Genomic DNA, 115,343 nt, shown 5'->3' with positions numbered 1-115,343 from the left:
TTTAAACATTAATAGTCTTGAAAATTTTTCATAATTCATTTCATATGAAACTCGTCTGCTCGTTTTTGTTTTAATAATGAAAATTATGTTCACAATCGATTCATTGATGTTTTCCGTGTCATCCGGGAGGTGACTGTCGGTGGTGTAGGCGGTCTGCGCTGCTTTTACCCTCGCGCAGTCCGCCCCGTTCCTTCTGGTCTGCGCCCGGTCTGGTTTGGCTGCGCCACATGCGTGCACTGCGATGCGGGTGCTTCTCTGGAATGGTGTGGCTGCGTCTGGGACGGGCGTGTAGCCCCTTGTGCCGGTTGCTGATCCGCCACGGTGATCGCACTGTTCCGCTGGCGGCGCAGATGGAATTGAGCGCTTCTACGAGCGTGTTGATTCTTCCGCGAGAGTCCGTTGCAGGCGCTCCGTACCGTCGGATCGGCGGTGTCTGGCCGGTCTGCATGGCGGAGAAACACTGGAGCGACAGGGCCGGTGGGCGGGCAAAAAAAAGCGGGCCTGGAAAACCCAGGCCCGCTGGAGGAGAAAGACAGCGGTAAAACAATCAACAGTCAGTGGCGGCTATCAGAAGGCGAAGCGCAGTGTGGCCATGTAGCGACGGCCCGTACGGTAGAGGCCGCGGATCACCTTTTCCGTGTTGGCGATACCCGGCACTTCCGCATAGGAGCGGTACTCGCTATCCAGCAGGTTCATGCCGTCCAGGCCGAGGGTCAGGTTTTCCGTCAGCTTGAGGTTGATGGAGGCGTCCAGCGAGTCGTAGTCATCGGTGACCAGGAAGTTTCCGCGGTCAGCCTGCGTGTAGTACTTCGAGCGCCACGAGTAGGTGACACGTGCGCTCCAGCGGTCGCTTTCGAAGAACGGACTGACGTTGATCTGGTTCTTGGAGTTGAACGGCAGGCGCCCACCCGCGTCAGCTTTGGCGTCGGCGTAGGTGTAGTTGGCCAGCAGGCCCAGACCATTGTCGAAGCTGCTCTGGAATGCAGCCGAATAGCCCTGGATCTTCGCGCCACCGGCATTGTTCGGACGGGTGATGTCGTACTCCATGTCGGCGCTCTCGGCCTGGTTGTAGTGCGTCTCCTTCTGGGTGGTGTACAGGATGTAGTTGTCCACCTTCTTGTAGAACGCCGTACCCGCCAGAATGGCGTTCTCGGAGAAATACCACTCGGCAGAGAAGTCCAGGTTGGTGGACTCGTACGGATCCAGCTCCGGGTTGCCGCCGCCGCCGGTGAGGGTCTGGTCGCCAATCCACAGGTAGCTGGACATGTCGCCGTAGTTCGGACGGGAGATGACCTTCGCCGCCGAACCACGCAGCACCACGCTGTCATTGAGGTCGTATGCGACGTTCACGTTCGGCAGGACATTGCTGTACTTCTTGCTGATGGTGTTCAGCACATAGCCGTCAGCCGGGCACGGGCTCTTGAGCGAAGAGCATTTGTAGCCGGTGCTTTCCGACTCGGTCTGCACCAGGCGCACACCGAAGTTGCCGCGCAGACGGTCATAGCTGAAATCAGCCTGGAGGTAGGCGGCATTGATGTCTTCCTTCACCGACCAGGTGTTGGAGGCAAAGGACGGATCGTTGAACGTGCTCGGCGTCGGCATGGTTTGCCACGGTGCCAGCCATTTGCCGCTGTTGATGTAGTCGGCCAATGCCCAGCCGTCGATCATGAAGCGGTTGGACAGGTCGCCGACGTTGCCAAAGCCGCTGAGATAGCTGTCCGGCACCGGCTTCGGATCGAACTGGTCGGCAGTCAAATCGCCATAGCCCTTGATCGAGGCCAGTGACACACCGGCCATCGACTGTGCGGTTTCGTGTTCGCGACGCTTCACGCCGAAGCGCAGCTGGTAGATAGGCGAATCCAGTGTGATGCCGAAGTCGGCCTGGACGTACTTCTCTTCGTCCCGGGTCGGCTTGGTGACGATATTGCCGCCCCAGCCGGCGCCCCAGTTGGTGGCGGAGGGGGGGTTGGTGTGCCAACCACCGGCAGGGCCGCCGCCGTCGAAGCGATATGCGGATGGATCGGTGAACGGGCTGCCGGACTGTCCCGGCTTCATGTGGTTGGCGACGTCGGAAATCGGGTCGGTCTGGTAGCCGGAGAAATTCAGGGTCGGAGTTTTTCCGCTCAGGTCATAGCTGTAATTGGCCTTGTTGAGGAACTCACCGAACACCTGCTTGCCGGTGCCGCCGGTGGCCTTGGAGACGCCGGCGTGGGCGGAAGCGAACCAGCGTTCGTCCTTCCAAGTGAACTTCAGGTCATAGGAGTCGGTGTCCACTGTCGCCTGGCGGTTCAGCAGGTCGTACACGGTCAGGGCATTGCGGAACGAGGCCTTGGTGATGACGCCGCCATCGACGGTCAGGTCGGTCAGATTGCCCAGCGCATTCCATGGGTTGCCATTGAAGGCAAACATGGAGTGGGTCATGTTGTCGTACTTGGCCTTGACGTTGAGCGCGTTGAACTCGATGTCCAGCTTGTCGTTGGGCTTAAACTGCAGTGCCACGGACAGGGTGTCGCGCTCGCGCTCCTGTTCGAAATAGTGGGCACTGATCGAGTTCGGCGCCACCGCGTTCGGATTGGCGAGCAGGGTGTCTTTGCAGGCGCCCACGCAGCTTGGCGGCATGGTGGTAGCGGGATCGGTCGACCAGTCGGTCGTGGTGGTGGTGACCGAGTTGGGCGAGCCGCCCTTGCCGTTGATGTAGTCCTTGCCAGTGACCGTGCCATAGGATTCGATGCCGTCACGGCGGATGTTTTCGATCGAGCGTTGCGCCGAGATGATGGCGCCAAAATTGTCGGCTTGGTTTTTCCAGCCAAACATCGCCGATACCGAGGGGTCGCCTGCTTCAACGCGGTCGTTGTAAAGGTAGCCGACGGAGCCGGAGATGGTGGTGCCGCTCAGGTCCAGTGGCTTGCGTGTGGAGATGTTGACGGTACCGCCGATCGAGCCTTCCTCAAGCCACGCTTCCGGCGACTTGTAGACTTCGACTTTGCTCACCAGTTGCGGAGCCAGCAGCGAGTAGTTGAAGGTGCGCCCTGGCTGGTCAGAGATGAACCAGTCGGCCGAGGCAATGGTCTGGCCATTGAGCAGGGTGCGGTTCAAGGCCGGATCGGTGCCGAGGATCGAGACCTTCTCACCCTGGCCGAAGGCCTTGTCGATGGTCACGCCGGGGATGATGGTGATGGCCTCGGCAACGTTGGTGGCCGGGAACTTGCCCACGTCTTCGGCGGTGACCACGTCGACGATGGCATCGGAATCACGCTTGGAATCAATGGCCTGCTTCAGGCTGGCGCGGATGCCGGTGACCACGACGGTATCAAGGTCGGTCGCGCTCTGGCTGGCGTCCTGTGCGTGGGCCGAGAAGCTCAGGCAGGTGACGATCGCGGCGGATAGTACGGACTTGCGGTACCTCATGATGTCTCTCCTCATCATTGTTGGATTTCCGGTGTGCACCGGACACTGCGTAGTGGGGGTCCATGCGCGGTTGATTCGACACATGCACCGGGGTACTGCGGTTGGAAGTGCTCCGGGTTAGGCGTCCCTCCGGCCCAGATACCAGCTTGCGGCGCCGATGACGCCCAGTTGCCCGTGCTCTACCAGCTTCACGGGAATGCCTTGCAGCGCCGTGGTCATCGGCCCCTTGTTGAGGAAGCGCTCGACAAAGGTGCTGTTCAAAAGGAACTGGCTGATCTTCGGCAGGATGCCGCCCGCCAGGTAGATGCCGCCCTTGATGCCGTACAGCAGCGCCATGTCGCCGATGGTCGAGCCGAGGATTCCGCAGAACAGCTGCAGGGTTTCACGCGCCACCGGATCGTCATTGCCTTGGGCGGCCGTGCTGATGGCATCGGGGGTGGCGTGGACAGGACGGGCGTCGTGGATGGCGCACAGCGCGATGTAGAGATTGAGCAGGCCGGGGCCAGAAAGGGCCTGTTCGATACAGACATGCGAGCGACCCCGCAGCATCTGCTGCAGTACCGCCGTTTCCAGTGCGGTGGTGGCCGGCAGTGACGCCTGGCCGGCTTCTGTGGCCAACACCACCGAGCGATGCGGGCCGGGAATCCATACCGCGGCACCCAGGCCGGTGCCGGGGCCAACGATCAGGGTCGGACCCGACGCTGCGTCGGCCGGGCCGGTCAGCTGCAACACCTGGCGTGCATCGATATGGGCCGCCGCATGTGCCACGGCTTCAAAATCGTTGACCAGGTGCACCGCCTCGAAGCCAAGGTCGTCGCGGATGCGTGTGGTGCTCAGCGCCCATGGCAGGTTGGCCGAAATCACCGTGCCGTCTTCCAGTGCATAGCCGGCGCTGGCGATGGCGCATTCGCGCACGCCCGGTGCCTGGCTGTGGAAGTCGGCAAGGATGGCGCTGAGGCTGGGGTAATCGGCACAGCGGTACTGGCGATAGGACAGCACATCCAGATTCGATGGCGCTCCAACAGCCGCTTGGATCAGTCCCACGCGCACGTGTGTTCCCCCCACGTCCGCGGCCACCAGGGGGGCAGGGCGGGGGGGGAAGACATCGTGTGCTGGATGGATGCTGACGGCCACTGGACTTTCCCCGGAGATTCGCGCGGCGTGTCTGGGCGCTGCGGTAGCCGGAGTTTCGTGTTGGGTGACAACGATGTCAAGCTGCGTTGCAAAAAATTTTCATATTGATCAGGTTGTACCTGCTCCATTCATATCAATGATTTATCGGTATATTTCACTTTCACCTGCAACCTGGCTTACGTTTCAGCCGTTTTGTGGAGGGTGACGCCTTTGGCTGTGAAATTTATTCGCATGCCTTTTGTCCTCCCAAAAGAAAAGGCCACCGTCTCCGGTGGCCTTTGTTTACAGCGGCCTGTCTACAGGGGTCTGGGTTGATCAGTCCGCCGTTTGCAGCTCCACGCGATCCAGTGTCCACATGTTCGGGCGGGTGTCGCCGGTGAAGCGGATGCACAGGTCGGTAGGAGTATCGGTGCCGGTAATCGGGGCTTCCAGCTCCAGGAAACCGTCGGCGGCGGGGTTGGCCGGCAGGGGCACGCTCGCCAGCGGCTTGCCTTCGCAATTGGCCAGGATGTCCATCTCGCCATGCGTGCTGCGTGCCGGTACGAACTTGCGGGCAGGCTCATCTCCGGCCAGCTGGAAGTTGTAGGGGATCCGGCCGGCCCGCACCTTCACCCTGTGCACGCCGCGCAGATCGGCTTCGGGCCACAGCCAGCAGGGGTTGAAGATGTTGACGTTGAAGATCTCGCGCTCCCCTTCGGCCGGGCCGTCGTCTTCCAGTCGCAGCAACAGCTTGCCACCGTTCGGGCACAGGCCCAGCTGGGTGTCTTCGCGGATGCGCAGGGAATCGCGGGTTACCTGGAAGCGGTTTTCCGCAGCCAGTGGCTTGCCGTCGAAGAACGCGGCCATGCGCACCTCGGTCGGCAGCTTCAGTTGCAGTGGCTGGTTGTAGAGGGGCGAGCTGGCGGTGACCTCGCTGCCATCTAGCGTGTAGCGCACCGCATAACCCAGGGGATTGTCCAGAGTCACTTCGGCGGTGCCGGCGATGCGGTCGCCCTTCTCGCTCATGTCCACCTGGAACGGCGTCTTGGCATAGGCGATACCCATGGCCTGATAGCGTTGCAGCTGACGGGGCAGGCGGGCGCGGAAGCTTTCGAAGTCGCGCTTGTCCTGCGGACTCCAGCCGGTTTCGGCCACTGCCGCCAGGCGCGGGAACAGGTTGTGTTCCAGATTCCGGTTGTTGCGGGTGTGCTCGCTGAACATGTTGGCCTGCAGGCCGAGGATATGGGAGCGCTTGTCGGCTGCCAGTTCCGCCGGCACCGGCTCGAATTCGTAGGCCCTCTGCAGAGTGATTGTGGTCGGACGGCCCGGTGGCTCGTTCGGCGATTCGGTCTGCAGGTAGTCCATGTACATGTGGGTGACCGGTGACATCACCACGTCATGGCCGTCGCTGGCCGCCTTCAGGCCGCCTTCGGTGCCACGCCAGGACATCACCGTCGCTTCCGGCGGAAGGCCGCCTTCGAGGATCTCGTCCCAGCCGATCAGGCGCCGGTCATGCTGCTCCAGGAATTTCTCCAGGCGCTTGATCATGTGGCTCTGCATCTCCATCTCGTCCTTCAGGCCGAGTTCGCGCATATGCTCCTGCACGCGCTTGGAGGCGATCCACTGGTCCTTCACCGCCTCATCGCCACCTACGTGGACGTACTTGGCCGGGAACATCCCGATCACTTCCAGCAGCACGTTCTCGAGGAACTGCAGGGTGCTTTCTTCGGTGTTGAAAAGGTTGGGGAACACGCCCCACTGGTTGTCGATGACCAGCTTCTGGTCGGTGACGCCCAGCTCCGGATAAGCGGCGATGGCCGCCGTGGCGTGGCCCGGCACGTCGACCTCCGGGATCACCCGGATGTGGCGCTCGGCGGCATAGGCGACGATCTCGCGGATCTGCTCCTGGGTGTAGAAACCGCAGTAGGTGCGCGGCTCACCGGTTTCCTCGTTGCGGCCGGCATCGCCCAGCGGTACGCGACAGCTGCCTGTCTCGGTGAGCTTCGGGTAGCGCTTGATCTCCATGCGCCAGCCTTGGTCATCGGTGAGGTGCCAGTGGAAAGTGTTGAGCTTGTGCTGGGCCATCGCATCGAGCAGCTTCTTGATCTCGTCGATGCTCTGGAAGTGGCGGGCCGAATCGAGCATGAAGCCGCGCCAGCTGAAGCGGGGCGCGTCCTCGATGGTGGCCGCGGCAACCTGGCCGGTCTTGTCGCCGGTCAGCAGTTGTGCGGCGGTCACCGCACCGTAGAACAGCCCGGCCTCATCCCGCGCACTGACGTCGATGCCCTTGCTGGACACCTTCAATGCATAGCCTTCGGTCCCGGTCGCCACGGATGCGTCCAGTTGGAAGCGGATCTGTGCCTTGCTGGCCTTGTCGCTCACGGCCAGCGCGGGGCCGCCATTCTGTTTCAGCAGGTTGATGAACTGGCTGGCGACCCGGCGCGAGGTGGCATCGCCGCCGGCAACGCGGGTGGCAGGACCGATGGCGAAGTCTTTTCCTTCCACCGCCTGGTAGCTGGCGGGCAGCGGAATCAGCTGGAGCGGGGCGCCGAGGTCGCCTGCATGCGCGTGCAACGCGGTGAAGCCCAGCAATACGCAGCTGCCAAGCCAGAGGGCGCGGTTGCGCGCGGGAGGGGACTTCGTCATGGGCGGAGCTCCGTTCTTGTGGTTCGAGAGGGTACTAAACAAAAAACGCCGGGCCCGGAATCATCCAGGCCCGGCGCATCAAACTCACCGCCGATGGTGCACGCCGGGATAGATCAGAACTTGAAACGCAGGCTGGCCATGTAGCGACGGCCGGTGAAGTAGGCCGCTGCCAGCTGCTCTTCCTGGCTCACATACTGCTCGTACTTCTCATTGAGCAGGTTCATCGCGTCCAGCGACAAGCTGAGGTTTTCGGTGATGTTGAAGCCCAGGCTTGCGCTCAGGTCGGCATAGGCGGCGGTGGTTGCAGCCGGTGCACCGGCAACGTAGCCAACACCTTCGTACTTGCTGCGCCAGTTGTAGTTGACGCGTGCACTGAACAGCTCGTTTTCGAAGTACGGGCTGACGCTGACCGTGCTGCGCGACAGATACGGCATGTTGTTGCCGGCATCCGTCTCGCCGGTTGCGTAGGTGTAGTTGGCGATCAGGCCCAGACCGGTGTCGCCGAATGCCTGCTGGTAGTTCACGTTGAAGCCGCGAACACTGGCACCACCGGCATTGCGCGGGCGGGTCACGCTGTAATCGCAGAAACCGTCGGCAGTGCAGCCTTGGGAGCCGACGACATTCAGCCAGGTCGCCGGGTTGTTGTCACGCATGGAGTTATAGCGGCGCTCCACGCCCGGGGTCTGCAGCACGTAGTTCTGGGTCTGCTTGAGGAATACCGAGCCGGCCAGCACGGACTGCGGCGCGAAATACCACTCGGCCGACAGGTTGAAGTTGTACGCCTTGTACGGGTCCAGGTCCGGATTGCCGCCCGAGCCGGTCATCATGGTGTCGTTCAAGAACAGATTGTTCGACATCAGGTTGTACGGCGCCCAGGCAATGACTTTGGCGGCCGAGGCGCGCAGCACCACATCGCCGCCGTTGTCATAGACCAGGTTGAGCGAGGGCAGCATGTTGCTCTTCTTGCTCTTGGTGGTCTGCCACCATTCGGCCGGAGCCGGCAGCACCGGTACGTTATCGCCATACACGTAGGCGCTGCTGTCGGTGTTGGTCTGTACCCAGCGCACGCCGACGTTGCCGCGCAGCGCGCCAGTGGAGAAATTCAACTGGGTATAGACGGCGGTGGTCTTCTGCTCCAGCTCCCAGGTGTTGTTCAGGAGGCTGGCGGCGTCGGAGCGGGTGTAGTCCACCGGGCTGCCCTTGACCCAGTCGATTACATTGCCTGCGCCCACTTGCGGATGACGGCTGGTGTTGCCGTAAACGCCCGGGAGGCTGCTCAGCAGGCTGGTGTTGCCGATGGTGCCAACGTCGGCCAAGGTGCCGCCGCGTACGCCGCCATAGACGCCAAGACCGTAGTTTTCAGTATGTTCAGTGCGGCGCACGCCAGCTTGCAGCTGGTTGAACACGCTGTCGAAATTCATACTGAAGTCCAGTTGGGCGTACTTGTCCTGCGCTTCGGAGCTGAACACGCCGTTGTTGCCGAACATGTTGCCCCAGTTGGCTGGATCGTAATAATCGCCCTGGTCGTCAGCCTGAAAGCCCTTGCGGTAGTCCCAGGAATACGCGCCGCTGTAGATCGGCTCAAGCAGGAACTGGCTGATGTTCGGGTTCTCGGATTTGCTGGTGCCGATCTTGCCGCCAATCTTCCAGCCTTCGCCGCGGTACTGCAGGTCGAGGTCCACGCCCTTGGTGGTGACTTCGGAGAAGCGCACCTGGTTGTCATAGACAATGCCGGTGCCACTGCCCGGATTGGCATTGGTATGGCCACCGGTGACGAAGCCGTTGGAGCCGGTGGGGTTGAAGTAGTCGATGGCGGCCATCGCAGAGTTGTTCTGCGTCATGAAGTTGTACATCGACTGGTTGTAGCTGTCGAAGTTCTCTTTGATGTACAGCCCGCTCAGCGTGCCTTCAAACTGGTCGTTCGGCTTGAATTGCAGATTAACCAGTGCGCTGTCGCGGGTGCGCTTCTGCTGGAACCACGCCACGTTGATTTCCTGGGCCACTTTGTCGGTCGGTCGCAGTTCACCACGGGCGACCTGGTCGGCCACGTTCTGATTGACGGCAGCAAAGTCGGCGACGGTGCTGTAGCCGAAGATTTCGATACCCTGGCGGTCGACCCGCTCCTCATGGCGCTGGGCGGCGACGTTGACGCCGAAGGTGGAGTCGTTGTTCTTCCAGCTGTAGAGCACCGATACATTGGGGGCGCCCTTCTCGGCCTGGTCATTGTAGTTGTAGCCGACCGAGCCGCTGATGGCGTTGGCGTCCATGTCCAGGGGCTTGCGCGAGTGCATCAGCACGGTGCCGCCCAAGCTGCCTTCGGGTAGCCGGGCTTCGGAGGATTTGATGATTTCCAGCCGACCCAGCACTTCCGGGGCGAGCATGGTGTAGTCGAAGCCACGATTGGGCGACTCGCCGTACAGCCAGATGGCCTGTGCGACCGGGTGCCCATCGATGAAGCTCAGGTTGAGGCTGGGATCGGTGCCATCGATGGAGACGCGCTCGCCCTGGCCGAAGCGGCGGTCGATGGTGACACCCGGGATCAGCGCCATTGCCTCGGCGGCATTGGTATTGGGGAACTTGCCGATATCTTCTGCAGTAATGGACTCTGAAACGGTGTCGTTGTTGCGCTTGGTGTCCAGCGACTTCTCGAGGCTGGCACGGATACCGGTAACGGTCACGGTGTCCAGGTCGGTCGCGGTCTGGTTGGCGTCCTGTGCGTGGGCGCTGAACGCAAGGCAGCTGACGATCGCCGCTGAAAGCAGGGTTTTACGATGCATGTTGTCTCTCCTCAACATCAGATTGAATGGCACGGATGTGCCGCGTTACTGCAGGTCGTGCTGGTGGATCTGTTGCTTATGCTGCGTGGGCTTGCTTGGCCGACTTTTCCAGATACCAACTGGCGGCGCCGATAACGCCCAGTTGCCCGTGCTCTACCAGCTTCACGGGAATGCTTTGCAGTGCCTTGCGCATCGGTCCCTTGTTGAGGAAGCGTTCGACGAAGGTGCTGTTCAAAAGGAACTGGCTGATCTTTGGCAGGATGCCGCCCGCCAGATAGATGCCGCCCTGCACGCCGTAGAGCAGGGCCATATCGCCGATGGTCGAGCCGAGGATTCCGCAGAAAAGGTGCAGGGCTTCCACCGCATGCGGGTCGCTGCCATCGCAGGCGGCGGCGCTGACGGCATCGGGCGTGATGTGGATGGGCGTGATGTCGCGTACCGCGCACAGCGCGTTGTAAAGGTTGAGCAGTCCCGGCCCGGACAGGGCGTGTTCGATGGACACGTGCGGACGGGTGCGCAGCATCTGCTGCAGCACGGCCATTTCCAGCTCGGTGGTCGCCGCAAGCGACGCCTGGCCGGCTTCCGTGGGCAGGACCATCGAGTGCGTGCCAACCGGAATCCAGAGGGCGGCGCCGAGTCCGGTGCCAGGACCGATCACCAGCGTCGGGCCTGCCGGGGCTTGGCTTGGACCGGCCAACTGCAGGACCTGGTTGTCATCGATATGCGCGGCCGCATGCGCGACGGCTTCAAAGTCGTTGACCAGGTAGACGCTCTGGAAGCCCAGATCCTCGCGTATCTTCCGCGACGATAGCGGCCATGGCAGGTTGGCCGATATCACACTGCCATCGGCCAGCGCATAGCCGGCGGTGGCAATCACGCAATCGGCAACCGTCGGATTGTGGCTGGCGAAATCGGAGAGGATCGCGTCCAGCCCCGGGTAGTCGGCGCAGCGGTACTTCCGGTAGGACAGCACGTCGATTGCGGGCCTGTCGCCGTCTCCGGTCTGGATCAGGCCGACACGTACATGCGTACCGCCGACATCCGCCGCGAAGAAGGGCCGGGAGGCGTGTTCGTGACAGTTGCTCTGTTGTGGGGGGACGACAGCGGTCACTCGAATTCCCTGTGAGGTGGGAGCGCCCGCAGGGGCGCCAATCGGGGCCGAGTCTGTAATCGTTCTGACAACGATGTCAACGAATAGTTGCAACTTTCGATGCTGCACTGCGGCGTGCTTCGCGCAATTCCTGCATCCGCCGGTTTTGTTGCATCCGATAGCTTGAAACAGCTGAAACACGCGGTTTTATTGGGAAGGCGCTGGTGCGCAAAGGATTGCCGGTATCTGCTGGACGCCGCGCAAGCCACCGTTGCTGGCAGGTGTTGTTGACAAACCTGTCAGCAGCAAACCATAAATGTGACAACGTTGTTCCCACGTAATCGCCAGGCGGCTCGATCCGTCTCCCGCATCCGCAGGAGCTTTCCCATGTCTGCTGTTCCCGCTTCCACGCCGCGCACCAGCATGGTGTCGTCCATCGCCATCGTCGGCGTGCTGTTTTTCATCATCGGTTTCTGTACCTGGATCAATGGTCCGCTGATCACCTTTGTCCGCCTGGCCTTCGACGTGAGCGAGGTGTCGGCGTTCCTGGTGCTGATGGTGTTCTACCTGTCCTATTTCTTCCTGGCGTTGCCGGCGTCGTGGATCCTCAATCGCACCGGGATGAAGAAAGGTCTGGCGTTGAGCCTGGCGGTGATGGCGGTCGGTGCGATGGCCTTCGGCGAGTTCGCCACGCAGCGCTGGTTCGGTGGCGCATTGGGGGGCCTGTTTGTCATTGGCGGCGGCATGGCGCTGCTGCAGACCGCGGTCAATCCCTACATCAGCATCCTTGGCCCGATCGAAGGCGCCGCGCAGCGCATCGCGCTGATGGGTATCTGCAACAAGATCGCCGGCATGCTGGCGCCGGTGGTGATCGGCACCTTCGTGCTGCAAGGCATCGGTGACCTGGAAACCCAGGTGCAGGCGGCCGATGCCGCCACCAAGACCGAACTGCTGAACGCCTTCGCCGCCAAGATCCATACTCCGTATCTGGCAATTGCCGGCGTGCTGCTGCTGGTGGCGGTGGGGGTGCTGTTCTCGCCGTTGCCGGAAGTGCGTGCCGACGAGGCCAATGCGGTCGCCAATGACGGCAAGGTCGAAAAGCGCAGCATCTTCCAGTTCCCGCATCTGTGGCTGGGCGTGCTGTGCCTGTTTGTCTACGTGGGCGTGGAAGTGATGGCTGGCGATGCTATCGGTACCTATGGCAATGCCTTCGGCCTGCCACTGGACAGCACCAAGCTGTTCACCTCCTACACGCTGTTCGCGATGCTGGTCGGCTACATCGTGGGGCTGGCGCTGATCCCGCGCTTCATCTCGCAGGAAAAGTATCTGGCCGTGTCCGCGGTGCTGGGCGTGCTGTTCACCCTGGGCGCATTCTTCACCCATGGCTATGTGTCGGTCGGTTTTGTGGCCGCACTGGGTTTTGCCAATGCGATGATGTGGCCGGCGATCTTCCCGCTGGCGATCCGTGGTCTGGGCCGCTTCACCCAGACCGGTTCGGCGTTGCTGGTGATGGGTATTGCCGGCGGCGCGATCATCCCGCAGGCCTTCGCGCTGCTCAAGCACGCCTATCCGGAACACTTCCAGCTTGTGTTCGCGGCACTGATGATTCCCTGCTACCTGTACATCCTGTATTTCGGCACGGTGGGGCATAACGCGGGCAAGGCACGTGGCCGCTGAATCGAGCATCATGGCGGGAATCGAGCCAACGCGGGAAACAGTTATGCGTAGACCCACCATCAAGGATGTCGCCGAGCGGGCCAAGGTCTCGTTGAAGACCGTCTCGCGCGTCATCAACAATGAGCCATCGGTGATGCAGGCCACCCGTGCGCGCGTGCTGCGTGCGGTGGCCGAGCTGGACTACGAGCCGGACCCGTCGGCGCGCAATCTGCGCAGCAACACCACGTTCGTGATCGGGCTGGTCTACGACAACCCCAACCCGTACCACATCATCGGCGTGCAGAACGGGGTGCTCTCGGCCTGCCGGGAAACCGGCTTCGGCCTGCAGATCCATCCCTGTGATTCCACCTCGCCGATGCTGGCCGAAGAGCTGGCCGATTCGGTGCAGCGTTCGCGTCTGGCCGGACTGGTGCTGACCGCGCCGATGTCCGAGCGCCCGGAGCTGGTCGCCGCGCTCAATGCGCGCGGCATCAAGACGGTCCGCATCATCGCCGCCACCGAGGACCCGGGCGATGGCCCGTGCGTGTTCGTCGATGACCGTGATGCGGCCTATGAAATTACCGAGCACCTGATCCAGCTGGGTCACCAGCGCATCGGCTTCCTGTGGGGCGGCATTTCACACCGCTCCAGTGGCGAGCGCTATGCCGGCTACGAGGCGGCGCTGAAGGACTACGGCATTCCGCTGGACAAACACCTGGTCGTGCCGGGCGATTACACCTTCGATGACGGCTTCCGTGGCGCGCGCCGCCTGCTGGCGTTGCGCGAGCCGCCCACCGCGATCTTCGGTTCCAACGACGAGATCGCCGCCGGCGTGCTGGCGGCGGCTAACTCGGCCGGTTTGAACGTGCCGTATGACCTGTCCATCGCCGGTTTCGAGGACAGTCCTTTCTCCCGCCAGTCGTGGCCGGCACTGACCACCGCCAAGCAGGCCACCGGTGATATCGCCCGGCATGCCGCGCGGCTGCTGATCAGCCAGTTACGCAGCGACGCCTATGACGACACCCCCATGCAGCTGCATAACCAGGGCTTCGTCCCGCAGCTGGTGGTGCGTGGCTCCACCGCGCCGCTGCGTCAACAGCCGTCGCGGCCTCCTTCCTCTCCCCCTGACCTGTCCGAGTAACGATCCATGGCACTGCCGAGTGAGACCGAAACCCTGATGTTCCGTGAGGCGGCCGAAAGCGCCGCCGTCATCGCCGCCCAGTTCGCCCGCAACCGCGATGTGGTGCAGGCGCTGGCCGCCGACCTGCGGCAGAACCCGCCGCCGTTCGTGGTGACCTGTGCACGTGGCAGCTCCGATCACGCGGCTACCTATGCCAAGTATCTGTTCGAAACCCGGCTGGGCCTGGTCACCGCCTCGGCCTCGCCGTCGGTCGGTTCGGTCTACGAGGCGCCGTTGCAGGTGCGTGGCGCGCTGTATGTGGTGATCTCCCAGTCGGGCAAGAGCCCGGACTTGCTGCGCAATGCCGAGGCCGCCAAGGCCGCCGGCGCGCGCGTGGTGGCGCTGGTCAATGTCGAGGATTCACCGCTGGCGCAGCTGGCCGACACGGTGATCCCGCTCGGGGCGGGCGTCGAGCGCAGTGTCGCGGCGACCAAGAGCTATCTGGCCTCGCTGGCGGCGATCCTGCAGCTGGGCGCGTACTGGAAGAACGATCCGGCGCTGATCGCCGCGCTGGACGAGTTGCCGGCAGCGTTGTCCAAGGCATGGGAATGCGACTGGTCGGCGGTGACCGATGGCCTGGTCGATGCCCACAACCTGTTCGTGCTGGGCCGCGGACCGGGTCTGGCGGCGGCGCAGGAGGCGGCGCTGAAGTTCAAGGAAACCTGCGGCCTGCATGCCGAGGGCTACAGCTCGGCCGAAGTGAAGCACGGTCCGATGGCGCTGGTCGGCAGGGATTTCCCGGTACTGGCGTTCGCGCTGCCCGATGAAACCGGCGCCGGCACCCGCGCCGTGGCCGAGGAATTCGCCGCGCGTGGCGCCCAGGTGTGGCTGGCCGGTGAAGGTGGCGCGCTGCCGGTGGTGGCGGCCCCGCATTCGCTGTGTGCGCCGCTGCTGATCGTGCAGAGCTTCTACCGTGCGATCAACGCGCTGGCGCTGCGTCGGGGCAACAACCCGGATCTGCCGCCGCATCTGAACAAGGTCACGGAAACGGTCTGATGAAAACGGTACTGCGCAACGGCCGCATTCTTACCGGCGAGGACTTCCGTGACGATGTCGCGGTACTGATCGACGACGGCCGTATCGTTGCGCTCGTCGCTGCCGATGATCCGCAACTGGCCGCTGCCGACGAGGTGGTGGATCTGGGCGGCGGCTGGCTGATGCCCGGCTTCATCGACGTGCAGGTCAATGGCGGTGGCGGTGTGCTGTTCAACAACCGGACCGATGTGGAAGCGCTGCGCACGATGATGGCCGGTCATCGCAGGTATGGCACTACCGGCATGCTGCCGACACTGATCAGTGACGATGCCGGGGTGATGGCGCGTGCGTTGCAGGCCATCCGCGACGCCATCGCGGCGCAGGTGCCGGGTGTGCTCGGCATCCACCTTGAAGGGCCCTACATCGCCCCGGCGCGCAAGGGCACGCATGATGCCGGCAAGTTCCGCGTGCCCGATGCCGACGAAGTCCAGATGGTGACGTCGCTGGACAACGGCATCACTCTGATCACGCTGGCACCGGAGCGGGTGCCGGCCGCGACGATCCAGCAGATGGTCGCCAACGGTGCGATCGTTGCCGCCGGCCATACCGCAGCGACCTACGAGGAAATCCGCGCTGGACTGGACGCCGGCATCACCGGTTTCACCCATCTGTACAACGCGATGTCGCCGCTGCAGGGGCGTGATCCGGGTACCGTCGGCGCCGCGCTGGAAGATGCCGGCAGCTGGTGCGGGGTGATCGTCGATGGGGTGCACGTGCATCCGGCCAGCCTGCGCGTGGCGCTGGCGGCCAAACCGCGCGGCAAGGTGTTCCTGGTGACTGACGCGATGCCAATGGTGGGCTCGGACAATCCGGCGTTCGAGCTGTATGGCGAAGTCATCACTGCCGTGGATGGCGTGGTGCGCAACGCCGCCGGTGCCTTGGCCGGCTCCGCGCTGGACATGGTCACCGCTGTGCGCAACACGGTGAAGCTGCTGGGCCTGCCGCTGGCGGAGGCCGCACGCATGGCTTCGACCTATCCTGCGCAGTTTCTCGGGCTGGGTGACCGCTACGGGCAGATTGCGGCCGGTTACCAGGCCGATTTCGTCCTGCTGGACCGGGACCTGCAGGTCCAGGCCACCTGGATCGCCGGTCAGCGCGACTGACAACGTCGCTCTGGAAAATGGACAAGCCCGTTCGATTCGCCTCGGTTGATGCCCTGCGTGGCATCACCGTCGCGGCGATGCTGCTGGTCAACAATCCCGGCAGCTGGAGTCATGTCTATGCGCCGCTGCTGCATTCGGACTGGCATGGCTGCACGCTGACCGATCTGGTGTTTCCGTTCTTTCTGGTGATCGTTGGTGTGTCGATCGCGCTGGGTGTGGTGCCGAGGGTCGAACAGGGTTCGGACCGCGCGCGGCTCGCTCGCACCGTGCTGCTGCGCGCGCTGCGCATTCTCGGCTTGGGGCTGCTGCTGCACTATCTGGCGTGGTGGTGGCTGGACCTGCCGCACTACCGGCCATGGGGGGTGTTGCAGCGCATCGGTATCTGTTTCGCGCTGGCCGGCATGGCTGCGATCTGGCTGCGACCGCTGGCGCAGTGGCTGCTGCTCGGGGGCGTGTTGATCGGCTATGCGGTACTGCTGACCGCCGGTGGTTCGCTGGAGCCTCTGGTCAACCTGTCCAGCCGCATCGATACGGCGTTGCTGGGACCGCTGCTGTACCAGTACGAGGTGGCCACCGGTCACGGCCACGATCCGGAAGGGCTGCTGTCCACGCTGGGCGCGCTCACCTCGACGCTGATCGGCCTGCAGGCCGGGATGCTGTTGCGCAAACGCCCCAGACATCTGCTGGTGGGCGCGCTGATCCTGCTGACGGGAGGCCTGGCGTGGTCGCCGTGGCTGCCGTTCAACAAGAATCTGTGGACCCCGTCCTACGTGCTGTGGACCGCCGGCTGGGCGTTCGCCTGCCTGTGGGTGGCCCATGTGCTGATCGACCTCCGCCAATGGCCGGCGCTGGGGCGCCGTTTCGGCGTCAATGCGATCACCGCTTACGCCGGCTCGTCGGCGATGGTGCTGGCGTTGATAGCTGCGGGTGTCTGGAGCGGGCTGTGGACGCAGGTGTTCGACCGCTGGATCACACCGCTGGCGGGGGCGCAGGCCGCGTCGCTGCTGATGGCGCTGACGTTCGTCGCGCTGTGGTGGCTGCCGATGGCGTGGATGGACCGGCGCAAGATCTATCTGAAGATCTGACAGCGCCGGGCTGCGGCGGGCAGGATGAGGCTGGTACAGTCGCCGGCGTAATCCATTTCTCCAGGAACACCGATGTCCACTGAAGTCCCTTTCACCCCGCTCAACGATCTGGAAGTCCGTCTGCTGCGAACCCAGGAAGCGGCCGTCAGCCCGGCGGACTTCCTCGATTCGCTGCTGAATGAAAAGGTCTTTGTGCTGCTGGACAAAGAGATTCCCGAAGGCGGCGACTGGGATGAAACCATCAACCCGCTGGTGCTGACCAATGACGCCAACGAGCCGATGTTCGCGGTGTTCTCCGCGCCCGAGAGAGCGGTGGTCTGGAGCGAGCAGGTGCCCGCGTTCGAAAACGCGCTGCATCTGGATTTCCGCTGGCTGCTGGGCGGTATCGCCGATGGCGTGGGCATCGTGCTCAACCCGGGCTTCGACGTCGGCATGGAAATGGTCCCCGACGCGGTGGCACAGCTGAAACAGCGCGCCGCGGCATTGGCACGCGCCGCAGGGGTTTAACGCGCCGCGCCAATGGCGCGGACGCGCGCCTTGGCCAAGGCCTCGCCGATGGCGGGGCCTTTCAGCCCCTCAGTAGCGATATCCCGGGCATTGATTGCCAGGGCGGCGGCATGCAGGCGCTGCAGTGTGCTGCGCTGTGGATAGTCGCTGTCTTCAAAGCCGAGCCGCCCGCGCTTGTCGCATTCGCACACCAGCGCCATCTGCGCGATGCGCTCGGGCCGGCGGAAGCCGTCGCAGCGGGAGATCAGTTCCAGCACGGTGGCGTCACGCAGTTCATCGATGCGATGCACGTTGAGATGCTCGCGGCAGACCGCTTCGGCCAGTTGGCGGTGATCGACCGGAATCTTCAGGCGTTCGCAGAGCTTGGCCAGCGGCTTCAGGCCGCGCTGTTCGTGCATGATGTGGCGGGGCAGTTCATCGGCCGGGGTCAGCGCCTTGCCCAGGTCGTGGGTGAGCGCGGCAAAGCCGATCAGGTCATCGCCCGGCGCCAGCTGTGCGGCCATGTCGCTGACCATTTCCTGATGGATGCCGGTGTCGATTTCCGGGTGGAACTCGGCGCGCTGTGGCACCCCGTACAGCGCATCCAGCTCGGGCAGGATCACCGCCAGCGCGCCGGTGTCGTGCAGGCTGCGCAGGAAGGCCGAGGGCTGCCTGCAGGTCAGCGCCTTGCGGGTCTCCTGCCAGATGCGCTCGGGTACCAGCGCCTCCAGCTCACCGCTTTCGGCGATCTGGCGCATCAGTGCGGCCGTTTCCGGCGCCAAGGTGAAACCCAGTGGCGCGAAGCGGGCCAGGAACCGCGCCGCGCGGAGCACGCGCAGCGGGTCTTCAACAAACGCCGGACCGACATGGCGCAGCACCCGCTGCTGGATATCACGCACGCCGCCCCAGGGATCGACCAGCTCGCCGCTGTCCTGGTCGCGGGCGATGGCGTTGATGGTGAAGTCGCGGCGCTGCAGATCCTGCTCCAGCGTCACCGATGGGTCGGCATCGACCACGAAGCCGCGGTAGCCGCGTCCGGACTTGCGCTCGGTACGGGCCAGCGCGTGTTCCTCGCCGGTGTCCGGATGCAGGAACACCGGGAAGTCCTTGCCCACCGCCTTGAATCCGCGCGATTCCATTTCCGCCTGGGTGGAACCGACCACCACCCAGTCACGGTCACCCGGCGGCAGGCCGAGCAATGCATCGCGGACCGCGCCGCCAACGAGATAAATCTTCATGGGCACATGATGCCGCACTCGCAGTGGCATCAGGGGCGCGTTTCAGCGACTGCCGCTGGTCACCACAGGTGCGCTGGGGCAGGTGAACGGCTTGCGGCGGGTGTCGATCTTGCCAACCATGCGCTCGCTCAGGGTGGCGGCGTCGCCATTGAGGCGCCAGTCGTAGATCACGCTGAAGGCGAGCACGCGGGCCACGTACTCGCGGGTTTCCTTGTAGCTGATGGTCTCGATCCAGAAATCCGGATCAAAGTCCGGGCGCTGCGACTGCCAGCGTGCGGTCGGGGTCGGGCCGGCGTTGTAGGCGGCGATGGTGACGTAGGGCTGGCCGTTGTATTTGTCCATCAGCTGGCGCAGGTAGGCGCTGCCGATGGCGATATTGGTGTCCGGGTCGTACAGGCTGGCCGCGCCGCCATAGCCGCTCAGGCCGATACTCTTGGCCACACTGGCACCGGTGGCGGGCAGCACCTGCATCAGGCCCATCGCGTTGGCCGGTGAGCGCGCGTTGGGATTGAAGATGCTCTCGGCGCGGATTTCCGCGGCGATCCAGGCCGGGTCCAGCGCGTTGCGCGCGGCTTCGCGGCGGATGCTGTCGTCGTGGTGCAGCGGGAACCGCAGCTTGTACAGGCGTTGCTCCTGCGGCCCCTTGAGCGCGAACACGGCGCGGTCGAACCAGCCGTTGTCGCTGGCCACTTCCACCGCGAGCCGGCGCTGGGTGTCGTCAAAGCGCGACAGCGCGTCGGCCCATTCGCGGGCGGCCCACAGCGGGCGCTCGATCTTGAACAGTTCCAGGGCGCGCACCAGTGCGGGGTCACGGGCGACGCTGCTCTTTGCCTGGGCGCTGTCGCCCGGATTCCACGGGCACAGCGCATAGGGCTGTTTCAGCTTGTCGGCGGCGAGGAAGCCATGGAAGGTCGGCTCGTTGGCGGCGGCGCGGTAGAGCGCGCTTGCGTCGGCCGGCTTGCCGGTCTTCTCCAGCAGGCGGCCTTCGAACCAGCGCCAGCGCGAGTCGTTGCGCTGGGCGGGCGGCATCTTGCGGATGGCGGCCAGCGCGGCCGGCCAGTCGCCGCGCGCCATCGCTTCGCGGGTACGCCATTCGTGCAGGCGTTCGTCATAGGCCGATTCGGGTACCGCGGCCAACCGCCGCGCCGACTCCGGCAGGTAGGAGGCCACCGTCCACAGTGCGATCTGGTAGCGCACCTGTCCCTGCTGTGCGGCGCTCAGCTCCAAAGTCCGGGTGTACTGCGGCAGCTGCTGCTCGGCGGCGCCCGGGTCGGTCTTGGCCAGCTTTTCCAGGCCATCGGTGGCGATACGGCGGCTGCGCTCGTTCTTCGGCCAGTTCAGGGCGCGGGCGTCGGGCTTGTCGACGAAGGCGGCGTAGTCGTTGGCCTGGGCCAGTTCGGCCGCAGGCAGGCCGCGCGCGGCGGCGCGCATCACCGCCGGTTGCTGGGCATCGGCGGCGGCATCGATGCGTTCCCAGCGCAACGCGGCGGGCAGGCCACCGCGGCTGGCGAGCACCGCGAATACCGGATCGCAGGCATCGGGCAGGGACTTGCCGCTGCTGCGCCACAGCGCCTGCGCCTCGCTGGTCCACTGCGCATCGGCCTTGCCGGTAGCCTGGCGGGCATTGAGCACGGCGCAGCGCAGGCCCTGATCGGTACTGGAGGTGTAGTTGGCCAGCAACGTCGGCCAGTCCTGGCGGCGGGCCAGCGCCGGCAGCCACGCCGCGCGGAACGTCTCGGCCACCGCCTGGCCCTGGTAGCGCTTGAGGAAGTCCTGCGCCTGCGAGGTCGTCAGCGTGTCGATGTTGCGGCGTAGACGGGCGTACTCGAGCCACCCATACAGGGGATGGTTGCGCAGGCCGCTTATCGAGGCATCTTCGGCTTTGCCGGCCTCGGCATTGGCGATGGCGGTACGCAGGGCGGTGCGCTGCGCCTCCACGTTCTGGGCGTGGAGGCCGGCCGTGGCCAGCGAAAGGAAAATGCCCAAGGGCAGCAGGGAGAATCGACTCATGCGCGAAGCATAGCGGCGCGGGTGTCAACGGCGGTGCGCCAGTCCTGCTCGATGATGAATGCCGGTGGCCGGGACCTGCGCAACGATGCCGGGATGACAGGCGAAACGTCGGCTGAATCCGTCGGCTGCGGACCTCCGCCGCTTGCATCACCGGCGCTAGTGTCGGCCATGAGGCGAGCGGCCTCGACGGGAGGGGAAGACCATGGCATTCAGTGCGAAGGGCAATTCTGGACCGTTGGCCGAGATCAATGTCACGCCGCTGGTGGATGTGATGCTGGTGTTGCTGATCATTTTCATCGTGACCGCACCGCTGGTGTCCTATCCGATTCCCGTGGCCCTGCCGCAACCCACCACCACACCACCGCCACGGCTTGAACCACCGCCGCCGATCGAATTGCGGGTGGATGCCGGCAACCAGCTCCGCTGGAATGGCCAACCACTGGCATTGGCCGATGTGCAGACCCGCCTGCAGGAACAGGCGCAGGCCCATGCGGGCAATCTGCCGGAGCTGCGTATCGCCACCGATCCGGGCGCGGAGTACGCCGTGATGGCGCGGATTCTGGCGGCGGCCAGCAACGCCGGAATGGAGCGGATCGCCTTCGTGCAATAGCGGCGCCGCGACATGGCACCGATGGAAAGGCCGGCAATCTGCCGGCCTTTTTCCGCATCTGCGCGGTGGATCAGCGCAGGCTTTCTTCCGGCACCTGGACTTCCATCTTCACCGCCAGATGATCCGAATAGGCGGCGGGTACCGCCTGCGTATCCACCACATTGAGCGTGTCGCTGGTGAGGATATGGTCGATGGCCCGTTCCGGGCGCCAGCTGGGGAAGGTCGGGACCAGGCAACCGGGTGGCTGCAGCCGGGTCTTGCGATAGAGCAGCTGCATCTCCGGACGATCGGCCATGCAGTTGAAGTCCCCCATCAGCACCGCGTTGGGGTGATCGCTCAGCAGGTCGGAGATGAAATCCAGCTGCGACATGCGCGAATTGGTACCCAGCGACAGATGCGCCACGGCCACGGTGAGCCCTTCCTTGCCATCCCCGTAACGGGCCAGCAGCACGCCACGGCCGCCGATACGGCCGGGCAGGGGGTGATCCTGCACCTCCACCGGCTCCAGGCGGCTGAGCAGGCCGTTGGCGCTGGAGGCCACACCGCCCATGCGCCGGTTCGGTTGGTGGCTCCAGTAATTGAAGCCGGCGCGTTGGGCCAGATAGTGGGTCTGGTTGGTGAAGCCCGAGCGCAGGCTGCCCGGATCGGCTTCCTGCAGGCCGACGATGTCATGCCCGCTGGCCAGCTGGGCGATGGCGTCCAGGCTGGAGCGTTTCTGACCGGCGGGCAGCGCATGCGACCAGCTGCGGGTCACATAGTCGCTGTAGCGACGGGTGCTCGAGCCGGCCTGGATGTTCGCGGTCAACAGCCGCAGCGTTTTGGTGGGGGATTTCACGATAGTGCGACTGGAGGGCGCCGGGATTCCGAGGCCCTTGATACCTTACCGGGCGTTGGCGGCGCGTTCGCGCGCGACCAGGTGGTCGGCGATGCGCAGCATGTCTTCCCAGCCCTGGCCCTTGACCAGGTACTTGCCGTTGACGATCAGCGACGGGGTGCCGGAGATCTTGCTGCGCTGGGCGAACTGCTTGGCGCGGTTGACCTTGGCCGAAACCGAGAAGCTGCCCATGGTGTCGGCGAAGGTCTTCGGCGCCACGCCGTGCTTGCCGTAGAAGTTGGCGATGTCTTCGACCGAGTCACGGCCGCGCTCGCCCTTCAGGGTCTGCTCGATGTGGATGGCCGAATACAGCGCATCGTGGGTCTTGTCCTGCACGCCCAGCGCTTCGGCGGCGTAGAAGGCGCGCGCATAGTCATCCCAGGTGCCGCCGAACACGGCCGGCACGTAGACGAAGTTCACGTCCGCCGGCAGGCCGGCCTTCCACGAGCTCACCAGCGGCTGGAAGCGGGCGCAGGCCGGGCAGACATAGCCGAAGATCTCGGCCACTTCGATCTTGCCGGTGGCCGGCTGGAACGGCTGGCCGCCTTCGATGGCCACATAGTCGGTGCCGGCAACCGGCTCCGGGCCAACCAGGCGGGCGGCGGCCGGAACCGGCGCGGCCGGAGCGGCGGCCTCAGTGCTGGCGTCCGCGGCCGGTGCCTGTTCGGTGGCGGCCGGAGCCGGCGCCGCTTCCGGCGCGGCCGGGGTGGCCGGAGCGGTGGTGTCGGCCGAGCCATCCTGGGCCTTGCAGGCGACCATCAACGGGAGCAGGGCCATCAGGGCCAGGGCGAAACGGATCTTCATCGGGTGGGATCTCCAGCGGAAATTCGGGGGTCCTCAGGCCGCGCGGAGCGACCGGGGACCACATGATGACATTATGTGCAGGCGCGGCTGAACCGGCTGTCGGCCGCGAGGGAGCCGCTCAGCGGCGTTTGGCGGCAGCCCGTTCGCGGGCGATCAGTGCATCGGTGATGCGCACGGCATCCTCGAAGGTGCGGCCCTTGACCAGGTATTTGCCGTTGACGATCAGCGCCGGTGTGCCCGGTGCACGCACGCGCATCGCAAAGCTGCGCGCATTTTCCAGCTTGCTGTCGACCTCGGGGCTGCGCAGCACATCGATATAGCGCTGCGGCTGCACGCCGTAGTTGGCGTAGAAGCTCGCCAGTTCCTGCGGCGATACGTTCTGTACCGGCAGGCTGCGCTGCTGGTGCAGGGAACGGAACATGTCGCCGTGGCTGCGCTTGAGCACGCCCAGCTGCTCGGCGGCGTAGAACGCGCGGGCATAGGAGTCCCAGTGGCCGCCGAAGACTGCCGGCACCAGCGTCAGGCGCACATCGGGCGGCTGCCTGGCCGCCCAGGCTTCCAGTACCGGCTCGAAGTTGGCGCAATGCCGGCAGGTGTAGCCGAACAGCTCGACGACCTCGATCTTGCCGGCCAGCGGTGCGAACGGGCCGGGAGCGGCGATCAGGTCATAGTCCTGGCCTTCCACCAGCGCGGCCGAGGGGGCGGCACAGGCGGCCAAAGGCGCCAGGGCGAGCATGAGGGCCATCAGGCGGGAAAGAAACGACATAGGGCTTAAAGTCTCCAGTCAAAAATAAAGACGCCGACCTGGTGGGGCCGGCGCGTCTGCGAACAGCACCTGCCGGTCGCCGCAGCGACCTGCGCGGGCTAGGGTTGAGCGGGGGCAGCGGCCACCGTGGCGTCATCGGCCCGATCATGCAGGCCCTGCACATAGCTGGCCAGCGCCTGGATTTCCTGCTCGGTCAGTGCCTGGCTGACCTGCGCCATGATCTTGAACTGGGCCGCATCGGTCTCACCGGTTTGCCCGGCCTGGTAACGCTGCAGACGCTGCGTCACGTAGCCGGCGTACTGGCCGCCGATGTGCGGATAGGCCGGGCCGGGATTGCCGGTGCCGGTGGGCCCGTGACAGGCGATACACGCGGGAATGCCGCGGCTGGCGCCACCGCCGCGGTAGAGCTTCTGTCCGATCTCGAAGAACTTCATTCCGGCATAAGGGCCCTCGCTGACCTGTGCATCATCGGCAACGCCGGCACCACTTTTCTGCGTGGCGAAGTAGGCGCCGATATCACGCATGTCCTGGGCGGTGAGGTTCTGCACGAACGGCACCATCGCCGCCACCGCGCCTTCGTTGCGCTGGCCGTTGGCGATCAGCGCCACCTGCCTGGCGACATAACGTTCGCTCTGTCCGGCCAGGCGCGGGTAGATATCGATCGGCGAATTGCCGTCGGCGCCATGGCAGGCCGCACAGGTGGAAGCTTTGGCCTGTCCTGCGGCGGCATCGCCGGGGCGGGTCTTGCTGAAATCGATTTCCAGCGGCGCCACGGCCACCGGCGCATTGTCGGGGACGGCGCTCACCGAACTCTGCGCAAACGCGACGACGGCGATCAGCGGTACAGCGAGTGCAGCAACGGCAAGAACACGAGCATGGCGCATGCGGAAGCTCCGTGTGGACCGGCCGGGCGGGGCTTCCGCCGGCATCGCCCGGATTATCAACGCCGTTTCGCGGCAGGGTCAACGCAGCACTGCAGCAAAAACCGCACGGGCACGGTGCCGAAGGGGGCGTAGTGGCCCGGAGGAGGGATTTTTCGCCGTTGCCAGGGGAAATGCCGCAGCGGCCATCAATCGGACACGGCGCGCGGCGCCGCAACATGCGATCCTATGCCCATGTCACAGCTCCTCGAACGCGCCCAATACCTGCTTTCCGCCCACAATGCCAAGCAATTGCCGGAGGATATCGGCAGTGAAGTGGCGTTTGCCGGTCGCTCCAATGCCGGCAAGTCCAGCGCCCTGAACGCCCTGACGCGCCGCAATGCACTTGCCCGCGTCTCCAAAACACCTGGCCGCACCCAGCAGCTGGTGTTCTTCCAGGTCACCCCCCAGGCGCATCTGGTCGATCTGCCCGGATACGGTTACGCCAAGGTGCCGCTGGACCTGAAGGCGCACTGGCAGGCCTTCATCGAGAAATATTTCCGCACCCGCGAGGCCCTGAAGGGACTGGTGGTGGTGATGGACATCCGGCACCCGTTGAAGGAATACGACCTGCAGATGCTCGGTTACGCGGTGCAGCGCGGTCTGCCTGCGCATGCGTTGTTGACCAAGGCCGACAAGCTCGGCCGGGGCCAGCAGATGCAGACCCTGCAACAGGTGAAGAAAGAGCTGTCCTCGCGCTTTGGCGACAGCGTCAGCGTGCAGTGCTTCTCCAGCGAATCCAAGCAGGGTGTGGATGAAGCTCGCCTGGTTGTCGGTGGCTGGCTGGGATTGAACCCGACCGTCGCCGATACCGATACCGCTGCCGGATAAGGTCCCTCTCCACAGCACCATGGTGCGTGGCGCGGTGGGGGATCAGACCGGAATCTGGAACAGCCGTCCGATCAGGGCGGCAGCGGCCATCGCCATCGCTCCCCAGAACGTGACCCGCAATGCACCGCGTCCTGGCGAGGCGCCGCCCAGGCTGGCTGCCAAGGCGCCCGTCAGGCACAGCCCGATCAGCGTGGCGAGGGTGGTTGCCAGCGTCACGTGGGCAGCGGGAACCAGCAGCGCGGTCAGCATTGGCAGTGCGGCACCGGCGATGAAAGCCGCGGCCGAGGACGCGGCGGCCTGCAGCGGGCGGGCACGCAGGGTTTCGGTGATGCCCAGTTCGTCGCGGGCATGGGCGGCCAAGGCATCGTGTGCGGTCAGTTGCTCGGCCACGGCACGGGCCAGTTCCTCATCCAGTCCGCGCTGGCGGTAGATGCGGGTCAGCTCGTCCAGCTCACTGTGCGGGTCTTCACGCAACTCGCGGCGTTCGACGGCCAGATCGGCGTGCTCGGCATCGGCCTGTGATTTGACCGATACGTATTCCCCCGCCGCCATCGACATCGCCCCGGCCACCGTGCCGGCAACGCCACTGGCGATGATCGTGGTGGCGCTGGCGCCGCCAGCGGCCACCCCCACCACCAGTCCGGCGATGGAGACAATGCCGTCATTGGCGCCCAGCACGGCCGCCCGCAGCCAGCCAACCCGGTCGGAACGGTGTCGTTCGTAGTGCATATGACGGCTACGGTCCATGCCCCAGTGTAGCGGGCGCGCCCGTCAAGCCGCCATAGCTGGGATGCTGAAATCCGCGACTGTCCACATGGCCGGTGCAGGCGGCGCGATATAGTGCCGCCTTGCGATGGACCGCTCCGGACCCCACATCGCGCCTTCATTCCCCCAGTGCGAGCCAGCCCTTGTCGAGCCCCAGCCACGTCGCCGATACCCCCATCACCGACCGCGACCAACTGGTCCAGGAGATCGCGTCGGGTGAAAAACCCAAGGCGCAATGGCGCATCGGTACCGAGCACGAGAAGTTCGGTTTCCGCCTCGATGACCTGCGTCCGCCGGCCTTCGACGGTGACCGTGGCATCGAGGCGCTGCTGACCGGGCTGACCCGCTTCGGCTGGGCGCCGGTGCAGGAAAACGGCCGCACCATCGCCCTGCTGCGTGACAATGCTTCGGTGTCGCTGGAGCCGGCCGGGCAGCTGGAACTGTCCGGCGCGGCGCTGGAAACCATTCACCAGACCTGCGTGGAAACCGGCACCCATCTCAACGAGGTGGCGCAGGTGGCCGGCGAGCTGCAGCTGGGCTTCCTGGGAATGGGTTTCCAGCCCAAGTGGACGCGTGCGGACATGCCGTGGATGCCCAAGGGCCGCTACCAGATCATGAAGAACTACATGCCCAAGGTCGGCGCGCTCGGCCTGGACATGATGACCCGCACCTGCACGGTGCAGGTCAACCTGGATTTCGCCTCCGAGGCGGACATGGTGAAGAAGTTCCGCGTGTCGCTGGCGTTGCAGCCGATCGCCACCGCGCTGTTCGCCGACTCGCCCTTCACCGAAGGCAAGCCCAACGGCTACCTGAGCTGGCGCTCGCACATCTGGACCGATACCGATGCCGACCGCACCGGCATGCTCGACTTCGTGTTCGAGGATGGCTTCGGTTACGAGCGCTATGTCGACTATCTGCTCGATGTGCCGATGTACTTCTCCTACCGTGACGGTATCTACCACGATGCCAGCGGCCAGAGCTTCCGCGACTTCATGCAGGGCAAACTGCCGGTGCTGCCGGGCGCGCTGCCCACGTTGCGTGACTGGTCGGACCACATGACCACCGCGTTCCCGGAAGTGCGGATGAAGAAGTATCTGGAAATGCGCGGTGCCGACAGTGGTCCGTGGAGCCGCATCTGCGCGCTGCCGGCGTTCTGGGTGGGGCTGCTGTATGACCAGACCGCGCTGGATGCGGCCTGGGACCTGGTCAAGGATTTCAGTCTGGCCGAGCGCCATGCCCTGCGTGACGGTGTGCCGGAGCAGGCCCTGCATCTGCCGTTCCGCAACGGCACCGTGCGCGATCTTGCCGCTCGCGCGCTGGAGATCGCGCGCAACGGCCTGCGCCGGCGCGCCGCGCTCAATGCCGATGGCCAGGATGAAACCCATTTCCTGGACGTATTGCAGGAGATCGTCGATTCCGGCAAGACCGCTGCCGAGCGCAAGCTCGACCTGTTCCATGGCCGCTGGAACGGCCGCGTGGACCCGCTGTTCGCCGAGTTCGCGTACTGAACACAGTCGCCGCGCGGTAACCCGCGTAACGCGCAATGCCTGCCGGCAGCGCCGCGTATCGCGCCCATTGCCGGGCAGCGGCGACATCGTGCGCTGCCATCGATCCCTTGCCACGGGTGCTGCGCCGGTGGCGGGGACTTCCTGTTTCAACGGTGTAAGGCGTCCGCACCTGGACGCCAGCGGATAGAGCCCGCGACCACATGTAAATGTTCTGTAACTGAAGGTGAATACGATGCGCTGCATCTGCCTGGAAGCAGTTTCCAGGCACGACCTACGCATATCTCTTCAGGAACAAATCATGATCGTAGTCAGGAAGTCGGCGCTGGCTGGTGCCATCGTGCTTGCGCTTTGCCTTGCGCCCGAGGCCTTCGCGCAGGAGCAGCGGCAGGTTTCGGAGCAGGCAATGGCCGGTGGCGCGGTTCGCGGCCGTGTCTTCAATACCGATAGTGGCCAGTACGTGCGCAATGCAGAGCTGCGAGTTGCCGGAACCACCAATGTCGTCTACAGCGATCAAAGCGGTGGTTTCCGCCTCAATGGTGTTCCCGCAGGTGAGGTTGTGCTCGTCGTCCGCTACGCCGGGCTTGAGGAAAGCCGGGTGGCGGTCACGGTCACCAAGGATGAAGTGGCCAGCGTGGATATTCCGCTCAAGGCCCCCGCCTATGCATCGGGAGCCAGCGAGGCGGTGAGCCTGGAGGGTCTGACCGTCACCGCCAGTCGCGAAGGCCAGGCCAGCGCGATCATGGAGCGGCGTGCGGCGATGAATGCCAAGAACGTGGTGGCCGCCGACAACTATGGCGCGCTGACCATGGGCGACGTCGGCGAGTTCATGAAGTCGATGCCGGGTCTGTCGCTGGATTACACCGAAGTCGACGCCACCGCGGTGCGTATCGGTGGTCTGGATCCGAAGTATTCGACGTTCACCACCGATGGCGCACGCATGGCCACGGCCACCTCGAACAACAACTCCGGCCGGCAGAACTCGTTCGAGCAGATGTCGATCACCGGCATCGAGTCGATCGAGCTCAACCACACGCTGACCGCGGCGATGGATGCCGATTCGCCGGGTGGCAGCATCAACCTGCGCAGCAAGCATGCTTTCCAGCGCAGCAAGCGTGATCTGGTGTTCCAGCTTGGTGCGGTGGGTACGTCCGATTCCAACTGGTCCGGCAGATACTTCCCCGACGACAAGAAGCACGACACGATCTATCCCTCCGGCCAGTTCGGCTTCGGCGATGTGTTCATGGACGGCCGCTTCGGCGTGGAGTTCAACGCCAGCTACAACGCCAACTATGTGCAGCAGGACCGCATCCAGACCGACTGGGCCTACAAGCCCGACGGCAGCGCCATGCCCTACCGGGTGATGTGGCGTCCGGGTCCGAAGAAGACCAGCCGTACCGCCGCCAACCTGAGCCTGGACTACCAGATCACCGACAACCTGGTCGCCTCGCTGCGCAGCACCTACTCGATGTACGACGTGGAGTACTTCAACCAGTACACCTACCTGATTTTTGGCACCACGTCCAAATCCGAAGCCGCGCCGGGCTCCACCCCCGAGCACATCGTGGTGGATCCCAATGGCACCAACACCCGGCTGCATACGCAGTACTCGCATCGCTATGCCGGTACCCCCGCCTATCTGGTCGCGCCCAAGCTCGAGTACAAGGGCGAGAGCTGGGAGGCGGTGCTGCGCGGCAGCTACTCGTCAGCCGAGTTCAACTTCCGCGACAACAGCAAGGGCTTCTTCCAGCGCACCGACAGCTGGCTGACCGGTATCGGTTTCACCCTGGATCGCACGTCGGAAGGTTCGCACGCGTGGAATCTGGCGCAGACCGCAGGGCGGCCCTGGAACGATCCAGCCAACTTCAATCGCGATCACCCCATTGGCTACAACGTGCGCACTGCCGAATCCGATGCGGTCAACGACCAGTCCGGTATCAATCTCGACCTGAAGAAGCATCTGAGCTGGAACGACAACCCGCTCACGCTGATGGGCGGTCTGGGCACGCGCAGCAACGACTGGCGCACCAATGAAGGTTCCTGGCAGCAGTACAAGTATGTCGGTCCGAACGGCAGCCAGACCGATCCCTTGGCCTCGGTGCCGTGGACCGGGAATTACGACTTCGCGATCATCGGGACCGGCGCGGGAAACCTGAACGATCAGGGCTGGCGCGCTGACAACAACTACGCGATGTACGACATCTACCGGGAGCATCCGGAGTACTTCGTGCCGGACGATATCGGCAACCTCAAGCGCCGGCTCGACAACAACAAGCGCATCCAGGAGGACGTGGATGCCGCATATGTCGAGGCGGAAACCCGCATTGGCGATGCACGCTTCGACCTGGGCCTGCGCTACGAGAAGACCCGTACCGCAGCGCGCATGGCCGACGTGCGTCCGCGCAGCGAGGTGCAGGCCGCCGGGCTGGACCCGAACACGGTCGAAGGCCTGCTGTACCAGTACAACAACGGCCGCTACACCACGCGCAAGGGCGAGTACGACGACTTCTTCCTCAGCGGCGGCATGAAGTACGACTTCACCGACAAGCTGGTCGGCCAGTTGTCCTTCAGCCAGTCCATCCTGCGCCCGGACTACGGCAACCTCGGTGGTGTGGTGTCGGTGAACGAGGACACGATGATCGTCACCGTGCCCAACGCGCAGCTCAAGCCCGAACATTCCACCAAGTACTACGCCAGCCTGCAGTACTACCTGGAGCCGTCGGGCATGCTGGGGCTGTCGTATTACAAACTGGACATGCAGGACATGCAGGTCACCGGTATCACGGTCGATCCGGAAAGTGTGGGTTTCAACCCCGGTGATTACGAAGGCTATACCTTCCGCAGTGCGCAGAACCTGCCGGGCACCAGCACCAATGAAGGCATGGTGCTGGAGTACAACCAGCAGCTCACCTTCCTGCCCGGTGCGCTCAAGGGTCTGAGCCTGTACGGCTCGCTGACCCACGTGAATCCGGATGGTCCGCGCCAGAACATTCCCAAGGAAGCAGCCAACTGGGGTGTCCGCTACAACTACGGGCGCTTCGATTTCCAGATCAACGGCAACTACCAGTCCGAGCATCGCGTCAGCGCCTTGAGCAACACGCCGACCACTGCCAACAACGGCATCCTCTACCGCGATTCGCGTCAGCTGTGGAATATCAGCGCCAGCTACAAGCTGACGGACAACATCGACGTGATGCTGGCCGGCCGCAACATCTTCAACGAGCCGGAAGTCATCTACTCCAACATCCCCAGCCGCGTGCAGATGTACACGGTCTACGGCTCGATGTGGAACTTCGGTATCCGCGGCCGCTTCTGATCGCCACTGCACCCCTTCCGCGCCGGGCGCGGAAGGGTTTTTTCTGTCTGGATTCCCGTTGGAGACTGCTTCGTGACCGTCAATATCGATCGTCGCCGCCTGATCATCGGCGCCGGCCTGGGGGTTGGTGCGCTGCTGCTGCCGGTCGGCCGCACGTTGGCTGGCGAGCTGCTCGGCGCCAAAGGCTTCACCCACAATGTCGCCAGCGGCGAACCCGGCCCGCATTCCATGCTGCTGTGGACGCGCTATTTGCCCCCGGCAGGCAGCAATGACGTGACCCTGCAGGTGGAAATGGCGCTGGACCGCGCGTTCACCCGGGTGGTGGCCGGCGCCAGTGTCCGCACCGGGAGCTACCGCGACTGGACAGCCAAGCTCACTGTCGATGGTCTGCAACCGGCGACCACCTACTGGTACCGTTTCATTGCACCCGATGGCAGCTTCTCGCCGGTGGGCCGCACCCGTACGCTGCCGGTAGGCGAGGTCGCCAGCTTCAGGCTCGGCCTGTTCTCCTGCGCCAATCTGCCGGTCGGCTGGTTCAATGCCTACGCGCATGCGGCCGAGCGCGAGGACATGGACCTGTGGCTGCACGTGGGCGACTACCTCTACGAATATGGTCTGGCTTCCTACAAAACGCAGGACCGGGTTGCAGGACGTGAGGGGCTGCCGGCGCACGATCACGAAATGGTGTCGCTGCTGGATTACCGCCTGCGTCTGGCCTGTTATCGCGCCGATCCGGATCTGCAGCAGCTGCATCAGATGGCACCGATGGTGGCGCTGTGGGACGACCACGAGATCACCAACGACAGCTGGGAGGGCGGCGCGCAGAACCACCAGCCCGCCAGCGAAGGTGACTGGAACACCCGCAAGGCGGCCGCGGTGCAGGCCTATCGGGAATGGCTGCCGGTGTCCGACGAGCCGTGGAAGCAGTATCCGATCGGCACGCTGGCCACGCTGTACCGCACCGAGTCGCGCCTGATCGGGCGCACGCAGCCGGCCGATATCCGCAGCGCCTATCTGGCCGGTACCCGGGAGGCGCTGGAGGCGTTCCGCGATGGCCCGTGGCAGGATCCCTCGGCAACGATGCTCGGCCTGGAGCAGGAGAGCTGGCTGTACCACGGTCTGCAGCACAACGCCGGCAACACCACGTGGCAACTGGTGGGGATGGGCACCATCCTCGGTCGCACATTGATGCCGGAGCAGACCCTGGGCTGGCTGCGCCCGGAGGCCAGCGAACGTACGGTGCAGGCCTTCAAGGACAACATCCGCGGCGCACGCGTTGGCCTGCCGATGTGGATGGACCGCTGGGATGGCTACCCTGCCGCGCGTTCGCGTCTGCTGCGTGCGGCGCAACAGGCCGATGCCAACCTCGTGATGCTCTCCGGTGACAGCCACAACGCCTGGGCCTATGCGCTGGAGGAGGGCGGGCAACCGGCGGGGGTGGAGTTCGCGGTGCAGTCGGTCACTTCTGGCGGTATCGAAGGCAGCATGGCCACCGATCCGAAAACGGTGGCTGCGGCCTTCATGGCCCGCAACCCGGAAATCCGCTGGTGCGATACCGCACAGCGCGGCTACGCGCTGCTGGACATCAACCCGCAGCGGATCCGCTGCGAGTGGGTGTTCATGCAGGACATCAAGACCCGCACGACCGCGCTGGCCGGCTCCCATCAGATGACCGTGCAGCGCGGACAGAACCGTTTCAGCGGCGCATGAACTGCCGCCCGCCTGCCAACCGGCCACCTGCATCCGTTTCCAGGAATCTCCCATGAAAAACAGTTTCTACCTGCTGCTGGCGCTGCTGGCGGCTCCGGCGCTGGCCGGGGAACCGGCTGTCACCTCCGGCAAACCCCCTGTGCTGCCATTGAAGCAGGACGGGGGCACCTGGGATGCAGGACATGTGCAGGGCATCGCCGTGGACCGGCAGCGCGGCTTCATCTACTACTCGTTCACCGATCTGCTGGCCAAGTTCGACTTCGAGGGAAAGCTGGTGGGTACCTTGGCCGGCTGGACCGGCCATCTGGGTGATCTGGATCTCAACCCCGCTGACGGGCGGATCTACGGCTCGCTCGAATACAAGGCCGATCAGGCGTTCTACATCGCCATCATCGATGGCCAAGGCATCAACCGGCTGGGGATGGATGCCGCCGAGGGTGAGGTTTTCCGCACGGTCCATCTGCCCGAGGTGGTGGACGACTACACCGCCGACGTGGATGGCGACGGTCGCTTCGATGGTGATGACGGTCGCTACTCCGGCAACGAGGCGCAGTCACCGGATCACCGTTATGGCTGTTCGGGCATCGACGGAGTGGCGTTCGGGCCACGCTTCGGTGCGAGCGAGGGCCCGCTGTACCTGACCGTGGCCTACGGCATCTACGGAAACACCGCACGCACCGACAACGACCACCAGGTGCTGCTGCAATACGACATCCGCGACTGGGCGCGTCACGCGCAGCCACTGCTCGAGGCACGCCCGCACCGGCAGGGACCGGCGGAGGTTCACGGGAAGTACTTCGTGTACACCGGCAACACCACCTATGGGGTGCAGAACCTCACCTATGACGCTGCATCGCAGCGCTGGTTCATGGGCGTGTACCGCGGCCGCAAGGCGGCATTTCCCAACTACCAGCTGTTCGCCGTGGATGGCCGGGCGGCGCCGGTCCTTGGGGATCTGGTCGGGGTGCCGGCGGCCGATGGCAGGGGCTGGGAACAGGGTCTGCGACTGGCCCTGGCCGCCGATGGCCAGCGCGATCCGGCGACCGGCATCCGTGGCTGGAACCAGAAGGCCGATGTCGGCTTGCAGTCGCTGGGCGGGGGGCTGTTCTATTCCGTGCGCAATTCCGGTGCAAAGGGCGCGCAGCAGGCCGAACTGACGCTGATGCGCTGGACCGGCGACACATCGCAGCCGCTGATGCCGGTGTTGACGGAGCCGCCGGGGCAATGACCGCCGCCGGCCGGATTCGTCTTGCAGCGCAGCGGGCACTTCCGGGAGATGCCGCAGCGTGTTGCTAGACTGCCGTTCCACCATCCGGAGCCACGTGCATGGGCAGTTCGAACGATGAGATTGTCTTCTACACCCACCCGCAATCGCGCGGCCGCGTCGTGCGCTGGATGCTGGAGGAGATCGGGCAGCCCTACCGCGTCGAGGTGATGGGCTACGGGCAGAGCATGAAGTCGTCGGAGTATCTGGCGATCAATCCGATGGGCAAGGTGCCGGCCATCGTCCACCGGGGTGTGGTGGTGACTGAAACCGCGGCGATCTGCGCCTATCTGGCCGACGCGTTTCCGGCCGCCGGGTTGGCCCCGGCGCTGGCCGATCCGCTGCGTGGCAGCTACCTGCGCTGGCTGTTTTTCGTCGCAGGCCCGGTCGAGGCCGCGGTTACCGCCCGCGCGCTGGGCCAGGAGCCGCCCCCGGAGAAGGCCGGATTCGTCGGTTATGGCAGCTATGAGGCGACCATCGGCCTGCTGGAGCAGATCGCGGCCAAGGCGTCGCCGTGGTTGCTTGGCGAGCGTTTCAGCGCGGCCGATGTCTATGTCGGCAGCCAGATCCTGTTCGGCTTGACCTTCAAGACGCTCCCGCCGCAGCCGGGCTTTCTCGCCTATGCGCAACGTCTGGGCGAGCGGGAGGCGTTCAAGCGCGCCGCGGCGGCCGATGACGCGCTGGTCGCACAGCCGGCGGGCTGATGCCGTGACCCCGCGTAGCGGGCAAGCCTGCTCCCGGCTGGGGAGCGGCGCCCGGCGGTGGGGATGCCCGGCGCCGGATCGGCGTGGCTGCGCTCAATAGCGCGCGGCAGTCAGCGGCGCATCGGCCCACTGCCAGGCGGCGGCCTGCTGGCGAGAGGTTTCGCGCGCGGCATCGGTTTGGCCCAGGGCCTGCTGCGCCTGCGCTAGGCCGAACAGCGACCAGCCGTTGAGCGGATAGGTCTTCACATCCTGGTTGAAGGCTTCCGCCGCGCCGTTGGCATCGCCGTTTTCCAGCAGCGCGGCGCCCAGATACGGGCGTACCGGCAGGGGCCAGTCGGCCGGCTCGTTGTAGGCCAGTGCGTCCTCGGCCGCGGTGGCTTCGCGCAGGCGGGTGATCGCGTCGCGATGGTTTCCCTGCGTCCGCAGCAACTCGCCCTGCAGCAGCCCATCGGCGACACGCAGGACATTGTCGGCGTGATTGATGTCGAAGAAGCTCACCTGCGCCATCGCCGGATCGATGGCGATCGCATGCAGCGCGTCGGCTTCTTTTTCCGCTTTATCCACTGCACCTTTGCGCAGCTGGGCCATGCCGCGGGCGAAGTGGCGTATTGCGGCCGGATAGGGCAATTCCGACGGGGCGCTGGTATCGGACAGGATCGCGTCCCAGTCGCCGAAGCGGACCTGGGTGAGCAGCGGCGCGACCACGAACTGCTGCATGAACTGCATCGGCGCCTCGCCCATGGCGCTGCGGTCGGCACGCTCGGCCGTCTGCTTTGCCGCCTGCAGCGCCAGCGTGCGTGAGCCGGTCAGGCCGGTGGTCATCGTCGCGAAGTGCCAGTTATGTGGCACATAACCCAGCGGGTAGACGCCGTTGCTGCCGCGGCATACGGCCAGGAAGTCCTTGTCGGCGGTGGTGGCGGCCAGATTGGTCAGGGTCGCATCGTGGTAGCGGCCGACGCGGATGTAGATATGGGCGGGCATATGCACCAGATGCCCGGAGCCGGGCGCCAGCGCCGCCAGGGTATCGGCATAGGGTTCGCCGCGCTTGGGGTCGGGGGAGGCCTCGATGGCGTGTAGGTAGTAGTGCATCGCACCGATATGACGCGGATTGCGCGCCAGCACGCGCTCCAGTTCGCCGACCAGCTTCGGGGTGAACTGCGCCGGTGAGCCGTCCGCGTTCCAGTAGGCCCACGGCGACAGATCCATCAGCGCCTCGGCATACAGGGTGGCCGCGTCGTCATCGTCCGGGAACTGCGCGACCACCTGGGCCATCGCCTCGGCATAGGCGTGGTCCAGTGGTGCGCGGTCGTCCGGTACTGGGGCGAGATAGCGCTTCTGCAGTGCCTGGATCAGGGCCTGATCGACCGGTCGCGCGCTGCCGGCCAGATGCGCCGCCTTTGCCGCCAGCGCGCTGGCTTCTTTGGCCGCAGCCGGGTCCATCGGCAGGTTGATGTTCGGGCCCAGCACCAGCGCCTGTCCCCATGTGCACATCGCGCACTGTGGATCCAGTCGCGCCGCTTCGGCGAAGGCCCGTCCGGCGGCTTCGTGGTTGAAGCCGTAGGCCAGCCGCAGGCCCTGGTCGAAGTAGCGTTGTGCCATCGGTACGGGCGTGCCGATATCCCGATGCAGATCGCCAAAGGTTTCAAACAGGGGCACCGGCACCGAGTCGGGGACGGCGGCTGTCTCGATGCCGGCGTTCCCGGCCCGATCACAGCCGGTCAGCAGCAGCGCAGCCAGCGTCGATGGCAGCAGCAGGAGCGCGGATCGGCGGATCATTGTGGCGTCTCCGGAGCAGTTGACCGGGACGATACTGCGGCCCCGCGCGCGCGGTGATACGGCGCTGTGAAGGATGTGCCGGCATCTCTGGCGGGTGCAATCGCGCAGCCTGCAAAATATACTACCCCCCAGTACAAGGTATCGGGGTCGGTCATGCCGCACTCGCCGGAGGAAAAAAGGAAGGTTCTGGCCCGGGTTAAGCGTATCCGTGGTCAGTGCGATGCGCTGGAGCGCGCGCTGCAGGCCGGTGCCGACTGCGGCCCGGTGCTGCAGCAGATCGCCGCCATTCGCGGCGCGGTCAACGGACTGATGAGCCAGGTCATGGAAGCCCACCTGCGTGAGGAATTCGGCCAGCTGGCGCGGTCCGAAGCCCAGCGCGCCGCGCGCGTGACCGAGATGTCCAGCCTGATCCGTTCCTATCTCAAGTAATCCCGGGCGGCGCACAGCGTCGCCTTCCGTCATTCCCGCAGGAGAACAACCATGAAATCCCGTGCCGCCGTCGCCTTTGCCGCCGGTGAACCGCTGCAGATTGTCGAGATCGATGTTGCCCCGCCCCAGGCCGGCGAGGTGCTGGTCAGGATCACCCACACCGGCGTGTGCCATACCGATGCCTTCACCCTGAGCGGTGAGGACCCGGAAGGCCTGTTTCCGGTGGTGCTGGGCCATGAGGGTGCCGGCATCGTGGTCGAGGTGGGCGAGGGCGTCACCAGCGTGAAGCCGGGTGACCACGTGATTCCGCTGTACACCGCCGAATGCGGCAAGTGCGAGTTCTGCACCAGCGGCAAGACCAACCTGTGCGTGGCCGTGCGCGCCACCCAGGGCAAGGGCGTGATGCCCGATGGCACCACCCGCTTCAGCTACAACGGTGAGCCGATCTACCACTACATGGGCTGCTCGACCTTCTCCGAGTACACCGTGGTGGCCGAGGTCTCGCTGGCCAAGGTCAACCCGGAAGCCAACCCGGAGCACGTCTGCCTGCTCGGCTGTGGCGTGACCACCGGCATCGGCGCGGTGCACAACACCGCCAAGGTGGCCGAGGGTGATTCGGTGGCCGTGTTCGGCCTGGGCGGCATCGGCCTGGCGGTGATCCAGGGCGCGCGCCAGGCCAAGGCCGGGCGCATCATCGCCATCGACACCAACCCGTCCAAGTTCGAGCTGGCCCGCCAGTTCGGCGCCACCGACTGCGTCAACCCGAAGGACTTCGACAAGCCGATCCAGCAGGTCATCGTCGAGATGACCGGCTGGGGCGTGGACCACAGCTTCGAGTGCATCGGCAACGTCGATGTCATGCGCGCGGCGCTGGAATGCGCGCACCGCGGCTGGGGCCAGAGCGTGATCATCGGCGTGGCCGGCGCGGGCAAGGAAATCTCCACCCGGCCGTTCCAGCTGGTCACCGGCCGCAAGTGGATGGGCACCGCCTTCGGTGGGGTGAAAGGCCGCAGCCAGCTGCCGGGCATGGTCGAGGACGCGATGGCCGGCAAGATCGAGCTGGAGCCGTTCGTCACCCACACCATGGGCCTGGAGCAGATCAACGAGGCCTTCGAGCTGATGCACGAGGGCAAGTCGATCCGTTCGGTGATCCACTACTGAGATGAGTGCGATGTTCAACAAAGATGGATTGGCCGCCGCACTGGCTGGCATGGACGACAGCGCGGAAGCGCGTGAGGCGATCGAGCGACTGCAGGCATCCGATCTGGCGGAGATTGACGCGTTGATCCTGTCGTCGCTGGACCGGAGCTGGAAGAAGGCCGGCTTCGTTACCACCGGCGTGTTGATTGCCGCACCCGACGAATACGAGGATATTCCGGAGGCGTTCTACGCGTTGCGTATCCGCGCGCTGGCCAACGATTCGCGCATCGAGGTCAAGGGCGACCTGGACGTGTTGAAGACCTGCCAGATCCGCCTGTCGTCCGCCTCGGGAGGTGGCTGAGATGCTGGCCGAACGCCTCGAACACCGTGCCAGTTTCGGCGGCTGGCAGGAGGTCTACCGCCATCCTTCCCGGGTGCTGGGCTGCGACATGACGCTTGGGGTCTATCTGCCGCCGCAGGCGCAGGCCGGCGCCCGCTTGCCGGTGCTGTACTGGCTCTCGGGCCTGACCTGCACCGAGCAGAACTTCATCACCAAGGCCGGCGGGCAGCGCTATGCGGCCGAGCACGGGATCATTCTGGTGGCGCCGGATACCAGCCCGCGGGGCCCGGCGGTGGCCGATGCCGACGGCTACGACCTGGGCCAGGGCGCCGGCTTCTATGTCAATGCCACCACCGAGCCGTGGGCCCGCCATTACCGGATGTACGACTACATCGTCGATGAACTGCCGGCGCTGGTGGAGGCGAATTTCCCGGCCAGCGATGTCCGCGCGATCAGTGGCCACTCGATGGGCGGCCATGGCGCGTTGACCATCGCGCTGGGGAACCCCGGCCGTTACCGCAGCGTGTCGGCGTTCTCGCCGATCGTGGCGCCCTCGCAGGTGCCGTGGGGACAGAAGGCGTTTGCGGCCTATCTCGGCGACGACAGGGCGGCGTGGGCGCGTCACGACGCCACCGCGCTGGTTGCCGGGGCGAGCGAGCGTTTGCCGCTGCTGGTCGACCAGGGTGATGCCGACGAGTTCCTCGCCAGCCAGCTCAGGCCCGAGCTGCTGCAGGCCGCCTGCGAGGCGGCTGGCCATCCGCTGCAGTTGCGCCTGCAGCCCGGTTACGACCACAGCTACTACTTCATCAGCAGCTTCATCGGCGAGCACATCGCCCATCACGCCAGGGCGATGCGCGGTTGAACTGGCTGTCCCACTGGCGCAGGCCGTTCCTGCACCAGTGGGACAGTGGCCGGTGCGGTCAAGCCGGCAGGAAATCCGTATAGGCGTAGCGTGCGTCACGGAGCACGGTATCGCCCTGGCGCAATCGCAGTGGCGCACGGAACATCGGGCCGGCGCTTACGCAGGTGTGGAACTCGCCGTTCTCGCCGCAGGCATCAACGCCGGCGGGCAATGCGTCAAGGAAAGCCACGTCAAAGGCATGTCCGGCGAACGTTGCATCCAACACCAGGCTATCCACGCAGCACAGCTGCGCGCGCAATCCTTCCTGCACCATCTGCCGGGCCAGCGCAGCGGTGTCGCGGCCAAACAGGGGAAACAGTGTGCGCCAGCCGAGTTCGGCGTACTGCTGCACGCGCCAGTCGCGGATGTCTGCCAGCAACAGATCGCCGAAGGCGATGGTTTCCAGCGCAGGCCAGCGCTGGCGAGCGCCGGTCAATGCCTCGGACATGCGTGCCAGGTACACCGTGTTGTCGCAAACCGGTGGAATCCAGGCCTGTACCAGTGGCAGTCCCGCGGCATCGGCTTGGGCCTGGAGCACGTCGGCACGTACGTCTTGCATCGAAGAGCGGTTGTAGCCTTCGGTGAGCGTTGTAAGCAGCGCAACGACGGTGAAGTCCTCGCGCTGGCGCAGTTCATGCAGTGCCCAGGCGGCATCCTTGCCACCGCTCCAGGACAGCAGGATCGGCGTGGCCACCGCTCAGCGCACGTCGCGCAGTTCCCAGTGGCTGCCGGCCAGCAGCCGCAGACGCTGCTTGAACAGCTCGCCGGGCAGGCGGGTGGTGGCCTGGAGGTTGATGCGCAGATCGGCCTGCTGGCCGGTCACCGTGGCATCCGGGTCGGTGGCGCCCAACGCCGGGTCGACATCCTCCGGATCCTCCTGGGTGGCCTTCCAGCGCTGGAACAGCTCGGGCGTGCGCAGCGCGGCCTGCAGCTGCGCGGCGAACTCCTCGGCGCCATTGGCGCTGAAGGACAGGCGCGGATCGTTGCCACGGGCTTTGGCCGGATCGGGCAGGGAGATGGAGTACTGCACGGACATACGGATTCTCCTGAGGGTTGACCCAACGTAACGTGCAACGCGTTGCGACCGCGTCACGCCAGTGATGGCCGGGGGTGATCGGTGGTCAGGCGGTGAAGCTGTGGGGCTCGTCGGCAAAACCGACGGTCACCGCGCCCTTGCCGACATTGACCATGCCGGTCAGGCTCATCACGCTTTCCAGCAGTTCCACCTTGTTCGCGCTGCAGGTATCACGCAGCGCGGCGTAGCCGGGCAAGGTGCGCAGTTCGGAAAGCTCGCCGCCGTAGCTCACGCATACGGTGGGCGTCAGCAGTCCGTTGCGCACCCGTTGCCCGGTGAAATCGAACAGCTTCTGCACCGCGTTGTCGAAACCCTTGATCTTGGCCACCGGCGCGGTATCGCCACGATAGCCGTGCAGTACCGGCTTGATATCCAGCGCGCTGCCCAGTGCGGCGCTGAGCAGGCCGACGCTGCGGTCGCCCTTGTGGCGGGCGCGGGCGCGCAGGTAGTACAGATCCCGGGTGACCATGTAGCCATGCACGTTGCCCGCCAGCTGTTCCAGGCGCTCGCGCATCTGCTGCACGCTGGCACCGCTTTCACGCAGGCGCACCGCCTCCACCGCGGTAACCGCCTGCGCGGCGAACAGGTTCTGGGTGTCGAGCACGCGCAGGGCGAACGGCGAGTTGTGGCCGGCAGCCTGGCGCACGGGCTTGTAGTCGTTGAGGATCGCGAAGCTGGCCTGCATCGCGTTGTCGTGGATCGGGCTGCGGGTCTTGGTGATGGTCATGCAGAACACATGGTCGTAGTCGATCACCAGCGTGCCCAGGAACAGATCACGGATCTGGTTGACGCTGAAGGCAATGGTTTCCGCTTCGGCACCGCCCTCGGCCACATGCGCATGCAGGAAACCCAGCGTGGCCTCCTCGTCGCGGTGGTCGGCCAGCACCGCTTCGCCGATCCGTACCGTGATGGGCAGCAGCACGATGCCGTGCTGGCGGATGAACTCCGGCGGCAGGTCGCAGGCCGAATCGACAACAATCCCTATGCGCATTAAAGCCCCCCGTCCCGATGTGATCTGAATGTGCGAACCGTATCGCAAAACCAACGCCGGCGTACGGTTTCTGGCCAGGTAATCCGTCCTTGAGCGGCGGCTGCCCGATGGTCCAGCGTGGAGTCGGCTGGACCGTATCCGGTTCCTCCCGCGCAGGCCTGCCGAGGGGGGTGACCACCGGGCACAGGCCCCGGCGATGGCGGCGCTCCCTGCACCTCGATGAAGGCGCCCGCCCGCCACATTGCCTCACACCTGGCAAGTCCACTCGCTGGTGCGTGCCGGCTCCGGATCTGCGCAGACTGCCGGTCACGGCCGGGACCGGCCGGCAGGCTTCCAACCTCTCCGGCGTGCAGGTATTGAAGCGACTCTGCCGCCACCAGATTTTTCCCCCACGCAACAGCGGTATCAGCCATACCGCTACGCAGGGTGGTATTTATGAATGCGCGATAGAATGCGGCACATAGGGAAATTTGGCGAAGTGCAGTATGTGTTCCAGCAACGCGCTTTCTACAGGTCAGGCCGCCGGACAGGCCGCAGATACTCCAGGCGAAAAAGCAGTGACCGCCCACGGAGCCGGAGCGGTGGATTCACGCATGATTGTGATTGCGGTGAACCGTCCGCTGATCCAGCACGGGCTTGTGCATCTGCTGGAGAAGCTGGAGGCGCCGGGACACATAAGCATCAGCCGCAGTGTCGCCCAGACAAGCCAGCTGCTGCAGCGAAGTAACGTCGAGGTGCTGTTGACGGATCCCGAGCATGCTTCGCAACTGCATCGTGCCGATCGTCATGCACTTGCGTCGGTGCGCACGCTTGTCATCACCTCGCGCGACCATGCCGGTGAGGACGCTTTTCCCAGGCAGGGCCGTCTGTGCGGCATGCTCAAGGAAAAGGGCTGCGAGTGCAGTGCCCGTCTCCTGCTGTTGACGCTGCTTGAATGCCGGTTCAGTGGCGCGGAAGATTCCCGGTGCGGTGGGTGTGTGCTGCAGGAAACCCTTAAAAAAGCCGATCTGCCGCTGTCGCCGCGTGAGTTCGAGATATTCCTGCGCATTGGCGAAGGCATGGGGCCGACACAGATCGCCAGCGAGTCCGGCCTGTCGGTGAAAACCGTCGAAAGCTATCGCGAGAAAATAAAGCAGAAACTGCAGCTGCAAGGCCGTGACGCCCTACTGGCGGCATCGATGCGGTGGCGCTCCGGTTACTTCATCCAGATCGCACCCGGCGACGATGCCGATTCACCCGCAACGCATCATGTGTTCAGCCATTGCTCGGCGAACTGCTCCGCCGGCAGCGGTACTCCGTAGAAATATCCCTGCGCATGGCTGCACCCGAGCCGCTTCAGCGCATCCACCTGCAGCGCGCTTTCCACGCCTTCGGCGACCATGCGCAACCCCAGGCTCTGCGCCATCGCGATGGTGGCCACCACGATGGCGTAGTCGTGCGGTTGCTCCAGCATCCCCAGCACGAAGGAGCGATCGAGCTTGATCTTGTCCAGCGGGAAACCCCGCAGATGCGCCAGCGACGAGTAGCCCATGCCGAAGTCGTCCAAGGACAGTGAGAAACCGGCATCTTTGAGCTTCTGGAGGATGGACAGCGAAGACTCGGGGTCGATCATGATCCCGCTCTCGGTCAGTTCCAGGTCTATTTTTCCGGGCAGTACCCCCGCTTGGCGGACCAGGTCCAGCAGCTGTTCGGCGAACTGTGGATCATCGAGCTGGCGCGGGGAGATATTGATTGCCAGCTGGCCGGGGAGGGCACGCCCGGCCGACTCCCAGTGGTGCAGTTGCCGGCAGGCCTGGGCGGCAACCCACTGGCCGACGGCGCCGATCAGGCCGCGATGTTCGGCCAATGGGATGAACTCGTCGGGACTGACTTGGCCCAGCACCGGATCGTGCCAGCGCAGCAGCGCCTCGGCACCGACCAGGGTGCCATCTGCGACGGTTACCTGGGGCTGGTAGTACAGCTCCAGGGCACCTTCATCCAGGGCATGTTGCAGACGACTGGCCAGTTGCGCGCGCCGCAACAGGCGTTCACTCATCTCCGGCCGGTAGATCTCGATGCCGCTGCGCGAAGATTTTGCCGCATACATGGCGATATCGGCATTGCGCAGCAGCAGGCCGCTTTTGAGGCCGTCCTCCGGGCAGCTGGCGATACCGATGCTGGCGCGGATACCCATCATCGACTGGCCGATCCACAGGGGTCTGCCGATCGCCGTGGAGAACCGCAAGGCAGCGGTTGTCGCGCCGTCCTTGGCGCCGGTCGGGGTGAGCACGACAAACTCGTCCCCACCGAGCCGGGCCACCATTTCCTGTGGTTTCAGGTTCTCCTTCAGACGGCGTGCGACCTCGATCAGCACTTCATCGCCGACGCTGTGTCCCTGGGTGTCGTTGATCTCCTTGAAGTCATCCAGATCGATGAACAGCAGCGAGAACGGTTTGCGGGTCTTCCCGGCATCTATCAGGTGACGTTCGAGGTTGCCCAGGAAGTTGGCCCGGTTGGGCAACTGGGTCAGGTCGTCGAACAGGGCCAGCTGTTCGATCCGCGAAAGCTGCGAGACCTGCAGCGAGATGTCCTGCACGGTACCGACCACGCGTACCGGCTTGCCGTTCTCCAGCAGGGCCCGGCCGCGCTCGCGCAGCATGCGCAAGGGATGCCCGGGGTGTTCTACCCGATAGCGGACGTCATAGGTGACGCCGCTGGCCAGGGTCGAGGCGAAGGCGGCATCGACTTCGGCACGGTCGGCCGGATTGACCCAGTAGCGCAGGCGTTCGTACCCGTTCTTCTCCTGGGTCTGTTCCAGATGCAGCATCTCCTGCGCGCGCGGGCATCCGTTCAACGGGCCTTCCGGCAGGAACAGCTCCCAGCGTGCAAGCTGCGCCAGATCATGTGCCTCGGACAACAGGGCTTCGCTCTCGCGCAACGACGATGTGGATTTGGATAGCGCATGGCGATCGGTGAAGACATAGGCGTTCATCGCGATGCCCATGTCCAGAAACAGCCGCTTGATCACCGACTGCATGGCCGCTGCGTAAAAGCGCGGATCCTCGGTCAGGATCGGCTCCAGAGAGTGGGTGATCTCGCTGAGCAGCTGGCTGCAGGAGCCCAGATACCAGTGCGGTTCCAGCCCGATATGGTGGTGGACCATGCCGATACGCAAGCGGTTGTCGACGTAGGCTGCATCCACCGGTGCGCAGAACAGCTCGCGCAGGTAGTGCTGCTGCATCCCGCGCAGGCGGTCGAGCTGGCGCCCGTCCTGTATGTAGGAGCCGGTTTCAGCGAACGCGCCCACATGGGCGTAGAAGCGGTCGATGTTGTGCTGGGAACAGCTCTGGATGTAATCCCAGGCCTGGTTGAGGTTGCGTTGATCTTCGGCGTTGTATTTCAGATAGGCCAGACGCAGGTCGATTTCAGCTTGCGGGATCTCTGGCGTTCCACCGGAAAACGGTGAGCTGGGTTTTGGAAAATCCATCTTCAAACCTGTTGGAAACTAGAGCGTAGCAAGTGGGGTGTCGCGGATGGCTGCCGACGGCGGCAGGGCCTGCAGATGGAAGCGACCGGTCTGGGCATGCAGCTCCCGTGCGGCCTCGTGCAGGGCCTCCGCGGCGGCGGCGTTCTGCTCGGCCATGGCGCTGTTCTGCTGGGTAAAACGATCGATCGTATCGATGGCAACATCGACTTCGCGCAGGCTCTGGCGCTGCTGCCCGGCATCCGCGGAGAGGATGCCCAGGTCATGGTCTATCAGCCCCGCGGCCTCGGTGATGTCCCGCAGTTTCGCTGCCGCGTCGGCGACCAGCGACTGGCCGTGCAGGACGCCCTGCGTCGATGCCGTCACGATCCGGTTGATCTGTTGTGCGCTCTCGGCGCTGTGCTGGGCCAATGCCCGTACCTCACTGGCGACCACGGCAAAGCCCTTGCCATGGACGCCTGCGCGGGCCGCTTCCACGGCGGCGTTGAGTGCCAACAGATTGGTCTGGAAGGCGATCGCGTCGATCTGTTTGACGAAGTTGGCGATCTGGGTGTTATCCCGGGCCATCGTGTCGATGGCATGGGCCACCGCGGTGACCATGTCCTGGCCGGACTGCGATTCCGCGTTGATCCTGGCGGCCTGCGCGGTGATCGCATCCAGTGCGCGGTTGGTCTGTTGCAGATGCACGCCCAGCTGTTTGACCGCACTTGCCGACTCCTCCAGCGAAGCCGCCTGGGCTTCGGTGCGACTGCTGAGCTCGCTGCTGCTGGCGGCGATCTCGCTTGCGGTCTGCAGCACCGCCGCCGATGACACCTGGATGGACCGGATCATCTGCGCCAGATTGCCCGCTGCGGTGTTCAAGGCCACGTGCAGTTGCTGGAAGACCCCCTCGGCATGCTCATCCAGCCGGCTGCCCAGCTCGCCGCGGGCCAGAGCACTGGCCACGCCAACGGCACTCGTCATCGGGGCATGCACCGCCTGCATCATCGTATTGAGCAGCTCGGCCAGTGCCTGCATGCTGCCTTCATAGTGCGCGGGCTGGAGCCGGCCATCCAGGTCGCCATGGCCGACGCGGCGCACCAGCTCGTGTACCGCGTGGATGTCGTCCCAGATGGCGAAAGCCCCCAGATAGCGGCCGTTGCCATCACGGATCGGCATGGCATCCAGTTCCATGCGCATGGGCCCGATCTGCAGTGACGCCGATATCTTTGTCCGCGCGTTGCGCAGCGCCTCGCGCTGGTGCTGCGGATGCCGGTGGAAGATATCGATACTGCGACCCACCAGCTGCTCCGGATCGAAGTCGGGGAAGCGACTGCGCATGGCTTCCAGGTTGCGCTGGAACATGCGCTTGAGCGCATCGTTGACGTACACGATGGTGCTGTCGGCATCGGCCAGCATCAACTTGGCGGTCATGTTGTCCAGTGCGGTGCGCAGACGCAGCTCGCTATCGGCGGCCTGTGCCCAACGGGTCTTGTCGGTCCATTCCACCGCGTAGATGCTGGTAGTCCCGTCGGCGCCGGCGATCGGGGTGATGGCCAGGCCGAACCGTGCGCTGCCGACACGGATGTCGGTCAGGTGGCGCCCGGTGAGCTGTCGCAGCTGGAGGTGGCGCGCCGCCGGATCATGATGGAAGCGGTCGATCGAACTGCCCACCAGCGTCGCCGCGTCAAAATCGGGAAATTGCTGGCGCAGTTCTGTTTCCAGGCTGGCCAGCATGTTCCGCAATGCCGGGTTGACGGCCAGGATGACGCCCTCGGCATTGGCGACCATCAGGCAGGTGCTGGCGCCATCGAAAATGCTTGCCCACAGCGCGGGCGACAACGATTGGATACCGGCGGCGCGCCTGCGCGGCCAGAATGCTCGGATCAGCGCTTTCAAAGGACCCCCTCCCTTTATCCGGCGAGGCTATGAAAGGCCGACGCGCTCCGCCAGCGGGGTTTCCCCCTCCCCCTGCCCGGGGCTGCCGCAGGCGGATGACGCAGGTGGCCGTGCTGGCGACGGGCAGCGCACAAAGCCGTATGCACGGCGCTGCGCGCGGCTTAAGCTAGCGGCGCAATGCGATAGGTCTGCACGTCACCTTCAGGGGCCGCGTATGTGGGTGGGTATCGCCATATGGATAGCAGCTGATCGGGGAGACAGTGGTGGAAACGGCACGTTCGGTGGTGGAATTCTGGCGGGCGGCAGGGCCGCAGCGCTGGTTCGTGCGTGACGATGCGTTCGATGCGGCGTTCCGCGAGCGCTTCCTGGACGCGCACTACACCGCTGCCCGGCGTGGCTGTGAGGACTGGCTGCACGACGCCGAAGGTGCCCTGGCGCTGCAGATCCTGCTGGACCAGCTTCCGCGCAACTGCTTCCGCGGTACCGCCCATTGCTATGCCACGGATGGGCTGGCACGGCACTACGCCATGCGCAGCATCGAGGAAGGGCTGGATCGTGAGCTGACACCGCAGCTGCGGGCCTTCATCTACCTGCCGTTCGAACACTCCGAAGACCCGGTCGACCAGGATCGCTCGGTGGCGATGTTCGAAGTGCTGGGCGATCTGGAATACCTGCGCTTTGCCGAACTGCACCGCGACATCATCCGCCGCTTCGGCCGCTTCCCGCACCGCAACGCGGTGCTGGGGCGGATTCCGACCCCGGAGGAGCTGCACTTCCTGGCCGAAGGCGGGTTCGCCGGCTGAGTCCGCAGCCGGCACGGTTTACCCAAAAAAAACGCCGGCAATGCCGGCGTTTTCTGGTTCTGCTGTGGCCAGTAGCCGATCAGTACTTCGGTACGCTGTTGTCCACGTGCTCCGACCAGGCGTCGATGCCGCCGGTGATGTTGAACACGTTGCTGAAACCCTTGGCGCGGAACTGTTCGGCGGCCTGCGCGCTGCGTCCACCACGGTGGCACAGGAACGCCAGCGCGGTGTCCTTGGGCAGGGCTTCGAGCCTGGCGCGGTTGTCGCCGTCAAAGGTTTCGAATGGCGCGTTGATCGCGGCGACGGCGCGCTCGTCGGCCGGGCGCACATCAACCAAAGTGATGCTGCCGGCGCGCAGCTGGTCATCGGCGCTGCGTACGTCCAGCTCCTGCACCGCCTTGGGGGCGTTGGGGTTGTTGATCGCCAGACCCTGGCCGCGGATGTCGTCCACCCAGTCGATGGTGATGCCTTCGGCGCGGCGGGCGCTGGAGACATCGAACTGCACGCGCAGGCCATTGGATTCGGCGGCAATCGCATTGGGATCGTGCGGGGCCAGCTGGAAGTTCGGCTGGAAGTTGGCATCGATGCTCAGCTGCAGCGCGGCACCGGGGGAGTCGGCCAGCGCGCCCTTGAGCATTTCCACCGCCGCCGGGGTGACGGTGATGGTCGGCGGGGTGCGGTCCGGGGCGGCCACACCCAGCAGGCTGCTCAGCTCGCCGCTGTTGGCCATCTGCAGGATGATGTCGCTGCCGCCGATCAGCTCGCCGTCCACGTACAGCTGCGGAATGGTCGGCCAGTCGCCATAGAGCTTGATGCCTTCGCGGATGTCCTGGTCGGCCAGCACGTTGACATGACCGAATTCCACGCCCAGATCCTGCAGCGCGCCGACGGCCTTGGCCGAAAAGCCGCATTGCGGCATGGACGGCTGGCCCTTCATGAACAGGACGACGCGGTCGGCGGCGAGGATGGATTCAATGCGCGAACGCAGGGCAGGGTCCAGGGACATCGGGAACTCGCAGAAGTGGTGAGGACTGCGGCTGATTCTACGCTGCATGGCATCATGGGGCATGACTGCCCCGGAAACCCTGTATCGCATTCCTGTGCGCCCCTGGCGCTGGGTGAAGTGGCTGCTGGCCTCGCAGCTGGGTGTGGCGCTGGTGTGGTGGCAGCTGGGCTGGGCATGGGGACTGCCGCTGCTGCTGGCCAGCCACGGGCTGTTTATCGTGCCGGTGTTCCTCCCCAACAGCCGCTTCTACGCGCCGGTGCTCAGCCGCGTGCCCGGCGCGGAGGTGTGGCTGACCATCGATGACGGCCCCTCCGATGAGACCCCGGCGCTGCTGGATCTGCTTGATCGCCATGCGGCCAAGGCCACGTTCTTCATGGTGGGCGAACGGGCAGCGGCGCGGCCGGAGCTGGTGCGCGAGGTGCTGCGGCGTGGCCATGAACTGGGCAACCACAGCCACTCGCACCCGCAGGCGCGCTTCTGGGCGCTGGGTCCGGCGCAGATGGCGCGCGAGATCGGCCAGTGCCAGCGTGCCCTGACCGCCATCGCCGGCACCCCGCCGCGCTGGTACCGCTCGGTGGTGGGCATGACCAATCCGTTTGTCGCCGCCGCGCTCAAGCGGCATGGCCTGACCCGGGTGGGCTGGAGTGCGCGCGGCTTTGACGGGGTGGGTTGCACTCCGGAAGGGGTGATGGCGCGGATCGCACCGGATCTGCAACCCGGCGCGATCGTGCTGCTGCATGAAGGCGCCGGTCATGGCCAGAACCTGGCCATCATCGAAGCGGTGCTGGAGCAGCTGCAGGCGCGCGGCCTGCGTGCACGCCTGCCACAGCGAACGGCGTAGACTCGCCTCCCCGCCATGCCGGCGGTGTACCGGACCTGCACCATGCCTTTTTCCCCGCTCGGCCTGTCTCCTTATTTATTGCCCGCCCTGCAGCAGGCGTTGCAGCAGGCCGGCTATGCGGCGCCGACCCCGATCCAGCAACAGGCGGTACCGCTGGTGTTGAAGGGTCGGGATGTGGTGGCGCTGGCGCCGACCGGGTCCGGCAAGACGGCCGCCTACGTGCTGCCGGCGTTGCAGCGCTTCTTTGTGTCACCGCCGCGCAAGCCCCGCGTGCTGGCCCAGCTGGTACTGGTGCCCACCCGTGAACTCGCGCTGCAGGTGGCCGATGTATTCGCCACGCTGGGGCGTGAACTGCCGCGCAAACCGCATCTGGTGTGTGCGGTGGGTGGGGTGTCGATCAATCCGCAGATGATGGCCTTGCGTGGCGGTGCCGATATCGTCGTGGCCACGCCCGGGCGGCTGCTCGACCTGCTGGCGCACAACGCGTTGTCGCTCAGGCAGGTACAGCTGCTGGTACTCGATGAGGCCGACCGTCTGCTGGAACTGGGCTTCGGCGCCGAGCTGCGGCAGTTGCTGGCCGAGCTGCCGGTGCAGCGGCAGACCTTGCTGCTCTCGGCCACCTTCCCGGCCGATATCCAGGCGCTGGCCGCGGCCGGGCTGCGCGATCCGCAGCGGCTGGAAGTGGGCGCGCAGGCGCCGGTGGAGATCGAGCAGCGGGCGATCCAGGTCGATAGCGGCCGCCGTGCCGAGCTGCTGTTGTCGCTGCTGGAAGAACAGCAGTGGCCGCAGGTGCTGGTGTTCGTTGCGAGTATCCGCGAGGGCGACCGGCTGGCCGCGCAGCTGCGCAAAGCCGATATCAGCGCCCAGGCGCTGCACGGCGAGCTGTCGCAGGGCCGTCGCTTCGGCATGCTGCAGGCGTTCAAGGATGGCCGGTTGCGGGTGCTGGTGGCGACCGATCTGGCGGCGCGGGGCATCGATATCGCGCGCCTGCCGGTGGTGGTCAATTACGAATTGCCGCGTGCGCCGGCCGACTACCTGCACCGCATCGGCCGTACCGGGCGGGCCGGGGAGAAAGGTCTGGCGGTGAGCTTCATCGATGCTGCGGCGATGCCGCACTGGCGTCTGATCGGCAAGCGCCACGGGCTGGCGGTGACGGTCGAGGTGCTGCCCGGTTTTGTACCGCAGCAGGCGGCACCGGCGCCGGGCGTGGTGGCCGATAGCAATGGCGGCATCAAGGGCCGCCGGCCCAGCAAGAAGGACCGCCTGCGCGCGGCGGCGGCCGCCAAGACGGCCGGCTGACGCGCCGGCCTTGCCCGGTCAATCTTCGAAGTCGTTTTCCGGTGCCACCGCCGGCTCCGCGGCCGGGCGCGGGCTGCGCTTGGCCGGCTTGCTCAGCACTTCCACATAGAACTGGGTGTTGCCGGCGGCGACCAGCGCGTCGATGGCGCGGAACAACCCGTCATACGCCACCGGCTTGGCGGAGGCTTCGTCCACGCCGAGCTTGCTGTCGAAACCCCAGGTATCGGCGCCGGCCGGCAGCGCTTTGCCGCGCTCACGCTTGGTGTACTTGCGGATGTCGTGCTTGCTGGCTTCCAGCAGGCGGTCCGGATGTTTGCCTTCGATATCGAGGCGGTAGGTCTTCTTCACGGGAATCTCGTTGCGGTGCCGGCCCGGGACGGGCGGCGGAGGGAATGGGCCAATTATCGGCGCAAATGGGCCGGCCGTGGCTGATCGCGCTGCGCGACCAGCAGCCAGTTGTTGAATGGGGTGTTGCCGTACAGCGGGGTGAGGCGCACCGACAGCCCGGCCTGCTGCAGCAATGCCTTCAGCGATTCGGCATCGGGATAGTGGCGTGGACGGAACTGCATCCAGCCGATCAGGTTGGCGGCACGGTCGCCCAGGCGCGAGATCCGGCCGCGGCGGCTGTCATCAGCCAAGGCCATGCGCAGCACCAGCCGGCCGTCGCCCTCCAGCATGCCGGCGGCGTGGCGCAGCAGCGACTGCTGCGCCGGGGCCGGAAGGTATTGCAGGACATCCAGAATCGCGACACTGCCGCGGTGTTCGGGCAGGGTGGTGGCCAGGTCCATCACCTCGAAGCTGGCGTCGGCCAGCGCGGCGCGACTGGCCACCGTACTGCCACGGCGGATCTTGGCCGCATCGTTGTCGACCCCACGGTAACGCATGCTCTGTCCGTCCCGGCGCAGGGCGTGGGCCAGCAGGCCCAGGCCGCAGCCCATGTCCAGCACGGGGGCGCGGGTGCCGCGCAGGGCCTGCAGCACCCCGGGGTAAAGCGGGTCGCTGCGCAGCTTGCCCAGGGTGTAGTAATAGTCCCAGCGGTTGCCCCAGGGCCGGGTCGGCGCGAAGGCGCGGGCGATGACGCGCGCGTCATCGGACGTCATCGCCGGGGAGTCGTCGCGCGTACTCACGGGGGCTGCGAGGCCGCGAGCAGGCCACTGGCGACCGGCAGCGCCACTTCCATCCAGCGCCGGTACATCTGCGCCGACGGATGCAGGCCGTCGTCGACCAGCATGGCCGGCTGGTCGCCGCCATCACGGCTGACCGGGGTGATATCGACGAAGGCCACGCCGTAGTCGCCGCAGCAGGCACGGGCGGCGGCGTTGAAGTCATCGATGTCCTGCGCGACCTGGGCGGCATCGCGGCCGTTGTCGCGCGCGTAGGGCGTGAGGCCCCAGTCGGGAATCGACAGCACCAGCACCCGGGCCGGCAGCTCGTCGGCCAGGGCGATCGCGCGCTGCAGCAGCTGCTCGAACTGCTGGCGGTACTCGGCCAGCGGGCGTCCCCGGTACTGGTTGTTGACCCCGATCAGCAGGCTGACCAGCGCGAACGGCCCCTGGGGCGCAGCCTCATCGATGGCCGCGGCCAGCTCGTCAGTGGTCCAGCCGGTGGTGGCGATGACCTGAGGGTCGGCCAGTGGCACACCCTGCGCGCGCAGCGCCGCGGCCAGCTGGAACGGCCAGGTGCCGGCGGCCGGCACGCCCTCGCCGATGGTGTAGGAATCGCCCAGCGCAAGATAACGGGCGGCAGCGGTATCGATCGCGTTCATCGCCTTCGCTCAGCCGGTTGCGGCATTGCGGGGTTTGAGTGTGACCACCTTGGTCACCGCGTCGGCCCGGCGGGCCAGCAGTTTGTCGATGCGGGCGAACACGTCGCGCATCACGCCGGCTTCCGGCAGCAGGGTCACGCGGAAGTGGTTGCGGTAGGGCACGTTGAAGCTGGAACCGGGCACCACCAGCACGCCTTCTTCTTCCATCAGCTGCAGCGCGAAATCATGGTCGTCAAAGCCCTGCGCGGCCGGGCCGACCACCGCCGGAAACGCGTACAGCGCCCCGGCCGGGGTGACCAGCGACAGGTGCTCGCTGGCGGCGCAGGCCTCGATCACCGCGCGGCGGGTCTCGTACAGGCGGCCGCCGGGGCTGCACAGCGCGGTGATGGTATCCGGGCCGTTGACCGCCGCCTCGATGGCGTACTGGCCCGGGACGTTGGCACACAGGCGCAGCGCGCTGAGCAGGTCCAGCGCGGCGCGGTATTCGCCCAGCTGTTCGCCGGCACCGGACAGCAGCATCCAGCCCACGCGCCAGCCGCAGGCGCGATGCACCTTGCTCAGGCCGCTGAAGGTCAGGCACGGATGATCGCCGGCCAGCGGCGCGACCGGCTGGAACTGCGCGCCGTCATACAGGATCTGGTCGTAGATCTCGTCCACCAGCAGCAGCAGGTTGTGCTTGCGGGCGATGGCGACGATCTTCTCCAGCAGCGCCCGCGGGTAGCTGGCGCCGGCCGGGTTGTTGGGATTGATCAGCACGATGGCACGGGTGCGCGCGGACACCAGCGCCTCCATCTCCACCGGGTCGGGTAGGAAGCCGTTTTCCGGCTTGCACTGGTAGTACACCGGGCGGCCGTCGTTGAGGATGGTCGCGGCCGACCACAGCGGGTAGTCCGGCGAAGGCACCAGCACCTCGTCGCCCGGGTTGAGCAGGGCGCGCAGCGACAGGTCGATCAGCTCGGACACGCCGTTGCCCACGAACACCCGGTCAGCCACCGCATCGGGCGCGCCGCGGCGGGCATAGGCGGCGGCGATGGCTTCACGCGCGCCCGGCAGCCCCTGCTGGTGGGTGTACGGATCGGTGCGGCCCATGTCATCGGCGATCGCGTGCTGCAGGTGCTCAGGCGCGCGGAAGCCGAAATTGCCGGGGTTGCCGATATTCAGCTTGATCAGCCTGCGCCCTTGTGCCTCCAGCTCCCGCGCTCGCCGGGCCAGTTCACCACGGATCTCGTAGCGGACTTCGGACAGGCGTTCACGGGTCGCAAGCGGTTTGGCAGAGGTTGACATTTCTCAGAGCCGTCAAGGGCATGGACACCGCATGGTAGCGGAATTGTTGCGATGCGGGGCAACGGTTCCATTCCCAACAATCCCCATCAATCAATGGCGCAACTGCCGCGCAAACCGCGCCTGCGCAGGGCCGTTTCCCCCTGCGACCACCGCCTTGGCCGGAGTCGATGCCGCAGCCCGGTAGAATTGGCCGATGACAGATTCCATCGACTTCACCGCGTTGCGTCCCATTGGCTGGCCCTGGCCCGGCGCGCCGGAAGATCCGGCCTGGCAGGGGCTGTTCGCCGCGCATCCGCAGGCCCGTCCCGGACGGGTGATCGAGCAGCACCGCTCCGGCTATGTGGTGGCCGATGCGCCCGAGGCCGCGATCAAGACCGAATCGCCCCCGGAATGGCAGCGGCCGCGCTTCCCCAGCCACGAGCGCGCGGCGGTAGGCGACTGGGTGCTGCTGGAAGGCAAGCGCATCGTGGCGCTGCTGCCGCGGCGCACCTCGATCAAGCGCGGCGCCGCCGGCGAGCATTACCACCAGCAGGTGATCGGCGCCAACATCGATACGGTGTTCATCGTCTGCGGGCTGGATGCGGACTTCAATCCGCGTCGCATCGAGCGTTACCTGCTGCTGGTGGGCGGCGGTGGCGCCGAGCCGGTGGTGGTCCTCACCAAGGCCGACCAGACCGAATACAGCGACGATGCGCTGGAGGTGCTGCAGGATCTGGCCGCGCAGCAGATCCCGTTGCTGGCAATCAACGGCAAGGATCCGGCCAGCGTGGCCGCCTTGCATCCGTGGCTGGGGCCGGGCCGCACCGTGGTGCTGGTCGGTTCCTCCGGTGCCGGCAAATCGACCCTGACCAACACGCTGCTGGGCGAGGAGCGGATGAAGACCGCCGAGGTGCGCGGCAATGACTCGCGCGGCCGCCACACCACCACCCATCGCGCGCTGATGCCGTTGCCCACCGGCGCCTGTCTGATCGACACGCCCGGCATGCGCGAGCTCAAGCCCACCGGCGAGGAAACGCTGGCCGAAGGCGGTTTTGCCGATATCGAAGCGCTGATCCTGCAATGCAAGTTCAGTGACTGCTCGCACCAGACCGAGCCCGGCTGCGCGGTGCAGGCCGCGATCGAGCGTGACGAGATCGATGAGACCCGGCTGGAGAGCTACCGCAAGCTGCGCGAGGAAGTGGCCGCCGCCGCCGCCAAGCTGGCCCAGCGCCAGGCCGAGCAGGCCACAGAGCGGAAACGCAGCGGACGTGGCGCGCAGTGGCGTCCGGTCAACAAGGGCAAACGCCGCTGACCGGCAGCGGCCACTGATCGAGGTTGGGGGGTATGGGCAACGCAATCACCGCCAATGATCCGGCCATCGTCCACCATGCCGCGCTGGATGCGCGCATGGTGCAGGCGGTGAAAGGCCTCCGCCTGTTGACCCTGACCAGCTGGCCGGCGTCGATGCAGGCGCCATTCCTGGACAGCGTGGCCCGCGGCAATCCGCGCCTGCCGCAGGTGCGTTACCCGCAGCACGATTTCAGCGACGCCCGTCGCGAACTGGCCGCCATCGAGGCGGCCGTCGATGAATCACATCCGCTCGGGGCCTATCTGCGTGATTCGGTGCGCAGCTGGGACCAGGCCGCCAGCCTGCTTGAAGCACTGGGCACGCCGGCGGTGGATCATTTCTCCAGCCAGCTGTTCGGCGAGCCCGAGCAGCCGATGCCCGGCAACGGCCCGAGCACCCGCGAGGCGGCACGGCATTTCATCCAGATCGCGCAGGAGCTGGACCACGAGCTGCTGGCGCCGGAGGAAACCGTGCCGGTGTCGGCCACCGCGCTGCAGTTGCAGTTGCAGGCCGATCTGGATGACTTCTTTGAGGCGCGCCTTATCAGCGTGGAGCTGGACGCGGGGTTGATCGCCAAGGCCGCCGCCGGTGCCACCCGCATCCGCTTGCGCAGTGGCGCCTGCTTCAGCGCCTACGACCGCGCGCAGCTGTTCCACCACGAGGCGCTGGTGCATTCACTCACCGCGCTCAACGGCCGCGAACAGGTGCTGCTGCCCAGCCTGGGGCTGTCCTCGCCGCGCATCACCGCCACCCAGGAAGGGCTGGCGACGTTCGCCGAGCAGATCACCGGCAGCATCGACATCCAGCGGCTCAAGCGGGTGAGTCTGCGGATCGAGGCCATTGCGATGGCGCGCGACGGGGCCGATTTCATCCAGGTGTTCCAGTACTTCCGTAATGCCGGGCAGACTCCGGATGAAAGTTTCTCCTCGGCGCAGCGGGTGTTCCGCGGTGTGCCGACCCGCGGTGGTTCGGCCTTCACCAAGGACACCGTGTATCTGCGCGGGCTGGTGTCGGTGCACACCTTCTTCCGGCAGATGCTGCGCGATGAAAAACTGCAGGTCTGCCGCTGGCTGTTCGCCGGCAAGATGACCCTGCACGATGCGCAGGCGCTGACGCCGCTGTTCGAGGCCGGGGTGCTGGCGCCGCCGCGCTGGCTGCCGGGCTGGATCCACCGTGCCAACGGGCTGGCCGGGGTGCTGGCGTTCTCGCTGTTCGCCAACCGGATCCGCATGGACCAGCTCGGCGGACGCTGAGGCCTTCGCCCGGAACGCGGTCTCAGGGCGTGCCGAGCAACTGTGCGATGGCGCGCTCGCCGCTGCCCATCGCCAGCGTCCAGCCGAGCATGCCGTGGCCAAGGTTGCAGCCCAGTCCGTCGCCGAGGTTGCGGATGACCGGCGAGGACCACGGTGTCACCGGGCGCAGGCCGGCCCAGTGACTGGTGAGGTGGTCGTAGTCGGCGGCCTCCGGCAGCGAGGTCCGCGCCATCGCCACCAGCTGTGCCAGCCGCGCCGGATCCGGCGCCGGGTTCCAGTCGTTGAGGTCGGCCAGACCGGCCACGCGGATACGCTCGCCGAGCCGGCAGAACACCAGCTTGCGTTTGGTATCGGTGAGGCTGACCTGCGGCGCATTGGCGCCACACGGCGCGGTGAACGAATAGCCTTTGATCGCCATCAGCGGCACGCGGATGCCGGCCGGGCGCAGCAGCCGGGCACCGTCGATGCCGGCACAGACCAGCAGCCGCGGTGCCCGCAGCGCCTGTCCATCGGCTGATTCCAGCTGCCATTGGCCGTTCCTGCGCTGCAGCGAACGGGTGTCGAAATCGAACCGGGTTTGCACGCCGTACTGGCGTTGCAGTATTTCCAGCAGACCCTGGCTGAAACGCCATGGATCGCCGGCCTCCTCCTCGGGCGAGTACACCGCGCCGGCCAGCCACGGCGCACCGCTCAACGCCGGCTCGATCGCGCGGGCTTCGGCGGCATCCACCAGTTGCTGCTGCACGCCGTAGGGACGCTTGAGCGCGATCATCGCCGCGGCACCCTGCACGCCTTCGGCGGTGGGATACAGGTGTAGCTTGCCGGAGACGGCGTGGTCGAAGGCGATCGGGTGCTGCTGCAGCAGCGCCTGCATCGCCGCGCGCGACTCCAGCGCCAGTTCCAGTGTGGCCAGCGTGTTTTTGTGCAGACTGCCCGCATTGGCCTGGCGCAGGAAGGCCACGCCCCAGCGCAGGAAATCCGGATCGGCCGACCAGCGGGTGCGGAACGGGCCATTGCGGCCGAGCGCCATTTCCGGCAGCTGGCGCCAGGTGGCCGGGCCGGCCATCGCGTCGGTATAGGCGTAGCTGAGCTGGGCGCCGTTGGCGAAGGAGGTGCCCAGCGCCGGACCGGCGTTGCGATCGACCAGCAGCACCGCCAGGCCGCGCCGGGCGGCCGCCCAGGCGCTGGCCAGACCCACCACGCCGGCACCGAGGATGACCAGGTCAGGACCGGAGGACGCGGGGGCTGCAGCGGGAGAGGTCATGGTGAAGGCGGCTACGGGGTGAGCGTTGCTTCACATTGTCGCGCCATATCCGTGCGCATGGCACGGATATGGCGCACGGAACCGGTCGCTCAATGCGGCCAGAAGTTCAGGAAGCCGGTGATGATCAACGCGTTGATGAAGTCGATGAAGAACGCGCCTACCAGAGGTGCCACCAGGAAAGCACGCGGTGCAATGCCGTAGCGCTGCACCAGCTTGCGCATCACCGCCATGGCGTTGGCGGTGGTGCCGAGCATGAAACCGATGAAACCACCGCCCATCACCGCCGCGTCATAGTCGCGGCCCATCAGATAGAAGATCGGCACCGCGAACAGCGCCACCACGCCGACCTGGATGATCAGGTTCACCAGCAGCGGCACGCCCAGACCGGCCAGTTCCCACAGTTTCAGGTCCATCAGCGCCATGGCCAGGAACAGCGCCAGACAGATGTTGCCGATCAGATCGGTGGTGGGTACCGACAGCTTGATCCAGCCGGTGGCGTCATCGATGTTGCGGATCAGCGCGCCCACCAGCATCGCGCCGATATAGCCGGGCAGGGTCAGGCCGATGTGGGTGAAACTCTGGCCCACCCACGCGCCGACCCACATCGCCATCAGCAGCACGACGATGCTCTTGAGCGAATCGAACTCGCGGGCCGCTTCGCTGGGATAGCGCAGCAGGATCGACTCATCCACGTCCTTTGCGCCACTTTCGCCGCGGCTGCTGGGGGTGATGACCTTGAAGCGGCGCAGCAGCACGGTGATGACCGGTCCGCCGACGACGCCACCGCAGATGATGCCGGCCATGGCCGCGGTGACGGCCAGGGTCTCGGCGCCCTGCAGGCCGGCCTTCTCGAACAGCGGCGCGAACGCCAGGCCGGTGGCCGGGCCGCCAGTCAACGTGGCCGAGCCGGCCAGCACGCCGAACATCGGGTGCAGGTCGAACATCCAGGCCACGCCGATGCCGATCAGGTTCTGCAGCACCGCAAACAGCGCCGCGATCACCAGGAAGGTCATCACCTGCCGGCCACTGATACGCAGCAGCCGCACACTGGCATTGATGCCCAGGGTGGTGAAGAAGGCCACCATCAACGGGGTCTTGAGCGTGGTGTCCAGCGTGAACAGCGTTACCTGCTGGCTGTGCGCCCACCATACCGCCAGCGCTACCAGCAGCCCGCCGATGACCGGCTCGGGCAGGTTGTAGCGGCGGAAAAACGGGATGGCGCGGCACAGCGCGTAACCCGCGAACAGCGTCAGGCCGGCAAAGGCCACCGTCTGCACGGCATCGAGTTGGATCATGGAACAGGTACCTCTACCAACGGGACACGGACTTTGTCCGGCTCAGGAAACAATATCAATAGCAGGTAGAGGTGGTTGCGGCGGCACTTCCGCCACTCGGTGGCGCTGGAATCGTGCGGTTCGAAGCTGAATGGGGAGGGCTTGCGATGCGTGCAATGCCGGCCCCGCGCGCGCTGTTGGGGTTTGCCGGCGGAACCCGCGCCGCGGTTTGCGGCCTGCGGCTGGGTGCGCCTGTTCGCAGTTCGAGCGGCCGGGTGCGCACCGCTGCGGAAAGGCGCCGCGCTGCCGGCGGCTCAGTCGCGTGGTGGACGCTTGTAGGCCACGCAGTCCACTTCCACCTTGCAGTCCACCACCATGCGGCTTTCCACGCAGGCACGGGCCGGCGGGTGCTCGCCGAAATACTGTTTGAACACGCCGTTGAAGGCGTAGAAGTCGCGCGCGTCGTCCAGCCATACGCCGCAGCGCACCACATGCTCGGGGCCGTAGCCGGCCTCGGCCAGGATCGCCAGCACGTTGCCGATCACCACATGCGACTGCTCGGTCACGGTGCCGGCGACCAGCTCGCCATCGCGCATCGGCACCTGACCGGAGACGAACAGCCAGCCATCGGCCTCCACCGCCCGCGAGAACGGCATGTGCTGTTTGCCCTGGCCGACGCCGCCTTCGGCGCCATAGCGCTTGATGTCACTCATGGGTATTCCTTTCTCTATATGAGGTGTACTGGGAAGATGCGCCGGTTCAGGCCGCTGGCGCCGGTTCCGGATGGATGAACCGGCCCGGGCGGGCGGTGACCTGGCGGCCGTCGTAGGCGAGCCGGCCGTTGACCCAGACCGCGTCGATACCTTCGGCGGCGCGGATCGGATCGTGGAAGCTGGCGGTGTCGCGCACCCGGGCCGGATCGAACAGCACCAGGTCGGCCCACCAGCCTTCGCGGATCTGGCCGCGGGCGCCCATGTGGAAGCGCGAGGCCGGCAGCCCGGTCATCTTGTGCACGGCGGTGTGCAGCGGGAACAGCTGCTCGTCGCGCGCGTAGTGGCCGAGCACGCGCGGGAAGGTGCCCCACAGGCGCGGGTGCGGGCGCGGATCGCGCGGCAGACCGTCCGAGCCGATCATCGTCAGCGGATGGCTGAGGATGCGGCGCACGTCGGTTTCGTCCATGCAGAAGTAGACCGCGCCGGCCGGCTGCAGACGCACGGCGGCCTCCATCAGCGGCAGATGCCAGTCGGCGGCGATCTCGGCCAGCAGCCGACCGCCCTGGGCCGGTTCGGACTCGGACCAGGTGATCAGGATGTCGTAGGCGTCGGTGACCTGCTTCAGGTCCAGGGTCGAGGCGCTGGCGGCGTAGGGATAGCAGTCGCAGGCCACGTCCTGCCCGGCCGCGGCGTGCTGCAGGTGTTCCAGTACCTCGGCGCTGCGGCCCCAGTTGTCCCCGCCTGCACATTTGAGATGCGACACGCGGACCGCGGCTTGCGGCGTGCGCGCGGCATGGAGGGCTTCGTCCATCGCCGCGAGGATGCCGGCGAACTCGTCGCGCAGGTGGGTGGCGTAGAGCCCGCCAGCCGGCAGTTCCCCGGCCAGTGCATCCACCTCGGTGGACGGGGCATTGAAGGCCGAGGCATAGGCCAGGCCGCTGCTCAGGCCCAGCGCGCCGGCGGCCAGGCTCTCGCGCAGCTGCGCCCGCATCGCATCGATCTCCTCCACCGAGGCGGCGCGATCCAGCCGGTCCATATGGTTCTGGCGCAGCGCGGTGTGGCCGACCAGTGCGGCCACGTTCACCGCCGGGGCGGCCGCTTCCACCGCGCGGCGGTAGCTGGCGAAATCCGGATAGCGGAAGTCGGGTGCATCGCCGAGCAGGTTCATCGGATCGGGCACCTCGCCGCGCACCCGGACCGGGCTGGCGCTGATCCCGCAATTGCCGACCACCACGGTGGTCACACCCTGCGAGAGCTTGCTGGTCATGTCCGGGTTGCGGATCACTTCCAGGTCATCGTGGGTGTGTACATCGATAAAGCCCGGCGCCAGCGCGCGACCGGCGGCGTCGATCACCTCACCGGCCGGGCCGGCGAGCCGGCCGATGGCGGCAATGCGGCCGCCGTTGATGGCCACATCGGCGCGGACCGCGGGCCGGTCGTTGCCATCGAAGACGAGGGCGTTGCGGATAAGGAGCTCGTACACGGATCAGTCGCCCAGGGGCAGGCGCGAATCGCCGCCGCGGTAGCGGTCCAGCGCCAGCTTGATGCGGCGCAGGTGCTCGTGGTTGTCGCTGGCGTTGTTGAGCGCGACGGTGGTGGCCAGCACGTCGATGGCCAGCATCATCGCGTAGCGCGAGGCCGAGGGTTTGAACACGAAGTCCGTCTCCTCGATGCTGATCGGCAGCAGCCAGTCGCTGCGTTCGGACAGCAGCGTGTCGGCGCGGGTGATGGCGCCCACGCGCGCGCCATAGGTACGGGCGATGTCGATAGCCGAGACGATCTCCGGGGTGATGCCGCTGACCGACAGGGCCAGCACCACATCCTTCGGACCGAGGGTTGCGGCGATCATCTTCATCGTGACCGCGTCGCTGCAGGCCGAGATCGGCAGGCCGAAACGCATCAGCCGGTTCTGCATCTCCTGCGAGAACACGGTCGAGCAGCCACCGATGCCGAACACATGGATGCGCCGGGCCTGGCACAGCGCGTCGGCCAGATCCTGCACCACGCTTTCCTTCAGGTTGGCCAGGTTGTGGCGCAGGCTGGCTTCGATGTCATCGCAGATCTGCGCATACAGGGCCGAGACCGGCGGCGCGTTCTGCTGTTCAAGGAAGCGCTTGCCGACCGCGCCGGCCGAGGCCAGGCGGGCACGCAGTTCGCGCACGTGTTCGCAGCCCAGGGTCTTGGCGAACCGCGAGATGGCCGCGGCGCTGACGTCGGCGCGATCAGCCAGCTCGGTGACACCGTATTGGGCGGCAGCGTCCACATCGGCAAGGATGGTGTGGGCGATGCGGGCTTCAACCGGGCTGAATTCATGCAGCCGCTGGCGTAGTTCGTAGACGATATCGAACATGGTAGAGGTCATCGGTTCAGAGCACCGCGGCAAGGGCCATCACCAGCAGCAGCGCGGTGATGGAGATGAGGGTTTCAAGCACGGTCCAGGTCTTGAAGGTCTGGGCCACGCTCATGTTGAAGTATTCCTTGACCAGCCAGAAGCCACCGTCGTTGACGTGTGACAGCACGACCGAGCCGGCGCCGGTGGCCAGCACCAGCAGTTCCGGGTGCGGATAGCCCAGCGCGGCGGCGATCGGGGCGACGATGCCCGAGGCGGTGGTCATCGCCACCGTGGCCGAGCCGGTGGCCACCCGCATCAGCGCGGCCATGGTCCAGCCCATCAGCAGTGGCGACAGGTCGAAGCGCTGCGACAGGCCGATGATTTCGGTGGCCACGCCGGTGTGGACGAGGATACCGTTGAGGCCGCCGCCGGCACCGACCAGCAGGGTGATCGCCGCGGTCGGTGCCAGGCACTCCTGCGAGAACTTCAGGATCTGCTCGCGGTTGAAGCCGCGCATCAGGCCCAGTGTGACAAAACTCATCAAGGTGGCGATCAGCAGCGCCACCACCGAGTGGCCGATGAAGCGCAGGCCATGGTTCAGCGCCGAGCCCGGCGTGGCGATCTGGTCGGCCCAGCCACCCAGCAGCATCAGCCCCACCGGCACCAGCAAGGTGGCCAGAGTGATGCCGAAGCCGGGCAGCTGCTCATCGGGAATCCGGCCATGGCCCTCATCCAGCAGCGCCGCCTCCATCGGGTTGTGTGCCGGCAGTTGCACCCGCGGCGCGACGAACTTGGCGAACACCGGGCCGGCCAGCGCGGCGGTGGGCAGGCCGACGATCAGCGAATACAGCACGGTACGGCCGACATCGGCCCCATAGGCCTGCACCGCCAGCATCGCCGCCGGGTGTGGCGGCACCAGCCCGTGCACCACCGACAGGCCGGCGACCATCGGCAGGCCGACCAGCAGCAGCGGCACGCCGGTGCGGCGGGCGACGTTGAGCACGATCGGGATCAGCAGCACGAAGCCGACCTCGAAGAAGATCGGCAGGCCCACGCAGAAGGCGATCAGCATCATCGCCCAGTGCACGTTCTTCGGCCCGAAGCGGGCGATCAGGGTGCGCGCGATGCGTTCGGCGCCGCCGGATTCGGCCATCATCTTGCCGAGCATGGTGCCCAGCGCAACGATCAGCGCGATATGCCCCAGGGTCTTGCCCACGCCCTGCTCATAGGCCGGCAGGATTTCCGGGGCCGGCATCCCGGCCAGTAGCGCCAGGCCGACCGAGACCACGGTGACACTGATGAACGGATTGAGCCGGTAGCGGGCGATCAGCACGACCAGCGCCAGGATCGACAGTACCGCGTAGATCAACAGCAGGTTTCCATTGCTCATGCGTACAGGCCGGGTGTGTGGATCAGAACTGGGTGGAAATGGCGTCGACGACGGTATAGGCGTCATCCACCACCAGCAGATGGCGCCACTTGTCGAAGGTCAGGCACGGGTGTGAGATGTCGAAGCACAGCATGTCGCCCACGCGCAGGTCGTCCTGGTCGCCGACGTCGAGGAAGGCGTGCTGGTCCATCATCGCGGTGATCTTCCAGTGCCCGGTTGCGGCAACCGGTGCCGCGGTGCCCGGCCGGTAGTGCAGCGCCGGTACCGGGAAGCCGGCATCGAAGGCGGCATCGCGCTTGCCCAGGGCGATGATCGCCTTGCCCGGCTCCGGCCGGGATTGCACATAGGCCCACAACTGCAGCGCCGGTTGCAGGCTGCTGCCCATCTGGCGCGCCACCGGGTTGCTGGCATGGATGCGCTTGGCCGCGTCGCGGTAGATGCCCACGTCATGGGTGAGGTAGCAGCCCGGGCGCAGCACCACCTCGATGCCCGGATCGCCGGCCAGTCCCGAAAACTCCTCGGCCACCACGTCGAACCAGGCCGAACCGGCGCCTGAAACCAGTGCCGGCGCCCGGGTGAGCGCGCCCAGTTCGCGCAGCTGCTGGAAGGTGGTCACGGTGCGCTGCAGGATCGCGCGCACCCCGGCCTCATCCGGCGCCACGCCTTCGTAGACTTCCACGCCCGCCAGCTGCACGGCGTCCGGCCAGCGGCCGAGTTCGGCGATCACCGCGTGGACCTGCGCCGCGTCGCGGACACCGGTGCGGCCGCCGGCGGCACCGATCTCCAGCAGCACGCCAACGCGCAGGGCCTGCGGCCGGAAGCACGCGCCCAGCGCGGCGACGTTGTCCGGCGAATCCACCAGGCAGAACAATTCGGTGCCGGCATCGCGCAGCAGTTCGGCGACGATGGCCATGTTGGCCTTGCCCACCAGCTGGTTGGCCATCAGGATGCGCCGCGCGCCGGCCAGCCACGCCTCGCGGGCCTGGGGCGCAGTGGCCACGGTGATGCCCCAGGCGCCGCTTTGCAGCTGCAGCCGGAACAGTTCTGGGCTCATCGTGGTCTTGCCGTGCGGTGCCAGGTGCACGCCGTAGGCGGCGGTGAAGCGGCGCATCCATTCCAGGTTGTGCAGCAACGCTTCACGCCTCAGGACGGCGGCGGGCAGGCTGACGTCCTCGTGCAGGATCGACCAGCCCTGGGCGCTGGCGTCTGCAATACCCAGGGCCGTGGCGAATGCGCCAATGCCCTTGCCGCGTAGCGGGGCGGACGTGTGCTGAAATAATTTTTTATTCAATGCGATACACCCGGGCGACAAGCGCTGGCCACTGAAGCGGGAGCTGTCTATGTACCAGATATCGCCGCGAGTGAAAAATATTTTCGCATATTGCTGCATGGCAGCATATGAGAAGGGTGACGTTTGTCCTGAATGGGGACCTGCCGGAAACCGCTAATGTCGGCGCCGAGTCGCTAGAATCGACGGTTCAGCCACTGCAAGTCCCGTCGATGTCCAAAGAAGATTTCAAGCAGGCCGCCCTCGAATACCACCGCATCTCGCCCCCGGGCAAGATCCGGGTCGCGGCGACCAAGCCCATGTTGACCCAGCGCGACCTGTCGCTGGCGTACTCGCCCGGCGTGGCGCATGCCTGCGAAGCGATCGTGGCCGACCCTGCGCAGGTGAGCGAACTGACCGCCCGCGGCAATCTGGTGGCGGTGATCTCCAATGGCACCGCGGTGCTGGGTCTGGGCAATATCGGCCCGCTGGCCAGCAAGCCGGTGATGGAAGGCAAGGGCGTGCTGTTCCAGAAGTTCGCCGGCATCGACGTGTTCGATATCGAGGTCGACGAGAACGATCCGGACAAGCTCATCGACATCATTGCCTCGCTGGAGCCCACCTTCGGCGGCATCAACCTGGAAGACATCAAGGCGCCGGAGTGCTTCGTCATCGAGCGCAAGCTGCGCGAGCGGATGAACATCCCGGTGTTCCATGACGACCAGCACGGCACCGCGATCATCGTCGGTGCGGCGGTGCTCAACGCCATGGTGATCACCGGCAAGAAGATCGAAGAGGTCAAGCTGGCCACCACCGGCATGGGCGCGGCCGGCATCTCCTGCGTGAACATGCTGGTGCAGCTGGGCCTGAAGCCGGAGAACATCCTGGCCTTCGACCGCGACGGCGTGATCCACACCGGTCGTACCGATCTGGATCCGGAAAAGGCCCGCTACGCCCGCGATACCGACAAGCGCACGCTGGCCGAGATTGTCGATGGTGCCGATATCTTCCTCGGCCTGTCCGCCGGCGGCATCCTGACCAAGGAGATGGTTGCGACGATGGCGCGTGATCCGGTGATCTTCGCGCTGGCCAATCCGTACCCGGAAATCCTGCCCGAAGACGCCAAGTCGGTGCGTCCGGACGTGATCATGGGTACCGGCCGTTCGGACTATCCGAACCAGATCAACAACGCGCTGTGCTTCCCGTATCTGTTCCGTGGCGCGCTGGATGTCGGCGCGACCGGGATCAACGAGGAAATGAAGATCGCCTGTGTGCGCGCGATTGCCGCGCTGGCGCGCAAGGAGGCCTCGGATCTGGGCGCCGCCTACGGTGGCGAATCGCCCAGTTTCGGTCGCGACTACCTGATTCCGCGTCCGTTCGACCGTCGCCTGCTGGTCGAACTGTCCGCCGCGGTGGCCCAGGCGGCGATGGATTCGGGCGTGGCAACCCGCCCGATCGCCGACATGGCCGCCTACCGCGACAAGCTGGCGCAGTTCGTCTACCGCACCAGCCTGTTCATGAAGCCGGTGTATGACCGTGCCCGCTGTGACAAGCAGCGCGTGGCCTATGCCGAGGGCGAAGAGGAAGTGGTGCTGCGCGCGGTGCAGAACGTGATCGACGAGGGCGTGGCTTTCCCGATCCTGATCGGCCGCCCGGAGGTGATCGAATCGCGCGTGGAGCGCCTGGGGCTGCGCATGCAGGCCGGCGTGGACTACGAGATCACCAACATCAACGATGATCCACGCTTCAACGAGTACTGGCAGTACTACCACGAGATGACCGGCCGCAAGGGCGTCACCGTGGCCGCGGCCAAGAACCTGATGCGCTCGCGGCCGACGCTGATCGCGGCGGTGATGGTCGCCCGCGGCGAAGCCGATGCGATGCTGTCGGGCCTGGTCGGCCGCTTCCACAAGAAGCTGGGCTATGTGCGCAGCGTGATTCCGCTGGAAGCCAAGGTCAGCTCGACCTCGGCGATGACCGGCGTGATCAACAACCAGGGCGTGTTCTTCTTTGTCGATACGCATGTGCAGGAAGACCCGACCGTCGAGCAGATCGTCGAGTCCACGCTGCAGGCGGCCTACCGCATGAAGCTGTTCGGCATCGAGCCGAAGATCGCGCTGCTGTCGCATTCGAACTTCGGCAGCCACGATTCCAAGGACGCGCTGAAGATGCGCCAGGTGCGCGAGGCGCTGCTCAAGCGCAATCCGCGTCTGAACGTGGATGGCGAGATGCAGGGCGATACCGCGTGGGACGAGGCGCTGCGCGAGAAGCTGCTGCCCAACAGTACGCTCAAGGGTCGCGCCAACCTGTTCGTGCTGCCCAACCTGGAAGCGGCCAACATCGCCTACAACCTGGTGCGCGTGTTCACCAACGGCGTGGCGATCGGGCCGATCCTGATGGGCATCTCCAAGCCGGTGCATATCCTCACCAGCAGCGCCAGCGTGCGCCGGGTGCTGAACATGACCGCGATCGCCGCGGTGGATGCGCAGATCCGCAAGCAGATGGACGCCGAGCGCGGCAACGGCTGACCGGGCGGTTCACCGCCTATCCAAAGGGGCCGGGCATTGCCCGGTCCCTTTCGTGTTTCTGGGGCCGGCGCTGCTAGAATTGGCTTCTCGCAATCCAGTTCCGTGCCTAGCCATGAGCCATACCGCCACCGCGCCCGCCAACGCCGAAAAGCGTTACACCGTGCACCGCGCCGACCTGCCGCTGAGCTGCCCGACGCCGGAAATGGCGCTGTGGAATTCGCACCCGCGCGTGTACCTGCCGATCGAGAACGAGCCCAATGGCGAGGCCGCGTGCCCGTACTGCGGCTCGGTGTTCGTGCTGGCTGATTGATCCTGCCGATGCGCCGCCTGACTGTGGTGCAGTTGCTGCCGGCGCTGCACTCCGGCGGTGTCGAGCGCTCGACGTTGGAGATTGCCCAGGCGCTGGTCGCCGCCGGCCACCGCGCCATCGTGGTGTCGGCGGGTGGACGCCTGGTGCAACCGCTGCTGGACAGCGGTGCCGAGCATCTCACTCTGGAGATCGGCCGCAAGTCGCTGCTGACGCTGCGGCACGTGGCGAGCCTGCGCCAGCTGTTTGTCGAAACCGGGGCCGATATCGTGCATGCGCGCTCACGGCTGCCGGCGTGGCTGGGCTGGTACGCGTTGCGCGGGTTGCCAGCCGCTCAGCGTCCGCACTGGGTGACGACGATGCACGGGCTCAATTCGCCCGGGCGCTACAGCGCGATCATGGCCAGTGGCGAGCGTGTGATCTGCGTGTCGCAGACCGTGCGCGACTACCTGCTGGCCAACTATCCGCAGACGGATACCGCGCGACTGCGGGTGATACCGCGTGGCGTGGATGTCGCGCAGTTTCCGCGCGTTGCCCGTAGTGATCGCCGCGCACGGCTGGCGGTCGCCGCGCAGTATCCGCTCCTCGCTGGCGATGGCCCCTTGCTGCTGCTGCCCGGTCGCGGCACGCGGTTGAAAGGGCATGCCTACGCGTTGCGGCTGCTGGCGGCGTTGCGCGGCGAGGGGGTGCCGGCGGTGCTGTGGATGCCCGGTGCGCGTGAACCCGGTCGCGAGGCCTATGTGCGCGAGCTGGAGCAGTCGGCGCAGAGGCTCGGCGTTGCCGAGGCGCTGGTGATCAGCGAGCCCACGTCCCGTATCGCCCAGGCCTATGCCGCCAGCGATCTGGTGCTGCAGCTGTCCGACAAGCCAGAGGCGTTCGGACGCACCGTGCTGGAGGCGCTGTCGGTCGGGCGTCCGGTGCTGGGCTGGAACCATGGCGGTACCGGCGAGCTGCTGGGACAGCTGCAGCCTTCCGGAGCGGTCGTGCCGGCAGACGAGGCCGCATTGCTGCAACGGGCACGCGCGCTGCTGCTGCATCCGCCGGCGTTGCCCGCCCGTATGCCTTTCACGCTGCATGCGATGCAGCGCGCCACTTTGGATGTCTATGGTGAACTCGTTCGCTGATGCCGCTTCGCTGCCGCCCGCCGCGCGTCTTCCGGGGCGCTGGGCGCCGGCCTGGGTGATCGCTTTCGTCGCGCTGTGGCCGGCGCCGGGGATCGCCGAGGCGGTGCTGGTGCTGGGCGCGCTGTTCACGGTGGTGCGCCTGCTGCAGCTGCGGGCAAGGGGCGGCATCGCGCCCTTGCTCAGCGTGCCGGCGTGGGCGCTGACCGGCGTGCTGTTCCTGGCCTACTGGTTGCCGCAGCTGTTCTCGGCGATGGACGCGGCCGATCCGGCCAAGGCCTGGGGCAAGGTGGCCGGCGGGCTGCGCTATCTGCCCTTCATGTGGCTGGTGGCCGTTGCCGTGGCTACCGCGACGCGGCGGCGGACGACATTCATCGGACTGGCGGTGATCGTTGGACTGTGGACGCTGGATGCACTGGCGCAGGCGCTGTCCGCAACCAGTCCGCTGTTCTGGTCGATGGACCAGCTCAAGTGGCTGATCAATGGCCGCGGTCTGTGCAGTGCAGAAGACCTCGCCGCAGTGGACCGGCTCAGCGGCGTGTTCGGCCCCTGCAACCTGAAGTTCGGCCAGGTGCTGGCGAGCATGGCGCCGTTCGCGCTGTTTGCCGTGGCCGCACGTTGGCGGCGCCGGGGCTGGCTGCTGGCGGCGGTATTGATCGGCGCGGTGGTGGTGCTGGCCGGTTCGCGCGCGTCGTGGATCACCTATGGCCTGGTGCTGCTGTTCTCGGGCTGGCGCCTGCTCGGTGGCAAGTGGATGGCGCTGCTGCTGCTTGCCGGCGTAGTGGGCGTGGCCGCACTGGGGGCCGGCTCACCGCAGGTGCGTGAACGTATCGCGCGGACCACGCTGGCGCTCAGTGGCGACAGTGCCGGCGTGAACGAGGCGCTGTCCGGGCGCAGCCAGATCTGGGGCGCGGCGCTGTGCATGGTGCGCGAACATCCGATCAACGGGGTGGGCACGCGTGGCTTCCGCGATGCCTGGCCGGAGTGTGATCCAGCTCCTGCGCAGACCGCGGCCTGGGGCCAGGGGCCGGCGCTGCACGCGCATCAGATCGTGCTGGAAATCCTGGCCGAAACCGGTGTGGTGGGCCTGCTGCTGTGGCTGGCCGGGGCGGCGATGGCGCTGCGTGCGTGGCGTTATGCCAGTGCCGCCGCGCGGGAGCGTGCGCGGCCGGCGGCGTTGGCGCTGGCGGTGACGGTGTTCCCGCTGAACACCCATCTGGCGTTCTATTCGGCGTTCTGGGGTGGGCTGACGCTGCTGCTGGCGGCCCTGTATGCCGGTGCGCTGCTGGCCGAAGAGCCGGGCGGCGCGCGCTGAGCGGTGACGCCCGCGGTGCGGGCGTCAGTCGTAGAAGTGGCTGCGGCCTTCGGGCTGGCGCTTGAAGCGGCGGTGGATCCACAGGTACTGGTCCGGTGCCTCGCGCACCATCTGCTCGATCGCGGCATTTACCCGTGCGGTGTCGGCGACCGGATCGTCGGTGGGGAAATCCGGCAACGGAGGCGCGATCTTCAGCAAATAGCGGCCACCGACGCGGCGATGGAAGAACGGCACCACCGCGCAGCCGGTCATGCGCGCGAACTGGTGGGTTGCGGTGATGGTGGAGGCGGGCATGCCGAAGAACGGCACGAATACCGAATCCTTGCCGCGCATGTCCTGATCCGGTGCATACCAGAGCACGCCACCCTTTTTCAGGTGACGCACGGTGGCGCGGATGTCTTCGTTGGCGAACATCGCGCAGGCGTACTTCAGCCGCCCGCTTTTGACCGCCCACTCCATCACCGGGTTGCGGTACTTGCGGTACATGCCGGCCAGCGGCACGTGATCACACAGCAGCCGACCGCACATTTCCAAGGTCATGAAGTGCCCGGACACCAGCAGCACGCCGCGGCCTTGGGCCTGCAGGGCGCGCAGATGTTCCAGGCCTTCCATTTCCACCTTCGGGCGGATGACCTCGATGCTGCCCCACCAGGCCCGGGCGAACTCGAAAACCCCCACGCCCAGCGCATCGAAGCTGTCGCGCAGCAGGCGCTGGCGCCACGCCTTGTCCTGTTCGGGAAAGCACAGTTGAAGGTTCACTTCCGCCGCGCGGCGGCGGCTGCGGGCCAGTTGCAGGGCCAGCCAGCCGATGCCTCGACCCAGTGCGCGTTGCAGCGTCCATGGCAGGCGCGCGGCCAGCGCGGCGATACCCAGCCAGGCGAAGGTCGGCCAATGCCGGGGATCGCCCAGCGAAGGGCGGGTGGCGGTGGTGGGAGAATCGGACATGGGAGGATTCTAAGTGATGCATGACCCAACCGGTTTTGCCATGCGTTGCAGCGGCCGCTCCCGTATCCTTCCCGCATGCGCAAGGATCCCGTTGAAATATTGCTGCGCGGTCTGTATTCGGCCGTGTTGTATCTGTTGTTGCCGATCACGGTGTACCACCTGGTGTGGCGCGGGTTCCGGGTGCGCGAATACTTCAAGCGTTGGGACGAGCGCTATGCCTCGTATCCGGAAAGTGGCAGCGAGCCGCGGGTGTGGCTGCATGCGGTGTCCGTGGGTGAGGTGAACGCCGCCGCGCCGCTGGTCAACGCGCTGCGGCAGCAACGTCCGGATATCCGCTGGATCATCACCACGATCACCCCGACCGGTTCGCAGCGGGTGCGTGCGCTGTGGGGCGATGCGGTGGATCACGTCTATCTGCCGTATGACGTGCCGGGCAGTGTCGGGCGTTTTCTCGAGCACTTCCGGCCCAGCCTGGCGCTGATCCTGGAAACGGAGTTGTGGCCGAACCTGCTGTTCGGCTGCCGTGACCGTGCCATTCCTGTGTACATCCTCAACGCGCGGCTGTCGGCGCGTTCGCTGAAGGGCTACCGCCTGCTGAGGCCACTGGTCGGGCGCGCACTGCGCACGGTGACCTGCGTGGCGGCGCAGTCGCAGGACGATGCCACACGCTTCATTGAGCTGGGAGCGATGCCGCAGCAGGTGCGTGCGTTGGGCAACCTGAAGTTCGATATCCATCCGCCGGATCCGTCGGCGGTGAGGGCGGCGTTCGGCCGCCAAGTACCTGCAGATCGACCGGTGTGGATCGCCGCCAGCACCCATGAAGGGGAAGAGCTGGCGGTGGTCGAAATCCACACGCGTCTGCTGGCACGGCATCCGCAGGCGCTGCTGTTGTGGGCGCCGCGCCATCCGGAGCGGTTCGCCCGGGTCGAGGCGCTGGCGCGCGAGCAGGGCTGGCAGGTCGCCACGCGCAGTGCCCAGCAGTGGCCGCCGGCCGGCACCGGGGTATTCGTGATCGACACCCTGGGTGAGCTGATGGCGTTCTATGCCTGCGCGACGGTGGCCTTTGTCGGTGGCAGCCTGCAGCCCATTGGCGGGCACAACCTGCTGGAGCCGGCGGCGATGGGAACCGCGGCGGTGACCGGGCCGCATCTGCACAACTTCGCCGAGATTTCGAAGCGCATGTCCGAGGCCGGGGCGGTGCGGATCTGTGCGGATGGAAACGAGGTGGCGCAGGCAATCGAGCACTTGCTGGACGACACCGTGGCGCGTGAGCGCATGGTCCAGGCGGGGCGGGCGCTGGTCGAGAACGGTCGCGGGGCGCTGGAACAGACGCTGGCGCTGATTGGCCCGGCGCTGCCGGCACAGGCCTGAGATTTTCCCAACCGCCGCACCCATGCAAAAGGCGGGCCGAAGCCCGCCTTTTGCGTCCCATCGGATTGGCGCGGGCGGTTACTGCACGCTTTCCGGCTGCAGCTTGGCCTCGGCATCCTGGGTGAGCAGGCGGTTGATTTCCTGCACCTCGGCCACGTCCACCGCGCCGACTGCCTGGCTCAGCTGCAGACGGCTGAGCAGGAAGCTGTAGCGCGCCTGTGCATAGTCCAGCTGTGCCTGGAACAGGGTGCGCTGGTTCTGCACCACGTCCAGCACGGTGCGGGTGCCAACCTCCAGGCCGACCTGCGAGGCGTCATAGGCGCTCTGCGCCGAGACCACGGCCAGGCGGCGTGCTTCCACCTCGCTGATCCCGGCCACGACCGTCTGCCAGGCGTTGCGGGTGTTGCGGTCCAGTGCGCGCTTCTGCTGCTCGTACGCATCCTGGGTGATGTCACGCTGGGCCAGTGCCTGGCGCACGCGCGACTGGGTGGCGCCGCCGGCGAAGATCGGCACGCTCAGGGTCAGGCCGATCGAGTTGCTGGTGCTGTCCGGCGTACGCGAGGAGCCGCCGATGCTGTCGCCCCAGCTGGCGTTCTTGCCCCAGGCACCGCCCAGCGACAGGGTCGGATAGTGGTTGCCGCGTGCAGCCGAGACGTTGGATTCGGCCGCGCTGACCTGCAGTTCCTGGGCCTTCAGGGCCGGGTTCTGCGCCACGGCTTCGGCCACCAGCTGGTCGACATTGCTACGGTTGGCCGGCAGTTCCGGGCGGAAGTCCTCCGGCAGGCCGCGCAGGCCGCGGACCGGCTGGCCGGTCAGCTCGGTCAGCGCCTGATAGGCGTCTTCCAGCGCATTGCGGGCCAGGATGGTGTTGGCGCGGGCCTGGTCGTACTGGGCGCGGGCTTCGTGGACATCGGTGATCGGGGCCAGGCCCACTTCCAGGCGCTTGTCGGCGTAGTCGAACTGCTTCTTGGCCGCCGCCTCGTTGGTCTGTGCAGCGGTCAGCGATTCGATCGCCACCAGCACGTTGAAGTAGGTCGTGGCCGAACGCACGATCAGATCGTCATTGGCCGAGTCCAGGGTGAAGTCGGCCGCCTTGCTGATGTCGCGCTGCGCCCGCAGGGTGGCGAACTGGCTCCAGTTGAACAGGGTCTGGCTGCCGGAGACGCGGTAATCGCGGCTCTTGCTGGTGCTCGAGCCGCTGACGCCGTCAAGTTCCACCCGCGAGCGGTTCAGCGAGGCCTCGCCGTTGATCTGTGGCAGCAGTGCCGCGCGCGCCTGCACCTGGCCCTCCTTGGTATACAGCCGGTTGGATTCGGCGGAGGACAGCTGCGGGTCGCCGTTGCGGGCCATTTCGTAGACCTGCAACAGGTCGGCGGCATGGGAGGTCAGCGGGGTGAGGGCGACGGCCAGCGCAAGGGCGAGGGATCGGCGAATCATTGCGGCTTCCTTGGACGTTTCAGAGTTGGAATTGCGGGGCTGGAGCGGCGCCCAGCAGATAGTCGATATCGGTTTCAAACAGCGATTCGATGTTGCCGTCGGCCTTGACCAGCACCGCCTCCATCACCGGGGATTTGCCCTGGATGACGAACATGCGGCCGCCCGGGCGCAGCAGCTTCAGCAGCTGGGTCGGGATGGTTTCTACCGCGGCGGTGATGCAGATGGCGTCGAAGTGGCGCTCGGTCTGCCAGTTCAGGGCATCGGCAACCTCGATGCGCACGTTGTTGCCGAGCTTGGCCGCGTCCAGGCGCTGACGCGCGGTTTCGGCCAGTTCCGGATGGATTTCCAGGCTCAGCACTTCGCGGGCCAGATCGCCCAGACAGGCGCTGATGAAGCCGCTGCCGGTGCCGATTTCCAGCACTTCCTCGCCCGGCTGCAGCGCCAGTGCCTGCAGCATGCGACCTTCGATGACCGGCTTCATCATCTTCTGGCCGTGGCCGAGCGGCAGCTCGATATCGGCGTAGGCCAACGCGCGGTTGGCCTCGGCGACAAAGGCCTCGCGCGGCAGCCGCGCCAGAACGTCCAGCACGCGGGTGTCCAGCACGTCCCAGGGACGTATCTGCTGTTCAACCATCATTTCGCGGGCGTGGGAGTAATCGATCGTCATGGGAAGCTCATCATTCCGGCGCAGTGGGCCGGCCATTTTACCGGTTAGGAGTGGACGGTGCGGGGCAAGCATCGCTGCCACCCTATGCGGTCCGCAGTGCCGGAAGTCATCGGGACCTCCGGTTCGTTCAGGTTGTCAGCGCGGCGCATAGGCGCGCAGGAAGAAATCGACGCAGGCGGCGATATGCGCGCGGGCATCGGGTACCGCCGGTGCCGAGCACAGGCCGCACATCATATGGGTATGCACTTCGCCCTTGATCAGGCAGAAGAACTGGCGGGCGGCCAGTGCCAGGTCATCGATGACCAGTTCCTGGCGGGCCACGCGGGCGCCCAGGAAGTCGGCCAGCGCCGCTTCGGTCCGCGCGGGGCCGGCCTGCCAGAACATCTGGCGGATGCGGTCGTCGGTGTCCGGGGTCATCATCATGCGCTGGGTGGCGATGGCCGCGTCGCTGCTGATCAGCGTGAAAAACGCATCACCGATCCCCAGCAGCTGGTCGCGCAACGGGCCTTCGTTATCGGTCACAAACAGCTCGTCGGGCATCATCTCCACGCACTTGGCCTGGATCGCTTCGGTGAACAAGGTCTCCTTGTCACCGAAATGGCTGTACACGGTGAGCTTGGAAACGCCTGCCGCGGCAGCGATGCCGTCCATGCTGATGCCGTTGAAGCCCTGTTCAATGAACAGTTCCTTGGCCGCATCGAGGATCGCCGCGCGCTTGCCCAGGTCCTTGGGACGACCGGGGCCGGCACCACGTGCAACGGGCTTCTCGGGAGCGTTGGCGGACGAGGAGGAGGACATCGTTTAATACTAGACCAGCTGGTTCGATATTTATACTATACCGTGTCGTTCAGTAATGGCGGTGACGTCCCGGCCGCTTCCCTTTCCTCCCGCTTCTGCGACCCCTCCGATGAAAAACGTTCGATGGATTGGCGTCATCCTGCTGCTGGCCGTGCTTGGTGCCTGTGGAAAGTCCGAACCCGCGCCGGTGGCGCCGGTTCCCGTGCTGGTGGTGCATCCCGGCGACAGCGCGGGGTCGGGCATCAGCGCCTTCCCCGGTGAGGTACGGGCCCGCGAGGAAACGGCGCTTTCGTTCCGGGTCGGCGGCAAGCTGCTGCGCCGGCATGTCGATGCGGGCGATCAGGTAAAGCGGGGGCAGCTGCTGGCCGAGCTGGATGTGGCCGATTACGCCTTGCAGGCCCGCGCCGCGCAGGCGCAGTATGCGGCGGCCGAGGCGGATCTGGTGCGTGCCCGGGACGAACAGAAGCGCTACGAGACGCTGGCCGCGCAGCAGCTGGTGAGCCGCTCGGCGCTGGATGCGCAGACTGCGGCATTCAAGGCCGCGCAGGCCCAAGCCAACGCGGCCCGCTCCAATCTGGAGGTCGCCCGCAATCAGGCCGCCTACGCGGAATTGCGCGCTCCCGAAGACGGCGTGATCGCCAGCCGCCAGGCCGAGGCCGGACAGGTGCTCGCCGCCGGACAGACGGTCTACACGCTGGCGGCCGCCGGCGCGCGCGAGGTCGCCATTGCGCTGCCGGAAAGCGGCATCCGTGACTACAGCGTCGGCCAGGCGGTGCAGGTCGAGTTGTGGAACCAGCCGGGCCGGCGGTGGCCGGGCAGCATCCGCGAGATTGCACCGGCGGCCGATGCCCAGGCGCGCACCTATGCCACCCGCGTGGGTCTGGCGCCGGAGGTATGGGCCCAGGTCGAGCTGGGACAGAGCGCGCGGGTGTTCATCGCCCATGAAAAGAACGCGGGGTTGACGGTGCCGCTGGCGGCCGTGCAACAGGGCAAATCAGCGCAACAGGCCAGCGTCTGGGTGGTGGATCCGGCCAGCGCCACCTTGCAGGTGCGCGCGGTGTCGCTGGGCGCCTATGGCGCGCAGGACGTTCCGGTGTTGTCGGGGTTGAAGGCCGATGACTGGGTGGTGGCCGCTGGCGGCCATCTGCTGCGCGAAGGACAGGCGGTGATCGCGGTGGACCGCAAGAACCAGCCGGTGATCGCGCCGGCTGCTGCCGCCAAGCAGGGGGAGTGAGGCGTGCGCCGCTTCAATCTTTCCGAATGGGCGCTCAACAACCGCCCGCTGGTGCTGTTCGTGATGATCGCCATGGCGGTCATCGGCGCATGGTCCTACAAGCATCTCGGCCAGTCCGAGGATCCACCGTTCACCTTCAAGGCGATGGTGGTGCAGACGATGTGGCCCGGTGCCACCGCCGAGCAGGTCTCGCGGCAGGTGACCGAGCCGATCGAGAAGGCGCTGATGAACACCGGGCAGTACGAGTTCATCCAGTCGTACTCGCGACCGGGCGAATCGCAGGTGATCTTCATGGCGCGCGATTCGATGCGCTCCAAGGATGTGCCCGAGCTGTTCTACCAGGTGCGCAAGAAGGTCGGCGACATCCGCGGCACGTTGCCGGCCGAAGCCGTGGGGCCCTTCTTCAATGACGAGTTCGGTGACACCTTCGGCAACATCTACGCGCTGACCGGCAAGGGCTTCGATTACGCGCTGATGCGCGACTACGCCGATCGCATCCAGCTGGAGCTGCAGCGCGTGGCCGATGTGGGCAAGGTGGATCTGCTCGGCCTGCAGGACGAGAAGATCTGGATCGAGCTGTCCAACACCAAGCTGGCCACGCTGGGCATCTCGCTGCAGCAGGTACAGCAGGCGCTGGCGCAGCAGAACGCGGTGGCACCGGCCAGCTTCTTTGAAACCGCCAGCGACCGCGTGCAGCTGCGTGTGAGCGGTCAGTTCGACTCGGTCGAGGCGATCAGGCAGTTCCCGATCCAGGCGGGCGACCGCACGATCCATCTGGGCGATATCGCCCAGGTCAAACGCGGCTTTGCCGATCCGGCCTCGCCGAAGATGCGCTTCATGGGCGAGGAGGCGATCGGTATCGCCGTGGCGATGAAGCAGGGCGGCGACATCCTCCAACTGGGCGCGACGCTGGATGCCGAGTTCGGGCGCTTGCAGAAAACCCTGCCGGCGGGGATGGAGCTGCGCAAGGTGTCCGACCAGCCGCATGCGGTGGAGGAATCGGTCGGCGAGTTCGTGCAGGTGCTGGCCGAGGCGGTGATCATCGTGCTGCTGGTGAGCTTCTTCTCGCTGGGGCTGCGCACCGGGCTGGTGGTGGGGGTGACCATTCCGCTGGTGCTGGCGATGACCTTCTTCGTCATGCACTACTTCGATATCGGTTTGCACAAGATTTCGCTTGGCGCGCTGGTGCTGGCGCTGGGCCTGCTGGTGGATGACGCGATCATCGCGGTGGAGATGATGGCCACCAAGATGGAGCAGGGCTACGACCGCCTGCGTGCGGCCAGTTTCGCCTGGACCAGCACCGCCTTCCCGATGCTGACCGGCACGCTGATCACCGCCGCCGGTTTCCTGCCGATCGCCACGGCCGCCTCGAGCACGGGCGAGTACACGCGCTCGCTGTTCCAGGTGGTGACCATCGCGCTGGTAGTGTCGTGGATTGCGGCGGTGCTGTTCATCCCTTACCTGGGTGACAAGATGCTGCCGGACCTGCACAACCCGCAGCCGCCCAAGCCGGGCAGCCTTGCCGGACGCTGGCATGCGCTGCGGCTGCGCTGGGCCGACCGCAACCCGGCGCTGGCCAATCTGATCAAGCCCAGACAGCTGGCGCACGACCATGACCCGTACAAGAGCGCGTTCTATCAGCGCTTCCGCCGCTTCCTCGACGCCTGTCTGCGCCGGCGCTGGCTGGTGATCTTCGCCACCATCGGCCTGTTCGTGTTCTCGCTGGTGATGTTCCGCTTCGTGCCACAGCAGTTCTTCCCGGATTCGACCCGGCCGGAACTGATGGTGGATATCGAACTGGCCGAGGGCGCCTCGCTGAAGGCCACCCAGGCGCAGGCGGAGAAGTTCGAGGCGTTGCTCAAGCAGCGCCCCGGCATCGCCAATTTCGTCGGCTATGTCGGCAGCGGGTCGCCGCGCTTCTACCTGCCGCTGGACCAGCAGTTGCCGGCGACCAATTTCGCCCAGTTCGTGGTGCTGGCCGATGACATCCAGGCGCGCGAAGACGTGCGCCAGTGGCTGATCGATGAGGTCGTGCCGCAGTTCGGCGACGTGCAGCTGCGTGTCACCCGGCTGGAGAACGGCCCGCCGGTGGGCTATCCGGTGCAGTTCCGCGTCTCCGGCGAGCACATCGACCGGGTCCAGGCCATCGCCCGCCAGGTGATGGCGAAGGTACGCGAGAACCCGCATACCACCAACGTCAACCTCAACTGGTCCGAACCGAGCAAGGTGGTGCGGCTGGTGGTGGACCAGGAGCGCGCCCGCGTGCTGGGCGTGAGCAGCGCGCAGATCGCCCAGTTCCTGACCAGCTCGCTGTCGGGCATGAGCGTGAGCACCTACCGCGAAGGCAACCGCCAGATCGGCATGCTGCTGCGCGGACCGGATGACGAACGTACGCAGCTGGACATGCTCGCCAGCCTGGCCATTCCCACGGCGGGTGGCACGTCGGTGCCGCTGTCGCAGGTGGCGAGGCTGGAATCCACCTTCGAGGACGGCATCATCTGGCATCGCGACCGCCTGCCCACGGTCACCGTGCGCGCCGATATCGGCGACGGCACCCAGCCGGTGGGCGTGGTGGAGCAGATCGTGCCGACGCTGGCGCAGATCCGCGAGGCGCTGCCGGACGGCTACCTGCTGGAAACCGGCGGCACGGTGGAGGATTCGGCGCGCGGCCAGGACTCGATCAAGGCCGGCTTGCCGCTGTTCCTGGCGGTGGTGGCGACCTTGCTGATGCTGCAGCTGCGCAGTTTCTCGCGGGCGGCGATGGTGCTGGTGACCGCACCGCTGGGCATCATCGGCGCGACCCTGTTCCTGCTGCTGTTCCGGGTGCCGTTCGGGTTCGTGGCGATGTTGGGAACGATCGCGCTGGCCGGCATGATCATGCGCAACTCGGTGATCCTGATCGACCAGATCCAGCAGGACATCGACGCCGGGCATGACCGCTGGCACGCGATCATCGATGCCACCGTGCGCCGCTTCCGGCCGATCGTGCTGACCGCCCTGGCGGCGGTGCTGGCGATGATCCCGCTCTCGCGCAGCGCCTTCTACGGCTCGATGGCGATCTCGATCATGGGCGGCTTGATTGTCGGCACGGTGCTGACCCTGGTGTTCCTGCCGGCGCTGTACGCGGCCTGGTTCCGGGTACGCCCGGACGAAGCCGGCAGCTGAATCGACGATGATCTCCGGCCCCTGTGTCCCGCGCCGCAGGGAGCCGGGCACGGCGAATGTTAGATTGGCACGCCGGTGCACCGCCGGCGTGCCTGCGGGAGGCGGGTTTGGCGATTTCCCCACGTGATCGGTACTCCTGCCAACCGTGCGCGCCGGCGCGGCGGTGGACGCGGGTGTGGCTGGTCACGCTGGTGCTGGTGGTCGCCGGCTTTTTTCCGTCCTGGGCCCAGGCCGGCCGGCACACCGTCGCCAGCTGGGACATGGCGCAGGGGCTGCCGCACAACCTGGTGCAGTCGCTGGCGCAGGGCACGGACGGCTTCATCTGGATCGGGACCTGGGAAGGTGTGGTCCGTTTCAACGGCCGCAGCTTTACTGTCTTTGACCGGCAGAACACCCCCGGGGTGGAGTTGTCCGGAATCCTGAGCATCCTTGCCGAGGCCGATGGCGCGATGCTGTTCGGAACCGCTTCCGACGGGGTTTACCGCTATCACAAGGGGGCATGGCAGCCGCTGGGCGGCGCCGATGCCCGGCAGTTGTCGGTGGTGGCGATGCTGCGTGACCACGACGGCTCGCTGTGGATCGCCACCAATGAACGTCTGCTGCGGCTCTCGGTGAGTGGTGTGCTGGAAGACGCCAGTGCGGCGATGGGCTTGCCGGTCGTCCCGGTCACCGCGCTGCGCCATGACCCGAGTGGCGGCATGCTGATCGCCACCGAGGTGGGGATCTTCCGTCTTGCACAGCAACGCCTGCAGCCGTGGCGCAACAGCCAGGCATGGCGAGTGCGCGATCTGGTCGACGATGGCGCCGGCGGCTGGGTTGTGGCGGCCGATGACGGTATCCACTGGCTGCACGGCAACGGTCACGTCGAACACCTCAAGCGCGGCGAGCGGGTGGACGCGGTGCGCCGCGATGCTGCCGGTGCGCTGTGGATGAGTCTGTCCGCAGGCCGGCTCGAACGTTATGCCGATGGCGTGGTCGAGCGCCTGCCGGTGCATGGCCAGGTCAGTCCGGCGCTGATGATCGATCGTGAGGGACTGGTGTGGTCGGGCAGCACCGATGGCCTGTTCCGGATCGACGAGGGGGCGGCCAGCGGGCTGACAGTCGCCGATGGCCTGCGCTCGAACTATATTCGCGCGGTGATGCAGATGCCCGATGGTGCGATCTGGATCGGCCATTCCGAAGGGCTGGAGCGTCAGTACAACGGACAACTGGCCAAGGTGCCGCTGCTTGCGGATGCGCAGCGCGATGCTTCGGTGCTGGCGCTGGCCCAACGCGACCAAACCCTATGGGTAGGCACCTACAACCAGGGCGTGTTCGCGCTGGACCGCAACGGGCGTATCCAGCAGCGGGTGACGCTGCCGGGACTGGTGCAGCCGCTCGTGCGCGCGCTGCTGGCCGAGGCCGATGGCACCGTGTGGATTGGTTGCGCCGACGGGTTGTACCGGTACCGTCACGGTAGCCTGCGCCACTACGGGACGCTGGACGGCTTGCCGCCATCGGCGGCGGTGCATGCGCTGTACCGTGATCAGGCCGGCGTATTGTGGATCGGCACCAGCAACGGCATGGCCTCGCTCGATACGGCGCAAAAGCTCCGGGTATGGCCGGCAAACGCGGCCGATTTCCCGGCGCGTTACGTGTTCGACTTCCTGGGCGATGCCAACGGCGACCTGTGGATTGCGACCGACCATGGCCTGCTGCGGCGTCGGGGATTGTCGATACAGGCCTTCGATCACGCCCGTGGGCTGCCGCGCGACAAGATCTTCCGCATTCTCGATGACGGGCAGAACCATCTGTGGCTGTCCAGCAATCAAGGTGTGTTCCGTCTGGATCGCAATGATCTGGTCGGCGTGGCGGCCGGCGCGCGTGCGCAGCTGGCGGTCCACGTCGTGGATCATACCGACGGCATGCCCAGCCGCCAGACCAACGGCGCCTCCTCACCGTCCAGCTGGATGACCGACCAGGGACAGCTGCTGTTTGCGACATCAGGCGGCTTGGCCGTGATCGATCCGCAACGCGTGGGACAGCAGCGTCTGCAGACCGCGCCGGTTGCCATCGAGAGCGTCATCGTCGATGGCGCGCAGCAGCAGATGCGTGAGCGCTACCAGCTTCCCAGCGAGGTCGAACGCATCGGGGTCGCCTACAGCGGGCTGGGCTTCCGCGCGCCGGACAAGATGCGCTACCGCTACCGGCTGGAGGGTTTCGACGCGGACTGGGTAGACGCCGATACACGCACCGAAGCGGTCTACACCAACCTTCCACCGGGCAGTTACCGGCTGCGCATACAGGCGATGGCGCTGCCGCTGGACTGGGCCGATGCCGCGCGGATTGGCGAGACCGCATTGACGCTGGAAGTGGCCACGCCCTACTGGCGGCGGCCCTGGGCACTGGCCCTGCTGGCGCTGGCGCTGATCGGCCTGGTAGTGGCACTCATCGGCTGGCGGACGGCCAGCTATCGACGCCGGCAGCGGCAACTCGATGACGAGATCGCGGTGAGGACGCAGGAGCTGAGCGAGAAAAACCGGGCGCTGGAGCAGGCCGATGCCGAACGGGACGCGCTGCTGAAACGGCTGGCCCATCAGGCCACCCACGATGCGTTGACCGGATTGCCGAACCGTCGCGCCGCCGACGCGCATCTGCAGCTGGTCTTGCGTGACGATCCGGCCTCGCCGTTGACCGTGGCGCTGGTCGATATCGACCACTTCAAACGCATCAATGACGTCTACGGCCACGACGTGGGTGATCGTGTACTGCGGGATGTGGCGTGGCTGTTGCAGTTGCAGCTGGGCGAGGGGCAGTTCATCTCCCGCCATGGTGGCGAGGAATTCCTGATCGTGCTGCGCGGAATGGGGTTGAGCGAGGCGTTGCCGGTGCTGCAGGCGCTGCGTACGCGCGTTGCGCGTCTGCGGCTGGAGGATGTGGATGCGGAGACGACGATCACGGTCAGCATCGGTGCCGCCGAGCGCGGGCCGGGGCAGGAGACGACGCACACGCTGATCGCCGCTGCGGATCGACAGCTGTACCGGGCCAAGAATACCGGCCGCAATCGCGTCCTGTCCTGAGCGTTCCGGGCCAGGACGCGATCCGCACTGGTCAGTACAGGCCCTGGGCCAGCATCGCGTCGGCCACTTTGACGAAACCGGCGATATTGGCGCCGTCGACATAGTTGACGCTGCCATCTTTGCGCACGCCATGTTGCACGCAGTTGGCGTGGATCTCCTTCATGATCACGTGCAGGCGTTCATCGACATCGGCGTGACGCCAGGACAGTCGCAGCGCGTTCTGTGACATCTCCAGGCCCGAGGTGGCCACGCCGCCGGCATTGCTGGCCTTGCCGGGTGCATACAGCGTGCCGGCCTGCAGGAACACCTCCACCGCCTCCAGCGTCGAGGGCATGTTGGCGCCTTCGGCCACGCACAGCACGCCGTTGTGGACCAGGGTGCGCGCATCGGTTTCGTCCAGCTCGTTCTGGGTCGCGCAGGGCAGGGCGATATCGGCCGGGATGTGCCAGGGCCGGCGGTCGACCAGGAATTCGAAGCGGGGATCGTCGGCCAGCTCGGCCAGGCGGCCACGACGCTCGTTCTTCAATGCCATCACATCCAGCAGGCCCTGCTCATTGAAACCATCGCGCGCATACAGCGTGCCGCCGGAGTCGGAGAAAGTGAGCACGCGCGCGCCCAGATCGGCCGCCTTGGCGGCAGCGTATTGGGCAACGTTGCCCGAGCCGGACACCAGCACCTTGGCCCCATGGGTCTGGCGTCTGGCATGGTGCAGCATCTGCTCGACGAAGTAGACCGTGCCATAGCCGGTGGCCTCCGGGCGCATCAGGCTGCCACCGTAGGCCAGGCCCTTGCCGGTGAACACACACGAGGCATCGTTGCTGAGTTTCTTCATCATGCCGGCCATGAAGCCGACTTCGCGTGCGCCCACCCCGATATCCCCGGCTGGCACATCGGTGTTGGGCCCGAGATGGCGGTGCAGCTCCAGCATCAGCGCCTGGCAGAAGCGCATCACTTCGCCGTCGCTCTTGCCCTTGGGATCGAAATCCGCGCCGCCCTTGCCGCCCCCCATCGGCAGGGTGGTCAGTGCGTTCTTGAAGGTCTGCTCGAACGCCAGGAACTTCAGGATCGACAGGTTCACCGAGGGATGAAAGCGCATGCCGCCCTTGAACGGACCGATCGCCGAGCTGTGCTGTACGCGCCAGGCGCGATTGACGTGGGTCTGGCCGTGGTCGTCCGTCCAGGTCACGCGGAACTGGATCACCCGTTCGGGCTCGACCAGCCGTTCCAGCATGCCGTACTGCAGGTACTTGGGATTCTGCTGCAGGAACGGCCACAGGCTGAGCATCACTTCCTTTGCCGCCTGCAGGAATTCGGGCTGGTAAGGGTCGCGCTTGGCCACATGGGCCAGGAAGTCGTCGGGAGTGCGATAGTTCAAGGGCGTTCCTTTCAGGAGAGGGACTTGAAGCAACAAGTCCAAATGTGGAGGGAGCGTGCAATCCACCGGGCGGAAACGGGCCGCCAAAACAAAGACGCGGCCAATGGCCGCGTCCAGGTAAAGCTAGTTCAGCTGCGCAAGCACCGCCTGCGCGGCCTGTTGCGTGGACAGCGCCTGTCCCTGTGCCGCCAGGTCGGCGGTGAAATGGCCCGCATCCAGCGCGGCGCTGACCGCCTGCTCGATGGCGGCCGCTTCGGCCTCCAGTCCCAGCGAGTGGCGCAGCAGCATGGCCGCGCTGAGGATGGTGGCATAGGGGTTGGCGATCCCCTTGCCGGCGATATCCGGGGCCGAGCCATGGATCGGCTCAAAGATGCCGACCTGGCCCTGTTCGCCGAGCGAGGCCGACGGCAGCAGGCCCAGCGAGCCGGCCAGCATCGAGGCTTCATCGGTGAGGATGTCGCCGAACATGTTCTCGGTGACGATCACATCGTAGGCGCGCGGCTTGGCGATCAGGTGCATGGCCATCGAATCGACCAGCTGGTGTTCCAGTTCCACGTCCGGGAATTCCTCGCGGCCGATGCGGGCGGCGATGTCCCGCCACAGCCGCGAGGTTTCCAGCACATTGGCCTTGTCCACCGAGGTCAGCTTGCCGCGACGTTGCTGGGCAAGACGGAAGGCGCTGCGCAGCACGCGTTCGATTTCGACCGTGGTGTAGCGGCACAGATCGCTGGCGCTGCCGGCATCGCGGGTCTTGTCGCCGAAGTAGATGCCACCGGTGAGCTCGCGCACGACCACGAAGTCCACGTCCCGCAGCAGCTCGGCCTTGATCGGCGAGGCGTGCAACGCCGCGGGATGGGTACGCACCGGACGCAGGTTGGCGAACAGCCCCAGCGCCTTGCGAATGGCCAGCAGGCCCTGCTCCGGACGTACCTTGGCATTGGGATCGGACCACTTGGGGCCACCCACGGCGCCGAGCAGCACCGCATCGGCCTTGCGGCAGGCCTCCAGCGTGGCCGGCGGCAACGGCTGGCCGTGCGTGTCGATGGCGATGCCGCCGATATCGTGTTCGACAAAGTTGAAGCTGTGGCCGAAGCGGGTGGCGATGGCTTTGAGCACATCGACCGCGGCAGCGGTGATTTCAGGGCCGATGCCGTCACCTGGCAATACGACGATTTCAGCGTGCATGTTCAGTCTCGTAACGTTCGATTTCAGTCGTGCGGCCCAGCAGGTAACCCAGCTGGTCAACGCCTTCGAGCAGGCAGGTCTGCGAGAAGCCGTCCAGCGGGAACGGATAGGCCTTGCCACTGGAAGTGCGCAGCTCGCGCGCGGCCACATCCACGGTCAGCTCGTCATCCGGGTTCTGCATCAGCGCTTGCACGTCGGCTTCGTCCAGCACAATCGGCAGCAGCCCGTTCTTCAACGCGTTGCCACGGAAGATATCGGCGATCTCGCTGCTGACGATGGCGCTCAGGCCCAGATCGGTCAGCGCCCACGGCGCATGTTCGCGCGAGGAGCCGCAGCCGAAGTTGCGTCCGGCCAGCAGGATCGAGCGCCCGGCATTCTGCGGCTGGTTGAAGGTGAATTCCGGGTTCGGCGAGCCATCGGCCTGCCAGCGCCAGTCGTTGAAGGCGTGCTTGCCCAGTCCGGCACGCTCGGTGGTGGACAGGAAACGCGCCGGGATGATCTGGTCGGTGTCGATATTGGTCTGGCGCAGCACCACGCTGCGCGAAACGATGCGGGTCAGTGCGGCCATCACGCCACCTCCTTGGCAAACAGCTCACGCGGGTCAGCGACACGGCCATTCACCGCCGCCCACGCCGCGCTCATCGGCGAGGCCAGCAAGGTACGGGAACCGGGGCCCTGACGTCCTTCGAAATTGCGGTTGCTGGTGCTCACCGCCAGCTGGCCGGGTGCCACCAGATCGCCGTTCATGGCGATGCACATCGAGCAGCCCGGCTCGCGCCATTCGGCACCGGCCGCACGCACAACTTCGTGGATGCCTTCGGCCTCGGCCTCGCGCTTGACGATTTCCGAGCCCGGCACCACCAGCATGCGCACGCCATCGGCGACGCGGCGGCCGCGCAGCACCTGCGCCACTTCGCGCATGTCGCTCAGCCGGCCATTGGTGCAGGAACCGACGAACACCACGTCCACCGGCGTGCCGATCAGCGTATGGCCTGCCTGGAACTTCATGTAGTCCAGGCCCTTTTGCGCGGCGGCGTCGTTGGCGGCCGGGATCGGCGCATCCACCGCGATCGCGGTGCCAGGATGTGTGCCCCAGGTCAGGGTCGGACGGATGTCGCCGGCATCGATATGGACTTCGCTGTCGAAGTGCGCGCCTTCGTCACTGTTCAACGATGCCCAGTACGCCACGGCCTTGTCGAAGTCGGCGCCCTTGGGGCCGCGCGGGGTCCTGGCGATCCAGTCGAAGGTGACCTGGTCCGGTGCAACCATGCCGGCGCGGGCGCCGGCTTCGATCGACATGTTGCACAGGGTCATGCGCTGCTCCATGTCCATCGCGCGGATTGCCGAGCCGCGGAATTCCAGCACATGGCCGGTGCCGCCGTTGACCCCGATCACGCCGATGATATGCAGCACCACGTCCTTGGCGCCCACGCCCGGGGCCAGTTCGCCATCGACGGTGATCGCCATGGTCCTGGCTTTGCGCTGCAGCAGGCACTGCGTGGCCAGCACATGGCCGACTTCGCTCGTGCCGATACCGAAGGCCAGCGCGCCGAACGCGCCGTGGGTGGAGGTGTGGCTGTCACCGCAGACGATGGTCATGCCTGGCTGGGTGAAGCCCTGCTCCGGGGCGATGACGTGGACGATGCCGCGGTTGGCCGAGGCCATGTCGAACAGCTCGATGCCGTATTCGGCGCAGTTCTTGGCGAGGGTTTCGACCTGCGCTTCGGAGGCCTTGCTGGCGTAGGGCAGCGTGCCGTCCGGACCGGCCGGCAGGGTCGGCGTGGAGTGGTCCATCGTCGCCTTGGTGCGATCCGGCCGGCGCGGCTTCAGCCCGCGCTCGCGCAGCTCGGTGAAGGCCTGCGGCGAGGTCACTTCGTGGATCAGGTGCAGGTCGATATACAGCACGGCCGGCGCGCTGTCCGATTCGGGGACCACGACGTGGGCATCCCACAGTTTGTCGTAAAGGGTTTTGGGTGCGGCGCTCATCAGTTCGTTCCGTTGCCTATGTTCTGCCGTCGCGCTCAGGCGCTGACGGCTTCCTCGCAGGTGCTGCTTTCGCGATGGCGCAGCAGGCGATTGGTGACATCCAGCCAGGCAAGTGCGCTGGCTTCGATGATGTCGCGGCTGGTGCCTGTGCCTTCGAGGATCTCACCTTCGTGGCGCACGCTCAGGTTGGCCTCACCGCGCGCATCGGCACCGATGCCGACACTGTGCACATGGTAGCTGTCCAGGGTCAGTTGCACGCCGGTGGCCGCCGACAGCGCCGAGAACAGCGCATCGACCGGGCCATCGCCCTGTGCGGTCTCGGACACGCGGTTGCCTTCCGGATCGGACAGCTCGACCAGCGCATTGGCGCGGCTGCCGACGTCGCTGATGGTCATCGAGGCCAGGCGGTAGCCGTCGCTGCTGGAGGTGCCCTGCATCAGGGTCTGCAGGTCGGCATCGGTGACCACCCGCTGCTGCTCGCACAGGGCCTTGAACTGCTCGAAGACCAGCTTCAGCTCTTCCTCTTCCAGCAGGTAGCCCAGCGCCCGAAGCCGCGCCTCGACCGCGGCGCGGCCGCTGTGGCGGCCCAGTACCATCTGCGAGGATTCCCAGCCCACGTCTTCCGGACGCATGATCTCGTAGGTGTTGCGGTTGCGCAGCATGCCGTGCTGGTGGATGCCGGATTCGTGGGCGAAGGCATTGGCGCCGACGATGGCCTTGTTGCGCTGGACCGGCATGCCGACCAGGCGCTGCAGCAGCTGCGAGGTCGGCACGATGCGGCGGGTGTCGAAGCCTGTATCGAAGTTGTTGTAGAAGGCGTTGCGGACCTTCAGCACCATCGCGATTTCTTCCAGCGCACAGTTGCCGGCGCGCTCGCCGATGCCGTTGATCGAGCCTTCCACCTGGCGCGCCCCACCTTCGATCGCGGCCAGCGAGTTGGCTACCGCCAGACCCAGGTCATTGTGGCAGTGGGTGCTGAACACCACCTTGTCGGCACCGGCCGCATTGGCGATGACATGCTGGAACATCGCACGGATTTCTTCCGGCGTGGTGAAGCCGACGGTGTCGGGCAGGTTGATGGTGCTTGCGCCGGCAGCGATGGCGACCTGGGCGACTTCGGTCAGGAAGTCCAGTTCGGTGCGGGTGGCGTCTTCGGCGGAGAACTCGATGTCATCCAGATAGCCGCGCGCCATGCTCACATGCCTGTGCACCGATTCCAGCACCTGCTCCCGGCTCATGCGCAGCTTGTGCTCGCGATGCAGCGGGCTGGTCGACAGGAACACGTGCAGGCGCGGGCGTGCTGCAGCCTCCAGCGCCTTGACCGAGGTTTCGATATCGCCGGCCAGACAGCGCGACAGCACCGCCAGCACCGGCTGGCGCACTTCGCGGCCGATCAGGGCCATGGCGTCGCGGTCGGACTGCGAACTTGCGGGGAAGCCGGTTTCGATCACGTCCACGCCCAGTTCCGCCAGCGCCCTTGCCATCACCAGCTTCTGCGGTGGCGTCATGCTGCAGCCGGGTGATTGCTCACCGTCACGCAGGGTCGTGTCGAAGATGGTAATTCGCGGGGTGTTGTTGGTTGGAGTATTCACCAGAGGGTCTCCTCGACTGCGGCGGTAACGGAAAGATTGGGGATGTCGGCTTTGGCGGTGCGCGAGGCCGGTATGACGGCGCGGCTTCTAAGTCGCTCGGTATTGCGTTGCCGCGGCTTGCGCGGCGGGCGCGGTCGGACTTCCGACAGCAGCATGGACAGCACCGCGGCATCGATGTTGCCGCCGGACACCACCGCGCACTTGCGCTTGCCGGCCACGCGGCGACCGGCGGCCAGGGCCAGCGCACCGGCGCCTTCGGCGATCAGGTGTTCTTCCAGCGCCAGCCGCACCAGGGTTTCACGCAGCTCGGCCTCGCGCACGATGACCACGTCGTCGAGCAGGCTGGCGCACAGGCGGCGGGTGATGAAGCCGGGAATCTTGACCTTGACCCCGTCGGCCAGGGTCGGCACCGGATCGATTTCGCGCACATCGCCGCGGATCGCCCGGGCCATCGAATCGACGCCCTCGACCTGGGCCCCGATGATGCGCACGCCCTGCGACTTCAGGGCCAGCGCCACGCCGGAGGCCAGGCCGCCACCGCCGATCGGCACGATCACCACGTCCGGGGCATGCGGGGCCAGCTCGATGCCCAGCGTGCCCTGGCCGGCGATCACGTCCGGATCATCGAAGGCGGACAGAAAGCGGTAGCCGTTCTGTTCGGCCAGCTCGCGGGCGAAGGCGAAGGCTTCGTCGTAGCTGTTGCCGTGCTGGCGCACGGTGGCGCCCCAGTGCTGGACGCCGGCAATCTTGGTGGCCGGTGCGCCGTGCGGCATCACCGTGATGGCCTGCACGCCCAGCCGGTGCGAAGCCCAGGCCACGCCCTGGGCATGATTACCCGCGGAGGCGCAGATCACGGTGCGTTCGTCGCCGCGCTCCAGCGCCGCCAGCATCGCGTTGAGCGCGCCCCGGACCTTGTAGGAGCCGGTGCGCTGCAGGTTTTCCAGCTTCAACCAGGTGCCGAAACGCTCGGCATAGTGCAGCGGGGTGGGCGGCAGGAAGCGGCGCAGACGCGCCTGGGCGGCCAGCACATCGGCGACGCTGACGTGGATGTCGCCAGCGTACGCGGCAGTTGCAACGGGGCGGCCACGGTCAGCCATGTACGTGGCCGTCACCGCGGACGGACGGGCCGCGTTGCCGATGCCCGGATGGAAGAAGACGCCTCCGCAGGCTGCGGCGGCGTACTACCGGTACGCCACTTACCTCGCTGCTCATACCGGGGTACCCGCTACCGGTACCACCTGTACCGATTCGCAGTCGTAAACCTTGCGCAGCTGGTGGCACAGCGTTTCCGGCGGACGTGTGCCATGGATGTCCATCTGCACATGCCAGCGGCCGGCATCGTCGGCGTTGCGGTTGCCGGCGATGTTGCTGGGCGAAAAACCACGGCGTTCGACCATGCCGATCACGCGCACCAGCGCGCCTTCGGCCGGCTTCAGCACCAGGTCAAGCCGGTATTGCATTGGAACTCTCCTGCGTTGCCTTGGCGTGGGCGGGGTTGCTGTCGAGCATGGTGCTGTTGGCGTTGTTGGGCGGCACCAGTGGCCAGACATTGGCGCGGGCATCGATGGACACATGCAGCAGTGCCGGGCCGGGCGTGTCCAGCAGCGCGGCCAGCGCATCCTCGACCTGCGCGCGCTGGGTGATGCGGGTGGCGGGAATGCCGAACACCTGCGCCAGCGCGGCGAAATCCGGGTTGTCGGACAGGTCGATCTCGCTGTAACGCTCGGCGAAGAACAGTTCCTGCCACTGGCGCACCATGCCCAGCGAGGAGTTGTCCAGCAGCACGATCTTCACCGGCAGGCGGCAGCGGGCGATGGTGACCAGCTCCTGCACGTTCATCATGAAACTGCCATCGCCGGAGACCAGCACCACGGTGCGCTCCGGGCAGGCGAACTGTGCGCCCATCGCCGCCGGAAGGCCGAAGCCCATCGTGCCCAGCGCGCCAGAGGTCAGGTGGTTGCGCGGGTGGTTGAAGCGGCAATGCTGCGCCACCCACATCTGGTGCTGGCCGACGTCGCAGGCGATCACGGTGTCGGCTGGCGCCACTTCGCTCAGCCGCTTGAGCAGCGCCGGCGCGTAGATGTCCTGGCCTGGGGCGTCGTAGCGGGCGGTGAACTTCTCGCGGTTGGCCGCGCAGCGGGCGCGCCAGGCGTTGCAGTTGCCGCGCAGGGGAGTCAGTGCCCGCAGCGCGGTGGCGACATTGCCTGGAATGGCGACATCGACGCTGCGCAGCTTGGCGATCTCATAGGCATCGGCATCCAGGTGGATGACGCGGGCGAAAGGGGCGAACTCGGTCAGCTTGCCGGTGGCGCGATCATCGAAACGGGCGCCGACCACGATCAGCAGGTCCGATTCCTGCACCGCCATGTTGGCCGCCCGGGTGCCGTGCATGCCGAGCATGCCCAGGTACTGCGGATGATTGGCCGGCAGCGCGCCCAGACCACGCAGGGTCAGCACGGTCGGAATACCGGAGGCTTCGACGAACTGGCGGAACTCGCCGACCGCATCGGCCAAGCCGATGCCGCCGCCGCCGTAGATGACGGGCTTCTCGGCCGCGGCGATCAGTTCGATGGCCGCGGCCAGACGCTCCGCCTCCGGCGCCGGCACCGGATCCACCGTGGCCGGCCTGTGATCGGGCAGATGCGAGGCATCGGCCAGCTGCACGTCCTTGGGCAGGTCGATCAGCACCGGACCGGGCCGTCCTTCGCGGGCGACACGGAATGCTTCGGCCACCACCTGTGGCAGTTCCTCGACACTGCGCACCAGCCAGCTGTGCTTGACGATCGGCATGGTCATGCCGAACACATCCAGTTCCTGGAACGCATCGGTACCCAGTAGCGGGGTGCCGACCTGGCCGGTCAGGCACACCATCGGTACCGAATCGAGCATCGCATCGGCGATACCGGTGACCAGGTTGGACGCACCGGGGCCGGAGGTGGCCACGCAGACACCGACCTTGCCGCTTGCGCGGGCGTAACCGTTGGCGGCCAGCGCCGCGCCCTGCTCGTGGCGTACCAGGATGTGCTTGAGGCTGGAGTCCACCAATGCGTCGTAGAACGGCATGATGGTGCCGCCCGGGTAGCCGAACAGCGTTTGCACGCCTTCGGCTTCCAGGGCCTGCGTCAGCCAGCGTGCGCCATTGCGCGGCGCACCGGGGGTGGATGTGTTCATGCAGCGACCTTTGCCTGTTGCGGGTGGGGGACCGCGGGGTTACGCGTTCTGTGCTTGCAGCCAGACCATCTTGGCGCGGAGCTCCTTGCCCACCTTTTCGATCGGATGGTCCATGTCGGCCTGCTGGAACTTCCTGTAGTTCGGCAGCCCGGCTTCGTACTCGGCTTCCCAGTTCCGGGTGAAGGTGCCGTTCTGGATGTCGGTCAGCACGTCCTTCATGCGTGCCTTCACCGAGGCGTCGATCACGCGCGGGCCGGAGACGAAATCGCCGTACTGGGCGGTTTCGGAGATGAACTCCAGCATGCGGGTGATGCCGCCTTCGTAGAACAGGTCCACGATCAGCTTCAGTTCGTGCAGCACTTCGTAGTAGGCGATTTCCGGCTGGTAGCCGGCTTCCACCAGCGTCTCGAAGCCGGCCTGCACCAGCGCCGAGGCACCGCCGCACAGCACGGCCTGCTCGCCGAACAGGTCGGTTTCGGTCTCTTCCTTGAAGGTGGTCTTGATGATGTTGGCGCGGGCGCCGCCCAGCCCGGCGGCGTAGGCCAGGGCCAGCTGCTCGGCCTTGCCGCTCTTGTCCTGGTGGACCGCGTAGATGCACGGTACGCCACGGCCGATTTCATACTCGCGACGCACCAGTGCGCCCGGGCCCTTCGGTGCGACCAGCACCACGTCCAGATCGGCGCGCGGCTCGATCATGCCGAAATGCACGTTCAGGCCGTGCGCGAACAGCAGGCAGGCGCCCTGCTTCATGTTCGGCGCCAGCACCTCGTTGTACAGCTTCTTCTGCACCATGTCCGGGGTCAGCACGGCGACCAGATCGGCGTCCTTGACCGCTTCGGCCGGGCTCTTGACGGTGAAGCCGTCGGCCTGGGCTTTGACCTCGGTGGGGCCACCAGCGCGCAGGCCGACGACCACGTCGAAGCCGGATTCACGCAGGTTCATGGCATGGGCGCGGCCCTGGCTGCCGTAACCGACGACGGCGATTTTGATCTGGGGCAGTTCGTTGGTGCTCATGGTGCTTAGGTTCCTTGCAATGAAGAGAGACTGCAGAAATGAAAACGGCCGTTGCGTCAGGACGCAGCGGCCGGGGCGGGCGGGGCAGACACCATGCAGGTGGCAGCGCTGCAGGTGGCAGCGTTGGCGGTGTGTTTGTTGGTGGTGTCAGGGGTCGGAGACATGGTTTCAGATGAAATAGAAGCTGGAAACGAAAAACCCCGCACCGGGGTCGGCGCGGGGTCTTTGATCGAATCTGGCAGTTTTCTGCTACGCGCCAGCTCGTCCCGCACCTGTGGGTTCGGTAATAAGTACGAGTACAAGCAGCGATGCCGCGACCGGAGTCGGGCTCGATGACAGGTGGGCGGCGGTGGTGTGGCGTTGCAACATGGAACCGAGATAACCATCCCCACGGTACGCATGTCAACGCTTGCAGATGTGATCACCGGCAATGGGCCGGCAATGCCCGCCACAGCGGCTTGGTTGCTCTTGAAACTTAGTGCCTGCACGTAATTCATCGGACCTGGTTGCGCGGAAAGCCGCGCCCGCGACACGCGGTTCGGGAAAATGGGGGGGGGCGATGATCGGATTCCGACGCTTTTGCCGGTTTAACAAGTACAGGGCAATTTCTGTTTCGGACCGGGGGAACTCATGGCATTGGATTTGGAGCGGGAGACGAGGCATGGCTGCGGTGCCCCGTGCAACAGCGCGTTAACTGACCGCGGCCCGGCGCTGGTGCCGCTGATGGCCTCCGGCGACGGGCTGCCGGCGCCGATCATCTATCGCAAGGGCTGGGCGTTGCTGGGCTATCTGGCGGTAGAGTCCAATCGCATGCACTCGCGGGTCTCGCTGGCAGCGCTGCTGTGGCCCACCCTGGGTGAAAGCAGCGCGCTGACCAACCTGCGCCAGGTGCTGAGCAACCTCAACCGCTTCTGCACGGCCAGGCTGGGGCCGGACATCCTGCGTATCGAACGCACCGCCGTCGGCCTGATGCGCAGTGAGGCGCCGCGGTTCGACATTGATCTGCTGCTGGCCGCGCCATGCCAGTCGTTGCACCTGCTGACCGAGCAGCGCGTCTTCATGGATGGCATGGACGACATCGCCGATTCCAACTTCCAGTCATGGCTGGAAACCACCCGGCAGATGCTGGAGGCCCGGCTGGTTGGTGCGGCGGAGAATTGCTGTGATGGACTGTTGGCGGCCGAACAGTGGGAGCGGGCCATCGATGTGGCCCGCGCGCTGAGTCTGCGTGACCCGTGGAACAACGCGCATGCCCGCCGGCTGATGCACGCCCATGCCGGCTGTGGGTTGCACAGTGTGGCGGTGACGATCTACCAGCATTTCGAGTTGGAGCTTCAGCGGGAGCTGGGCCTGGAGCCGGATGTGGAAACCCGCCGGCTGTTTACCCGCATATCCAGTGGTTCCCCTGCCCAGCGCCGCGCTCCCTCTCCGGTGGCGGTAGCGGCCGGAATCAGGGCGGTGAAGACCGGTTTGCGTATGGCCGGCTGAACCCGCGGTTGCTCCTGTCATGTTGCTCCCGATGGCAGCCCTAGGGCTGCCATTTCCATTTACCTGCAATGCGCCGGTCCGCGTCAACCCTGTGTGCGCGGTGTCTGCCCCGTGCCGCTGGTGGCGCTACCGGCACGTCCATGCCCTGCGGTTTTTCTGCGGGGCCGGAACGCGATGGCTACGCCGATGCGGTTGAACCGTACCGCTGGGTGCCGGGAGGCTGTGGAAGGATCAGGGGGTGACACCGATCTTGCCGATCTCCGCGCGCTCGGCCGGTCCGGGCGTAATGCCGAGCATGTCGGCACGCTGGGCCTGCAGGGAGACCGCCCGATACAGCGCGGTTGCGCGGAGCTGCAACGGATAGATGCCGCCGTCCGGATCATCGCTGGCAGGGGTGCCGTCGAGGAACGCGCTGCGGAGCTGGGCGGTCTTTTTCACGTTTTCCACGCTCTTGGCCTTGAACGCGGCCGATGCCGTCGTCGCGCCCAGGGCACTGCCGAGTCCGACCGTCGACAAGGGCACGCGCCAGCTCCAGCCGCCAATGGAGTTCGCCGTCTCGCCGATCGAATCGAAGATGCCGGCAGTGGCGCTGAAGATCTGTGCCACCGACAGGACGATGGCGGCGTCGGCACCCAGATCACCGGCATGGGCAAGATCGACCATGATCTCGATCTGCTCCTGATAGTCGTCCATCGCCGGTACGTTCAGCGAAGCGGCCGCGGCGGCATTGGCGTGCGCATGCAGCGCGCTTCCCAGCGATTCGCCGCAGCGCAGCCGGCTCCACAGCTGCTCCATGCCGACCGCCCGCACCTTGTCCTGATAGTCGTTGCCGGCTTCCCGCCGCGGTGATGCGAAGGTGTGGCCCTTGTTGATGGCCATCGGCGCGCTTGTCGCAGGATCGGTCAGCGCCAGCGCATAGGCGACGTTTGTGACCCGGCCGCTACTGCCGATGGTGTGGGCCTGGCTGCCCAGCGCCGGGGCGTTCATTGCCGTGCGCAGGGCATAGCAGAAGTCCAGGCCGTTGCTTTTCAGCGCCGGTACCGCGGTGCAGTCCACGCCAGCAAGCGTGGCGCAACCGGTCGGCAGCGCGACCTGCGCACTGATACTGCCGGAGGTGGCGTTGCTGAGCATCTGCAGGACAGGGGCGCGGTCCACGGCCACCGCCAAGTCACCTGCCACTGATGCGAGGTCCGGATCGACGCCAGTGATCGCAGGACTGCGGTACACCGCATAGCGGATGCGTCCGGCACGCGGTTCGGGCAGCCCGAGTTCGGCATGCGGCAGGAAGCCGGTGCTCAGCGTGCAGTTGGCGATCCCGTCGATTCCCGCCGCCGGGCAGGGCAGGTGGTGCCGGGCGGAGACATAGGCAAGCAGCGCGTCGTCGGCGCGTTGTAGAAGCGTGCGTTGCAGCACCTGCTTCTGCTCGGCGTGGGCATAGGTCAGCCAACGCACCAGCAGTACCCCGGCAATGCCCAGCACCACCAGCACCACGCTCAACTCGACCAGCGAGAAGCCGCCCATGCGTTGTCGCGAACGCCTGTGGAATCGTGTCATCTGTCTACTCCGGCTTGATCCAGGGCAATCGCGGTCCGGCTTGCCGTGTCGTACATCACGTGTGCGCGATCACGCTGCTGGTTGGCATACATCAAGGCGGTGTTGGCCGCTTCGATACCTTCTTTGGCGCTGGCGATGTCTGCCTTGGCCAGTTCCACCGAATGGGCGGCATAGCCGATCGAGGCCAGGGCAGTGGCCTGCTCGCCGATGCCGATGGCTATTCCCAGCGGATCGGGTGGGAATCCTGCGGCGGTGAGGACGATGGCGATGGCCTCGTCGAAGATGGCGAACGCCAGGCCGGTAACCGCCGATGCCATACCGGTTTCGGCCTGGACCATGACGATCTGCGCGGTGCGCGCGTCGAACTTGCGGAAGCGGGCCGTATAGGCGGTGACTTCCATGATGCTGTGAGCGGCCAGCGCGCTTTGCGCCGCGCCTTGTGTGCGGGCAACCCGATCGCTGCAGGACAGGCGGCTGGCCAGTTCGCCGAATCCGGCGGCCTGCACCGCCATGGACGCATCGGCATCGCTGCTGCCGGGCAGCCGCAACGTCGCGGCGGCGGCCACTGGGGTGCCTTGCAGTGGAGAGCCATCGCGCGCGCCCAGCGCATAGGCGGCGCTGCTCTCCAGCCCGGGCAGCGGCGGTGCCGCCGTCTGCAGGTCGAACAGCTTCAGGCACAGGTCCAGTGCGTTCGGTGCCGGGGCGGCGGTGCCGGCATAGGCGCCGGCCAGGTGCGGCACGAACAGGTCGGCCGGTGGGACCAGCAGCGCCGGCTGCACCTGGTACAACAGGCGCAGCCTCGCTGAAAGGCCCAGGTCGCGGACCGGCAGCCAGCCCGCCGTGGCGCCCGCATCGGCCTTGCCATCGCCATTGGTGTCGGCGGCCGGCAAGCGGAGGTTGCCGCGCAAGTGGCCAAGCATGGCCTGCTCGGCCTGGGCCAGTTGCTGCTGGCCGGCATCGCGGCCCAGCACCTGCTTGCCGAGCGGAATAAAGCTCACCGCCACCGCGGTGAGCAATGCGGCGATCACCAGCACCACCGCCAGTTCCAGCAGGCTGAAGCCTCGGTGGTGGCGCGAGTAGATCGGCCTCATTGGCCTGCTCCGGCCGGTGTCAGCGGGCCGACAGCTGCACGCTGATCGGCTTTCCGGATGAGATTTCCGGCACCGATCACGATCGGGCTTTCCTGGCCGCTGCCGATCGTGGTCTGCGCGGCCTTCAGATCCTCATACTTCTGCAACAAGTCGTTGTAGCGGGCCTGCAGGTTTTTCCGGTTGGTGGTTGCCTGCTCGCTTTGCGCTTTGGACCGCTGCCAGTCGGAATAGGCCTGGGCATAGCTGTAGTAGGTGCATCCTCCCTCAAAGAGGCAGTTAATCGTCTGCTGTGGTTCCAGCAGCGGCATTCCACGGCTGCCCGACGCGGCCGGGAAGTCGTCGTAGTAGCGGGTTCTGCGATTGTCCGGATCATCCTTGCCGGCCCTGGTACACGTCGCGCTGCGGTTCTGGTAGCCGCACCAGGTGTAGATGCCGGTGTCCTCCTCGATCAGCATCTTCTCGAACACCCATTGCAAGGGGTACTCGATGTAAGGGGAGGGCTGGTCGTCGTAGGCTTTCCGGATCGTCTTGAGCAGTGCCTGGTAGGTCTTCAGTTCACTCTCCGCCCTGGCCAGATTGGCGGCGATCATCGGCTTGCACTGCAGGTTGTAGTCGCGCGGATTTTTCTGCATCTCGTCCACAACCGTCAGCTTGCCGTTCTCGTACTGGGTGCTCTGGCAGGTATCCAGATAGCGGACCTGGTTGTTGGAGTTGTCGCAACGGATCTTGTCCTCCTGCGATGTGGCTTTTCCGCAGATCTTGCTGGCATCGTCACGGGCCATCTGCAGCAGCGTGGCGAAGCTGTCCTTCTGCTTTTTCAGCTCGTCGACCGCATCGGTCATTTCTTCCACGTAGCGCTTTGCATCGGACCACTGCTCGGCCAGCCGCAGGCGCTTGAGGGCATCGACCTTCGCGCTGGGTTTGAGATAGACCTTCCAGCTGTAGCCGGCATTCTCCCCGGACGCGGGCAGTGTGCAGGAGCTGTTCAGGCTGCCGCCGCTGGTCGCTTCGCAACGCCATTCCTGGTAGCGCGCGTCTGATGCACCGACATTGATGCGGTCCGGTTCGATGGTGCGCTCATTGAAGGGCGAGATGCGATGGGTGTAGTACGCGTTCTCGACCGCCAGCGTCCGGTTTTCCTCGGCCCTGGCCTTGTCCACCTGTTGCTTCAGGCCGTCCTGGAATTCGGTTTTCTTGCTCAGGCATTCGTAGACCGGCTGACCGTTCTCGTCGAACACGACCTTCCCGTCTTTCATCACCGGAATCGGGAAATGGTCGGCCCCGAGCTTGTACTCGCAGGTTTCCACCATGGCGCCGAACAAGGTCACCTCCAGCTGCTTGAGCACATTCTCCACCGACTGGGCCTGTGGCTTCACCGCCCGTCTGGCCCGGTCGCGGGCCTTGACGCTGGCGTCCAGGGCCATGCCGACCGGGATCAGCGCGGCCGTATTCAATCCCAGGGCAACGGTGCCGCTGACGGCCGAGACGACCGCGGTCACCAGTGCGGTGATCTTGAACGCCACTTCCCAGCAGGTGATGCCCAGCGAGGCAATGCAGGTGGCAACGGCGCGAACCAGTTCGCCTGCCGACAGATAGGTGCTGCTCAGTGCGTCGTAGATCCCGCCCACGTTCAGGGCAATGGCGGCGATGGTCGTGGCTTGGGTGAAGGTGGCATCGATCACACCGAGCTCACCATTGCCGATGTTGTTTTCCTGCAACTCGCCAATGGTGGTATGGATCGCCACCGCGCCGGCCAAGGCATCCATGGCCATGATTCCAACACTCGGCGGCGCCTGGTCGGGCGAGGTGGTATCGGCAAACTGGCGGCAGCCCAGGCTGTGCGCCATCGATTCGAATGTGCGTACCCGCACCCGGTCGTCGTAGTCGGCATCGCCGGGTTGTGCCGGACTTGGCAGCGCGATGCTGTCCGCGCTGTCGAAACGGCCATGTCGGCCCGGCTGAGTGCCGGCAGCCGTCAATCCGTAGGCGATGTTGTAACGCGCACCGGCGGCATCGACCGTATTGGCAGCGCTGGCATCGCCCTGGGACAGGGAATTGCGATGCAGCGCGGCGCAGAAGTCCAGCCCATTGCCGACGACCGCAGGCGTACTGCCGGTTGTCCCGAACAAGGCGGGGGGACCGGCCGGGGCGTCTTCTTCCAGCGGCTCACCGTAGGCGTCGGGGATGAGGTAGGCATCGCCGGGTTCGCGCAGTGAGGGGAAGACCATCGGAGCGCCGGCGATGCTGCGCTGCGTTCCCTGCGATGCGGTGTAACGCACCGGCCCGGCGGCCAGCGCTTGTTCGTTGGCACCCGGCAGCAGCGCGATGGGCAGGAACCCGGACGACAGCGCGCAGTCCTCCGCCCCCTTGACCGGGTCCTCGCTCCAGTTGCGGGCCGGACAGGGCAGCCGTGAATGGGCCGCCGCATAGGCCATCAGTGCCTCATCGGCCCAGCGCAGCTGTTCCTGCTGGTTGGCGGCCTGCTCCAGTGGGCGTCCGGATTGCAACATCAGCGCGGCAGCGGCGACGACCGCGCCGAGCAGCATCAGCACCAACATGGCTTGCAGCAGGCCGAATCCGCGCTGGCGGCCGCCGGCAGCGGGGGCGGGCGTGCCGATGTCCGGCACCGGGAGATGAATCGACATGGCTGACTCCGCTTACTGGTTCATCTTGATGTAGGCCTGCACCACGGCAATCTGCGCATCCACATTGGCACCTGCGGCACTTTGCTCGTGCCGGGACCACAGACCCGCATCGGCGACGAGCGCGCCGCTGGTGGCGCCCTGGCGACCGACTTCGCGCATCCGCCCGAAGCGCGCATCGACACGGCCGTCGAGGCGCTGGTCCAGCTGTTGGGCCAGCTCGGGGGTCAGGTTGCTCAGCCGCATCACGTTGCGCACGCGCCCTTGATAGCCACTGGAACTGATCGGCTCGGCCCAGTCGGACACCGCCATCAGACACACTTCGATGCGCTGCGGGATGCCATTGCGATCCTGGTAGACGTAGGCATCCTGGCGGCCCTCGGCGGCCCCGTCGGGGAGGGTGACGCCACGTTTGAGCATTTCATCGACCAGATCCTTGCCGCACAGCGCCGTGGCCGTGGTGGCGCCGCCGACAATCCCGCTGAGCGTGGTGTCGCCGGGCACGCTGCCGGTCTGGGTGGTGTAACGGTCGTAGGCCAGGATCCAGCCTTGTACGAACTGGCTGCTGATGCGCTCGGCCACGGCGCTGCGGTAGACGTCGCGGCCCACGGTCACGGCACCGATGATGATGGCGATGATCACCAGCACCACCGACATCTCCATCAGGGTGAAACCACGCGCGCGATAAATTGATTTCATGGATCGGGTTTCCTTACATCTGCGGCGAGGTGATCGCCTGCTGCACCAGGTCATAGACCGGCAGCAACAGCGCGACGATCAGAAATACGAACATGCCACCTGCCAGCAGCACGACCACCGGCTTGATGATTTCCGACAGGTTGGTGATCAGCCGCTGCAGGCGCAGGCTGTATTCCTCCGACAGCCGCGAGAACTGGCTGTCCAGGGTGCCGGTGTCTTCGCCGACACTGATCATGCGCACCATCATCGAGGGAAAGCCGCCGACCTGGCGCATCGCCGAGGACACCCGGTCGCCGCGTTCGAGCACCTGGCGGATGGCGATGATGCGGTCGCGGTAGTACTCGTCGCGCATCGCCCGTTCCATCACCTGCAGGCTGGACACCATGTCCACGCCGGCGCGGATCAACAACGCCATGTACTCGGTGAAGAATGCCAGTCCGGAAGAGAACATGATGGTCTTGGCAATCGGCAGCCGGTGCAGCGTGTAGTGGGTTGCGCGGCGGAAGGCGCGGCTGTAGCGCCAGCTGACCCACAGCGCGAAGGCCGCCAGCACCAGCGCCACGAGGATGTAGCCCACATGCGAGATCAGCCACTCCGAGCCTTTCATCACCGCCACGGTCAGCGGCGGCAGCTTGGCGTTCATCTGTTTGAAAAGATCGGCCAGGTTCGGGACCACGTAGTAGATCCAGAAACCGCCGGCGGCGAAGATCGCCGAGAACACGAAGGCCGGATAGATCAGCGCCTGCTGGGTATCGGCGGTCATCCGCGAGATCCGTTCGACGTGGTCGGCGGCCTCTTTGAGCATCTTGTCCATGCTGCCGGTCTCGTCGCCGATCATCACCAGGTTGCGCACCGTTTCGGGAAACGCATCCGGATAGCGGCTGAACGCGTCGCTGAGCGAGGCGCCGGCATCGAGCTCTTCGAGCAGGCGCCGGGCCAGGCGGGCCGGGTTCGAGGCGCGGCCCTGGCCGACCTCATTGGCGACGGCCCGCAACGCTTCCATCACGGGAATGCCGCTGCTGGTCATCACCGCCAGGTCGCGGAGCATCCCCGACAGCTCGACCGGTTTGATGGTCGGCTTGATCAGGTGGGAGAGCGAGCGCTGGGTTTCGGCCAGCCAGCCGGGAAAACGGTGCAGCGTCAGCACCACGGCGTCGAAGTTCTTTTCCAGCCATAGCCGGGCCGAGGCGTCATGCTCGACGGCCAGCTGGGTGACACCGCTGCGCACGCGGCCGTTGGACAGCAGCAGCTTGTAGTAATAGACGTTCATGGCGCCGGCCCCAGGCCGACCACACGCAGCACTTCCTCGCTGGTGGTCTGTCCGGCGATCACCCGGGTCCGGGCGACCTGCTCGATGCTCTTGAAGCCGGAGGCCATCGCCAGGCTGCGCAGGTTCTCGCGGCCCACGTCATCGGCAATCCCGTTGGCCAGCGCGTCATCGACGATCATGATGTCGTACACCGGCAAACGTCCGAAGTAGCCACTGCCACGGCAGCGGTCACAGCCCGGCCCGCGCCGGCCCATGGAACCGGGCGGTACACCCAGCCATTCGCATTCCTTGGCCGAGAACGGGGCTTCGGTGGCGCAGAACGGACAGACCTGGCGGACCAGACGCTGGTTGACCACGGCCAGCAGGTTGTCGGCGATCACCTGCGCTTCCAGTCCCAGCGGGCGCAGGCGCGGTACCACGCCGAATACGGTGGTGACGTGCAGGGTCGAGAGCACCAGGTGGCCGGTGGCCGCGGCCTCGACGGCGGCCTGCGCGGTCTCGGCATCACGCATTTCTCCGAGCAGGATCACGTCCGGATCGTGGCGCAGGAAGTGGCGCAGCGCCGAGCCGAATTCATAGCCGGCACGGCGGTTAACCTCGGTCTGCCCGGCGCCGGGGACGCGGTATTCGATCGGATCCTCCACGGTCAGCACGTTGCGTTCGATCAGCGACTGCATGCGCAGCGCCGCGTGCAATGACGAGCTCTTGCCCGAACCGGTGGGACCGGTGATCAGGATCAGGCCGGCGGGCTTGGCGAACAGCCGTTCCAGCAGTGCCACGTCTTCCGGGAAAAAGCCCATCTCCTCCAGCCCGGCCAGATCGCTGTGCTCGGGCAGCAGACGCATGACCATGCGTTCGCCTGATTCGGTGATCAGCGTGGAAACACGCACGGTGAGCGCGGAGTCGAGCACGGTGGCGCGGAAACTGCCGTCCTGCGGGCGGCGCTGTTCGGAGATGTCCATCTCCGAGGCCAGCTTGATGTAGCCCAGCAGACGGCTGAGCGTGTTCGGCATCGCCCACATCGGCCGCAACACGCCATCGACACGGAACAGCACGTGCAGACTGTGCTCGGAGGGGGCGATGTGGATGTCGGTGGTACGTTCGCGTACCGCCAGATGAAGCAGATAGTCGAGCAGTTTTTCCGGGCTGTAGGCGTGGTCGTTGTCCACCGCCAGGCGGCGGATCTCCTTCTCCAGCAGGCTCTCGATCGGGTTTTGCGCGAAGTAGTAGGTCTGCCGGATCAGGCGCGCGACCTTGCCGTACTCGCCCTGCAGGAAGTGGCAGCGCAAACCGCAGCGCTGCAGCACCAGCTGGGCCACGGCGGCGGCATCGGCGTCGCCCAGCAGCACCTCGAGCTGGTCGCCGTTGCGGCGCAGCGGCAGGAACTGGCGCATCTGGCACAGCTCGCGGTTGAACATCGCCAGGATCTGCGGGTCCGCCACGGGCAGCGTTTCCACCGCGGCGAACTCGATGCCCATCATGCCGGCATGGGTACGGACGATGTCCGATTCGTTGGCCAGCCCGTGGCGGATCAGCAGGCGGCCGAAGCTCTGCTGCTCGACGAGGTTCTTCTGGCGGGCGTACAGCAGCTGGATCGGGTCCAGCAGTCCCTGTTCGTTCAGCAATACCCCGAGGCGCGCCTGTTCGAGGCTCACCAGCCCCTGGGTGGTGTTCGCCGAGGCGGCGGGGATACGGGAATCAGCCGTGGCCATAGGGTGGGATATCCGTGGGGTTCGAAGAGGTGGAGGCGCCGGAGGGGAGGCTGTCGAGCAGATGCAGGGTGAGCGGATCGGCGATGCCGGTGCCGGGCAGGTGATAGCGCAGCTGCAGTCGGGTGATGGCGCGATGGGTCAGGGGTCCCAGGCGGCCATCAATGTGGCCGTCGTAGTGGCCCGCCTCCCGCAGCTGCTGCTGCAGATGCCGTATCTGTCCGGGTACTGCGTCGAGCGGCTGTGACATGGCCGGGGCGCCGAAGGCGATTTCCGCCTGCGTACCGGTACTGCGCAGGCAGCGGCCGCCATGCGTCTGCAACAGGGCTGCGGTCTGGGCCGGAACGGACTGGCGTACCCGTACCGCCGAATCGATCTTCGCGATGCAGCGCTCCCAGGCGTGGTCCTGGGGGACCTGCGCGACCGCCGCGGCCGGAGCCGGTTCGGCGTGGCTGTCGCCGCTGCGCAGCAGTGTGGTGGTGGCGATGCCGCACAGGGCGGCGAGCGAGGCGGCGATGGCCCACGACGGCGCATGGCGGCGTTTCGCGCGTGGTTGCCGCACCCCCGCCTCGGCGGCAGCGGCCTGGACCAGCGTTGCATCGATCGTGCGCTGTGCCCCGTTGTCGGCGTACAGGCCGTACAGGCAGCGGTCCATGATCAGGTGGATGTGTCGCGGGTTGCCGCCCGTTGCCTGGTACAGGACGGCGGCGGCGTCCTCGTGCAGGCTGAAGCGGTCGTTGCCGCCGGCAGCCTGCAGCCGGTGCTGCACATAGGCGCGAACACTTCCAGCTGGCAACGGGTCCAGGCAGGCATGTTTGCTGATGCGGCTGGTGAGCTGGCGGATGCCCGGCTGCGCGAGCAGCGTCAGCAGCTCCGGCTGGCCCGCCAGCACGATCTGCAGCAGCTTCTCCTGCCCGGATTCCAGGCAGGTCAGCAGCCGCAGCAACTCCAGGCTTTCGATATCCAGGTTCTGTGCATCGTCGATGACCAGCACACAGGTGGTCTGCCGTTGCCAGCATTGCAGCAGGAAGCGGTTGAGTGTCTCGATATCCGCGGCCGGGTTGCCCTGCGGCATCAGCGCGAAATCGCGCAGCACCGCAGCCAGCAGGTCGCCGCCCTGAAGGAATGTATTGAACACCAGCGAGACCACCATCCCGTCCTGCTCCAGCCCGGCGATCAGCTTGCGCAGGAAGGTGGTCTTGCCCGTGCCGACTTCGCCGGTCAGCAGTACGAATCCAGCGCGGGTGCGCAGGCAATGGCCCGCTTCGACCAGGTCGCGCTCCAGCGCCAGGGTCTGGAAGTAGCCGGTGGTATCGGGCGTGGGCGGGAACGGCGAGCGTTGCAGTCCCAGCAGCTCCAGGTGCCGGATCATGGCCGGGTTCATTGGGTGACTCCCTGCAGCTGCGCCAGCGCCCGGCGGATCAGCGCCGAGTTGCCGTTTTCCGCGGCCAAGCGCCGCAACCGGGTCTGCGCGGCTTCCGCTTCGCCACGGCCGGCTTCCAGCAGCGCGAGGTTGACGCCGGCCTGCTCGTCGTTGGTGATCCGCGCCAGGATCTGCCGATAGCTTTCCTCTGCGGCCACCAGCTCACCCCGGGTATGGGCCACCCAGGCTTCGGTACGCAGCAGGGTCAGGCTGTCGCCCGGCAGCTGCGAACGCAGCAGCACCAGTCCGGCCTCGATCGCGGCTGCATCGTCCCGTGCCACCGCCGCTTCCAGCGACTTGATCAGTGCCGGAATCTGCGCTGAAGAGGACGTGGCCGGTGCCGCCATGGCCGGGGCCTGTGTGCCGCTGTCGCGGCGGCTGACGGTGATGCTCAGCTGCTGCGCCTGTACGTCCACCACGGTGTCGGTCTTGGCCACCCCCGTCGCCGCCGGCGCCACCGCAGGGGCCGATGCCGGCGGTGAGGCCGGCACGACGGCCGAAGGCGAGGGTGCCGGTGATGCCGGAATGGCGGCGGTGCCGGTATCCCGGTCCATGGGCGTTGGCGGCGGTAGTGTCGGCAAACCAGGTGTCGGTGACGGCGTGGCTGCCACCTGCCGGATGGCAGGTGCCTTTTGCGCGGGCACGGGGGCGGTCGCCACTGGCGCGACTGGCTGAGGTGCGGCGGGGAGCGGAGCGGTTGCCTTGGTATAGAACAGGCCTGCAGCCAAACCGCCGGCCATCACCGCCGCTGCCCACACAAGCCGTGGGCCGTGGCGTGACGCATGCGCAACCGGCCGCGCGGCAGGTACGGCCGCGGGCGAAGATCGCGCGGGCAGGGCGTTGCTCTGCCGCAGTGCGTCGTAAATCAGGCTCACAGCACTTTCACCCTCAGCACCAGCACCAGCTCGCGGGTGGTGTGGCGCTTGGCGCGGGAACCGAACATGCGGCCGAACACCGGCACATCGGACAGACCGGGCACGCCACGATCATCCAGGGACGCGTTCTGGTCGATCAGCCCGCCGAGCATCACCGTGTCGCCGTCGCGCAGGTTGAGGGTGGTGGTGATGCCCTTGACGTTGACCTGCGGCAGGGTGACCGCATTGCCGTTCGGGAATTCCTTCAGCGCCAGGCTGGCGGTATCGACCTCGGTCTGCATCGGATGCACCAGCAACTCGACGGTACCGTTGTCGTGGATCATCGGCGCCACGCCGATCACCACGCCGGAGAACAGTGAATCGGTCTGGATGTCGGTGGACTGGTTGGAAGCACCGCCGCCGGTATTGGAGAAGTTGCTGGTGGACTTGGTGACGTAGCGGATGTTGGTGCCCACGCTCAGGTAGGCCGGGCTGCCGTTGCGCACGCGCACACTCGGGTTGGACAGCACCTTGACGTTGCCGAAGCCGCGCAGCACGTTGACCGCGGCCGAGAACGTGTCGCCCATATAGCTCAGCCCCATCGCGCGTCCCAGGGCGGAGCCCAGTGTCTGGTTGGGGAACGTGATCGTGCGTGCCTGCTCGTTCAGACGGGTCAGGCCGTCATAGCCGAGGACGGAATCGGCGGCCGGCAGAATCGTTGCCGGCGTATCGGCGTAGATGCCGGCAACGCGATCGCGCAACAGGTTCCAGTCCACCCCGAAATTGCTGTTGTCGTTGAGCGACACATCCAGGATCTGGGCTTCGACCAGCACCTGGCGGCGCAGCTTCTTCTTGTTGTGCTCGACCAGATCCTCCACCGCACGGATCTGCGAGGGGCGGCCGCGCACGAACAGGGTGCCGCTGTTCGGATCCAGGTTGTAGCTGGCAACGGCGGCCGGCTTGGGCGCGTCGGGCGTGATCGGTGCGGTGTTCTGCTTGGCCTTCTCGATGTCCAGAATGACGTCCAGCGCCGCGCCGAGCTGCTTGTACGGGTCGCTTTCCTTGCCGACCGTGCCGATCATCGACAGTGCACCGCGCAGTGACTGCCCCCCGCCTTCGCCGGCCATGCCGGCACCGAACACGTCGCCGCCGGTGGCCAGGTCCAGTGACGTGACCGAATTGAGCATGTCCACGTTGAAGATGCGCTCCTTGGTCTGGCTGACGACCAGTGCCCCGCCGCGCAGTTCGCCATGCAGGTCGAACGCTTCCAGGATGTGGTTGAACACCTCGCGTGCCGAGACATTGCTCAGGTGCAGGCTGGAGCGCTGTTTCTGCTCGAGCACCTTGGGGTCGACGATGAGGTTCATCTTCAATTCGCCGGCCAGTGCCCACAGCAGCTGGCCGACGTCGGCATCGAACATGCTGATGCTGACCACGCTGTGCTCCAGCGGGTCGTAGGCCGGCGCCAGCGGCGTGGTGACGGTGCCGAGCGGGGCCTTGCGCTCGATGCTTTCCAAACGGCGGTCCTGTGCCTGGAGCAGCTTGGCCGACTCATCGGCGATCGCCGTGCCCGTCTTCTCCAGGGCCTTGTGTTCGACCGGCGGCAGGTCCTGCACGCTGCGCGGAGGCATGTTGGCGCAGGCGCCCAGCAGCAGGCTGCCGATGCCGGCCACCAGCAGGCGGGGCAACGGCGTGGTCTGTGGCGATGTGGGCGTCGTGGAGCGGGACAGGTGCGTCATGGGATGAACCTCGGAGAAGACGGGGTGGTGAGCTCAGCGTTCAAGGGCGGTCAGCCAGCCGAGCAGGGTTCCGGCGCTTTCGGCCAGCACCAGGTCGTCATGGCGGAAACTGGAAGGGCGGTCGGGATTGGCCATGCACAGGGAACTTCCCGAGGCAAAGCCGTTGTTGACGGTATCGAAGCGCGGATGTGGGCTGGCGCTGTTGCCGTCCCTGTCGCGGCCGGGGGCTACCAGTGCGAATGCAGGATTGACGGTGTCGCCGGCCTCGTCGCAGACCGGAGTCGCGCCGGCGGGATCGGCCGGATAGAAGGCAGTGCCAGCGGGGACCTTGTAGTACGGCTGGCCGGTTGATCCGGGTTGAGCCGTCACGTCGGCCAGCGTGGCCAACAGGCCTGCGGTGCCATCCTGATCGGTGAATTCGGCGGACCGGGGGAGCGGGCGGGTCAGGTCGGTGCCGGCTTTCCGGTAGACGGCATAACGCAGCCGTTGTTCGAGCGGTGGCAGGCTCAGGCCCAGCGATTCGTACGGCAGCCAGCCCACACGCAGTGCCGCCGGGCAGCTTGCAACGGCGGTGCCCGTGCCCGGGGTTTCGCGGCCGAGATGGCTGCTGCCGGCGGCCTCGCTGCTGTCCGGACAGGGCAGCCGTTTATTGCGCACGAGGAAGGCACGCAGCGCATTGCGTGCTTCGGCCAGCTCCGCCTGCGCGCGGGCGTGGTCACGCGATTGCCCGTACAGCTCGAAGGCGCCCACGCCCAGCGCGCTCAGCAGGCCGATGATGCCGGTGACCACCGACAGCTCGACCAGGTTGAATCCCCGTTGGCGGCGCGGCAAAGCCATATCAGCGGGGGGCCGCCGGGGCCGGTGCCGCGGATGCCGCACTGGAGATGTCATAGCGCAACTGGGCCCGCAGGCGGCCCAGCTCGTCACTGACCTGGGAGATGCGTGCCTGCCGCTGCGGCGAGTCGGGCTGCTGGATCAGCATGGCCATCTCGCGGCCGAGCCGTTGCGCCTGCAACGCGATCTGGATGTTGGCGCGTGCCGCTTCGATATTGACGTTGGCTGGCAATGAGCCCGTGGCAGCGGCCGTATCGAGCTGGCGCAGCAATGCCTGTGCCTGGGCTTCGTTCTGTGCAAGCTGCTGGTCCATCTGCTGCAGGCTCAGCTGTGTGGCGGCGGCCGGTTTGGCCGGGCTGCGGGGAAACGCGGGTGCCGTGGCGATACCGGTATCCGGCGTGGCTGTCTGCGCGGTGCCGCTGCTCTGCCACGGGGCCACCGTGTCCTCCGTTGCGGTCGCGGCTGTCGGGAGCCCGCTGGACACGGTTTCCACAGCGGATTGCGCGGGCGCCACGGCGGCGGAGGGCTGTCGCCGCAAGCCGGCGACCAGCAGCACGCCGACCAGTGCCAGGGCGCCGGCGCCCAGCACGATCTTTGCTGCCGGCTTCACAGCGTGTCTCCACTCATGACCGGATTGCGTACCTTCAGCACGCTGGTCTGGCCATCGGCGCTGCGCAGCCGCACCCAGTCACGGCCGATCGCCAGCACGCGCGAGCCATCGTCCAGCCGCGAGCCGGTTCTCACCGGTTGGCCGTTGACCACGGCACTGCTGCGGCCGTTGGTGACAAGAACCATGGAGACGCTGACCGGGCCTGCGAATGTGTCGGGGCCGGTGGCGCTGCCGTCCGTGAGGGACGGCGCCGCCTCGGTGGCCGGCGGCAGGGCGATGAGGGATTCCCCCGCACTTGGGGCGGTAACCGGGCGCAGCCGCGCGACCAGCTCCAGTACCTGGCGGTTGCGGTTGATCGATGCGCGCAGTTGCGCTGCTTGCGTGCTTTCCTCGGCGTTGTTGCCGAGGAACAGCACCGCCGGTTTGACGATCACCATTGACGCCAGCCAGCCCGAAACACCGAGCCAGAGCGTCAGTGCGGTCATCGCGATGTATTTTTTCTTCACGGTGTCGGCTCCGGCGTGCCCGTGGCAACGGTTTTGAGCAGATAGGAAAAGACGCCCCCTCCGGCGCGGGTGCCGCCGCCAGACTGCGGATCCAGCGGGACTGGATCGAAACCTTCACGGCGCAGGCGCTCGACGAACGTGGCCACCTGCATGCCGGGCGTGCCGCGCCCGGCATCCACCATTCCATCCACGCGCAGGGTGCGCTGTGGTCCAGCCCCCGGCAGTACCGGCATGCCGGGCTGGCTGGGCGGCTGTTCCACCCGCACGCGCAGGATCCGCACCTCATCACTGGCGGCGCGACGGACGGCTTCCAGGCCGCTGACCGGATTCACCCTGTCGGCAAGACCCTTGGCTTTCTCGACGAACTGCAGCGCGTTGTCGAATCCGGCCGGTAGTGCAGCGTCACCGGCCAATTGCAGGGTCTTGCTCTCAAGTGCCGCGATTTCAGCGGAGATGGCCTCACTGCGCGTTTCGGCGTCGTTGGCGCTGAGGGTCCACCGCGCGCCGAGCGCACCCAGTGCGATGGTGATCAGCAACGAGGCTGCAGAAGCCAGTGGCAAGGCCCACTCGGCCAGATAGGCGGCACGGCTGGGCAACGGGTTGACCGCGTCGCGGGTGGAGGCATGGGCACGTACCCAGTCGATGCCACTGGACCAGCGCCGGCCCTCGGCATCGCTGAAAGTCCGCATCGGAACCTGGCTGACGCGCGCACCGGTGTTGACGGAAAAAATCTCCGCCAGTGCCTCGTTCATCGGTACCTGGCCCGGTTCGGCCGCGGGAACAAACAGCGAACACCACTGGAACTGCAGCGGCTCGGCATCCTCGTCGCTGCGTGCCAGGTCATCGGCGACCTGCTGGGCGAGGGCACCGGCGGTCATCGTCAGGTCGGTGACATCCTCGCTGTAGGCCATCGAGGAACGGCAGATGATGTCGTGCTTGCGTACCGCCAGCACGCACAGCTGCCGCCCGGCATGGATGACCAGGCCTTCGCCACTCTTGATCGCGCTCCACATCAGCGAGGTCAGTGGCACCACCAGACAGTGGTCCGGCTGGGCCTCGGCCCACGCATAGGTCTGCTGCCAGAGCTCGAGCGGTACCGCGGTGAACAGCGATTGATAACCGGCGCCCATGGAGCGGTTCTTGTGGATCAGGATCTTGCCCTCGCCGTCGATCATGCCGTCGGCGCGCAAGCGCTTTTCGATCAGGGCGACCGCATGGGCGGGGCTGCCTTCCAGGGAGATGACGCTGCTGACGCCGCCTTCGAATTCGGCGAACAGCCAGGCCGGCCCTTCCAGGCGTGGACGGCTGTCGGTGACCGCCACGGTATCGTGGCCGAACACCAGCCAGCGGCCGTGGAGCTGGACGATGCTTTGCATGCTCATGGTTGGGCGCTCGCGTGGGTGGTCTGCGCAACGATGCCGGTGGTATCGGGCGGGCCGGCGGTGCGGAACAGCAGGCTGCCGCGCAATGTCAGCGACAACGGTGCCGGTGGCCGGTCACCCAGCTCCAATGGCAGATGGAACAGCCCTTCTTCGACGTGGGTCACTGAAAGTTCGAAGGTGTCGGCACCGAAGATCCGCTCCGGTGCCGGCGCGATGCCGGCCAACAGCGAACTGGCGTCCGCGCGCGAAAGCTGCGTCTGGTTCAGGTTGATCAGGCGTTCGCCCCAGACCTCCGGGCGCATGTCCAGCGCCGCCAGCTGATCCATCAGCTGGCCCGCCGAACGCGCGTTGTCGACCTTCAGTTGTGCCTCTTGCTGGTGCATTTTCGCCAGCGCCAGCAACTCGTTGCGGTTGCTGAGCTGGTCATAGGCCTTTGCCAGCCCGGTCCGTGCGGTGATGAACCACGCGGCGGCGGCGACCAGGGCTAGAAGCGTCCCGGCGAACACCAGCAGGGAGAGACGACGTGACCGGCGCAGCCGGCCCAGCGGCGAGGCGATGGCCATGGCTTTTACTGGTTCATCTTGTAGTGGGCGGTCATCGTCAACACCTGTTCGGTATCGGTGTTGGTGCCGTTTGCGGCAGCCGTGCCGGTGCCGGAGGTATTGAAGGCCTCGGTGTTGTTGCCCTGCCATTCGATGCCGGCGGTGTTGGCATTGTCCGTGGCGGTCTTGGCGGCGACGCCCTGCTGGCGGAACGCGCCGGATTGCGGATCGGGCTTGCCGTCGATCATCTGGTCCAGTGAGCGCGCCAGGTCCGGGGTCAGGCCGGAGATGACCATCACATTGCCCGAGCCGGAGCCGGTACCCGGCGGATTCCACTGGAAGCAGACCTGCACTTCCTGCGGATTGCCGTTGGTATCCAGGTAGACATAGCGGTCTTCAAAACCTTCGCCGCGACCCGGCGGCAGGCTGATGCCGGCGCGGCGCATCATGTCGCGCAGCTGCAGGCCATTGGTGCTTGCCGCGGTGATGCCCTGCGGGGCGGCGGCATTGCAGATGGCACCGGGCGAGGTCGCGCCGGCCATGTCGCCGCCGGACAGCGAACCGGCGGCACCGTTGAAGTCGATACCTGCGACCATCAGCCGCGGCGCGGCCTGGTTGTCACCCACCGGGGCGCCGAAACGCTGGTGGTAGCTGTTGTAACCCACTACCCACTGGTCGACGAACTTCTGCTTGATCCGCGTGTACTCGGCGTTGCGCTGAACATCGCGGCCGATCATCACCGCGCCGATGATTACACCAATGATGACCAGCACCACGGCCATTTCGACCAGCGTGAAGCCGCCTTGGCGGCGGTTGGATCGGATTTGCATTGAAGAGCCCCTTTGGAAGAACCGGTGTGCCCGCTGTTGCTGGCGCGGGTGGTGTGTTTCAGCCGACTAGATACGGGGGCGGCGTAAGACACGCGTAAGAGCTGGGCGAACGCGGGGCGCTGGACTATCTTCTTGGTATTCCCGACAGGTACCTTCCGATGATCCGTAGCGTGCTGTTGCTGGCCATGACCGTGGTTCCCGCGACGTTTTCATTCGCCGCAGACCGCATCACCGGTCCCGGGTTTGCCACCCGTTCGGAGGTCATCGCGCCGAATGCGATGGCTGCCACCTCACAGCCGCTGGCCACGCAGATCGCGCTGGACGTGATGAAGTCCGGCGGCTCGGCGGTGGACGCGGCCATCGCCGCCAACGCCGCGCTGGGCTTGATGGAGCCGACCGGTAACGGCATCGGTGGCGACCTGTTCGCCATCGTCTGGGATCCGAAGACGCAGAAGCTGCACGGCTACAACGGCTCGGGCCGCTCGCCGCGTTCGTTGACACTGGGCGAGTTGCAACGCCGGGGTTTGAAGGAGATTCCTGCCACCGGGCCGCTGCCGGTATCGGTGCCAGGTGCGGTGGACGGCTGGTTCGCGCTGCACGAGCGTTTTGGTCGCAAGCCAATGGCCCAGAATCTGGCACCGGCTATCGGCTACGCCCGGGATGGGCATCCGGTAGCCGAAGTGATCGCCTACTACTGGGACCGCTCGGTGCCCAGACTGTCGCAATACCCGGGGTTCAACGAGCAGTTCACCATCGAGGGCCGGGCGCCGCGCAAGGGCGAGATGTGGCGCAATCCGAATCTGGCCAACACGCTGCAGCAGATCGCCGACGGCGGCCGTGATGCCTTTTACAAAGGCGACATTGCTCGCACCATCGGTGATTATTTCAAAGCCAACGGCGGCTTCCTGAGCTATCAGGATATGGCCGAGCATCACGGTGAATGGGTTGAGCCGGTGAGCAGCAACTACCGCGGCTTTGATGTGTGGGAGCTGCCGCCCAACAGCCAGGGCATCGCTGCGCTGCAGATTCTCAATATTCTCGAAGGCTACGATTTTTCGAAAATTCCGTTCGGCTCGCCCGAGCACGTGCACCTGTTCGTCGAGGCCAAGAAGCTGGCCTTCGCCGATCGCGCCCGCTTCTATGCTGACATGGCGTTCCAGCCGGCGCCGGTGCAGAAGCTGGTCTCCAAGGACTACGCCACCCAGCGCCGTGCGTTGATCTCGCCGGACAAGGCGCTGAAGGAAGCGCAGCCGGGCACGCCCAAACAGCTGGAAGAGGGTGACACGATCTATATGACTGTCGCCGATGCCGACGGCATGATGGTGTCGCTGATCCAATCAAATTATCGCGGCATGGGCAGCGGCATGGCGCCGCCGGGGTTGGGCTTCATCCTGCAGGATCGCGGCGAGATGTTCGTGCTGCAGAAGAACCACCCCAACGGCTACGCGCCCGGCAAGCGCCCGTTCCAGACCATCATCCCGGCCTTTGTGACCAAGGATGGCAAGCCGTGGCTCAGCTTCGGTCTGATGGGCGGGGCGATGCAGCCGCAGGGCCATGCCCAGATCGTGATGAACCTGGTGGATTTCGGCATGAACCTGCAGGAGGCCGGCGATGCCCCGCGCATCCAGCACGAAGGTTCGACCGAGCCGACCGGACAGGCGCTGGCGATGAGCGACGGCGGCGAGGTCAATCTGGAAACCGGGTTCCCGTACGAAACCATCCGCGCGCTGATGCGCAAAGGCCACCGGGTGGTATTCGCCGACGGTCCCTATGGTGGCTATCAGGCGATCCTGCGTGACCCGGACAGCGGGGTGTATTACGGCGCATCGGAGAGCCGCAAGGACGGGCAGGCGGCTGGCTACTGAGTCCGGCTGGGAAAGCCGCCGCCGGCAACGGGCGGGACTGACGGCAGCGCCGGCAAGCGCGCTTGGGGGCTGTCCTCGCAGACACGCAGGCCATGCGTGTCACTGATCCGCCACCCTGCGTTCCCGGACGGAAGCGGGCGGGCCGCTTTGCTGCAGCGATGGCATGCAAAGCCCAGGCGCGGGCACCGCTCAATCACCGCCCACGGTGCGTTCCGCCTCGGCCCGGGCGTCCTCCTGGGCCATCTGTTCGCGTTCTATCCATGCCTCGATGATGTGCCGGGTGCGCTGTGCCAGGCGGCGCTGCCGGTGGTGTTCGGCATCCAGTACCCGGTACAGCGACACCATCACCAGCACCATCAGCAAGGCGAAGGGCAGCGCCGCGATGGTGATCATGCTTTGCAATGCGTCCAGTCCCCCGGCCAGCAGCAGGACTGCGGCGATGAGCGCAACGGCCACGCCCCAGACCAGTTTGCGTGACAGCGGCGGGTCGCCGGCTTCGTCAATGGACATGCTGGCCAGCACCAGGACCGCCGAATCGGCCGAGGTGACGAAAAAGATGGTCAGCAGTACCAGCGCAAGGCTGGAAAGAAGCAGTGAGGCGGGCAGGCTGTCGAACATCGTAAATAGTACCGTCTCATAGCCGTTGCCCAATGCCTGCACTAGATCGGCCTGGCCGAACAGCTGCGACCACAGTGCGGTTCCACCGAACACGGAGAACCACAGGAAGCCGAGCAGCGTGGGAGCCAGCACCACGCCCACCACGAATTCCCGCACGCTGCGACCCCGTGAAACGCGCGCGATGAAGGAGCCGACGAAAGGCGCCCATGCGATCCACCACGCCCAATAGAAGATCGTCCAGTCCGCCACCCAGGTGCTGCCGGAGAAGGGCGACATGCGCAGGCTCATCGTCACCAGCTGGTTCAGATAGGAGCCAAGCGTGGTGGTGAACGTATCGAAGATGAAGCCGGTGGGGCCGAGCAGCAGCACCGCTGCCAGCAGCAGCGCGGCCAGGGCGAGGTTGAAGTTGGACAGCCACTTGATGCCACGTTCCACGCCGCTGGCGGTGGATGCCATGTACAGCACGAACGCCACCACGATGACGGTCAGCTGCAATGGGACGCCGGCGCTCACGCCGAATACCCGTTGCAGGCCGGCGGCGATCTGGATGGTGCCAAAGCCCAGTGTCGGGGGGGGCGCCCGGGGGGGGGGGGCCCCCCCCCGCGATGGTGAAACCCGGGAGCGCCCCCCCCCGGGGGGGTGGGGGGGGGGCGGGGGGGGGGAGGGGGGGGGTGGCGGGGGGGGGGGGGGGGGGGGGGTGGGGGGGGGTG

General features: G+C 66.2%; 91 protein-coding genes and 1 pseudogene. 33 read left to right on the top strand and 59 right to left on the bottom strand.

The genetic code is table 11. From position 1 onward, the window contains the following. Window positions 1-567: 567 nt before the first annotated feature. The 5 genes from ACVOMC_RS11315 to ACVOMC_RS11295 form a co-directional block, all read right to left on the bottom strand. Window positions 568-3,408, bottom strand: a complete 2,841-nt coding sequence (locus ACVOMC_RS11315) for a TonB-dependent receptor (RefSeq protein WP_481524015.1) — start codon at window positions 3,406-3,408, stop codon at window positions 568-570. A gap of 117 nt (window positions 3,409-3,525) precedes the next feature. Continuing rightward, window positions 3,526-4,530, bottom strand: coding sequence for a glucokinase family protein (locus ACVOMC_RS11310; protein WP_481524079.1), 1,005 nt, complete (start codon window positions 4,528-4,530; stop codon window positions 3,526-3,528). Between the two features lie 327 nt (window positions 4,531-4,857). Continuing rightward, a complete protein-coding gene (locus tag ACVOMC_RS11305; RefSeq protein WP_481524014.1) occupies window positions 4,858-7,167 on the bottom strand; it encodes a beta-N-acetylhexosaminidase in 2,310 nt (769 codons plus the stop codon). Between the two features lie 113 nt (window positions 7,168-7,280). Further along, on the bottom strand, window positions 7,281-9,944 hold the full coding sequence (locus ACVOMC_RS11300; protein ID WP_481524013.1) for a TonB-dependent receptor: 2,664 nt from the start codon (window positions 9,942-9,944) through the stop codon (window positions 7,281-7,283). A 76-nt stretch (window positions 9,945-10,020) separates the two neighbouring features. Continuing rightward, complete coding sequence (locus ACVOMC_RS11295) at window positions 10,021-11,055, bottom strand: glucokinase family protein (RefSeq protein WP_481524078.1); 1,035 nt, start codon at window positions 11,053-11,055, stop codon at window positions 10,021-10,023. Window positions 11,056-11,421: 366 nt separating this feature from the next. On the opposite strand from ACVOMC_RS11295, the gene ACVOMC_RS11290 reads away from it, so the two are divergent. The 6 genes from ACVOMC_RS11290 (at window position 11,422) to ACVOMC_RS11265 (ending at window position 17,600) form a co-directional block, all read left to right on the top strand. Beyond that, window positions 11,422-12,711, top strand: a complete 1,290-nt coding sequence (locus ACVOMC_RS11290) for a sugar MFS transporter (protein ID WP_481524012.1) — start codon at window positions 11,422-11,424, stop codon at window positions 12,709-12,711. Between the two features lie 43 nt (window positions 12,712-12,754). Further along, window positions 12,755-13,831 carry a LacI family DNA-binding transcriptional regulator gene (locus ACVOMC_RS11285; protein ID WP_481524011.1) on the top strand — a complete coding sequence of 359 codons (1,077 nt, stop codon included), beginning with the start codon at window positions 12,755-12,757 and terminating at the stop codon, window positions 13,829-13,831. Between the two features lie 6 nt (window positions 13,832-13,837). Beyond that, complete coding sequence (locus tag ACVOMC_RS11280) at window positions 13,838-14,866, top strand: SIS domain-containing protein (protein WP_481524010.1); 1,029 nt, start codon at window positions 13,838-13,840, stop codon at window positions 14,864-14,866. Beyond that, complete coding sequence (gene nagA, locus ACVOMC_RS11275) at window positions 14,866-16,008, top strand: N-acetylglucosamine-6-phosphate deacetylase (RefSeq protein ID WP_481524009.1); 1,143 nt, start codon at window positions 14,866-14,868, stop codon at window positions 16,006-16,008. Before ACVOMC_RS11280 ends, nagA begins: the two co-directional genes overlap by 1 nt. 17 nt (window positions 16,009-16,025) lie before the next feature. Next, complete coding sequence (locus tag ACVOMC_RS11270) at window positions 16,026-17,093, top strand: acyltransferase family protein (protein WP_481524008.1); 1,068 nt, start codon at window positions 16,026-16,028, stop codon at window positions 17,091-17,093. Between the two features lie 72 nt (window positions 17,094-17,165). Further along, window positions 17,166-17,600 (top strand): SseB family protein, encoded by a 435-nt coding sequence (locus tag ACVOMC_RS11265; RefSeq protein WP_481524007.1) that lies wholly within the window; start codon window positions 17,166-17,168, stop codon window positions 17,598-17,600. Here ACVOMC_RS11265 and ACVOMC_RS11260 read toward each other — a convergent pair. Continuing rightward, window positions 17,597-18,817, bottom strand: coding sequence for a multifunctional CCA addition/repair protein (locus ACVOMC_RS11260; RefSeq protein WP_481524006.1), 1,221 nt, complete (start codon window positions 18,815-18,817; stop codon window positions 17,597-17,599). The genes ACVOMC_RS11265 and ACVOMC_RS11260 overlap by 4 nt on opposite strands. Before the next feature lie 42 nt (window positions 18,818-18,859). Continuing rightward, complete coding sequence (locus ACVOMC_RS11255) at window positions 18,860-20,827, bottom strand: transglycosylase SLT domain-containing protein (RefSeq protein ID WP_481524005.1); 1,968 nt, start codon at window positions 20,825-20,827, stop codon at window positions 18,860-18,862. Window positions 20,828-21,029: 202 nt separating this feature from the next. Between ACVOMC_RS11255 and ACVOMC_RS11250 the strand changes: the two genes are divergently transcribed. Continuing rightward, window positions 21,030-21,437 (top strand): ExbD/TolR family protein, encoded by a 408-nt coding sequence (locus ACVOMC_RS11250; protein WP_054660477.1) that lies wholly within the window; start codon window positions 21,030-21,032, stop codon window positions 21,435-21,437. Between the two features lie 70 nt (window positions 21,438-21,507). On the opposite strand, the gene ACVOMC_RS11245 is transcribed toward ACVOMC_RS11250, so the two are convergent. The 4 genes from ACVOMC_RS11245 to ACVOMC_RS11230 all read right to left on the bottom strand — a co-directional run bounded on the left by ACVOMC_RS11245 (window position 21,508) and on the right by ACVOMC_RS11230 (window position 24,765). Beyond that, window positions 21,508-22,245: an endonuclease/exonuclease/phosphatase family protein gene (locus ACVOMC_RS11245; protein WP_172675130.1), complete on the bottom strand. Its 738-nt coding sequence runs from the start codon at window positions 22,243-22,245 to the stop codon at window positions 21,508-21,510. Window positions 22,246-22,317: 72 nt separating this feature from the next. Then, window positions 22,318-23,115, bottom strand: coding sequence for a thiol:disulfide interchange protein DsbA/DsbL (locus tag ACVOMC_RS11240; RefSeq protein WP_057505637.1), 798 nt, complete (start codon window positions 23,113-23,115; stop codon window positions 22,318-22,320). Window positions 23,116-23,233: 118 nt separating this feature from the next. Further along, a complete protein-coding gene (locus ACVOMC_RS11235; RefSeq protein ID WP_481524004.1) occupies window positions 23,234-23,881 on the bottom strand; it encodes a thiol:disulfide interchange protein DsbA/DsbL in 648 nt (215 codons plus the stop codon). A gap of 98 nt (window positions 23,882-23,979) precedes the next feature. Beyond that, window positions 23,980-24,765, bottom strand: a complete 786-nt coding sequence (locus ACVOMC_RS11230) for a c-type cytochrome (RefSeq protein WP_481524003.1) — start codon at window positions 24,763-24,765, stop codon at window positions 23,980-23,982. A 231-nt stretch (window positions 24,766-24,996) separates the two neighbouring features. On the opposite strand from ACVOMC_RS11230, the gene yihA reads away from it, so the two are divergent. Further along, window positions 24,997-25,632 (top strand): ribosome biogenesis GTP-binding protein YihA/YsxC, encoded by a 636-nt coding sequence (yihA, locus tag ACVOMC_RS11225; RefSeq protein WP_481524002.1) that lies wholly within the window; start codon window positions 24,997-24,999, stop codon window positions 25,630-25,632. A 42-nt stretch (window positions 25,633-25,674) separates the two neighbouring features. Here the strand turns inward: yihA and ACVOMC_RS11220 are convergent, their stop codons facing one another. Beyond that, on the bottom strand, window positions 25,675-26,379 hold the full coding sequence (locus ACVOMC_RS11220) for a VIT1/CCC1 transporter family protein (RefSeq protein WP_481524001.1): 705 nt from the start codon (window positions 26,377-26,379) through the stop codon (window positions 25,675-25,677). A gap of 161 nt (window positions 26,380-26,540) precedes the next feature. On the opposite strand from ACVOMC_RS11220, the gene ACVOMC_RS11215 reads away from it, so the two are divergent. From ACVOMC_RS11215 to ACVOMC_RS11195, 5 genes are all read left to right on the top strand, one after another. Then, a complete protein-coding gene (locus ACVOMC_RS11215) occupies window positions 26,541-27,905 on the top strand; it encodes a glutamate--cysteine ligase (protein WP_481524000.1) in 1,365 nt (454 codons plus the stop codon). A 298-nt stretch (window positions 27,906-28,203) separates the two neighbouring features. Beyond that, window positions 28,204-31,218, top strand: a complete 3,015-nt coding sequence (locus ACVOMC_RS11210) for a TonB-dependent receptor domain-containing protein (protein ID WP_481523999.1) — start codon at window positions 28,204-28,206, stop codon at window positions 31,216-31,218. A 72-nt stretch (window positions 31,219-31,290) separates the two neighbouring features. Beyond that, entirely contained in the window at window positions 31,291-32,928 is a 1,638-nt protein-coding gene (locus tag ACVOMC_RS11205) for an alkaline phosphatase D family protein (protein WP_481523998.1), read from the top strand. A 52-nt stretch (window positions 32,929-32,980) separates the two neighbouring features. Continuing rightward, on the top strand, window positions 32,981-34,156 hold the full coding sequence (locus ACVOMC_RS11200) for a hypothetical protein (protein ID WP_481523997.1): 1,176 nt from the start codon (window positions 32,981-32,983) through the stop codon (window positions 34,154-34,156). 98 nt (window positions 34,157-34,254) lie between these two features. After that, window positions 34,255-34,896 (top strand): glutathione S-transferase family protein, encoded by a 642-nt coding sequence (locus tag ACVOMC_RS11195; protein WP_481523996.1) that lies wholly within the window; start codon window positions 34,255-34,257, stop codon window positions 34,894-34,896. Window positions 34,897-34,989: 93 nt separating this feature from the next. Here ACVOMC_RS11195 and ACVOMC_RS11190 read toward each other — a convergent pair whose 3' ends face one another. Continuing rightward, on the bottom strand, window positions 34,990-36,672 hold the full coding sequence (locus ACVOMC_RS11190) for a tetratricopeptide repeat protein (protein WP_481523995.1): 1,683 nt from the start codon (window positions 36,670-36,672) through the stop codon (window positions 34,990-34,992). 153 nt (window positions 36,673-36,825) lie between these two features. Between ACVOMC_RS11190 and ACVOMC_RS11185 the strand changes: the two genes are divergently transcribed. The 4 genes from ACVOMC_RS11185 to fghA are packed head-to-tail and all read left to right on the top strand — an operon-like array spanning window position 36,826 to window position 39,443. Then, window positions 36,826-37,101 carry a metal/formaldehyde-sensitive transcriptional repressor gene (locus tag ACVOMC_RS11185; RefSeq protein ID WP_481523994.1) on the top strand — a complete coding sequence of 92 codons (276 nt, stop codon included), beginning with the start codon at window positions 36,826-36,828 and terminating at the stop codon, window positions 37,099-37,101. 51 nt (window positions 37,102-37,152) lie between these two features. After that, on the top strand, window positions 37,153-38,262 hold the full coding sequence (locus ACVOMC_RS11180; protein WP_481523993.1) for an S-(hydroxymethyl)glutathione dehydrogenase/class III alcohol dehydrogenase: 1,110 nt from the start codon (window positions 37,153-37,155) through the stop codon (window positions 38,260-38,262). Window positions 38,263-38,272: 10 nt separating this feature from the next. Beyond that, a complete protein-coding gene (locus tag ACVOMC_RS11175) occupies window positions 38,273-38,602 on the top strand; it encodes a DUF3658 domain-containing protein (RefSeq protein WP_481523992.1) in 330 nt (109 codons plus the stop codon). 1 nt (window position 38,603) lies between these two features. After that, the gene (fghA, locus tag ACVOMC_RS11170; RefSeq protein WP_481523991.1) at window positions 38,604-39,443 is read left to right on the top strand and encodes an S-formylglutathione hydrolase; all 840 of its coding nucleotides are present in this window, start codon (window positions 38,604-38,606) and stop codon (window positions 39,441-39,443) included. Between the two features lie 58 nt (window positions 39,444-39,501). Here the strand turns inward: fghA and ACVOMC_RS11165 are convergent, their stop codons facing one another. The 3 genes from ACVOMC_RS11165 to ACVOMC_RS11155 all read right to left on the bottom strand — a co-directional run bounded on the left by ACVOMC_RS11165 (window position 39,502) and on the right by ACVOMC_RS11155 (window position 41,548). Beyond that, a complete protein-coding gene (locus tag ACVOMC_RS11165; RefSeq protein WP_481523990.1) occupies window positions 39,502-40,176 on the bottom strand; it encodes a Dph6-related ATP pyrophosphatase in 675 nt (224 codons plus the stop codon). 3 nt (window positions 40,177-40,179) lie between these two features. Further along, entirely contained in the window at window positions 40,180-40,518 is a 339-nt protein-coding gene (locus ACVOMC_RS11160; RefSeq protein ID WP_054658058.1) for a hypothetical protein, read from the bottom strand. Window positions 40,519-40,603: 85 nt separating this feature from the next. Beyond that, window positions 40,604-41,548 carry a DegV family protein gene (locus ACVOMC_RS11155; RefSeq protein WP_481523989.1) on the bottom strand — a complete coding sequence of 315 codons (945 nt, stop codon included), beginning with the start codon at window positions 41,546-41,548 and terminating at the stop codon, window positions 40,604-40,606. Between the two features lie 485 nt (window positions 41,549-42,033). Here ACVOMC_RS11155 and ACVOMC_RS11150 point away from each other — a divergent pair, with 485 nt between their 5' ends. Further along, entirely contained in the window at window positions 42,034-42,849 is an 816-nt protein-coding gene (locus ACVOMC_RS11150) for a helix-turn-helix transcriptional regulator (protein ID WP_481523988.1), read from the top strand. Here the strand turns inward: ACVOMC_RS11150 and ACVOMC_RS11145 are convergent. Both ACVOMC_RS11145 and ACVOMC_RS11140 read right to left on the bottom strand, forming a co-directional pair. Then, window positions 42,795-45,014: a putative bifunctional diguanylate cyclase/phosphodiesterase gene (locus tag ACVOMC_RS11145; protein ID WP_481523987.1), complete on the bottom strand. Its 2,220-nt coding sequence runs from the start codon at window positions 45,012-45,014 to the stop codon at window positions 42,795-42,797. The two genes, ACVOMC_RS11150 and ACVOMC_RS11145, sit on opposite strands and share 55 nt — an antisense overlap. A gap of 18 nt (window positions 45,015-45,032) precedes the next feature. After that, window positions 45,033-46,832, bottom strand: a complete 1,800-nt coding sequence (locus tag ACVOMC_RS11140; RefSeq protein ID WP_481523986.1) for a methyl-accepting chemotaxis protein — start codon at window positions 46,830-46,832, stop codon at window positions 45,033-45,035. Window positions 46,833-47,149: 317 nt separating this feature from the next. Between ACVOMC_RS11140 and ACVOMC_RS11135 the strand changes: the two genes are divergently transcribed. Then, window positions 47,150-47,692 carry a DUF924 family protein gene (locus ACVOMC_RS11135; protein ID WP_481523985.1) on the top strand — a complete coding sequence of 181 codons (543 nt, stop codon included), beginning with the start codon at window positions 47,150-47,152 and terminating at the stop codon, window positions 47,690-47,692. Window positions 47,693-47,771: 79 nt separating this feature from the next. Here the strand turns inward: ACVOMC_RS11135 and grxD are convergent, their stop codons facing one another. Continuing rightward, window positions 47,772-48,698: a Grx4 family monothiol glutaredoxin gene (gene grxD / locus ACVOMC_RS11130; protein ID WP_481523984.1), complete on the bottom strand. Its 927-nt coding sequence runs from the start codon at window positions 48,696-48,698 to the stop codon at window positions 47,772-47,774. Between the two features lie 61 nt (window positions 48,699-48,759). Here grxD and ACVOMC_RS11125 point away from each other — a divergent pair, with 61 nt between their 5' ends. Together ACVOMC_RS11125 and ACVOMC_RS11120 are read left to right on the top strand one after the other, a co-directional pair. Next, window positions 48,760-49,539, top strand: a complete 780-nt coding sequence (locus ACVOMC_RS11125; protein ID WP_481523983.1) for a polysaccharide deacetylase family protein — start codon at window positions 48,760-48,762, stop codon at window positions 49,537-49,539. A 42-nt stretch (window positions 49,540-49,581) separates the two neighbouring features. Beyond that, a complete protein-coding gene (locus ACVOMC_RS11120) occupies window positions 49,582-50,838 on the top strand; it encodes a DEAD/DEAH box helicase (protein WP_481523982.1) in 1,257 nt (418 codons plus the stop codon). Between the two features lie 18 nt (window positions 50,839-50,856). Here the strand turns inward: ACVOMC_RS11120 and ACVOMC_RS11115 are convergent, their stop codons facing one another. The 4 genes from ACVOMC_RS11115 to ACVOMC_RS11100 are packed head-to-tail and all read right to left on the bottom strand — an operon-like array spanning window position 50,857 to window position 53,887. After that, window positions 50,857-51,186: a DUF6172 family protein gene (locus ACVOMC_RS11115; protein ID WP_057505576.1), complete on the bottom strand. Its 330-nt coding sequence runs from the start codon at window positions 51,184-51,186 to the stop codon at window positions 50,857-50,859. 53 nt (window positions 51,187-51,239) lie between these two features. Beyond that, complete coding sequence (locus ACVOMC_RS11110; RefSeq protein ID WP_481524077.1) at window positions 51,240-51,938, bottom strand: class I SAM-dependent methyltransferase; 699 nt, start codon at window positions 51,936-51,938, stop codon at window positions 51,240-51,242. Window positions 51,939-51,961: 23 nt separating this feature from the next. After that, complete coding sequence (locus ACVOMC_RS11105) at window positions 51,962-52,603, bottom strand: SGNH/GDSL hydrolase family protein (RefSeq protein WP_481523981.1); 642 nt, start codon at window positions 52,601-52,603, stop codon at window positions 51,962-51,964. A gap of 9 nt (window positions 52,604-52,612) precedes the next feature. Continuing rightward, on the bottom strand, window positions 52,613-53,887 hold the full coding sequence (locus ACVOMC_RS11100) for an aminotransferase class I/II-fold pyridoxal phosphate-dependent enzyme (protein ID WP_057505579.1): 1,275 nt from the start codon (window positions 53,885-53,887) through the stop codon (window positions 52,613-52,615). A 193-nt stretch (window positions 53,888-54,080) separates the two neighbouring features. Between ACVOMC_RS11100 and rsgA the strand changes: the two genes are divergently transcribed. Together rsgA and ACVOMC_RS11090 are read left to right on the top strand one after the other, a co-directional pair. Beyond that, window positions 54,081-55,178 carry a ribosome small subunit-dependent GTPase A gene (gene rsgA, locus ACVOMC_RS11095; RefSeq protein WP_481523980.1) on the top strand — a complete coding sequence of 366 codons (1,098 nt, stop codon included), beginning with the start codon at window positions 54,081-54,083 and terminating at the stop codon, window positions 55,176-55,178. Between the two features lie 32 nt (window positions 55,179-55,210). Further along, entirely contained in the window at window positions 55,211-56,467 is a 1,257-nt protein-coding gene (locus ACVOMC_RS11090) for a flavohemoglobin expression-modulating QEGLA motif protein (RefSeq protein WP_481523979.1), read from the top strand. A gap of 22 nt (window positions 56,468-56,489) precedes the next feature. On the opposite strand, the gene ACVOMC_RS11085 is transcribed toward ACVOMC_RS11090, so the two are convergent. The 7 genes from ACVOMC_RS11085 to ACVOMC_RS11055 form a co-directional block, all read right to left on the bottom strand. After that, window positions 56,490-57,731, bottom strand: coding sequence for an FAD-dependent oxidoreductase (locus ACVOMC_RS11085; RefSeq protein ID WP_481523978.1), 1,242 nt, complete (start codon window positions 57,729-57,731; stop codon window positions 56,490-56,492). An 89-nt stretch (window positions 57,732-57,820) separates the two neighbouring features. After that, window positions 57,821-59,026: a sodium/glutamate symporter gene (gene gltS / locus ACVOMC_RS11080; protein WP_481523977.1), complete on the bottom strand. Its 1,206-nt coding sequence runs from the start codon at window positions 59,024-59,026 to the stop codon at window positions 57,821-57,823. Between the two features lie 293 nt (window positions 59,027-59,319). Next, window positions 59,320-59,718, bottom strand: a complete 399-nt coding sequence (locus tag ACVOMC_RS11075; RefSeq protein WP_481523976.1) for a RidA family protein — start codon at window positions 59,716-59,718, stop codon at window positions 59,320-59,322. 46 nt (window positions 59,719-59,764) lie between these two features. Then, window positions 59,765-61,201 (bottom strand): N-acyl-D-amino-acid deacylase family protein, encoded by a 1,437-nt coding sequence (locus tag ACVOMC_RS11070; RefSeq protein ID WP_481523975.1) that lies wholly within the window; start codon window positions 61,199-61,201, stop codon window positions 59,765-59,767. Between the two features lie 3 nt (window positions 61,202-61,204). Then, on the bottom strand, window positions 61,205-62,080 hold the full coding sequence (locus ACVOMC_RS11065; RefSeq protein ID WP_199398882.1) for a MurR/RpiR family transcriptional regulator: 876 nt from the start codon (window positions 62,078-62,080) through the stop codon (window positions 61,205-61,207). A 4-nt stretch (window positions 62,081-62,084) separates the two neighbouring features. Continuing rightward, on the bottom strand, window positions 62,085-63,440 hold the full coding sequence (locus ACVOMC_RS11060) for a GntT/GntP/DsdX family permease (RefSeq protein ID WP_057505583.1): 1,356 nt from the start codon (window positions 63,438-63,440) through the stop codon (window positions 62,085-62,087). A 22-nt stretch (window positions 63,441-63,462) separates the two neighbouring features. After that, window positions 63,463-64,731, bottom strand: coding sequence for an amino acid deaminase (locus ACVOMC_RS11055; protein WP_481523974.1), 1,269 nt, complete (start codon window positions 64,729-64,731; stop codon window positions 63,463-63,465). Window positions 64,732-64,940: 209 nt separating this feature from the next. Between ACVOMC_RS11055 and ACVOMC_RS11050 the strand changes: the two genes are divergently transcribed. The 4 genes from ACVOMC_RS11050 (at window position 64,941) to ACVOMC_RS11035 (ending at window position 69,978) form a co-directional block, all read left to right on the top strand. Beyond that, window positions 64,941-67,235, top strand: coding sequence for an NADP-dependent malic enzyme (locus tag ACVOMC_RS11050; protein ID WP_481523973.1), 2,295 nt, complete (start codon window positions 64,941-64,943; stop codon window positions 67,233-67,235). Between the two features lie 112 nt (window positions 67,236-67,347). Beyond that, the gene (locus ACVOMC_RS11045; RefSeq protein ID WP_282267169.1) at window positions 67,348-67,545 is read left to right on the top strand and encodes a zinc-finger domain-containing protein; all 198 of its coding nucleotides are present in this window, start codon (window positions 67,348-67,350) and stop codon (window positions 67,543-67,545) included. Between the two features lie 8 nt (window positions 67,546-67,553). After that, entirely contained in the window at window positions 67,554-68,666 is a 1,113-nt protein-coding gene (locus ACVOMC_RS11040) for a glycosyltransferase (protein WP_481523972.1), read from the top strand. Continuing rightward, entirely contained in the window at window positions 68,647-69,978 is a 1,332-nt protein-coding gene (locus ACVOMC_RS11035; protein WP_481523971.1) for an O-antigen ligase family protein, read from the top strand. The genes ACVOMC_RS11040 and ACVOMC_RS11035 overlap by 20 nt, the downstream gene beginning before the upstream one ends. A 24-nt stretch (window positions 69,979-70,002) precedes the next feature. Here ACVOMC_RS11035 and ACVOMC_RS11030 read toward each other — a convergent pair whose 3' ends face one another. Beyond that, on the bottom strand, window positions 70,003-70,923 hold the full coding sequence (locus ACVOMC_RS11030; RefSeq protein WP_481523970.1) for an LpxL/LpxP family Kdo(2)-lipid IV(A) lauroyl/palmitoleoyl acyltransferase: 921 nt from the start codon (window positions 70,921-70,923) through the stop codon (window positions 70,003-70,005). A gap of 75 nt (window positions 70,924-70,998) precedes the next feature. Here ACVOMC_RS11030 and waaA point away from each other — a divergent pair, with 75 nt between their 5' ends. Beyond that, a complete protein-coding gene (gene waaA, locus ACVOMC_RS11025) occupies window positions 70,999-72,294 on the top strand; it encodes a lipid IV(A) 3-deoxy-D-manno-octulosonic acid transferase (RefSeq protein WP_481523969.1) in 1,296 nt (431 codons plus the stop codon). A 78-nt stretch (window positions 72,295-72,372) separates the two neighbouring features. On the opposite strand, the gene ACVOMC_RS11020 is transcribed toward waaA, so the two are convergent. The 3 genes from ACVOMC_RS11020 to ACVOMC_RS11010 form a co-directional block, all read right to left on the bottom strand. Then, window positions 72,373-73,731, bottom strand: a complete 1,359-nt coding sequence (locus ACVOMC_RS11020; RefSeq protein ID WP_054657421.1) for a TolC family outer membrane protein — start codon at window positions 73,729-73,731, stop codon at window positions 72,373-72,375. Window positions 73,732-73,750: 19 nt separating this feature from the next. Then, window positions 73,751-74,398: a protein-L-isoaspartate O-methyltransferase family protein gene (locus ACVOMC_RS11015; protein ID WP_481523968.1), complete on the bottom strand. Its 648-nt coding sequence runs from the start codon at window positions 74,396-74,398 to the stop codon at window positions 73,751-73,753. A gap of 135 nt (window positions 74,399-74,533) precedes the next feature. Then, window positions 74,534-75,196 (bottom strand): TetR/AcrR family transcriptional regulator, encoded by a 663-nt coding sequence (locus ACVOMC_RS11010; protein WP_054657425.1) that lies wholly within the window; start codon window positions 75,194-75,196, stop codon window positions 74,534-74,536. Window positions 75,197-75,305: 109 nt separating this feature from the next. Here ACVOMC_RS11010 and ACVOMC_RS11005 point away from each other — a divergent pair, with 109 nt between their 5' ends. The 3 genes from ACVOMC_RS11005 (at window position 75,306) to ACVOMC_RS10995 (ending at window position 82,654) form a co-directional block, all read left to right on the top strand. Next, window positions 75,306-76,430, top strand: coding sequence for an efflux RND transporter periplasmic adaptor subunit (locus ACVOMC_RS11005; protein WP_481523967.1), 1,125 nt, complete (start codon window positions 75,306-75,308; stop codon window positions 76,428-76,430). Window positions 76,431-76,433: 3 nt separating this feature from the next. Beyond that, entirely contained in the window at window positions 76,434-79,595 is a 3,162-nt protein-coding gene (locus tag ACVOMC_RS11000) for an efflux RND transporter permease subunit (protein ID WP_481523966.1), read from the top strand. Window positions 79,596-79,768: 173 nt separating this feature from the next. Continuing rightward, window positions 79,769-82,654 (top strand): diguanylate cyclase, encoded by a 2,886-nt coding sequence (locus tag ACVOMC_RS10995; RefSeq protein ID WP_481523965.1) that lies wholly within the window; start codon window positions 79,769-79,771, stop codon window positions 82,652-82,654. Between the two features lie 31 nt (window positions 82,655-82,685). Here the strand turns inward: ACVOMC_RS10995 and gdhA are convergent, their stop codons facing one another. From gdhA to ilvC, 9 genes are all read right to left on the bottom strand, one after another. Beyond that, the gene (gene gdhA, locus ACVOMC_RS10990) at window positions 82,686-84,029 is read right to left on the bottom strand and encodes an NADP-specific glutamate dehydrogenase (RefSeq protein WP_481523964.1); all 1,344 of its coding nucleotides are present in this window, start codon (window positions 84,027-84,029) and stop codon (window positions 82,686-82,688) included. Between the two features lie 123 nt (window positions 84,030-84,152). Next, the gene (gene leuB, locus ACVOMC_RS10985) at window positions 84,153-85,214 is read right to left on the bottom strand and encodes a 3-isopropylmalate dehydrogenase (protein ID WP_481523963.1); all 1,062 of its coding nucleotides are present in this window, start codon (window positions 85,212-85,214) and stop codon (window positions 84,153-84,155) included. Next, a complete protein-coding gene (leuD, locus tag ACVOMC_RS10980) occupies window positions 85,204-85,782 on the bottom strand; it encodes a 3-isopropylmalate dehydratase small subunit (RefSeq protein ID WP_481523962.1) in 579 nt (192 codons plus the stop codon). The genes leuB and leuD overlap by 11 nt, the downstream gene beginning before the upstream one ends. After that, window positions 85,782-87,200 (bottom strand): 3-isopropylmalate dehydratase large subunit, encoded by a 1,419-nt coding sequence (leuC, locus tag ACVOMC_RS10975; protein WP_481523961.1) that lies wholly within the window; start codon window positions 87,198-87,200, stop codon window positions 85,782-85,784. The genes leuD and leuC overlap by 1 nt, the downstream gene beginning before the upstream one ends. Window positions 87,201-87,235: 35 nt before the next feature. After that, the gene (locus ACVOMC_RS10970; RefSeq protein WP_057505590.1) at window positions 87,236-88,792 is read right to left on the bottom strand and encodes a 2-isopropylmalate synthase; all 1,557 of its coding nucleotides are present in this window, start codon (window positions 88,790-88,792) and stop codon (window positions 87,236-87,238) included. After that, on the bottom strand, window positions 88,789-89,889 hold the full coding sequence (locus ACVOMC_RS10965) for a threonine dehydratase (RefSeq protein ID WP_057505591.1): 1,101 nt from the start codon (window positions 89,887-89,889) through the stop codon (window positions 88,789-88,791). Before ACVOMC_RS10965 ends, ACVOMC_RS10970 begins: the two co-directional genes overlap by 4 nt. A gap of 111 nt (window positions 89,890-90,000) precedes the next feature. Continuing rightward, on the bottom strand, window positions 90,001-90,252 hold the full coding sequence (locus tag ACVOMC_RS10960) for an ACT domain-containing protein (RefSeq protein WP_054658906.1): 252 nt from the start codon (window positions 90,250-90,252) through the stop codon (window positions 90,001-90,003). Continuing rightward, on the bottom strand, window positions 90,236-91,963 hold the full coding sequence (ilvG, locus tag ACVOMC_RS10955; protein WP_057505592.1) for an acetolactate synthase 2 catalytic subunit: 1,728 nt from the start codon (window positions 91,961-91,963) through the stop codon (window positions 90,236-90,238). Before ilvG ends, ACVOMC_RS10960 begins: the two co-directional genes overlap by 17 nt. Window positions 91,964-92,002: 39 nt before the next feature. Then, window positions 92,003-92,977 (bottom strand): ketol-acid reductoisomerase, encoded by a 975-nt coding sequence (gene ilvC, locus ACVOMC_RS10950; protein ID WP_054658905.1) that lies wholly within the window; start codon window positions 92,975-92,977, stop codon window positions 92,003-92,005. 723 nt (window positions 92,978-93,700) lie between these two features. Between ilvC and ACVOMC_RS10945 the strand changes: the two genes are divergently transcribed. Then, a complete protein-coding gene (locus ACVOMC_RS10945) occupies window positions 93,701-94,465 on the top strand; it encodes an AfsR/SARP family transcriptional regulator (protein WP_481523960.1) in 765 nt (254 codons plus the stop codon). Between the two features lie 231 nt (window positions 94,466-94,696). On the opposite strand, the gene ACVOMC_RS10940 is transcribed toward ACVOMC_RS10945, so the two are convergent. The 15 genes from ACVOMC_RS10940 to ACVOMC_RS10870 form a co-directional block, all read right to left on the bottom strand. Then, window positions 94,697-96,019, bottom strand: a complete 1,323-nt coding sequence (locus tag ACVOMC_RS10940) for a prepilin-type N-terminal cleavage/methylation domain-containing protein (RefSeq protein WP_481523959.1) — start codon at window positions 96,017-96,019, stop codon at window positions 94,697-94,699. Beyond that, entirely contained in the window at window positions 96,016-97,110 is a 1,095-nt protein-coding gene (locus tag ACVOMC_RS10935) for a type IV pilin protein (RefSeq protein WP_481523958.1), read from the bottom strand. Before ACVOMC_RS10935 ends, ACVOMC_RS10940 begins: the two co-directional genes overlap by 4 nt. After that, window positions 97,107-99,755, bottom strand: coding sequence for a hypothetical protein (locus ACVOMC_RS10930; protein ID WP_481523957.1), 2,649 nt, complete (start codon window positions 99,753-99,755; stop codon window positions 97,107-97,109). Before ACVOMC_RS10930 ends, ACVOMC_RS10935 begins: the two co-directional genes overlap by 4 nt. Before the next feature lie 12 nt (window positions 99,756-99,767). Beyond that, a complete protein-coding gene (locus ACVOMC_RS10925; RefSeq protein WP_054659372.1) occupies window positions 99,768-100,451 on the bottom strand; it encodes a prepilin-type N-terminal cleavage/methylation domain-containing protein in 684 nt (227 codons plus the stop codon). A 13-nt stretch (window positions 100,452-100,464) separates the two neighbouring features. Next, window positions 100,465-101,721, bottom strand: coding sequence for a type II secretion system F family protein (locus tag ACVOMC_RS10920; RefSeq protein WP_057505596.1), 1,257 nt, complete (start codon window positions 101,719-101,721; stop codon window positions 100,465-100,467). Continuing rightward, window positions 101,718-103,433 carry a GspE/PulE family protein gene (locus tag ACVOMC_RS10915; RefSeq protein WP_481523956.1) on the bottom strand — a complete coding sequence of 572 codons (1,716 nt, stop codon included), beginning with the start codon at window positions 103,431-103,433 and terminating at the stop codon, window positions 101,718-101,720. Before ACVOMC_RS10915 ends, ACVOMC_RS10920 begins: the two co-directional genes overlap by 4 nt. Beyond that, on the bottom strand, window positions 103,420-104,802 hold the full coding sequence (locus ACVOMC_RS10910) for an AAA family ATPase (RefSeq protein ID WP_481523955.1): 1,383 nt from the start codon (window positions 104,800-104,802) through the stop codon (window positions 103,420-103,422). Before ACVOMC_RS10910 ends, ACVOMC_RS10915 begins: the two co-directional genes overlap by 14 nt. A gap of 8 nt (window positions 104,803-104,810) precedes the next feature. Beyond that, complete coding sequence (locus ACVOMC_RS10905; RefSeq protein WP_481523954.1) at window positions 104,811-105,407, bottom strand: hypothetical protein; 597 nt, start codon at window positions 105,405-105,407, stop codon at window positions 104,811-104,813. A 317-nt stretch (window positions 105,408-105,724) separates the two neighbouring features. Then, the gene (gene mshL / locus ACVOMC_RS10900) at window positions 105,725-107,446 is read right to left on the bottom strand and encodes a pilus (MSHA type) biogenesis protein MshL (RefSeq protein ID WP_481523953.1); all 1,722 of its coding nucleotides are present in this window, start codon (window positions 107,444-107,446) and stop codon (window positions 105,725-105,727) included. A 33-nt stretch (window positions 107,447-107,479) separates the two neighbouring features. Continuing rightward, on the bottom strand, window positions 107,480-108,283 hold the full coding sequence (locus ACVOMC_RS10895) for a type II secretion system protein (protein ID WP_481523952.1): 804 nt from the start codon (window positions 108,281-108,283) through the stop codon (window positions 107,480-107,482). Between the two features lies 1 nt (window position 108,284). Continuing rightward, a complete protein-coding gene (locus ACVOMC_RS10890; protein ID WP_481523951.1) occupies window positions 108,285-108,890 on the bottom strand; it encodes a hypothetical protein in 606 nt (201 codons plus the stop codon). Beyond that, window positions 108,887-109,396 (bottom strand): hypothetical protein, encoded by a 510-nt coding sequence (locus ACVOMC_RS10885; protein WP_481523950.1) that lies wholly within the window; start codon window positions 109,394-109,396, stop codon window positions 108,887-108,889. Before ACVOMC_RS10885 ends, ACVOMC_RS10890 begins: the two co-directional genes overlap by 4 nt. Next, window positions 109,393-110,778, bottom strand: coding sequence for a hypothetical protein (locus ACVOMC_RS10880; RefSeq protein WP_481523949.1), 1,386 nt, complete (start codon window positions 110,776-110,778; stop codon window positions 109,393-109,395). Before ACVOMC_RS10880 ends, ACVOMC_RS10885 begins: the two co-directional genes overlap by 4 nt. Further along, window positions 110,775-111,341 (bottom strand): hypothetical protein, encoded by a 567-nt coding sequence (locus tag ACVOMC_RS10875; RefSeq protein WP_481523948.1) that lies wholly within the window; start codon window positions 111,339-111,341, stop codon window positions 110,775-110,777. Before ACVOMC_RS10875 ends, ACVOMC_RS10880 begins: the two co-directional genes overlap by 4 nt. A 5-nt stretch (window positions 111,342-111,346) precedes the next feature. Beyond that, window positions 111,347-112,150, bottom strand: a complete 804-nt coding sequence (locus tag ACVOMC_RS10870; protein WP_481523947.1) for a prepilin-type N-terminal cleavage/methylation domain-containing protein — start codon at window positions 112,148-112,150, stop codon at window positions 111,347-111,349. Window positions 112,151-112,308: 158 nt separating this feature from the next. Here ACVOMC_RS10870 and ggt point away from each other — a divergent pair, with 158 nt between their 5' ends. Further along, entirely contained in the window at window positions 112,309-114,015 is a 1,707-nt protein-coding gene (ggt, locus tag ACVOMC_RS10865) for a gamma-glutamyltransferase (RefSeq protein ID WP_481523946.1), read from the top strand. 189 nt (window positions 114,016-114,204) lie between these two features. Here the strand turns inward: ggt and ACVOMC_RS10860 are convergent. Beyond that, window positions 114,205-115,200, bottom strand: a pseudogene (locus tag ACVOMC_RS10860) (BCCT family transporter); the annotation flags it as partial. Window positions 115,201-115,343 lie beyond the last annotated feature (143 nt).

This window comes from Stenotrophomonas sp. STEN014, assembly GCF_056760315.1.
The sequence above is the reverse complement of the archived record's forward strand: the minus strand, read 5'-3'. Positions and strand labels throughout refer to the sequence as shown.

What these genes read in the sequence shown, in the direction of transcription:
- ACVOMC_RS11315 (WP_481524015.1), bottom strand. Translation starts at nt 3,408, where the DNA reads ATGAGGTACCGCAAGTCCGTACTATCCGCCGCGATCGTCACCTGCCTG.
- ACVOMC_RS11305 (WP_481524014.1), bottom strand. Translation starts at nt 7,167, where the DNA reads ATGACGAAGTCCCCTCCCGCGCGCAACCGCGCCCTCTGGCTTGGCAGC.
- ACVOMC_RS11300 (WP_481524013.1), bottom strand. Translation starts at nt 9,944, where the DNA reads ATGCATCGTAAAACCCTGCTTTCAGCGGCGATCGTCAGCTGCCTTGCG.
- ACVOMC_RS11290 (WP_481524012.1), top strand. Translation starts at nt 11,422, where the DNA reads ATGTCTGCTGTTCCCGCTTCCACGCCGCGCACCAGCATGGTGTCGTCC.
- ACVOMC_RS11285 (WP_481524011.1), top strand. Translation starts at nt 12,755, where the DNA reads ATGCGTAGACCCACCATCAAGGATGTCGCCGAGCGGGCCAAGGTCTCG.
- ACVOMC_RS11280 (WP_481524010.1), top strand. Translation starts at nt 13,838, where the DNA reads ATGGCACTGCCGAGTGAGACCGAAACCCTGATGTTCCGTGAGGCGGCC.
- nagA (WP_481524009.1), top strand. Translation starts at nt 14,866, where the DNA reads ATGAAAACGGTACTGCGCAACGGCCGCATTCTTACCGGCGAGGACTTC.
- ACVOMC_RS11270 (WP_481524008.1), top strand. Translation starts at nt 16,026, where the DNA reads ATGGACAAGCCCGTTCGATTCGCCTCGGTTGATGCCCTGCGTGGCATC.
- ACVOMC_RS11265 (WP_481524007.1), top strand. Translation starts at nt 17,166, where the DNA reads ATGTCCACTGAAGTCCCTTTCACCCCGCTCAACGATCTGGAAGTCCGT.
- ACVOMC_RS11260 (WP_481524006.1), bottom strand. Translation starts at nt 18,817, where the DNA reads ATGAAGATTTATCTCGTTGGCGGCGCGGTCCGCGATGCATTGCTCGGC.
- ACVOMC_RS11255 (WP_481524005.1), bottom strand. Translation starts at nt 20,827, where the DNA reads ATGAGTCGATTCTCCCTGCTGCCCTTGGGCATTTTCCTTTCGCTGGCC.
- ACVOMC_RS11250 (WP_054660477.1), top strand. Translation starts at nt 21,030, where the DNA reads ATGGCATTCAGTGCGAAGGGCAATTCTGGACCGTTGGCCGAGATCAAT.
- ACVOMC_RS11240 (WP_057505637.1), bottom strand. Translation starts at nt 23,115, where the DNA reads ATGAAGATCCGTTTCGCCCTGGCCCTGATGGCCCTGCTCCCGTTGATG.
- ACVOMC_RS11235 (WP_481524004.1), bottom strand. Translation starts at nt 23,881, where the DNA reads ATGTCGTTTCTTTCCCGCCTGATGGCCCTCATGCTCGCCCTGGCGCCT.
- ACVOMC_RS11230 (WP_481524003.1), bottom strand. Translation starts at nt 24,765, where the DNA reads ATGCGCCATGCTCGTGTTCTTGCCGTTGCTGCACTCGCTGTACCGCTG.
- yihA (WP_481524002.1), top strand. Translation starts at nt 24,997, where the DNA reads ATGTCACAGCTCCTCGAACGCGCCCAATACCTGCTTTCCGCCCACAAT.
- ACVOMC_RS11220 (WP_481524001.1), bottom strand. Translation starts at nt 26,379, where the DNA reads ATGGACCGTAGCCGTCATATGCACTACGAACGACACCGTTCCGACCGG.
- ACVOMC_RS11210 (WP_481523999.1), top strand. Translation starts at nt 28,204, where the DNA reads ATGATCGTAGTCAGGAAGTCGGCGCTGGCTGGTGCCATCGTGCTTGCG.
- ACVOMC_RS11200 (WP_481523997.1), top strand. Translation starts at nt 32,981, where the DNA reads ATGAAAAACAGTTTCTACCTGCTGCTGGCGCTGCTGGCGGCTCCGGCG.
- ACVOMC_RS11195 (WP_481523996.1), top strand. Translation starts at nt 34,255, where the DNA reads ATGGGCAGTTCGAACGATGAGATTGTCTTCTACACCCACCCGCAATCG.
- ACVOMC_RS11190 (WP_481523995.1), bottom strand. Translation starts at nt 36,672, where the DNA reads ATGATCCGCCGATCCGCGCTCCTGCTGCTGCCATCGACGCTGGCTGCG.
- ACVOMC_RS11185 (WP_481523994.1), top strand. Translation starts at nt 36,826, where the DNA reads ATGCCGCACTCGCCGGAGGAAAAAAGGAAGGTTCTGGCCCGGGTTAAG.
- ACVOMC_RS11180 (WP_481523993.1), top strand. Translation starts at nt 37,153, where the DNA reads ATGAAATCCCGTGCCGCCGTCGCCTTTGCCGCCGGTGAACCGCTGCAG.
- ACVOMC_RS11175 (WP_481523992.1), top strand. Translation starts at nt 38,273, where the DNA reads ATGTTCAACAAAGATGGATTGGCCGCCGCACTGGCTGGCATGGACGAC.
- fghA (WP_481523991.1), top strand. Translation starts at nt 38,604, where the DNA reads ATGCTGGCCGAACGCCTCGAACACCGTGCCAGTTTCGGCGGCTGGCAG.
- ACVOMC_RS11160 (WP_054658058.1), bottom strand. Translation starts at nt 40,518, where the DNA reads ATGTCCGTGCAGTACTCCATCTCCCTGCCCGATCCGGCCAAAGCCCGT.
- ACVOMC_RS11155 (WP_481523989.1), bottom strand. Translation starts at nt 41,548, where the DNA reads ATGCGCATAGGGATTGTTGTCGATTCGGCCTGCGACCTGCCGCCGGAG.
- ACVOMC_RS11150 (WP_481523988.1), top strand. Translation starts at nt 42,034, where the DNA reads ATGTGTTCCAGCAACGCGCTTTCTACAGGTCAGGCCGCCGGACAGGCC.
- ACVOMC_RS11145 (WP_481523987.1), bottom strand. Translation starts at nt 45,014, where the DNA reads ATGGATTTTCCAAAACCCAGCTCACCGTTTTCCGGTGGAACGCCAGAG.
- grxD (WP_481523984.1), bottom strand. Translation starts at nt 48,698, where the DNA reads ATGTCCCTGGACCCTGCCCTGCGTTCGCGCATTGAATCCATCCTCGCC.
- ACVOMC_RS11125 (WP_481523983.1), top strand. Translation starts at nt 48,760, where the DNA reads ATGACTGCCCCGGAAACCCTGTATCGCATTCCTGTGCGCCCCTGGCGC.
- ACVOMC_RS11120 (WP_481523982.1), top strand. Translation starts at nt 49,582, where the DNA reads ATGCCTTTTTCCCCGCTCGGCCTGTCTCCTTATTTATTGCCCGCCCTG.
- ACVOMC_RS11110 (WP_481524077.1), bottom strand. Translation starts at nt 51,938, where the DNA reads ATGACGTCCGATGACGCGCGCGTCATCGCCCGCGCCTTCGCGCCGACC.
- ACVOMC_RS11105 (WP_481523981.1), bottom strand. Translation starts at nt 52,603, where the DNA reads ATGAACGCGATCGATACCGCTGCCGCCCGTTATCTTGCGCTGGGCGAT.
- ACVOMC_RS11100 (WP_057505579.1), bottom strand. Translation starts at nt 53,887, where the DNA reads ATGTCAACCTCTGCCAAACCGCTTGCGACCCGTGAACGCCTGTCCGAA.
- rsgA (WP_481523980.1), top strand. Translation starts at nt 54,081, where the DNA reads ATGACAGATTCCATCGACTTCACCGCGTTGCGTCCCATTGGCTGGCCC.
- ACVOMC_RS11090 (WP_481523979.1), top strand. Translation starts at nt 55,211, where the DNA reads ATGGGCAACGCAATCACCGCCAATGATCCGGCCATCGTCCACCATGCC.
- ACVOMC_RS11085 (WP_481523978.1), bottom strand. Translation starts at nt 57,731, where the DNA reads ATGACCTCTCCCGCTGCAGCCCCCGCGTCCTCCGGTCCTGACCTGGTC.
- gltS (WP_481523977.1), bottom strand. Translation starts at nt 59,026, where the DNA reads ATGATCCAACTCGATGCCGTGCAGACGGTGGCCTTTGCCGGCCTGACG.
- ACVOMC_RS11075 (WP_481523976.1), bottom strand. Translation starts at nt 59,718, where the DNA reads ATGAGTGACATCAAGCGCTATGGCGCCGAAGGCGGCGTCGGCCAGGGC.
- ACVOMC_RS11065 (WP_199398882.1), bottom strand. Translation starts at nt 62,080, where the DNA reads ATGACCTCTACCATGTTCGATATCGTCTACGAACTACGCCAGCGGCTG.
- ACVOMC_RS11060 (WP_057505583.1), bottom strand. Translation starts at nt 63,440, where the DNA reads ATGAGCAATGGAAACCTGCTGTTGATCTACGCGGTACTGTCGATCCTG.
- ACVOMC_RS11050 (WP_481523973.1), top strand. Translation starts at nt 64,941, where the DNA reads ATGTCCAAAGAAGATTTCAAGCAGGCCGCCCTCGAATACCACCGCATC.
- ACVOMC_RS11045 (WP_282267169.1), top strand. Translation starts at nt 67,348, where the DNA reads ATGAGCCATACCGCCACCGCGCCCGCCAACGCCGAAAAGCGTTACACC.
- ACVOMC_RS11040 (WP_481523972.1), top strand. Translation starts at nt 67,554, where the DNA reads ATGCGCCGCCTGACTGTGGTGCAGTTGCTGCCGGCGCTGCACTCCGGC.
- ACVOMC_RS11035 (WP_481523971.1), top strand. Translation starts at nt 68,647, where the DNA reads ATGGTGAACTCGTTCGCTGATGCCGCTTCGCTGCCGCCCGCCGCGCGT.
- ACVOMC_RS11030 (WP_481523970.1), bottom strand. Translation starts at nt 70,923, where the DNA reads ATGTCCGATTCTCCCACCACCGCCACCCGCCCTTCGCTGGGCGATCCC.
- waaA (WP_481523969.1), top strand. Translation starts at nt 70,999, where the DNA reads ATGCGCAAGGATCCCGTTGAAATATTGCTGCGCGGTCTGTATTCGGCC.
- ACVOMC_RS11020 (WP_054657421.1), bottom strand. Translation starts at nt 73,731, where the DNA reads ATGATTCGCCGATCCCTCGCCCTTGCGCTGGCCGTCGCCCTCACCCCG.
- ACVOMC_RS11015 (WP_481523968.1), bottom strand. Translation starts at nt 74,398, where the DNA reads ATGACGATCGATTACTCCCACGCCCGCGAAATGATGGTTGAACAGCAG.
- ACVOMC_RS11010 (WP_054657425.1), bottom strand. Translation starts at nt 75,196, where the DNA reads ATGTCCTCCTCCTCGTCCGCCAACGCTCCCGAGAAGCCCGTTGCACGT.
- ACVOMC_RS11005 (WP_481523967.1), top strand. Translation starts at nt 75,306, where the DNA reads ATGAAAAACGTTCGATGGATTGGCGTCATCCTGCTGCTGGCCGTGCTT.
- leuB (WP_481523963.1), bottom strand. Translation starts at nt 85,214, where the DNA reads ATGCACGCTGAAATCGTCGTATTGCCAGGTGACGGCATCGGCCCTGAA.
- leuD (WP_481523962.1), bottom strand. Translation starts at nt 85,782, where the DNA reads ATGGCCGCACTGACCCGCATCGTTTCGCGCAGCGTGGTGCTGCGCCAG.
- leuC (WP_481523961.1), bottom strand. Translation starts at nt 87,200, where the DNA reads ATGAGCGCCGCACCCAAAACCCTTTACGACAAACTGTGGGATGCCCAC.
- ACVOMC_RS10965 (WP_057505591.1), bottom strand. Translation starts at nt 89,889, where the DNA reads ATGGCTGACCGTGGCCGCCCCGTTGCAACTGCCGCGTACGCTGGCGAC.
- ACVOMC_RS10960 (WP_054658906.1), bottom strand. Translation starts at nt 90,252, where the DNA reads ATGCAATACCGGCTTGACCTGGTGCTGAAGCCGGCCGAAGGCGCGCTG.
- ilvG (WP_057505592.1), bottom strand. Translation starts at nt 91,963, where the DNA reads ATGAACACATCCACCCCCGGTGCGCCGCGCAATGGCGCACGCTGGCTG.
- ilvC (WP_054658905.1), bottom strand. Translation starts at nt 92,977, where the DNA reads ATGAGCACCAACGAACTGCCCCAGATCAAAATCGCCGTCGTCGGTTAC.
- ACVOMC_RS10945 (WP_481523960.1), top strand. Translation starts at nt 93,701, where the DNA reads ATGGCCTCCGGCGACGGGCTGCCGGCGCCGATCATCTATCGCAAGGGC.
- ACVOMC_RS10940 (WP_481523959.1), bottom strand. Translation starts at nt 96,019, where the DNA reads ATGACACGATTCCACAGGCGTTCGCGACAACGCATGGGCGGCTTCTCG.
- ACVOMC_RS10935 (WP_481523958.1), bottom strand. Translation starts at nt 97,110, where the DNA reads ATGAGGCCGATCTACTCGCGCCACCACCGAGGCTTCAGCCTGCTGGAA.
- ACVOMC_RS10930 (WP_481523957.1), bottom strand. Translation starts at nt 99,755, where the DNA reads ATGTCGATTCATCTCCCGGTGCCGGACATCGGCACGCCCGCCCCCGCT.
- ACVOMC_RS10925 (WP_054659372.1), bottom strand. Translation starts at nt 100,451, where the DNA reads ATGAAATCAATTTATCGCGCGCGTGGTTTCACCCTGATGGAGATGTCG.
- ACVOMC_RS10920 (WP_057505596.1), bottom strand. Translation starts at nt 101,721, where the DNA reads ATGAACGTCTATTACTACAAGCTGCTGCTGTCCAACGGCCGCGTGCGC.
- ACVOMC_RS10915 (WP_481523956.1), bottom strand. Translation starts at nt 103,433, where the DNA reads ATGGCCACGGCTGATTCCCGTATCCCCGCCGCCTCGGCGAACACCACC.
- ACVOMC_RS10910 (WP_481523955.1), bottom strand. Translation starts at nt 104,802, where the DNA reads ATGATCCGGCACCTGGAGCTGCTGGGACTGCAACGCTCGCCGTTCCCG.
- ACVOMC_RS10905 (WP_481523954.1), bottom strand. Translation starts at nt 105,407, where the DNA reads ATGGACCGGGATACCGGCACCGCCGCCATTCCGGCATCACCGGCACCC.
- mshL (WP_481523953.1), bottom strand. Translation starts at nt 107,446, where the DNA reads ATGACGCACCTGTCCCGCTCCACGACGCCCACATCGCCACAGACCACG.
- ACVOMC_RS10895 (WP_481523952.1), bottom strand. Translation starts at nt 108,283, where the DNA reads ATGGCTTTGCCGCGCCGCCAACGGGGATTCAACCTGGTCGAGCTGTCG.
- ACVOMC_RS10880 (WP_481523949.1), bottom strand. Translation starts at nt 110,778, where the DNA reads ATGAGCATGCAAAGCATCGTCCAGCTCCACGGCCGCTGGCTGGTGTTC.
- ACVOMC_RS10875 (WP_481523948.1), bottom strand. Translation starts at nt 111,341, where the DNA reads ATGGCCATCGCCTCGCCGCTGGGCCGGCTGCGCCGGTCACGTCGTCTC.
- ACVOMC_RS10870 (WP_481523947.1), bottom strand. Translation starts at nt 112,150, where the DNA reads ATGCAAATCCGATCCAACCGCCGCCAAGGCGGCTTCACGCTGGTCGAA.
- ggt (WP_481523946.1), top strand. Translation starts at nt 112,309, where the DNA reads ATGATCCGTAGCGTGCTGTTGCTGGCCATGACCGTGGTTCCCGCGACG.